The organism is Stenotrophomonas sp. GD03877, assembly GCF_029840555.1.
In the GTDB taxonomy this organism is placed as follows: Bacteria; Pseudomonadota; Gammaproteobacteria; order Xanthomonadales; family Xanthomonadaceae; genus Stenotrophomonas; species Stenotrophomonas geniculata.
Genome location: NZ_JAOCCT010000007.1, coordinates 54,010 through 167,184, shown reverse-complemented (window position 1 = coordinate 167,184; position 113,175 = coordinate 54,010). Strand labels below are relative to the sequence as shown.

Below are 113,175 nucleotides of genomic sequence, written 5' to 3'. Positions count from 1 at the left end.
CACGTACGGAGCAAGATCACCGATACCCTTGAATGCCTGGACGACGCCTGTGCGGCGGCGCCGAAGGGTTTCGAGCACTTTCTGTTTGGGTGCCGAAGGTGCCTGTCCGATCACAACTTCGCCATCGACTTCGAAATCAGCCCGCTGGAAATCCTCGGGTGTAAAAAGCGCCGGCCACAGCAGCGGTATGCAGTAGACATCGTTTGCCAGTGTCTGCACGTCGGAATCGTAGTCGACGGCGAAGCTGGGATAGATGCCCGGCAGGGGGCTGCAGCACAGATAGGAGCGATTGGACATTGATCGGCCCGCAAAGGCTCCAAGCGTGGACGTCGGGTGCCAGCAATGCCATCAGATTAGTTGCATATTGCAAAGTGAACGTGGCTGTCCGCTTCGACGTCGTTGGTTGCACAGCATCCCTAGCTGCCCGGCCCGGTGCGCCGAACAGGTATCATCCCTGTTCCGCGTACTTCACAGGATGTGAACGAAACGCGGAAACCTCCTCCCCCCAGGACCCCTTGCACGCATGCGCATCCTGCTTGCCCGCCACGGCGAAACGCCGTGGAACGCCGAAGGCCGCTACCAAGGCCAGATCGATATTCCGCTTTCGCCGATCGGTGAAGCCCAGGCTCAGGCGCTTGGCGCCCGCTTGGCCTCGGTGGACATCACCCGTGCCGTTGCCTCGCCGCTGTCGCGCGCGCAGCGCACCGCGCAGCTGGCGCTTGGCGCCGCCCGCGCCGACATGCTGCTGACCGAGCCGGAGCTGCAGGAAATCGCCCACGGCGAATGGGAAGGCCTGCTGGCCAGCGAAATCAACGAAAAGGATCCGTCGCGCCTGCAGGCCTGGCGCGAGGAACCGGATACCGTGCTGATGCCCGGCGGCGAATCGCTGCGCCTGGTGCTGGAACGCAGCTGGCGTGGCCTGGCCCGTGCCACCGAAGGCCTCGGCGAGCACGACACCCTGCTGGTGGTCGCGCATGACGCGGTCAACCGCGTGATCCTGTGCAAGGTCCTGGGCCTGCCGATTTCCCGCCTGTGGACCTTCCGCCAGGCACCGACCACGCTCAACCTGCTCGAAGGCGCCGACCTGGACAGCCTGGAAGTGGTGCGCCTGAACGACTGCGCCCACCACACGCCGTTCTTCGGCGAAGCCAAGCACCGCGCACTCTGACCCGCCACACCGAACCACCTGTACCTGCTGGAAGCATTGCCGTGACGAACACCCCGACCACCCTGGCCGATTGGCTGGATTACATTGAACGCCAGCACCCGGCGACCATCGACATGGGCCTGGAGCGCGTGCGCGCCGTGGCTACGGCGATGGGCCTGGGCGCGCCGGCCAAGCGCACCATCGTGGTCGGTGGTACCAACGGCAAGGGTTCCACCGTGGCCTTCATCGAGGCCATCGCGCGCGCCGCCGGCTGGAAGGTCGGCGCGTACACCTCGCCGCATCTGCTGCGCTACAACGAGCGCGTGCGCATCGACGGCCAGGACGTGGACGATGCCGCGCTGGTCGCTGCGTTCAACGCCATCGAGGCCGCGCGGGGCGAGACCACGCTGACCTATTTCGAGTACGGCACGCTGGCCGCGCTGCAGTTGTTCACCGACGCCGGGCTGGATCTGGCGGTACTGGAAGTGGGCCTGGGTGGCCGCCTTGATGCGGTCAACATCGTCGATGCCGACGTGGCGGTGATCACCACCGTGGACATCGACCATGCCGAGTGGCTGGGCGAGGACCGCGAAGCGATCGGCACCGAGAAGGCCGGCATCATCCGTGGCTGGAAGCCGGTGATTCTGGGCGAGACCGATCCGCCGTCCAGCGTGCTCGCACGTGCCTATCTGGTGGGTGCCAACGCGATCCGTGGCGGCAGCGATTATTTCTACGAGCCGATCGATGCCCAGCGCTGGCGCTGGCGCGACGTCGGCCTGCGCATGGAACTGCCGACCCCGGCGCTGGCCGGCCCGATCCAGCTGGCCAACGCCGGCGCCGCCATCGCCGCGCTGCGCGCGCTGGACAAGCCGGTGCCGCGCGCGGCGTGGGCTGCCGGTGTCGCGGCGGCGCGCATTTCCGGCCGGCTGCAGGCATTCGAGCGCGACGGCGTGCAGATCCGTGTGGACGTGGGCCACAACCCGCAGGCCGCGGGCCAGCTCGCGCGTGCGCTGAAAGCCGAGGTCTCGGCCGGGCGCACCCTGGCGGTGTACGCCGCGCTGCAGGACAAGGACGCAGCGGGTGTGGTGCAGGCGCTGGAGGACGTGGTGGGCGAGTGGACCCTGGCCGGGCTGGAAGGCCCGCGCGGGCAGAGCGCCGCCCAGCTGCAGGCACGCCTGGCCGGCACGGCCGCCGCCACGGCGGCGCTGGCTGACAGCGTCGAACAGGCGCTGGCGCAGACACTGGCCCAGGCCGAACGTGGGGACCGGGTACTGGTGTTCGGCTCCTTCCATACCGCCGCCGCCGCCCTGCAATGGCTGCAGGACGCCGCCTGATACGCGTTCAGCCAACACCGACGCCGTCCGGTCCGGCACCCGTATAATCGATGGCAATCTCCGGACAGTTGCCTGCCTCACGTGGATACGCCTCTGAAACAGCGTCTGATTGGTGCCATCGTGCTGGTGGCACTGGCCGTGATTTTCCTGCCGATGCTGGTCAAGGGACCGGCACCGGACAGCGGCGTCGCCAATGTGCCGATCGCCGCGCCGGATGCACCGGCCGATGGCCAGTTCGAAACCCGTGAACTGCCGCTGGTGGCCCCGGCGGGCGGTGCCACGGGGCTGCAGACCGGCCAGGCCAAACCGCTTGCGGAGGCCGCAGCGCCTGCCACGCCGCCGACCGTGGACACGTCGCCGGCGGTCGCCGCCGGCAACTATGCGGTTACCTTCGGTGCCTACGGCAGCAAGGCCGACGCCGATGCCGTGATCGCCTACCTGAAGCGCTCGCAGCTGCCGGGCTTCACTGAAACCGCCACCATCGGCGGCCGTCAGGCTTGGCGTGTGCGGGTCGGGCCGTATGCCGACCGCGCCCAGGCCGAGGCGGCCCGCCTGCAGGCGGTGAAGATCCGGGCGGATGTGAAGGCCGAAGTGATCACCCTGGACGCGGCGGCCGGCAGCAGTGCCCCGGTCGCGGCCACCCCGTCACCCGCTACGCCGAGCGCCAGCACCCCGTCCGCAGCCACTGCGCCGTCGGCCAGCAGCAACCCGGTCCGCAGCGAAAGCCTGCCGCCGAGTACGCCGACCGCAACGACCACCCCGGCCGCCAGGCCGGAACCGCCGAAGCCTGCGCCGAAGCCCGAGCCGAAGCCGGAGGCCACCGCCAGCAAGCCGGCGACGGTGCCAGCCACACCGGCGGCACCGGCTGCCAGCAGCGTCGGCTTTGCCGTGCAGCTGGGCGCGTTCGGTCAGGCCAACGATGCCAATGCCCTGCGCGACAAGGTCCGCGCCGCCGGTTTCAGCGCGTTCGTTGAACAGGTGCGCACGGACAAGGGCACCCTGCATCGCGTCCGCGTCGGGCCGGTGGCCAACCGCGCCGATGCCGAGCAGCTGAAGGCGCAGGTCGCCGCCAAGGTCGGCGTGGCCGGCATGGTGCGACCGCACCCATGACCCACGCGCAGCCCCGTTGCCAGCGCCGCCGAAGGAGCGGGGCGCCATGATCGACGTGGTGCTGCTGATCGTGATCGCCGCCTCCACCCTGCTGGGGATGCTGCGCGGCTTTGTGGGAATCGTCATCGGCACCCTGTCGTGGCTGCTGGCCGCGTGGGCGGCCTTCGCCTTCGGCAATGATGCCGCCCATTGGTGGGCCGCCCCGGCGGCCCCCGGTGGCGAACACTTCGTCGGTGGCTACCTGGGGGTCGGCATCGGCGTGATGATCGTGGTCGCGGTGATCGGCATGGTCATCAAGGCCCTGGTCCATCGCAGCATGCTGACCAGCCTGGACCGCCTGCTGGGCGGGGTGCTGGGCGCTGTGCGGGGCGGCCTGATCGCCGCGATCCTGCTGCTGCTGGGCAGTTTCACCCCGCTGACCGCCGAGCCCTCCTGGCAGCGTTCGGCGGTGCGCCCACTGCTGAACCCCACCGTTGCCTGGATGAACAGCAAGCTGCCGCACTGGGAGGTTCCCGGCGCCGATCTGCTGCCCAAGGGCTTGCCGACCGACGCCCTGTCCCCATCTGCATTGATGGAGTTGGGGAAGAACGCAGGCGCCGGGTTGGGAAAGCCGGGCGCGGCAGGCGATAATGGCATCCTCAACCAGGTAGTGGCAGGCAGCGGATGGCTGCGGCCTGCGAAAGCGGAACAGGGCGATTCCTACGATCCGGCCGAAGTGCGTCCGGACGCCCCAGCACTGCCGGACAGTATCGAGCCGGGCGATCCGGCCAATGTCGACCGCGCGCGCGGCGACCACCGCGGCCAGGTACGGCCACCTTCCTTGTAACTGGGCAAAGCCCAGCGGAGACTTCGCACCATGTGTGGCATCGTCGGAATCGTCGGCAACCAGAACGTCGCCGGGCAGTTGTATGACGGCTTGACCGTCCTCCAGCATCGCGGCCAGGACGCAGCAGGCATCGCCACCGTCAATGGCAGCCGCCTGCGGGTGCAGAAGGCCACCGGCCTGGTCCGCGATGTGTTCGATGCCCGCACCATGTCCACCCTGGAAGGCAGCGTCGGCATCGCCCATGTGCGCTACCCGACCGCCGGTTCGGAAGGCATGGACGAGGCACAGCCGTTCTACGTCAACTCGCCGTACGGCATCGCGCTGGCCCACAACGGCAACCTGATCAACACCGAGGCGCTGCGCCAGCAGGTGTTCGAACAGGACCGGCGCAACGTCAATACCGATTCGGACAGCGAAGTGCTGTTGAACGTGTTCGCCTACGAACTGGAGCAGCAGCGCCAGCTCAGCCCGGAAGCGGCCATCCGTGCCGTGGCTGGCGTGCACCGCCGCTGCAAGGGCGGCTATGCGGTGGTCAGCGTGGTGCTGGGCCTGGGCCTGGTGGCTTTCCGCGATCCGCATGGCATCCGTCCGCTGGTGCTGGGCAAGCGCAGCCACGCCGAAGGTGACGAATACATCGTCGCTTCCGAGTCGGCCGCGCTGGACGTGCTGGGCTTCCAGCGCGTGCGTGACGTGCAGCCGGGCGAAGCGCTGGTGATCACCGCGCGTGGCGAGCTGTTCTCTGAGATCTGCGCCGAGCCGGCCGAGCACACCCCGTGCATCTTCGAGTACGTGTACTTCGCACGCCCGGATTCGATGATCGACAACGTGTCGGTGCACAAGGCGCGCATGCGCATGGGCATCAAGCTGGGCGAGAAGATCCTGCGCCTGCGCCCGGACCACGACATCGACACCATCATCCCGATCCCGGATACCTCGCGCGACGCCGCGCTGGAGATCTCCAACGTGCTCGGGGTGAAGTACCGCGAAGGCTTCATCAAGAACCGCTACATCGGCCGCACCTTCATCATGCCGGGGCAGGGCGAGCGCGTGAAGTCGGTGCGCCGCAAGCTCAATCCGATCCACCTGGAGTTCCGCAACCGCGTGGTGCTGCTGGTGGACGACTCGATCGTGCGCGGCACCACCAGCCAGCAGATCGTGCAGATGGCCCGTGATGCAGGCGCACGCAAGGTCTACCTGGCCAGCGCGGCGCCGCCGGTGCGCTACCCGAACATCTACGGCATCGACATGCCGGCTGCAGAAGAGCTGGTCGCGCACAACCGCAGCGTGGAAGAGATCGAAGCCCACCTGGGCTGCGACTGGCTGATCTACCAGGATCTGGAAGACATGGAAGCGGCAGTGAGCGAGGGCAACCCGGCGCTGCGCAACTTCGATTCGTCCTGCTTCAACGGCCACTACCCGACCGGTATCGAGCCGGGCTACTTCGAGCGCATCCAGCAGCTGCGTTCGGACGATGCCAAGCACAAGCGCCGCGCCTGAGGTCCAGGCGTGGTTGACGTGCCCGACGTTGGTGGCGACCTGCTGCGCGCCGCGCAGCAGTGCCTGGCCGAAGCCAACCCGCTGCGCAAGGTTGCGCTGACCCAGGCCTACGCCGCTGCGTTCCGTGCCGGTCGCCTGAGAGTGGCCGCCGATGCGCTACCGCCGGAGCCGATCCGTATGCCGGGCCGGCCGGCGCAACTTGTGCTGGTGCACCCGCGCGAAGTGCCGCGGCGCGGACTGGGCGGTGTGGAAGGGCGGGCCGCCTTCATCCATGCCATCGCCCATATCGAACTCAATGCGATCGACCTGGCCTGGGATGCGGTGTACCGCTTCCGCGGCCTGCCGTCGGCATTCCATGCCGACTGGGTCAGCTGTGCCGACGACGAATCGCGGCACTTCATGCTGCTGCGCGAACGCCTGCAGGTGCATGGCCACGACTATGCCGATTTCCCAGCGCATAACGGCCTGTGGGAAATGTGCGAAAAGACCGCGCACGATGGCCTGGCACGCATGGCGCTGGTGCCGCGCGTGCTGGAGGCGCGCGGCCTGGACGTGACGCCGGGCATGATCGAGAAGCTGCGCAATGTCGGCGATGGCGAAACCGCCGATGTGCTGGAAGTGATCCTGCGCGAGGAAGTGGCGCACGTCGCTGCCGGTTCGCGCTGGTACCGCTGGTACTGCGATCGCGCCGGTGTCGAACCGCGCACACGTTTCAAGGAACTGCTGGTGGAGTACGCCGGCGGCTACCTGCACGGGCCGTTCAACATGGAAGCGCGCCTGCTGGCTGGTTTCGATGCGGATGAGCTCGCCAACCTGGTCGAGCAGGCGGGTTGAGAAAAAGGGGACGGAGGGGATTAAGTCGTTAATGCCACAAACGACTTAATCCCCTCCGTCCCCTTTTTCTTATGCATTCGGCAACACCACGCGCTTGCCGTCCACGGTCGGCCGGTTGATGTAGAACAGGCCGGGACCCGGCCGGTACGGTAGTTCGCTGACGCCGGCATCGGCGGCGTAGGTCAGTGCGGTGTCGCCCAGTGCATCGAAGTTCCAGTGCGCTGACTGCATCAGGTAGCGCCGCCGCAGCAGCGCCTCCTGTGTCTGCGTCAGCGGCTGTCCGGCCACCAGGCGGCGTGCGATCGGCTGCAGGGCCGACGGCAGCTCCCAGCCGGGAACTCCGGCCGCATTGGCGGTCCATTGCACGCCGGCATCGATGGCCTGCTGCTGCATCACCTGCAGTGCGATCAGTTGATAACGCCAGTCGATGCGCCGACGCAGCACCACCGCGGCAGTCACATACAGCACCGGTGACAACAGTACGCTGCGGCTGCCTGCACGGCGCTGCTGCTGCCACTGGTGCCAGACATCCACCCAGATCTCTTTTTCCCCAACGCCCAGTTGTTGCCGCCAGCGTTCGGCATCGGCCTGTGTTTCAGCGTAGGCCGTGGTGGCCTGCAGCAACGCCAATGGTGGGACCTGGTAGTCGGCAACCGCTGGGCGGCGCAACTGTTGCCGGCGCGGTCGGCTGAGCAGCTTGGGGCCTTCCTCCAGCTGGTTGTAGCCACCACCGATGTTGGCATGCACACCGGGCAGGGCGATCTCGGCGAATGGCGGCGCCACGCTGGTCAGCGGATAGTGCTGGCGGTGTTCATCGCGTGCAGTGAGCTGCACGACGCGACCGGCGATGCCGCTGTGCAGGGCCAGCTGCGGCTGCTCATCGGCGCGGCCGCCATTGACTGCGACCACGCTGTCGAACAGTCCGATGAAGCGCAGCACCGGTGTGGCGGGGGCGAAGTCCGCAGTGCAGGACAGGCCGGCGCCCTGCAGCAGCTGGCGCCAGCGCGCGCTGTCCCAGCCCTGCAGCTGGTTGGCGATATCACGTGCCGCGGCAGCGCCGCGCGAATAGCCGAACAGATCCAGCTGCACGCCACGCAACGGTCGCTGCCAGCGCGCGGACAGCTCGGCCAGTGCCGCCGGCAGCAGCACCTGCAGCGCGCGCTGCACTTTCGCACGAACGCCACTGGCACCGATACCGAAGGCCAGTCCGATCAGATCATCATCGGCATCATCGCGGGTGCCCACGCCCTCCACATAGATCGACAACGAAGGTGCGCCCATCGCATTGCGGCGGCTGTCCGGATACAGCTGCTGCAGGCGCGCGATGTTGGTCAGGCCGTTGTCGTAGCTGCTGGTCAGCCGGCTCTGGTAGGTCGAATCATCATCCGCGCGCAGCTGCGCCGGACGTGGCTGCGGAACCTGTGGGCGACCGCGTGCCAGGTTGTGTGCGTTGTTGCGGGTGCCATCGAAGAACAGGCCAATCCGCAGCATGCCGACATCTTCATCCGTGTCCTGCGATGGTGCCATGTGCATGTCCCGTCGTGACTGCGTCACGGTAGCGCGAAAGCGGTGTATTGACGAAGTGTAGTGACGCTTTTGACCTTACTTAACGCAGATGCGGTCGATCACAGTTCCTGATTTTCATTCCCATCTTCTATTGAATTCACACGACCCGCGCAGGCCATATGGCCAGACCCGGCAAACCCGGGCGTGCTGCATCAACGCTGTTCACATCATTCAAGGAGCGACGCAATGTTGTCCAGATCGATTGGCAAAGCGGCAGGTGGCCTGGTGTTGGGTTTGTCGGTGGCAGCGGCCGCGCATGCGGCACCGTTGTTCGAGCCGGTGACGGTCATCAGCCGGGCATCGGCAAACAGTGAGCCCGCGCTGGGCAAGCTGCTGGCCACCCCGTCCACCGCGACGGTACAGGAAGTGCGTGTCGACGCTGCTGCCACCGCGCAGCCGCAACTGGAGTTCGAACTGCTTGGCCAGCGCGTGCAGGCGGTGCGCAGCAAGGTGGAAGCCCTGCCCGATGGCGGCAGCATCTGGTACGGCCAGTTGCGCTCGCCGTCCGATCGGCTGACTGCCGCCACTTCGAACGGTCAGGATGATCCTGGCAATTCAGTGATCCTGGTGCGTTCGGGCAACACCCTCACCGGCTCGATCCGCAAGGACGGCAAGCTTTACCGGCTGCGTCCGCTGGGCAACCGCCATGTACTGGTGGAAGTGGATGAATCGCGGATGCCGGCCGATCATCCGGCCGACTACAACCAGCTGCCGAAAATCCCGATGGGCAACAATGACCGCATCGGCATCGCGCAGGCCTCGTCCGGCACCCCAGCCACCATCCGCGTGCTGGTGGTGGCGACCAATGCAGCGGTAACGGCCTATGGCGGCAACATGCAGTCGCTGGTGCAGCTGGCGGTGGCCGAATCCAACCAGGGTTACGTCAACAGCAACGTTGGCATCACCCTGCAGCTGGCCGGCTATGAAACCACCAACTACACCGAGTCCGGCAACTTCACCACCGACCTGACCCGCTTCCGCAACACCAGCGACGGCTACATGGACAGCATCCACACCAGCCGCAACAACACCGCGGCCGATGTCGGCGTCCTGCTGATCAACAACACGAGCTACTGCGGGTTGGCCTCGGGCATCGGCTCGACGGCATCGACGGCCTTCGCGGCGGTGTACTGGGATTGCGCGACCGGCTACTACTCCTTCGCGCATGAGATCGGCCATCTGCAGAGTGCGCGGCACGATATCGCCAGTGATCCCAGCACGTCGCCCTATGCCTATGGGCACGGCTATCGCTACGAGCCGTCCTCCGGTTCGCGCTGGCGCACGATCATGGCCTATGACTGCTCGGCCGGTTGCCCGCGCCTGAACTACTGGTCCAACCCGAACATCAGCTACAACGGCATCCCGATGGGCAATGCCAGTACCGCCGACAACCAGCGCGTGCTGGTCAATACCAAGGCCACCATCGCGGCCTTCCGCTGAAGCCAGTCGCCGACCGGGGTCGGCGTCTACCCGGGTGCGTGCACCTGCCCTGGTAGATGCCAACCTTGGTTGGCACCCTGCGATCCATCATTCGCGCGCGAGCGTATCCAGCGACCAGCCGCCGGCATCCACGCGCAGTACCGATCCCTGTTCGTACCAGTCGCCCAGCACGATGCGGTTGCAGGTGCGGCCACCGGCCTGCAGCGTGTGCACCGCCGGGCGATGGGTGTGGCCGTGGATCATGGTGTCCACGCCATGGCGCACGAAGGTGGCGTCGACTTCGGCCGGAGCCACATCGGTCACGGTCTCGAACTGCGCACGATCGCCCTGCTTCATTTCCGACTGGCGGGCCTGGCTGGCGTCGCGTGCCTTCTGCGCGAAGGCGATGCGTGCGGCCAGCGGCTGCGACAGGAACTGCGCCTGGAATGCCGGGTCGCGCGTCTGTGCACGGAACTGCTGGTAGGGGATGTCGTCCGTGCACAGCAGGTCACCGTGCTGCAGCAGCACCGGGCGACCGTACAGCTCGATCACGCACGGGTCGGGCAGGATGCGCAGGCCGGCACGGCGCGCATAGTCTTCGCCGAGCAGGAAGTCGCGGTTGCCGCGGATGAAATACACCGGCACGCCGCTGTCGGAGAGCACCTTCAGCGCGTCGGCCACTGCATCGGCGGCGGGCGAGGGCGTGTCGTCGCCGATCCAGGCTTCGAACAGGTCGCCTAGGATGTACAGCGCATCGGCGCCGGGCGCCTGTTCGCGCAGGAAGCGCAGGAACAGGTCGGTGATCTCCGGACGGCTGGGGTCCAGGTGCAGGTCGGAAATGAACAGCGTGGTCATGCCTGCATTCTAGGCCATCAACGATGACGGTAGCGCCGGGCCATGCGTGGCGGCCATCACACCGGCAGCGGCAACCAGGCCAGGCTGGCCGATGCCAGCAGGATGGCAATGCCGGTGGCGGCCAGTACATCGGACGGGTAGTGCAGGCCCAGCACCACCCGCGACAGCGCGACGCCGAAGGTGAACGGGACCAGCAGCGGTGCCAGCCACGGGTAGTAGGGCAACGCGACGATGGTGAACGACACCGCGTGCAGGGTGTGCCCGGAGGGGAAGCTGAACTCATCCAGCGGTGCCACCCAGGCACGGATGCGCAGATCGGCCGCATACGGGCGGGGACGCCGGGTCCAGCGCTTGAGGCCTTTGTAGAGCAGCAGCGCGGCCAGACCGGTGGCGGCCATGTGCACGGAGGCGCGCAGTCCGTCGAAGCCGTCGAGCAGCACCAGCGCGCCCATCAGCACGTACCAGAACACGCCATCGCCGAGACGGCTGATGACCGAGAACAGGCGACGCACGCGGCGACGACGGCAGTAGTGGTTGGCCCGGCGGCAGAGCCGCGCCTCGCGGCCGGCCAACAGCTCAAGCGGCGTGGTGCGCATGGCCTCTCCTCCGCGACTGGGCCAGCTCGGACAGCAGCGCATCGAACTCGGCAACCACCTGCTGTGGATGCAGGCGCTTCATCGCACGCGCGGCGCTGCTGCCGAATTCGCGGCGCCGTGCATCATCGGCGGCCAACTGCACGGCTGCCTCGATGAACTGCTCATCGTTTTCCACGGCCGCGCCGTTCTCGCCATCACGCAGGTATTCGCGGGCCGCACCGTAGTCGAAAGCGACGGTGGCCAGGCCGCTGGCCATGCTTTCCAGGGTCACGTTGCCGAAGGTCTCGCTGCGGCTGGGAAACAGGAACAGGTCACCGCTGGCGAAATGCCGCGCCAGGGCCTCGCCGCGCTGGATGCCGCAGAAGATGAAATCCGGGTTTTCATGTGCCAGTTTTTCGCGGGCCGGGCCATCACCTACCCAGACGAAGCGGGCTTTGGGCCGGATCTGCTGCAGGCGCCGGAAGGCTCTCACCGCCAGGCCAAGGTTCTTTTCCGCGGCGATGCGGCCGACATGGATCGCGACCAGGCCATTGCCGTCCACGCCCCATTCCTCGCGCAGCCCCGGGTCGCGCCGGCCCGGATCGAACTGCTGGCTGTCGACCGCACGTGCCAGCAGGCGTACACGTTCGAAACCCTGTTCGCCGAGGAACTGCTGCAGTTCGCGGGTGGGTACCAGCGTTGCGTCGGCCTGGTTGTGGAACCGGCGCATCCAGCGCATCGCAGCGGCCTGCAGCCAGGCGACGCCGTAGTCGGGCAGGTACTCGTCGAAGCGGGTGTGGAAACCACTGGCGACTGGAATGCCAAGGCGGCGCGCGGTGCGCAGCGCCGACCAGCCCAGCGGGCCTTCGGTGGCGATGTAGACCGCATCGGGACGCTGCTGCTGCCAGTGGCGGTTGAGCCGGATCGGTGCAGGCAGGCCGAAGCGCAGGCCGGGGTAGCGTGGCAATGCGGCACCCGGAACCAGCAGCGTGCCTGGCGCCGAGTCCAGCGCTTCGCTGGCCTGGCGTGGCCGGATCAGGTCGATGTCATGGCCGGAAGTGCGCAGTCCCTGCTCCAGGCCCTGCACGGTCAGGGCAACGCCGTTCACTTCCGGCGGGTAGGTCTCGGTGACGATGGCATAGCGCATGGCGGGCCTCCGGGTTTCCGGCATGCTCGGGCCTGGCGATGTAGCGGATATGACCGCTTTGCGACCACGGGATGACGGCGGTCCGGTTCCCGTGGAGCCACGGCCCCGAAGGGCCGTGGCGGTGGTGCAGGGAGCGCGGTGGATCAGAAGCGCTGCTGGTATTTCATGTAGATGAAACGACCGATGTCGAAGCCACCGTAGTAGGAGAAGTTGGCGCTCGGCTGGCTGTACATGACCGGCCCCTGGCGGCCGAATACATTGTTGGCACCGATCGAGACGGTCGCATCCCATGGCAGGTTGTAGCGTGCCTGCACGTCGTGGAAGGTGACCGATCCGCGACGGTTGTAGTCACGGCTGCCACTGAACCACGGTGCGCGCTGCCCCGGGTGCGAACACTCACCCGGGTACGTGGCCGCATCCAGGCAACGTTCCTTGACCGCGGAGAAATAGCGCAGGCCCCAACCCAGGCCGAGGTTGCCACGTTCCCAGCCCAATGACGCATTGGAGCGCACACGGAAGCCGATGCCGCCGTTGGTGGCGATGCCATTGCTGGGGATGGGGGGGGCATCCGCCTCGTTGGTGGTCCGTTCTTCCGCGGCCACCACATAGGTCGTCTTCCAGTCGGCGCTCAGCGTGCCCCAGGACGTTTCGAACTTGTGACCGATCTCCAGGTCATAGCCTTCGGCCTGGCGGAAACCGCTGTTGCGGCTGCCATAGCTGAGCGTGTTGACGATGCCCAGTTCCGGGTCGCGGGTGAAGCTGCCGCAGCGCTCGGCGATGCCCAGTTCGTAGCAGTCGCGGAGGATGTCATTGGGATGGTCGGCAACGATGGTGTTGTCGATGCGGACCTTCCACCAGTCCAGCGCGATGTTCAGTCCTTCAGCAAACGTCGGGCTCCAGACCAGGCCCAGCGTGCGGCTGGTCGAGGTTTCCGGCTTCAGGTCGGGATTGGAGCCGTTGGTGAAGGGCAGGGGCGTCTGCCCGCTGCTGCCGGTGATCGGCTCGTTGCCCTGGCCTAGCTGGCGGTAGCTGTCTGCGTTGGCGATGTCGGCGGCGCAGCGTGCACGTACCTCCGGGCTGCTGGCGGCCGCGCCATGGACGGTATCGCAGGGATCACGGAAGCCGGTGGTGAAGGTCTGCGAACCCCCACCGTACAGATTCGCGATGGTCGGTGCACGGAAGCCCTGGGCCCAGGTGCCACGGACCAGCAACTGGTCGATCGGCTTCCAGGAGACGCCGAACTTGCTGTTGAGGGTTCCGCCGAAGGTGGTGTAGTCGGAGTAGCGCGTCGCCGTGTCGAGGGTCAGCTGGCGTGCACCGGGCAGGTCGTGCAGCAACGGCACGCTCAGCTCCAGATAGGCCTCGTCGACACGGTAGCCACCGCCGGTGGGGCCCGCCGCCAGGTTGGTAGTGGCACCGGTCTGGGCCAGCGCGTCGGGAATGAAGCGACCCTCCTCGCGGCGGCTCTCCACGCCCAGGGCGAAGCCCAGTTCCCCGGCGGGCAGCGTGGCAAGGCCGCCACTGAGGCTGGCGAACAGGTTGCGGGTGGTGTTTCGGCCACGGGTGAGTTCCTCGGGGAACAGCCAGTCCTGCAGTTCGCCGTTGCCGGTCAGGCCGTACGGGTCATCCTGGCCATACGGCACCAGCGGATTCCAGGGCTTGCAGCCGGCAATCGGCGCGTCCGGTGTGCCGCATTCCACCTTGCCGGTGGCCGGGTTGTAGAACGAAGGACCGGTGGAATCGGCGACGCGCTGCTTGTGCAGGTTGCCGGTGGCTCGCTGCTCCAGCTCGCTGCGGTTGTACTGGTAGCCGGCTTCCCAATCGAACTCGCGACCGACGAACTGGAAGCTGCCTTCAAACGCTGCGACACCCTGCCAGGTGGTCAGTTCGCTGATGCTGACGCGCGGAATCTCCCAGCTGCGGCGGTTCCAGTGCACATCGCTTGGGCGTTCATAGCCGTGGTGGCTGCCGAACGGGTTGAACCAGCTGTCGGCGGACATCGGCGTGATGCCGGCTGCACCGGACTGGAACGGATAGCCGGCAACCTGGCGCGTGGTGGTGCGTCGGTTGTAGGCCAACTGGGTGTTGAAGCGGATCTGGTCGTTCAGGTCCATGCGTGCGTCGACGAAGAGCGAATCGCGCTTGATCGGCGTCTGCACGTGCATCTGTTCGTTGCTGTTGCTGACGTCACCGGTGAACGGTGTGTTGTCACTGAGGTGGAAACTGTCCGGCCCGCCCGGCTGGCTGCCGCGATCGAGTGAATAGCTGCAGCCACGGGCGCTGCTGCAGCCCGGGCCCTTGAAGCCGACGATGCGCCCCCACTGGCCGACCGTGGTCCAGCCATCGTCCGGATGACGATCGGTATAGGTGTAGGCGCTGAAGCCGCGGTCCTTCGCCCATACGCCCTTCTCTTCGACATGCTCGGCGGCGACGCTGATCGAGGCGCGGTCATTCGACCAGCCGGCAACCACATCGTACTGGGTGCGGGCACCGTCGCCTTCGCTGAACTGCCCATGGTAGACGTTGGCAGTCACACCCTGGACGTTGCGCCGGGTGATGATGTTGACCACGCCGGCCATCGCGTCGGAACCGTAGATGGCCGAAGCGCCGTCCTTCAGTACTTCCATGCGCTCCACGGCAGCGGCGGGAATGCTGGAAATGTCCTGGTAACCCGAAGTGGTCATGCCCAGGCGCTTGCCGTTGACCAGCACCAGCGTGCGCTGCGCCCCCAGCCCGCGCATGTCCACGTAGCTGCCGCCGGAGGCTTCGCCGCTGCTGAGTGGGCTGGCGCGGCTGAGCGCGGGGCTGCCGGTCGCGGTCAGGTTCTGCAGGATGTCCGCGACGGAATTGAAGCCCTGCCGCTCAATGTCGGCGCGGCTGATGGTCAGCACCGGCTGTGCGGTTTCCAGGTCGACCTGGCGGATGCGCGAACCGGTGATCTCGATACGGTCCAGCGTGGTGGCTTCCGGTGCGTGCTGGGCGAATGCGGGGGCGGCCAGTGTGGTGGTGGCCGCCAACGCCAGTGCACGACGGATCGCCAACCCGAGTTCGGGAATACGGATGGTCATGGGTCTCTCTCTCAGTCTTCGAAGTCTTCGGAACACAGCCAAGCGGGGCTGCGTCAATTCCACCGCGGCGGTGGATGTTCGAACCTAGTGAAGGCGGGCGCGGAGACGTATGGGCAAGCGACGAAAGCACCGCAGACGGCCGTGACGCTTCTGCACAAAGCAGAAGCAAATCAACCGATTGCTCCAACCTGTGGCATTGCGGCGGACGCAGCGCAGAGGACCGTGCCCCTGATTGAACGCATCAGGGTCAATGTGGAAAGCGACAGTCTGCGCGGGGCAGAAAAAAACCACGGCCCCGAAGGGCCGTGGTCGTCGAGCTTCAACAGCGTGGATGGATCAGAAGCGCTGCTGGTACTTCATGTACATGAAACGACCGATGTCGTAGCCACCGTAGTAGGAGAACGACGAGTTCGGCTTGCTGTACATCACCGGAGCTTCCTTGCCGAACACATTGTTCGCGCCCACCGAAACGGTGGCATCCCACGGCAGGTTGTAGCGGAACTGCACGTCGTGGAAGGTCACCGCGCCGCGCTCGTTGTAAGCGGTCGGCGACTTCAGCCACGGAGCCAGGAAGGTCGGATCGGAGCATTCGTCCGGATACCGCGAGGCGTTGAGGCAGCGCTCCTTCACACCGGAGTAGTAGCGTGCCGTCCAGCTGACGCCGAAGTCACCCACATCCCAGCCCAGCACCAGGTTCGAGCGCACGCGGAAGGCAAGGCTGGTGGCGGTGCCGATGGTGTTGGCCACGCCGTTGATCGGCGTGATCGCATCACGGACATCATTGGTGGAGCGGTAGACGTTCTTGCTCACATAGGTGCTGGTCCAGCCTGCGCTCAGCTTGCCGTAGCTGGTGTCGACGCGGTAGCTGACATCCAGGTCGTAACCTTCGGTCTCGGCGAAGCCGGCGTTGCGGTTGCCGAACTTCAGGCCGGTGACGATGCCGTTGGACGGGTCGCGGGTGAAGCGGCTGCAGCGCGATTCGATGCCCTGCTCATAGCAGTCCTTCAGGATCTGGTTCGGGCTGTCACCGACGATGGTGTTGTCGATGCGGATCTTCCACCAGTCCAGCGCCACGTTGAGGTTGCTGACGAAGGTCGGGCTCCACACCAGGCCCAGCGTCTTGCTGGTCGAGGTTTCCGGAACCAGCAGTGGGTTGGAACCGGAAACGAACGGCGTCGGGGTCGCATCCTGTGCCGTGGTTACCGGCGTGTTGCCCTGCTTCAGCTGGCGGAAGTTGGCGGCATCGGCGATGTCACGTGCGCAGCGCGAGCGGACTTCAGCACTGCCCTTGGCCGAGCCGAACACGGTGTCGCACGGGTCGCTGAACTGCGCGAAGGTTTCCGAACCGCCACCGTACAGATCGTTGATGGTCGGTGCGCGGAAGCCTTCGGCCCAGGTACCACGGACCAGCAGCTGGTCGATCGGCTTCCACTTGAAGCCGAACTTGCTGTTGAGCGTGTTGCCGAAGGTGTTGTACTTGGAGTAGCGGGTGGCGGCACTGAAGCTCAGCTCACGCGCACCGGGCAGGTCGGCCAGCACCGGCACGCTGAGCTCCAGGTAGGCTTCCTTCACGTTGTAGCTGCCACCGGTCGGGCCTGCGGCCAGGTTGGTGGTAGCGCCGGTCTGGGCCAGGGCATCGGGGGTGTAGCGGCCATCTTCCTTGCGGCTTTCCACGCCGAAAGCGAAGCCGAGGTCGCCGGCCGGCAGGGTCATGATGCTGCCGGACAGGTTGGCGAACGCGTTCTTGGTGGTGGTCCGGCCGGTGGTGTGCTCCGCCGGGAACAGCCAGGCCATCAGTTCTTCATTGCCGGTCAGTCCGTTCGGATCGTTCTTGCCGTAGGGCACCAGCGGGTTCCACGGCGTGCAGCCGCTGATCACCGCGCCCGGACGGCCACACATCACCTTGCCGGTGGCCGGATCCAGGAACGACGGACCCACGGCGTCACGCACGCGCTTCTTGTGCAGGTTGCCGGTGGCGGTAGCGGTCAGCTCGTTGCGGTTGTACTGGTAGCCCACGTCCCAGTCGAAGTAGCGCTGGCCGATCTCGAAGCTGCCATCCAGCGACACTACCGCACGGTAGGTCTTCAGTTCGCTGGTGCTCACACGCGGGATTTCCCAGGTGCGGCGGTTCCAGGCCACGTCGGTTGGCTTGGCATAGCCGTGCTGGTTGCCGAACGGATTGAAGTAGCTGTCCTTGGACATCAGGCCGGTAGCGGTCGGGTCGCCCGAGATGGACACCGAGCTGGACTGCAGGGGGTAGCCTGCAATCTGGCGCTCGGCCGAACGCTTGTTGTAGCCGAATTCGGTGCGCAGGTTGACCTGGTCGGTGATCTTGAAGCGACCGTCGAAGTACACCGAGTCACGCTTGAGCGGATACATGACGTGCATCTGCTCGTTGGCGTTGCTGACATCGCCGGTGAACGGGGTCGCGTCGGTCAGGTGGTAGTTGGCCGGGTTGGTCGGATCAGCGCCGCGGTTGAGCGAGTAGCCGCAACCCTGGCTGGTGTTGGTGCAGCCCGGGCCACCCTTCAGGCCGGTGACCTGGCCCCACTGGCTCAGCGTGGTCCAGTTGGAGGCATCGTTCGGGTGGCGGTCGCTCACGCCGTACTTGCTGAACCAGCGGTCCTTGGCCCAGACGCTCTTTTCTTCGGAGTGCTCCAGTGCCAGGGTCAGCGACACGCGGTCATTGCTCCAGCCGCCGACCACGTCGAAGCGGTCACGGGCGCCGTCGCCTTCGCTGTACTGGCCGTGGTAGACGTTGGCGGTCACGCCGTTGACGTTGGAACGGGTGATGATGTTGATCACGCCGGCCATCGCATCGGAACCGTAGATGGCCGAAGCGCCATCCTTCAGTACTTCAATGCGTTCCACCGCCGACACCGGCAGCGAGGACACGTCCTGCAGGCCCGAGGTGCTGATGCCCAGGCGCTTGCCGTTGACCAGCACCAGGGTGCGCTGCGCGCCCAGGTTGCGCATGTCGATGTAGGTGCCGCCGGTGTTTTCGCCCGAACTCAGTGCGTTGGCGCGGCTGATCGCCGGGCTGCCCATCGCGGTGACGTTCTGCAGGATGTCGGCCACCGAGCTGAAGCCCTGGCGCTCGATGTCCAGCCGGCTCAGTGCCAGGACCGGCTGTGCGGTCTCCACGTCCACCTGGCGGATGCGCGAGCCAGTGATCTCGATGCGATCCAGGGTGGTCGGCGCGGCAGTGCTGCCACTCTGGGCGAACGCAGGCAGCGCGGCCAGCGTCGCAGTGGTTGCCAGGGCGTAGCGGATGGCCTGCCCCAGGGGGGTGGTGCGTGAAGTCATGACGAGCTCTCTCTCTCTCAGGTCGTGCAGGGACGCCAAAAGGGGCGTCGAAGGAATCGGCCGCCGATAAGCGGACCGATGACCCGATAGTAGTCTCGTTGGTTAATGCCATGTAAAGAGGGCGTGTCGATTTGTACCAGGCTTCATCGTCAGATTTCACGAAAGCTCAACAAAAGCAGTCGCTTAGCTGTAGCCCTGAATGCGCTCCCCCGACATGATCTGCTGCATCGCAGCAGGTCAACGGGGGACGCATGCGCGAATCGTAACGGTGTGTGACCTTCTTCCCCTCGTGGGAAAGCGTGAGCCTCAGGCCACGAACGGCCGGAACTGGATGCCCAGCCCGGCGATGCCGTCGGTCTCGCCGATCAGATCGGCGCGCAGCAGCGGCCGGGCATCGATGAAGGCCTGCGGCACGATCAGCGACAGGCGGTTGTCGTCGGCGGTCAGTTCCAGCGCGGGCAGTGGATCGTCCTCATGGGCACGATTGAGCAGCACCGCCAGGCGCAGCAGGGCGGCCAGCCGGCGAGCGGTCAGCAACAGGCGCTCGGGCAGGGCGTCGAAGGCGGTCTTGGTTACGCTGCGGCGATGGCTGCGCACCAGCGCGGCCAGCATCTGCTGTTCCTGCCGCGAGAAGCCGGCGATATCCGAGTGTTCCAGTACGTAACTGCCATGCACGTGATAGCCGCTGTGCGCGATCATCAGGCCCAGCTCGTGCAGGCGTGCGGCCCAGCCGAGCATCCGCGCGTCGTCGGCATCGAGCCGCCAGCGTTCCTGCACCTGTTCCAGCAGTGACAGCGCGGTGTCCTGCACGCGATCGGCCTGCACGGTATCGATGCCGTAGCGCTGGCTGAGTGCGGACACCGATTCATCGCGCAGGTCGTTTTCGCCGGCGCGGCCGACGATGTCGTACAGGATGCCTTCGCGCATCGCCGCCTTGCTGACCAGCAGCTTCTGCAGGCCCAGTGCCTGGAAGGCGGCCTCCAGCACCAGGATGCCGCCGGCGATGATCGGGCGGCGGTCGCTGGACAGGCCCGGCAACTGGATGTCGTCGATCTTCTTGGCCTTCAGCAGTTCGTCGCGCAGCTGGGGCAGGGCCTCGGCGGTGATCGCGCCCTTGCTCAGCTTCATCGTGGCGCAGATCTCGCTGATCGCCTTGTGCGTGCCCGAAGAACCCAGTGCTTCCTGCCAGCCCAGCGCGCGGTACTTGCTGGCGAAGGGCTGGAACTCGCGGCCGATCTCGGCCAGCGCGTCCTTCCAGCGCTTCTTGCTCAGCTTGCCGCCGGGGAAGAAGCGCCGGGTGCTGGCGATGCAGCCGGCCTGCAGGCTTTCGCGCTCCAGGGTCTGCATGCCCATGCCGATGATGAACTCGGTGGAGCCGCCGCCGATGTCGATCACCAGCCGGCGCTGGCCGGGCTTGGGCGGTTGCGCGTGGGCCACGCCCAGGTAGATCAGGCGCGCTTCTTCGCGGCCGCTGACCACTTCGATGGCATGCCCAAGCGCGGTTTCGGCGGGAACCAGGAACGACTGCGGAGAGCGCAGCTGGCGCACGGTGTTGGTGGCCAGTGCGCGCACCCGGTGCGGCGGCACGTTGCGGATGCGCTGGCCGAAGCGGGCCAGGCATTCCAGCGCGCGCTGCCGCGCAGCGGAGGAGAGCCCACCTTTGCCATCCAGGCCATCGGCCATGCGCACGGTCTCGCGCAGGCGGTCGATCACCCGCAGCTGGCCGAGCGTGTAGCGCGCGATGACCATGTGGAAACTATTGGAGCCAAGGTCGATGGCGGCCAGCAGGTCGCCATCCTGCAATGCGGGCGGAGTCGTGGTGGTATGCGGCATGGACGAATGTTAGCCGAAGGGGCGGTGTGCTCGTCACCGCGCGGCCTTCACATTTTGGAAGAGGGGAGTGCGGCAGGGCTGCGCCCTGCACCCGCCGAATCAACGGCAACGGCTAAAGCAAAAGCAAAAGCGGGCTATCCGTAGGATGGCGGGGTGGGTCCGATGGCAGGGGACGCCGTTAACCCGTCCATGGGGGCTTGGTCGCCGCATCCATGCGGCTCACACCCCTGCCACCGGACCCACCCCGCCTTCGACAGAATTCCGCTGCTGTTGGTAGGTGTCGACCTTGGTCGACACTGATCCAATCCCGACCAGAATCGGTGCCTGCCGCTCCTGGTAGGTGTCGACCTTGGTCGACACACCGGCTCACAGCCCCTGCATCAATGCCATCTGCGCAGAATGCGGGGCTTCGTCGTGTGCCGGGGCACGCTTGTGGTAGATGCCGTCGGCATCCAGTTCCCAGGCGTTGAGGTTGTCGTCCAGGTAGTTCTGCAGGACTTCGCGGTACACGCGCTTGGCCAGCTCCGGGTCGAGGATCGGGAAGCACGTCTCGACACGGCGCAGCAGGTTGCGTTCCAGCCAGTCGGCGCTGGCGCAGTACATCTCCGGTGCGCCGTCGTTGCCGAACCAGTAGACGCGGCTGTGCTCCAGGAAGCGGCCGACGATCGAGCGCACGCGGATGTTGTCCGAGATGCCCGGTACGCCCGGGCGCAGGGTGCAGGCGCCGCGGATGATCAGGTCGATCTGCACGCCTGCCTGCGAGGCGGCGTACAGCGCGCGCACCACCTGCGGTTCGTTCAGTGCGTTCATCTTGGCGATGATCCGCGCAGGGCGGCCGGCGGCGGCAATGCGCGTTTCGCGCTCGATGCGGCCGAGGATGCCGGTGTGCAGGGTGAAGGGGGACTGCAGCAGGCGCTTGAGCTTCATCTTCGAGGCCAGCCCGGACAGCTGCTGGAACAGCAGGTGCACGTCGTTGCCGATGTCCGCATCGGCAGTGATCAGGCTGATGTCGGTGTACGCGCGGGCGGTGCCGCTGTGGTAGTTGCCGGTGCCCAGGTGCACGTAGCGGCGCAGTTTGCGGCCCTCGCGGCGCACGATCAGCAGCATCTTTGCGTGGGTCTTGTAGCCGACCACGCCGTACACCACCTGCACGCCGGCTTCCTGCAGGCGATCGGCCAGGCCCAGGTTGGCCTCTTCGTCGAAACGTGCGCGCAGTTCAACCACCACGGTCACGTCCTTGCCGTTGCGCGCGGCCTGGATCAGCGCGTCGACGATCAGCGAATCCTTGCCGGTGCGGTACAGGGTCTGCTTGATCGCCAGTACGTTGGGGTCGATCGCCGCCTGCCGGATCAGGTCCAGCACTGCGGTGAAGGCATCGAACGGGTGGTGCAGCAGCAGGTCCTGGCGCGCCGCCGTCTCGAAGATGCCGTCGCTGTCGCGCAGCGTGCGCGGGGTCATCGGCGGGTACTTCAGGTCCGGCTGCGCGATCAGGTCGTACAGCTGGATGATGCGGTTGAGGTTGACCGGGCCGTCGATGCGGTACACCGCGTTCTCGGTCAGGCCGAAATTCTGCAGCAGGGTGCGCACGATGTCGCGTGGCATGTCCTGCGCGATTTCCAGGCGCACCGCCGGCCGGTAGCCGCGGTCGACCAGTTCGTCGCGCAGTGCCAGCGCCAGGTTCTCCACTTCCTCCTCGTCCACCACCAGCTCGGAGTTGCGGGTAACGCGGAACTGGTAGGCCCCCTGCACTTCCATGCCGGGGAACAGCTCATCGACGAAGGTGGACAGCACCGACGACAGGAACACGAAGTTCTGCGATCCGCCGAGCTTCTCCGGCAGCTGGATGATGCGCGGCAGCGAGCGCGGCGCACGTACGATGGCCAGATGGCCGGCGCGGCCGAACGCGTCGGTGCCCTTCAGCACCACCACGATGTTCAGCGACTTGTTGAGGATCTTCGGGAACGGATGCACCGGGTCCAGGCCCAGCGGCGACAGCACCGGCATGATCTCGTTGCGGAAGTAGGCGCGCAGCCAGCGCTTCTGGCGGTCGGTCCAGGAATGGCGGCCGAGCACGCCGATGCCGGCCTCCATCAGCGCCGGGCGCAGCGTCTCGTTCCAGCAGCGGTACTGCTGGTCCACCAGTTCCGCGGCGCGGTCGTGGATGGCATTGAGGATGGCCTGCGGGCTCATCCCGTCCGGCGCCGGCGGCAGGCCGAATTCCTGCGCGTGGCGCACGGCGGCGGCGCGGATCTCGAAGAACTCGTCCAGGTTGGTGCAGGAGATGCACATGAAGCGCAGCCGCTCCAGCAGCGGCACCTGCGGGTCCATCGCCTGGGCCAGCACGCGGAAATTGAAATCCAGCTGCGACAGTTCGCGGTTGATGTAGAGCGCCGGGTCACGCAGCGGATCGTTGTCCGGGCTCACGGGGAGGGGGAGGGATCCGAGGCTGCTCATGGCGTCATTCTTCGATGGAAGTCAGGGGGGGCGGACTCGCGCGGGCGCACGTGGTCGGCATCGAAATGGCAGGAAAACACCGAGCCCTTGCCAACCTCGCTTTCAATCTCCAGCCGCGCATGGTGCAGGCCGAGGATGTGCTTGACGATGGACAGGCCCAGGCCGGTACCACCGCTTTCGCGGGAGCGGCTGCTGGAGACACGGTAGAAACGTTCGGTCAGGCGCGGCAGGTGGGTGGCCGGGATGCCGTAGCCGGAATCGCGCACTGCCAGCACGGCGCCGTCGCCTTCGCGGCGGAATTCCACGGCGATGCGGCCACCGGCCGGCGTATAGCGCACCGCGTTGGTGACCAGGTTGGAGAAGGCGCTGTGCAGTTCCTTGGTCGAGCCCTGCAGGTCAACGCCGGCAAGATCGTCGATGCTGATCTGGTGGCGGCCCTGGCTGTGCGCTTCGGCTTCGCGGCGCAGGGTGGCCAGCATCGGTTGCATGGCCACGGTCTCTTCCTCGCTGTGTTCCTGCGACTCGAGGCGCGACAGCGTCAGCAGGTCTTCCACCAGTTGGGCCATGCGCTGGCTCTGCTTGCGCATTTCTTCCAGCATCGGACCGGTTCCCGGGAAATCCTCCGGGTCCATCATGTCCAGGTAGCCGTGGACCACGGTGAGCGGCGTGCGCAGTTCGTGTGAAACGTTGGCCACAAAATCGCGGCGCACCTGTTCCAGGCGCAGCAGCTTGCTGACGTCGCGGGCGATCAGCAGCCAGTAATCCGACGAATAGGGAATCAGGCGCAGGTTCAGGCGGATCGCCGGATCGACCGGCGAGGGCACGTCCAGGATCGGCTCGGCATTGCGGCCACCAGCCAGCCAATGCGCCAGCGGCATCGGCTGCAGGCGTTCGACCAGGGCCTCGCCGAGGTCGCCCGGATGATGCAGGCCGAGCAGGGCGGTGGCCGCTTCGTTGAACCACTGCACACGCTGGCTGTTGCGATCCAGCACCACCACGGCATCGGGCAGCGCGGCGGCGGCGGCGCGGTAGCTGCGCAGCATGTCCAGCAGGCGGCGCTTGCGCACGCGCATTTCCACCTGGTTGCGGTACAGCAGGCGGTCCAGCTCGTTCCAGACGCCGGTGCCTTCTTCGGCGGTGTCCCAGCGCTGGCGCGCGGTCAGCCGGCGCAGCACGCTGCGCAGGCGCCAGTAATGCCATGCCAGCGTGGCCAGTGCGCCCAGTGCGATGCACAACCACAGATGGCCCGTGAACCACCCCACCAATCCGGCGAACAGCAGTACCGCGGCAACGGTGGCCAGGGTCTTCAACCAGGCAGAGCGGATGTGGCGGGGCATTGCGATCTCGTCGTTGAGGTGCGGCGGTTCACTGGGGTGAACCGAGGGTTATAGCAGAGTTGCCGGCGCCGGCACCCGCAGGTGCGTGGCGCCGGCACGACGAGACTCAGGTAGCAGTGGAGAAGCGGTAGCCGGCGCCGCGCACGGTCTGCACCATGTTTTCGGCGTTGAACGGTTCCAGCGTCTTGCGCAGGCGGCGGATGTGCACGTCGATGGTGCGCTCCTCCACGTACACGCTGCCGCCCCAGACATGGTCCAGCAGCTGGGCGCGGGTGTAGACGCGCTCGGGGTGGGTCATGAAGAAGTGCAGCAGGCGGTATTCGGTGGGGCCGATCGGCACCGGCTGGTCGTTGGCGAACACGCGATGGGCGGCGCCGTCGATGCGGATCGGGCCGACGGCCACGCTGCCGTCCTCGTCATCTTCGCGGGCGCGGCGCATCACCGCACGGATGCGGGCCAGCAGTTCGCGCGCCGAGAACGGCTTGACCACATAGTCGTCGACGCCAGCTTCAAGGCCACCGACGCGATCGTTCTCTTCGCCGCGGGCGGTCAGCATGATGATCGGCACTTCGCGGGTCAGGGTTTCCTTGCGCCAGCGACGGGCCAGGTCCAGGCCGCTGGTGCCGGGCAGCATCCAGTCCAGCAGGATCAGGTCGGGGACGCGATCGGCGATGGCGGTCTGGGCCTCACGGGCGTCGCCGGCGTGGACCGGTTCGTAATCGCCCTTGCGCAGGGCGAAGGCGACCATTTCACGGATCGCGGGCTCGTCATCGACGATCAGGATGCGTTTCTGCACGAGGACACCGTAGGGCTCGGTTACTGGAGTGGTGCCAGTAGACTACGGTTTGATGACATGTTTGTGACTGCCTGGCCGGAACCGGCCTGGATTGCCATCGGCCGGTCATGCAGCGCTCAGCGGCGGTCCAGATCCGGGTCCTGCACGCCCTGGCGGCGCAGCTCCAGCACGGTGGGGGTGATCGCCTCGATGCGCGCATCCACCCGTGCCCGGCCGACATAGTCCAGCGCCGGATTGCGCTTGAGCGCCTGTAGCTGCATCAGCGACTGTTCCGGCCGGCCGCTGAGGAAGGCCGCCTCGGCGTAGGCCTCGCTGGCACGCACGCTGTCGCCGGCCAGTTCGCTGGCGCGGGCGTACCGCTGCTGGAAGACCGGATCGTTACCGCTTTGCGACAGCAGGGGCCGCAGCATGGCCTGCGCGCGCTGGCCGGCCTCGCGGCTGCCCTGTTCGTTCAGGATCTCGGCATAGGTCAGCGCCACCGGACGGCTGTTGGGGTGCTGGCGCAGCAGCTGCTCGAAGCGGCTGTTGGCCTGGGCGGTCTGGCCCGCACGCGATTCGGCCTCGCCCAGCCCCAGTGCCAGCCACAGATTGTCCGGGCGGGTCTGCAGCAGGCCTGCCAGGGTCTGCCGGGCCTGGGCGGCGCCGGCGCGACCGCTGCGCATCACCGCCAGCGCCTGGCCATAGCGCTGGGCATCGTTGAGGCCGTCCTTCTGGCGCTTGGCCAGATCGGCGTACTCGCGTTCCAGCTCGGGGGTGGAGTCCGCGCTGAGCACGCGCAGGCGCTCGCGCGCCCAGTCGAAGTCGCCACTGGCGCCGCGGCTGAGCTGGCCCATCGGGATGCGCAGCACGCTGCTGGGCAGCAGCGGGTTGTTTCCGCGCAACAGGGGTTCGGCCAGGCTGGGATCGGTCGGGTCCACGCGCTCCCTGCGCTCGCCACTGGGGGTGGTGGTGGTCAGCAGCACCGTGTCCTTCTTCATCTGCTCGGCGCGGGCCTTGGCCTCGCTGATGCGGGTGATGTTGACCGGGTGGGTGCGCAGGAACTCGGGCACGCTGTAGCCGCCCTCGTTGCCGCGCATCGCCGATGCCATCCGCTCGAAGAAGCCGGCCATGGCATCCACGTCGTAGCCACTGCGCGACAGGGTGCGGATGCCGAGGCGGTCGGCCTCGGACTCGTTGGAGCGGGTGTAGTTGATCTGCCGCTGCTGCATCAGGCCCATGCCGGAACTGATCGCGGCCATCGTCGCGTTGCCGGAGGAGGTGCTGTTGCTGGCCTGCGCGGCCACCACCGCCGCCAGCATGCCGAGCAGGATCGGGATCTGGTCGCGCTGGGCGCGCTCGACTCCGCGCAGCACGTGCTGCTGGGTGACGTGGGCGATTTCGTGCGACAGCACCGCGGCCACCTCGTCCTCGCGCTCGGCGGTCAGCACCAGGCCGGCATTGACCCCGATGTAGCCGCCCAGCGTGGCGAAGGCGTTGATCTGGCGGTCCTTCATCACGAAGAACGTGTACGGCTGGCGCGGCTGGTCGCTGTTGGAGCCGAGGCGGGTGCCCATGGTCTGCAGCCAGTCGTTGACCAGCGGGTCGTCCAGCAGGTAGCCGTAGTTGCGCAGCTCGCGCAGCATCATCGCGCCGTACTCGGCCTGGCGGGCCGGGGTCAGCAGCTCGCCGGCCGACGAGCCGATGTCGGGCAGCTTCTCCTGGGCCTGGGCCAGCGGCGTGGCCAGGGCCAGGGTGACGGCGGTAGTCAGCAGCAGGGCTCGCAAGCAGGAGGTCCTCGGGCGGGGCGCGCCAAGCGTGGCAGGGCAGGGGGCAACCATTCGTTAATCCACAGTGTTGCGGCGGTGGCGTGGAAATTCCAGCGCACCGGTACCATATGTAGACCGTCGATCCATCGTGGAGTTTCCCGTGACAGCCCAGACCGCCGGCGGTGCCCCCGCCATCACCATCTATTCCACCGCCGTCTGCCCGTATTGCGTGGCCGCCAAGAACTTCCTGAAGAGCAAGGGCCAGCAGTGGACCGAGGTCCGCATCGACCTGGACCCGGTCGAGCGCGAGAAGATGATGGCCAAGACCCGCCGTACCAGCGTGCCGCAGATCTTCGTCGGCGACGTCCATGTGGGCGGCTACGACGACATGATGGCCCTGCACCGTGAAGGCAAGCTCGAGCCGCTGCTGGCCGGGCAGGGCCAGGCATGAGCGCGGCCGACGACGGCAGCAAGGACCGCATCGCCGAGTTCACCGAGTTCCGCAAGCGCATGAACGAGCGCATCCTGGGCGAGCCGAACCAGGTGGTGCGGCGCTTCTTCGCGCTGGACACGCAGACCTACCAGGCCGGTGCGCTGGACGTGAAGACCAAGGAACTGCTGGGCCTGGTGGCCTCGATGGTGCTGCGCTGCGACGACTGCATCAGCTACCACGTGGCCCAGTGCAAGGACGCCGGGGTGACCCGCGAGGAGTTCTTCGAGACCTTCTCGGTCGGCCTGGTGGTGGGTGGCTCGATTGTGATCCCGCACCTGCGTCGCGCGGTCGACTTCCTCGACCAGCTCGAAGGCGGCGCCGCCGCCCCGGCAGCGCACGAGCACTGAGGTAGCGCCGGGGCATTTCCCGCGATCCAACCGCCCAAGAGCCCCTTCTTGTTGAAGGGGCGCGCCAACAGGCGGGGGTAGAGGAGGAATGCGCGGGCAATTATGCCTTTGCCGGGGTCAGGACCATGGTCTACTTGGGTAGCCGGGCCCGGCTAAGGCATAATTGCCGGTGAAACTTCCTTTGCGCCGGCGTTTCCGGGCACGTCCGGACGGCGTTTTTCCCCCTGTTCGGAACATCGATCAATGACGCAGAAAATTACGGTCATCCGCGGCGACGGCATTGGCCCGGAAATCATGGACGCCACCCTGTTCGTGCTCGACCAGCTCAAGACTGGCCTGGAGTACGAAGACGCCGACGCCGGCCTGGTGGCCCTGGAAAAGCACGGCGACCTGATGCCGGCGGTGACCCTGGAATCGATCGCGCGCAACAAGGTCGCGCTGAAGAGCCCGCTGACCACCCCGGTCGGTGGTGGTTTCACCTCGATCAACGTCAGCCTGCGCCGTCACTTCGACCTGTACGCCAACGTGCGTCCGGCCCACACCTTCCCGAACACCAAGTCGCGTTTCGACAACGTCGACCTGATCACCGTTCGTGAGAACACCGAAGGTGCGTACCTGGCCGAAGGCCAGGAAGTGTCGGCCGACGGCGAGACCGCCTTCTCCGGCACCCGCATCACCCGCAAGGGCTCCGAGCGCATCGTGCGCTACGCCTTCGAGCTGGCCAAGAGCACCGGCCGCAAGAAGGTCACCGCCGTGCACAAGGCCAACATCATCAAGTCGACCTCGGGCCTGTTCCTGAATGTCGCCCGTGAAGTGGCCGCGCAGTACCCGGACATCGAATTCCAGGAAATGATCGTCGACAACTGCTGCATGCAGCTGGTCATGCGTCCGGAACAGTTCGACGTGATCGTCACCACCAACCTGTTCGGCGACATCATCTCCGACCTGTGCGCCGGCCTCGTCGGCGGCCTGGGCCTGGCCCCGGGTGCCAACATCGGCAAGGATGCGGCGATCTTCGAAGCCGTGCACGGCACCGCGCCGGACATCGCCGGCCAGGGCAAGGCCAATCCGTGTGCGCTGCTGCTGGCAGCCGCGCAGATGCTGGACCATATCGGCCAGCCGGAAAACGCCGAGCGCCTGCGCAAGGCCATCGTGGCGACCATGGAAGCCAAGGACTCGCTGACCGGCGACCTGGGCGGCACCGGCACCACCATGAGCTTCGCCAAGGCCATCGCCAGCCGCCTGTAAGCGGCCGGTCGGCCTCGGTTGGATCCCAGCGGGGCGCCTTCGGGCGCCCCGTTGCGTTTTCCGGTAGATCCACGCCATGCGTGGATGACGGAATGATCGGTTGTGCGGTTTTCGCACAGGTCATGTGCCCCCGCACGGCTGGTTCGTGCGCCAATCGCTCCGCATCCTGTGCCCCACACCCACCGCACAGGAACCCTCCCATGAACCTCACCGCCTTCGGCCTGGCCAGCCTGATCGGCATGGCCGCCACCGCCCCGGTCGCTGCCGCCGAACCGTCCCATCCCACCATCCGCCACATGGCCGGCGCGCCGGTCGCGGCCTCGCTGGATGCAGCGAAGACCGCCGTGCTGGTGATCGACTTCCAGAACGAATACTTCGATGCCAGCGCCGCGCCCGGCTTTGCTGGTGGCCGCATGGTCATTCCCGATGGCGTGGCCGCACTGCGCCAGGCCAGGCGGGTGGTCGAGTTCGCCGATACTCACGGCATCCGCGTGATCCACGTGCAGCATGTGTTGCCGGCCGGTGCACCGCTGTTCGCGCAGGGCAGCGTCAATGCCGCCTTCCATCGCGACCTGCAGCCGCGCAAGGGTGAGACCGTGGTGCAGAAGGACAATGTCAGCGTGTTCGCTGGCAACTCGGCCGCGATGCTCGACACGGTGCTGAAGGATGCCGGCATCGACACCCTGATCGTCACCGGCCTGCAGACCCATGCCTGTGTGGCCGGTGCTGCGCGCGACGCGGCGGCGGCACCGCGCGGCTACCGGGTGATCGTATCGTCCGATGCCAGCGCCAGCCGCGACCTGGACCTGGCCAGTGGCCAGCGCATCGATCATCGCGCGCTGCATGACGCCTCGCTGGCGCAGATCGAAGACGCCTTCGGTGATGTCATGAGCACCGACGCGATCCTGGCGCTGCCGGTGCGCAAGGCCGGCGACGGCGCTTGATAAGCTGGTGGGGCCCGCATGCCGTGGGCCCCGTCACCTGGAGTCGCTCGCCGATGGATCACTTCGCCGCCCTGCGTGCGCTGCGCGCCATCGTCGACGCAGGCAGCTTCACTGCTGCTGCCGAGCGCCTGGGGACCACCCACTCGGCGATGTCACGGCAACTGCGGCAGCTGGAAGAGCATCTGCAGGTGCGACTGCTCGATCGCAACAGCCGCCGGCTGTCACTGACCGAAGCCGGTCGCGACTACTACCGCGAGGCGGCAGCGCTGCTGGATCGCCTGCAGGAAGCGGATGATCGCGTGCGTGCCGGGCAAGCGCAGCCCGGTGGCATCGTACGCATCAGCGTGCCGCAGGTCGTGGCCAGCCAGGAGTTGCCGCATTGGCTGCCGTCGTTCCTGCAGCGCTACCCGCAGGTTGCGCTTGATCTGTCGGCCGATGATCAACTGGTCGATGTCGTCGGTGGTGGCTTTGACCTGGCGCTGCGTATCGCGGCCTCGCTGCCGGACAGCCAGCTGGTCGCGCGCGAACTGGCCAGCTGCCCGCGCATCCTGGTCGCTGCACCGGCCTATCTGGCGCATCATGGTCTGCCGCGTCAGGCATCGGATCTGGCGCAGCACACGCTGCTGGGCTTCAGTCCCACGCCGTCAATGCCGCCCTGGCAGTTGCAGGGGCCGCGCGGCGCCAGTGCGAGCATCGAGGCCGGGCAACGCCTGCGCGTGGATGCGACGCCGGCGCTGTATGCCGCCGCGCTGGCGGGAATGGGCATCAGCCTGTTCACCGCACTGACGGTGCAGGAAGACCTGCGCGCCGGTCGTTTGATCCGTGTGTTGCCGGCCTGGCATGCGGGACAGCGCCGCTACTTCGCGCTGTATCCGCATGCACGTGCGCTGGCGCCGAAAGTGCGTGCGCTGGTCGAGCACCTCGCGGCGCACTACGCTGCACAGGTGGGCGCGGCAGGATAGTCGCGCGGCTGCAACCGAGGTGGTGATGGAGTCGGTGTATCTGCTGGTCGCGCTGGGCGCGATCGTCGCCGGATTCGTGCAGGGCCTGTCCGGCTTCGCCTTTGGCATGGTGGCGATGTCGTTCTGGGCATGGGGACTGGAGCCGCGGCTGGCGGCGACGCTGTCGGTGTTTGGTGCGCTGGTCGGTCAGCTGGTGGCTGTGTTCACCGTGCGCCGTGGCTTCAACCTGCGCCTGTTGCTGCCCTTCGTCTTGGGCGGGCTGGCCGGCATTCCGCTGGGCGTGATGGTGCTGCCGCAGCTGGACATGGACTGGTTCAAGGCGCTGCTGGGCGGCTTCCTGGCGCTGTGGTGCCCGGTGATGCTGATGACGCGCTCGTTGCCTCCGGTCCGCGTCGGCGGCCGTATCGGTGATGCGATCGCTGGCATGGCCGGTGGCGTGCTCAGTGGCATTGGCGGCTTTGCCGGGCCGGTGCCGACGTTGTGGAGCACCCTGCGAGGCTTCGGCAAGGACGAACAGCGCGCGGTCATCCAGAACTTCAACCTGGCGATGCTGGCGGTGACCATGGCCACCTATGTCGGCAGCGGCCTGGTCAGCCGGCAGATGCTGCCGTATTTCGCCATCGTGGCACCGGCCATGCTCGTGCCGACCCTGCTGGGCGCGCGGGTCTACATCGGCATCAGCGAGGCGCGCTTCCGGCAGCTCGTGCTGGGCCTGCTGACCGCGTCAGGCATCGCGTTGCTGGCATCGTCGCTGCCGGTGCTGCTGGCGCGCTGAGGGAGGAACGACAAAGGGCGCCACGAAGGGCGCCCTTTGTCGTCTATTGCATGTTGCGGCTCAGCGCTGCTGGATTTTCGACAGCAGACGCAGGAATTCAACGTACAGCCAGACCAGGGTCACCATCAGGCCGAATGCGCCATACCACTCCATGTACTTCGGTGCACGCTGGGCGACACCGGTCTCGATGAAGTCGAAGTCCAGCACCAGATTCAGCGCGGCCACGACCACCACGAACAGGCTGAAGGCGATGCCCAGCCAGCTGGAGTCATGGATCACCGGCACGTCGATGTTGAAGAAGCCCAGCACGAACGACGCCAGGTAGAGCAGGGCGATGCCGCCAGTGGCCGCGACCACGCCCATCTTGAAGTTCTCGGTGGCCTTGATCAGGCCGCTGCGGTACGCGAACAGCAGCGCAAACAGAGTGCCGAAGGTCAGCAGCACGGCCTGGAACACGATGCCCGGGAACTTGGCGTTGAACACGGCCGAGATGGCGCCGAGGAACAGGCCTTCCACCAGCGCGTACATCGGCGCGGTGACCGGCGACCATTCCTTCTTGAAGACGGTGATCAGCGCCAGCACCAGGCCGCCGATGGCGCCGCCCATGGCATACAGCCTGGCACCGGGCAAAACCTGACCGTAGTCGTCGATGGTCTGGTTCCAGGCGAAAGCGGCCGTCAGCACGGTCAACAGCAGCAGGAAACCGGTCTTGTTGACGGTGCCGTTGAGGGTCATTGCCTGGTCGGGGCTGGTCACCACCGAGCCGCTGGCGAGGTCGAGGAAGGTGGACTCGGAAAGAGCCGGGTTGCCGCTGCGCATGCGCGTTCTCCGTGCGAATGAGGGTCTGGACGGCCATCCGGCCGATGGGCGTGAGCATAGCCGATGACTGCTTTCGGCGTTGTGGCAGGCGCCGGATCTGTACATCCTGCGTTGACAGTTCCCAATGCGCTTGGCGACAATGACCAACTCCCCGGGCATGGCCCGAGGGGATTGCAAGACCGGGGTATAGCGCAGTCTGGTAGCGCGCCTGCTTTGGGAGCAGGATGTCGGGGGTTCGAATCCCTCTACCCCGACCAATCCCACATCACGTCGGATTGGACACCGTTCCGGTTCGGGCGCCCGTAGCTCAACTGGATAGAGCACCGGCCTTCTAAGCCGGCGGTTACAGGTTCGATTCCTGTCGGGCGCGCCATTGGAATCAATGGTTTATGAACTCACGCCCGCGAACATCGGTTCCCATTGGATGGCTGGGCAATCTTGGGTGGCGAGCATTCCACCTTCCTCTTTTCCGATGAAAGATGCCCTTTGCCTGGGGGGCAGTCGCACGGCGTGATGCCAGGCGGGTTGCGGTGAACCTGCGTCTGGCGATGATCGGCTCACTCCGCAGGTGCTTGAGCAGCGCCGCCTGGGTTGGGGCAATGTGCCCGGCAACGAAAAAAAGGCCAGCGCTATGCGCTGGCCTTTTCCATGTCGCGATGGACGCACTCTGGTCGAGTGCGCCCTGGATGGATCACATCTGTTCCAGTTCGCCCACCCGGACCTTGCCGCCACCGCAGTTGCCGTGGCAGCCGCCGCTGATCGGGCCGCTGCCACCGCCGCCGCCACCACCACCGCCGCCACCACCACCACCGCCCCGGGAGTTGGGCGGGAGGACGGTCGAAATTACTTCGCCGGAGTCGAAACCTGCACCTCGCCACGTGTAGTTGACGCAGGAAATACCGTTGCAGACGGTCAGGACATCACCGGTCTGGACTCGCGTCTGGGCTGTCCAGACGGTGGTCCGGCCGTCATTGAGCTTCTGCACCTCTTGGGAAAGCTGCTGGTTGGTCACCGGATCGGGATACGGGGTTGTCAGCGTGCATCCGGCGGTGCAGTTGATGACGCCAGGAAGCTTTTTCGCTTGAAGGCTCCCGGCTGCCATGAACAGCAGCACGCCTGCAATGGCGGGAATGGAGTTTCTACCAAGCGAAGGGATAATCCCAATCAGTCTAGCTTTCACAATAGGTCCTTATCGTGGGATGCAACAGTTCTTGAAGATTTCGTTCGATGAAATGCGGGCTTTCTCTTTCTCTTGGCTGCTCAGGTTTTTCTCATGGTTGGCAATGTCAGTGGTGGTGGCAAAACGTGGGTCCAGCCGGTTGAGGACGCGGGTGTACGCCAGGGCGGCAACGGGATCCGCAGGAACAATGCCGCCATACGTGTAGGCCATCGCCATGTCGCTGATGACATTGACGTTCCCTTGTGATTCCAGTTCGCGCAGATATCCGGTGGCGGTGTCCTTCCACGCCTCGAGCGCCGCGGGATCACGGATTGCGTCATCAAGCGAACCGATGACTTTCTCCGGCGATCGCGAGTAAGCGCGCATCGCTTCCTGCGAGCCCATGGCGGCGGCCTTCGAAAGCCAATCGGCGTGATAGATGTCCTGATCCAGAGCCAGCGACTCGCACTCTTTGAGGATTCGTTCCGATCGCTCCAGGAACCAGTTGCCGGACCCGACCGTGGTGGCTGAATCCGCCAGCTTGTCAGCGCGATCCGAGATGAAGGTCTGGCACTGCTCGATGGTTCGATAGATTTCGTAGGTTGCCGTGGCATCTCCGGATTCGGAGCGCAGCATCAGTTGCTTGACGTGGGCGAGCGCGTCACCGGGAGGCCGGAACTCATTGCCTCTTACGATCTCGTAGGCTTTGGGGCCCACCGCCTTGTACGAGCCTGGCGGGATCTTGTTGTCCCGCTCCAGCCTCTGCGCGGCCGCCGCACCTGACGCCGGAAGCTGCCTTCCCTGGTCGGGCCTTTCATCAAGGCTGCCACTCTTCCCGGATTCCTCTGCCGTGGCATCGGCAGCCGGCTGCTGCCGGTAGCCGTTCATTGCAACGGCTGCCACTGCCAGCACCGCTGCCAGCGCGACGAATCCGATTAGCCGCTTGCTCATCTATTGATCTCACCTTCATTGCAGGAACCGGCATGGTTGCAAACGTGCGCCTCGCGTTCCATGTCCTGCAGCTAACGTTGTATGAACGGATCTCCCCCATTCCTGTTTGAGATTGATTCACGATTCGTTCACCAATCATTCACGCCACTCGGGAGTGGGTCCGACGGTGGCGAGCTGTTTGCCTGCGCCTGACGTTCGGTGCATGGGGCACGCGCCTTCTGGCGCTCGTCACGGATGCAGTTTCGAAAGGCGCGGGAGAGGTAGAGCAGGTACTGGCCGAAGTGCATCGACAGCGCGGGTACCAACGGCGGCTTACCCTGTACTGCGGCGGTGTCACCTCGCTGGCGTTGACTGGCCTGCTGATGGAGGCGACGGCTCAACGCAGTGCGTCGATCGACGTGATCGAAACGGTGTTGCCGATGGACGGCGGCGGCCGATGTTCTCAGCCGAAGATGAGCGCTTGCACGCGCAGGTGTGCAAGCGATTACTCGTTGTGTGCTTCCTGGCAGGAGGCAGTCGCGCAATGCGATGCTTCAGCTGCTCGACGGAGCGGGCCAGCCGCGCCTGCAGTTGCAGGTCACGCCGAAGGGGGAGGCCACGCTGTCATTCCTGGATGAGCATGGGGACGCCGTGCGTGTGATCTCGGCGGAGCAGCTCTGATCTCCCGTTCCGGCCCCTGCACATCAATGTGAAGAAGTGCTTGCAATTCCTTCGCGACTCCCGGAAAATGCCGGACTCGCTTCGGGGGACGGACTTCTGGTTCCGCCCGGTAGCAAAGCATCAAGTTTCAACGTCAGCCTCATCGGCGGTGGAGCGAAAGTTTCAGTGGTGGCTGTAGCTCAGTTGGTTAGAGTACCGGATTGTGATTCCGGTGGTCGGGGGTTCGAATCCCCTCAGCCACCCCACTGATTCAACCGCATCGGCGCAGCCGAAACGGTATTGCAATAAACAGAAAGCACGCTACAATGTGAGTCTGAGTTTCACGGGCCGTTAGCTCAGTTGGTAGAGCAGTTGACTCTTAATCAATAGGTCCAAGGTTCGAATCCTTGACGGCCCACCAAGACAGAAGCCACCTGGTACCCCAGGTGGCTTTTTTCTTATAAGTGTGACTCCTATCGTTTCGATGGATCACGCGTTGCAGAACCCGCTCGGCGTGGATCTGCAGCAGCAGCGGGACCGCAGTGCTGGTTTCAACCACGTTGAAAAAAGTGCTTGCACCCACCGAGCGGATCGGGTCATAATTCGCGCCCCGATTTCGGGCTGTTAGCTCAGTTGGTAGAGCAGTTGACTCTTAATCAATAGGTCCAAGGTTCGAATCCTTGACAGCCCACCAGACGAAAGCCACTTGGTTCGCCAAGTGGCTTTTTTCTTGCCTGTTCGCCGGGTGGCGTCTGCACATACCAGCGGTGCCGGCTGGAGTGGAGCCCCCTTGAGTCAAGAGGGCGCGGCGAAGCCGCGGGGATGTGGGGGCCGGTGAAGTGGGGCCCACGCTTTGCCATGCAAAGCGTGGGGCTGCGGCGCGAATGCGTAGCAGCTTCCCCTTGGTTCGCCAAGTGGCTTTTTTCTTGCCTGTTCGCCGGGTGGCATTTCATCCACGCATGGTGTGGATCTACTGAAGCGATGCTGAAATCAGGGGCATACGCGTCATCAGTGTTTTCAATGCTGTGCGCTGCTTCTCACCGCGCTGCGCCCTTCATCGCACCCAATGGATCTTCCGCGCCGAGGGCGCATGTATGTACGAAGGAAGATCCTGATGGCCGATATGAAGCGACTGCACCGGGGGCTGTGGGTTTCATTTGCGTTGCTGGCACTGGCGGCCTGCGCGCCGGAACGTGATCCGGCGCAGACCGTGGAGCGCGATGCAGGTACGGAGGCGGTTCCAGCGCGCCCGGTCGGTGACGCCATGCAGATGCAGCCGGCGCAGCCGGTGGAGGGTGAAGCGGCGCCGGAGGCGATGGAGCTGCGTCGCGCCGACGAGGGTGGCGTGGATATCCGCAAGGTGGATGTGGCGGCCGGGCAGGGCGCTGACGCACCTGCGTCCCCTGCCGAGGCGAAGCACTGAGTCGCTGCCGTCCCGAACGGTTGCACGCCTTCGGGACGGCCTTTGGCGCGGGCAATGAGCACAGGGCTGTCATGTTCAGTTTTGTGCAGGCCTTCCGATTCCCGCCGTCGCCTGCGACAATGAATGCCTGAGCCGGCCACGCGAAAGTGGCGGAATTGGTAGACGCCCTGGATTTAGGTTCCAGTGCCGCAAGGCGTGGGGGTTCGAGTCCCCCCTTTCGCACCAGTGCCGGCCTGTCCCCGCCCTGATCGGGCCATCGACGCCCACTTGACCGGCACGCGCTGGCAGTGCAGGCCGAATTGGGCGAAACTAAAGGGCTGCGGCAAGCAGGCGCGTCCCAGACGTCGTGTCCTTACAACCGTTTCATCCCAATCATCGAGCCGGGGGCGTGGGCCACCGGTGGCAGGAGTCAACATGCAAGCTTCGATCGAATCCACCGGCAACCTGGAACGCCGCCTGAGCTTCTCGCTGCCGGAAGAGCGTCTGCAGAGCCACATCGTCGGCCGCCTGGGCGAAATCGCCCGTACCACCCGCATCAAGGGTTTCCGTCCGGGCAAGGTGCCGGCCAAGGTGATCGAGCAGCGCTTCGGCGCGCAGGTCCGTGGTGAGGCGCTGGACGGCCTGCTGCGCGAAACCTTCGACGCGGCCGTGCGCGAGCACGACCTGCGCATCGTCGGCAGCCCGCGCATCGACAAGGGCGACGAGGGTGAGTTCTCCTTCGTGGCCACCGTGGAAGTGGTGCCGGACTTCGGCGACATCGACGTCAGCAAGCTGACCGTCGTGCGCCATACCGCCGAGATCACCGACGCCGACATCGACCAGATGATCGAGAACCTGCAGAACCAGCGTCGTACCTGGGCCCCGGTCAGCCGTGGCGCGCAGGACGGTGACCTGGTCGCGGTGGAAACCTGGTCGCAGGCCGGCGAAGAGCGCCTGCCGGCCGAAGGCACCGAGAAGGGTTCGATCGTGCTCGGCCAGGGCATGATGTTCGAGACCATCGAAAAGGGCTTGGTCGGCCTGGCCAAGGGTGAAGAGAAGACCCTGGACGTCGAGTTCCCGGCTGACTGGCGCGTGCCGGTGCTGGCCGGCAAGACCGTGCAGGTCACCGTCAAGGTTGCCGAAGTCTCCGAGCCGGTCGTGCCGGCGGTCGACGAAGCCTTCATCAAGAGCTTCGGCGTGAAGGGCGGCGACGTGGAGCAGTTCCGCAGCGACATCCGCGCCAACCTGGAGCGCGAGCTGAAGGGTGCCCTGATGAACCGCCTGCGCCGCGAGGTCGGCGAGCAGCTGATCGCCGCCTATTCCTCGGTGGAAATGCCGCCGCGCCTGGTCGAGAACGAAGCCCGCGCCATGCTGGCCCAGCAGGTCGAGCAGATCCGCCGCAACGGCCAGAACGTTGGCGAGATCCCGGCCGATGCCCACGAAGGCTTCAAGGAAGCGGCCGCCAAGCGCGTGCTGGTCGGCCTGCTGGTCGGTGAAGTGGCCCGCATCAACGACCTGCGCCTGGAAGCCAAGCGCCTGAACGAAACGATGCGTCTGATCGCTTCGACCTACGAAGAGCCGGAGCAGGTCATTGAGATGTACCGCAATGACCCCCAGCTGATGTCTGGCCTGCAGAACCGTGTGATGGAAGAGCAGGTGATCGACTGGATCGCCGAGCGTGCCCAGCACACCGAAGAGAAGCTGTCGTTCCAGGACGCGATCCGCCAGTAAGCCCGGGCGGATCACCGGATGCCCCGTGCCTTTGCCGGCGCGGGGTTGTTGCCCCCCAAGATAGGTACCTCACGTAATGGACAACCGAACCAAAGCCCTGAACCTGGTTCCGATGGTGGTCGAGCAGACCAGCCGCGGCGAGCGTGCCTACGACATCTATTCGCGCCTGTTGAAGGAGCGCCTGATCTTCCTCGTGGGCCCGATCGACGATCACATGGCCAACGTGGTGGTGGCGCAGTTGCTGTTCCTGGAATCGGAGAACCCGGAAAAGGACATCAACATCTACATCAACTCGCCGGGTGGCGTGGTCACCGCCGGCATGGCGATCTACGACACCATGCAGTACATCAAGCCGAATGTGAGCACCACCTGCATCGGCCAGGCTGCCTCGATGGGCGCCCTGCTGCTGGCCGCGGGCGAAGCCGGCAAGCGCTATGCGCTGCCGAACTCGCGCGTGATGATCCACCAGCCGCTGGGTGGCTACCAGGGCCAGGCCACCGACATCGACATCCACGCGCGTGAGATCCTGACCCTGCGTTCGCGCCTGAACGAGGTGCTGGCCAAGCACACCGGCCAGTCGCTGGAGACGATCGCCCGCGACACCGAGCGCGACAACTTCAAGAGCGCCTTCGAGGCGCAGGCCTACGGTCTGGTCGACCAGGTCCTGGAGCGTCGTCCGGATGAGTCGATCCAGGCCGGTTGACCGGCCTTCACGGGGCCATGGAGGCCTCGTTCCTGCAGGGTCGGGCGGGACTGGTGTCCCCTCGGCCCTGTGCTATTCTCGAATCGAACCCCCGTTCAGCGGGTGGGGTAACTGGGTAAGCGAAGCATGAGCGAAGACCGCCAAGGTCGTTCCACGGACACCGGCAAGATCCTCTACTGCTCTTTCTGCGGCAAGAGCCAGCATGAAGTGCGCAAGCTGATTGCGGGTCCGAGCGTGTTCATCTGTGATGAATGCGTGGAGCTGTGCAACGACATCATCCGCGAGGAGCTTGAGGAAAAGGCGCAGTCGGCGCGCAGTTCGCTGCCGAAGCCGCGCGAGATCCTCGAGGTGCTCGACCAGTACGTGATCGGCCAGAACCGCGCCAAGCGCACCCTGGCCGTGGCCGTGTACAACCACTACAAGCGCATCGAGAGCCGGCAGAAGAACGACGACGTCGAACTGGCGAAGTCGAACATCCTGCTGGTCGGCCCGACCGGTTCGGGCAAGACGCTGCTGGCCGAGACCCTGGCCCGCCTGCTCAACGTGCCGTTCACCATGGCCGACGCCACCACGCTGACCGAAGCCGGTTACGTGGGCGAGGACGTGGAGAACATCATCCAGAAGCTGCTGCAGAAGTGCGACTACGACGTCGAGAAGGCGCAGCAGGGCATCGTCTACATCGATGAAATCGACAAGATCTCGCGCAAGAGCGAGAACCCGTCGATCACCCGCGATGTGTCCGGCGAAGGCGTGCAGCAGGCCCTGCTGAAGCTGATCGAAGGTACCGTGGCCAGCGTTCCGCCGCAGGGCGGCCGCAAGCATCCGCAGCAGGAATTCCTGCAGGTGGACACCAAGAACATCCTGTTCATCTGCGGCGGCGCGTTCGCCGGGCTGGACAAGGTGATCCAGGCCCGTTCCACCGACGTCGGCAGCATCGGCTTCGGCGCCAAGGTGAAGAGCAGCGAGCGCAAGCAGGAAGTGGGCAAGGTGCTGGCCGAAGTCGAGCCGGAAGACCTGATCAAGTTCGGCCTGATCCCCGAGTTCGTCGGCCGCCTGCCGGTGGTGGCGACCCTGGAGGAGCTGGACGAGCCGGCCCTGATCAGGATCCTGACCGAGCCGAAGAACGCCATCACCAAGCAGTTCAAGAAGCTGTTCGAGATGGAGAGCGTCGAACTGGAGTTCCGTCCGGACGCGTTGTCGGCCATCGCCCGCAAGGCGCTCAAGCGCAAGACCGGCGCCCGTGGCCTGCGCACCATCGTCGAATCGGTCCTGCTGGACACCATGTACGACCTGCCGTCGCAGGAAAACGTCAGCAAGGTGGTGGTGGACGAATCGGTGATCGAGCACAAGTCCGAGCCGTACCTGATCTACCAGACCCCGGCGGCCCCTGAACAGAAGGCCGCAGGCGCTGAGTGATCCTTCCAGGTTGTTGATTGGAAAGGATTTTCAAGGAATGCCTTGCATCTGAAAGCCGATGGCCCCATAACGGGGCCATCGGCTTTTTTTGTCTCCGGAAGATGCCCTCCCGGAGGCGGTTTTCCCCTTCCCTGGAGCCCCCATGGCCCGTTCCCCAAGTGAAACCCTCGACCTGCCGGTCCTGCCGCTGCGCGACGTAGTGGTGTTCCCGCACATGGTCATCCCGCTGTTCGTCGGCCGTGACAAGTCCATGCACGCGCTCGAACAGGCAATGGAGGCGGACAAGCGCATCCTGCTGCTGGCGCAGAAGTCGGCCGAGACCGATGACCCGCATGCGGCCGACCTCTACCAGGTCGGTACGCTGGCGCAGGTGCTGCAACTGCTGAAGCTGCCCGACGGCACCATCAAGGTGCTGGTCGAAGGCCTGTCGCGCGTGCAGGTCACCCACGTCGACGAGCGCAACGGCTCGCTGCATGGGCAGGCGGTGGAAATCGACGCCACCGACGAGCGCGAAGCGCGCGAGGTCGAGGCGATCGCCCGCTCGCTGATGTCGCTGTTCGAGCAGTACGTCAAGACCAACCGCAAGCTGCCGCCGGAACTGCTGCAGACGCTGTCGGGCATCGATGAGCCGGCGCGCCTGGCCGACACCATTGCCGCGCACATCAGCGTGCGCCTGGCCGACAAGCAGCGCCTGCTGGAAACGCTGGCCGTCGGCGATCGCCTGGAGATGCTGGTCGGCCTGGTCGATGGCGAGATCGACGTGCAGCAGATGGAAAAGCGCATCCGCGGCCGCGTGAAGTCGCAGATGGAGAAGAGCCAGCGCGAGTACTACCTCAACGAACAGATGAAGGCCATCCAGAAGGAACTGGGTGACCTGGACGACGCGCCGGGCGAGCTGGAAGAGCTGGCCCGCAAGATCGCCGAAGCCGGCATGCCGAAGGCCGTTGAAGCCAAGGCACGCAACGAACTGAACAAGCTCAAGCAGATGTCGCCGATGTCGGCCGAAGCCGCGGTCGTGCGCAACTACCTGGAGTGGCTGCTGGGCGTGCCGTGGAAGAAGCGCAGCAAGGTGCGCAAGGACCTGAAGGTGGCGCAGGACACGCTCGATGCCGATCACTACGGCCTGGAGAAGGTCAAGGAGCGCATCCTTGAGTACCTGGCGGTGCAGTCGCGCGTGAAGCAGATGAAGGGCCCGATCCTGTGCCTGGTCGGGCCGCCGGGCGTGGGCAAGACCTCGCTGGGCCAGTCCATCGCCAAGGCCACCAACCGCAAGTTCGTGCGCATGTCGCTGGGCGGCGTGCGTGACGAGGCCGAGATCCGTGGCCACCGTCGTACCTACGTCGGTTCGATGCCGGGCCGCATCGTGCAGAACCTCAACAAGGTCGGCAGCAAGAACCCGTTGTTCGTGCTCGACGAGATCGACAAGATGTCGATGGACTTCCGTGGCGATCCGTCTTCGGCGCTGCTGGAAGTGCTCGACCCGGAGCAGAACAACGCGTTCAACGACCACTATCTGGAAGTGGACCTGGACCTGTCCGAAGTGATGTTCGTGGCCACCTCGAACTCGCTCAATATTCCGGGCCCGTTGCTGGACCGCATGGAAGTGATCCGCATCCCCGGCTACACCGAGGATGAGAAGCTCAACATCGCCACCCGCTACCTGGTGCCCAAGCAGATCAAGGCCAACGGCCTGCAGCCGGAAGAGCTGGAGATCTGCAGTGATGCCATCCAGGACATCGTGCGCTACTACACGCGCGAATCGGGCGTGCGCAACCTGGAACGCGAGATCGCCAAGATCTGCCGCAAGGTAGTGAAGGAGATAGCACTGGCCGGCCCGCAGCCGGCGGCGAAGGCGAAGAAGGGTGCGAAGAAGTCCAAGGCGCTGGTGAGCGTGTCCAGCAAGAACCTGTACAAGTACCTGGGCGTGCGTCGCTTCGACTTCGGCCGTGCCGAGGAAGAAAACGAGATCGGCCTGGTCACCGGCCTGGCGTGGACCGAAGTCGGTGGCGATCTGCTGCAGATCGAATCGACGCTGGTGCCGGGCAAGGGCCAGTTGATCCTGACCGGCCAGCTCGGCAACGTGATGAAGGAATCGGCGTCGGCGGCACTGTCGGTGGTGCGTTCGCGCGCCGTGGGCTTTGGCATCGACAGCGACTTCCTGCAGAAGCACGACGTGCATCTGCACGTGCCCGATGGCGCCACGCCGAAGGACGGCCCGAGTGCCGGTGCGGCAATGGTCACCTCGCTGGTGTCGATGCTGACCAAGGTGCCGGTGCGTGCCGACGTGGCGATGACCGGCGAGATCACCCTGCGTGGTCGTGTCACCGCCATCGGTGGCTTGAAGGAGAAGCTGCTGGCCGCACTGCGGGGCGGCATCCGCACGGTCATCATCCCGGAAGAGAACCGCAAGGACCTTGCAGACATTCCGGCCAACGTCACCCGCGATCTGGAGATCGTGCCGGTGAAGTACATCGAAGAAGTCCTGGACCTGGCGCTGGAGCGTCCGCTGGCACCGAAGAAGGCGCGCAAGAGTGCGCAGCGTGTCACGGTGCGCAGCAAGGCCAAACCGAGTGGAAGCGCGCGCGTCAAGCATTGACGCGCGCTGTCCGATGGCCCGAAACCCGCGTCGTTGCTGGCTTTCCAGCTTGCGTGGGGGTAGGGCCACTGGTATAAAAGCAGCACTCGCGAATGAGTGATCGCTGTCAGCGATGACTGAATCGGCGAACCGTTTCCACATGGCGGCCGCATGCAGAAGGCGTGCGGTTGCTTCCCTGTCGAATAAGCGGAACCCACCGCCAAAGGAGTTGTAGAGAATGAACAAGACCGAATTGATCGATGCCGTTGCTGAAGCTGCCGACCTGACCAAGGCCGAGTCCAGCCGCGCTGTCGATGCCGTCGTTGCTGCCGTCACCAAGGCGCTGAAGGACGGCGATGCGGTCACCCTGGTTGGCTTCGGTACCTTCCAGGTCCGCGACCGTGCTGCCCGCACCGGCCGCAACCCGAAGACCGGCGACACCATCAAGATCGCTGCTTCGAAGAATCCGTCGTTCAAGGCTGGTAAGGCCCTGAAGGATGCTGTAAACTAAGCGGCTCGCTGGGGTGCTTAGCTCAGCGGTAGAGCGTCTCCTTTACACGGAGAGGGTCGGGGGTTCGAAACCCTCAGCACCCACCACAGCACCGCGGTAAAAGTTTGAGTGTGGAGCGGTAGTTCAGCTGGTTAGAATGCTGGCCTGTCACGCCGGAGGTCGCGGGTTCGAGTCCCGTCCGCTCCGCCATTCAACGAGGCCTCCGGCCAAAAGCTGGAGGCTTTGTTTTCTCCCCGGTCCAGGCCAGTGGGAAAACAAAAAAGCAACAATGCGGAGCGGTAGTTCAGCTGGTTAGAATGCTGGCCTGTCACGCCGGAGGTCGCGGGTTCGAGTCCCGTCCGCTCCGCCACTACATCGAGGCCCCCGGCCTGAAGCCGGGGGCCTTGTCTTCTCACCGACAGGTTCGGGAAGAAGGCGAAAAGGTTTTTGCAAGAACGGAGCGGTAGTTCAGCTGGTTAGAATGCTGGCCTGTCACGCCGGAGGTCGCGGGTTCGAGTCCCGTCCGCTCCGCCATTGCAGAATTCTTAAGTCCCTGTGAAAAAACTTTGAAAAAAGTGTTCGTCGGGCTGGGTTTCCAGGGAGTCTTCGGATATACTGGGCGCCTGCAAAGTTTCAGCGCGGAGCGGTAGTTCAGCTGGTTAGAATGCTGGCCTGTCACGCCGGAGGTCGCGGGTTCGAGTCCCGTCCGCTCCGCCAACTTTAAAAGCCCTCGGCGCAAGCCGGGGGCTTTTTCTTTGGGCCGTGCCGCAGGCCTGCCGATGTGCTGATGGTGCAGGTCCACGAAGATCGGCGCAGGCCGCGCCGGCGCTGCTTTTGGTCCCTGCGGCGAAGCGGGTTACACTGCCGGGCTCGCCAATCAGGCCTTGTGATTCTCACCATGCTGCAGAAACTCCGCGACAAGACCTCAGGCTGGATCGTCACCGTGATCCTGGGGCTGCTGATGATTCCGTTCCTGTTCGTGATCGACAACAGCTACCTCGGTGGCGTTGGCGCACAGAACGTGGCCAAGGTTTCCGCGCCGCCGACCTGGTGGCGTTCGGCGCCGTCGTGGTGGCCGGTGCGCATGCTGTGGCAGCACCACGAGATCAGTGCGCAGGATTTCCGCACCCGCTTCGAGCAGGAGCGCATGCGCGAGCGCCAGCAGCAGGGTGAGAACTTCGACCCACGCGCGTTCGAAAGCACTGAAAACAAGATGGCCGTGCTCGATCAGCTGATCGACGAGCAGGTCGTGCGCCTGGTGGGCGAGCAGGCCGGTGTCGTGGTGGGCGACGGTGCGGTGCGCGAGTACATCGCCACCATCCCGGCCTTCCTCGATTCGAACGGCAAGTTCAACGAGAACAACTATCGCCTGGCCCTGGCCGGTGGCAATCCGCCGCGTACGCCCACGCAGTTCCAGGAGCTGGTGCGCGAGAGCCTGCAGCAGTCGGTGATTCCGTCGGGCCTGCAGAATTCGGGCTTCGTCACCCAGGCCGAGACCGAGCGTCTGCTGAAGCTGCTGGGTGAAACCCGCGACGTCGAGCTGGCCGCGCTGCCGGAAGTGCCGGCCGATACCGCGCCGGTCACCGACGAACAGATCAAGCAGTGGTATGACAGCCACGGCAAGGATTTCCGCCAGGCCGAAAGCGTGTCGCTGGAATACGTCGAGATCAACGGCGCGAACCTGCCGGCACCGACCGCGGCTGACGAAGCGACCCTTCGCAAGCGCTATGAAGACGAGAAGGCGAAGTTCACCTCGCCGGAACAGCGCCAAGCTGCCCATATCCTGATCACCGGTGACGGCGCCGAAGCCAAGGCGAACAAGATCGCTGCCGAAGCCAAGGCGGCCGGTGCCGACTTCGCTGCACTGGCCAAGGCCAATTCGGAAGACCCGGGTTCAAAGGACCAGGGCGGTGACCTGGGTTGGGTCGAGCGCGGTGCGATGGTCAAGCCGTTCGAAGATGCGCTGTTCGCCGCCAAGGCGGGTGACGTGATCGGTCCGGTCAAGACCGACTTCGGCTACCACATCATCAAGGTCGCCGCGGTGCGCGGTGGCGAAGGCAAGTCGTTCGAGGAAGTGCGTGACACGCTGGCTGCCGAGCAGTTGAAGGCCGACGGCGAGCGCGGCTTCAACGAACTGGCCGGCAAGCTGGTCGACGCCATCAACAAGAGCCCGAGTGATCTGGCCGCTGCGGCCAAGGAAGTGAACCTGCCGCTGCAGACCCTGGGCCCGATCACCCGCGCAACCGCCAGTGGCATCGCCACCGATCCTGCCGTGCTGCGTGCCGCCTTCTCGGAAGTGCTGGTGCAGGATGGTACTGCCAGCGACCCGATCGCCCTGGGCGGCGCGACCAACCACAGTGTGGTCATCCGCGTGGCCGCGCACACTCCGGAACAGGCCATGCCGCTGGACAAGGCGCGCGAACAGGTGATCGCCGCGATCCGCGCCGACCGCCAGCGCCAGGCCAGCGACAAGGCCGCCGACGCCGTGCTGGCCAAGCTGAAGGCCGGTGCCACCCTGCAGTCGCTGGCTGCCAGCGAGAAGCTGCAGCTGAGCCCGATGCCAGGCCTGCCGCGTAGCCAGCCGGTGCCGACTCCGGAAATCAACCGCGCGATCTTCAGCGCGCCGGTGCCGGCCGAGGGCAAGCCGAGCTACGGCAAGGTGGATGTCAACGGCCACGCGCTGCTGTTCGCGGTGAACAAGGTCAACCCGGGCGACATCAAGGAAGTGACTGCCGAGCAGCAGAAGCAGCTCAAGGACCAGCTCAGCCAGATCGATGGCATGGCCGCAGCCAAGGCCTACGTCGAGGCGATGCGCAAGAAGTTCGTGATCCAGATCACCGAAGAGAACCTGTAAGCCTCGCGGCGGGCAGGACGAGAAAGGCCCGGCAATGCCGGGCCTTTTTTATTGGGAGCGATGCTGGAAATTGAACTGTAGAGCCGAGCCCATGCTCGGCCTGTCATGAACCCCGGCAGGGCGCGAACATGAAAAAGCCGAGCATGGGCTCGGCTCTACAGGAAGCAGGGCAGGGCGCGGCCGGAACCGCGCCTGCTTCAATCCTCGACGCGCAGTACCGCGCCCGGCTTCAGCACGCTGCTGCCGCTCAGGCCGTTCAGTGACAGCAGCGCCTTCACCGGCATGCCGTAGCGACGGGCGATGGTCCATGCCGACTCGCCATCACGCACGGTGTGGCGGCGGCTGCGCGGGCGGTCGGCGATCGCGGCGACGGTCTTGGCCACCTGCGGCGTCGGCGTGGTCGTGGCAACCGGTGCGGTGCTGGCCACCAGTGTGGTCGCGGTTTCCGTCACAGTCGCATTGGCAGCCGAGACCGGGGCCAGCACCCGGGTGGTTCCAGAGGCGCGGTTGCCGGCGGCCAGGGCCGGGTTGAGGCGGGCGATCCTGGCAGGGTCCAGCGCGCGCTGTGCGGCCCACTGCTGGACGCTGGTGCCGGCCGGCAGGGTGTGGTCCTTCAGCACCGGCACGGTGCGGTCCAGCGAGGCCATCACGCCCGGCTGGTCTTCCACGTCTTCCAGCACGCAGGCCAGGGCATGCAGCTTCTCGACATAGGCATGGGTGACCGGCGACAGGCCCGGCAGGGCTGCCGGCTTGGCGTTCTGCGCGTTCATGCCAGCCTTGCGCATGGACTGCAGTACCCGGTACTCGCCGGCGTTGTAGGCCATGGTGGCCAGGCGCCAGTCGCCGCCGAACATGCCATGCAGGGTCTTCAGGTAGCGCACCGCGGCCTGGGTGGAATCAACCGCCGACAGGCGGCCGTCATAGCCGTTGGCCATCGGCACACGGTGGTTGCGCGCGGTGGTGGCGATGAACTGCCACAGGCCGGTCGGGCCGCTGCCGTTGCGGGCATTGGGCCGATAGCCGCTTTCCACGAACGGAATCAGCGCGAATTCGGTGGGCAGGTTGGCCTTGCGCAGCTCTTCGACCACATAGCCGAACAGCACCAGCGCATCGTCATCCTGGTTGGCCAGGCGCGAGGGGGCGTGGGCGAACTGCTTCTGCCAGCGCGGGCTGGTGGCCTCGGCATCGCAGCTGGGCTCGGCCAGGCCGTCGCGGAAGCTGGTGAAGATCTCCTGGCCGTTGCGCACCGAAGCGGCGGGCAGCGCTGAAGCGTCCAGCGGCAGGGCCGCAGCAGCGGCTAGGTTCTGGCTGATGCCGGCACCCAGCGACTGTGCGCCCGCGGTTCCGGCCAGCCCCAGGGCAAGGCCCAGGGCCAGCGGCAGACTTCGGCGCATCATGCGCGGAAGCCGTCTTTCCAGTGCCGGAGACCGGCCATCACGTCGACGTCGTCCACGACGTCACGGCCCAGGTGTGCCGACACCGACGCACGGATCGGTGCAGCGTGCACACGCAGGAAGGGATTGCAGTCGAATTCGTTGGCCAGGGTTACCGGCAGGGTGGAACGGTCATCGCGGCGCATGGCCAAAGCCTCCTCTTGGCGCTGCCACAAGGCAGCGTTGGCGGGGTCGACATGCCGCGCGAAGACGGCATTTGACACGGTGTACTCATGAGCGCAACAAAGCAGCAGTTGCGCGGGCAGGGCACCCAGCTTGCGCATCGACGCTAGCAGCTGGGACGGCGTACCTTCGAACAGGCGTCCACAGCCCAGGCTGAACAACGAATCTCCGCTGAAAAGATGTTCAGCAGTGTGAAACGCGATGTGGCTGCGGGTATGCCCGGGCACGGATAGTACGTGGAACGTCCGGCCCAATGCCTGAACGCGTTCACCTTCACCGACCCGCTCGGTCGCCGTGGGAATGCGCTCCTCGGCCGGCGCGACGACCCGCACGCCGGGGAATCGCGCCTGCAATGCCGGCACGCCACCGATGTGATCGTCGTGGTGATGGGTGAGCAGGATCGTGTCCACGCGCAGGCCCTGATCGGCCAGCGCGAGCACGGGCGCGGCATCACCGGGGTCGACGACCACGGCAGCACCCTCGTCGTCGATCAGCGTCCAGATGTAGTTATCCGCAAATGCGGGCAGGGCAGTCAGTCGCATAGAATTGGACCATGCCCGCGCTGCAGAGTACCCGTCAAGCGAGCCAGACCCCGTGGTTCGACAGTGAACCGGCGGAGGCCTTGCGCGTGCTGGAGCGACAGTTGCTGCTGCCGCAGCTGTCGGTGCTGCCGGCGCAGCCCTGGCTGTGGATCGCGCCGAGTGCGGCCTGGCTGGAGGATGCGCAGCTGGGTGGGCGCGGCCTGCGCCTGTATCGACAGGGGCCGGGCTATGCCGGCGACACCCGCTGCGCGCTGCCGTTGCCGCTGGCCAATGAAAGCGTCAATGCGATCGTGCTGCAGCATGTCACCGCGGCCGACGCTGATCGGCTGCTCGACGAGTGCGAGCGCGTGCTGATGCCGGGCGGCCACCTGTGGCTGAGCAGCCTCAATCCGTTCAGCCCGTACCGCACGCGCTGGCGCCAGCATGGGCTGGTGGTGCGCACGCCGCAGCGGATCCGCCTGCTGCTCGGCCGTCATGGGCTGGAGTGCGACGATATGCGTTACCTGGGTCCGCTCTGGCGCGGTGCGGGCAGCCGTCGTCCCGGAGGTTGGGCACCGCTGCGTGCGGCCTGCCTGTTCCATGCGGAAAAACGCACGCTGGCCCTGCCCGGGCCGAAACCGCTGCCGGTGCGCTGGCACGGCACCGTAGCTACCTGATTCTGGAGTTGTATTGAAAACCATCGAAATCCACACCGACGGTTCCTGCCTTGGCAATCCCGGCCCCGGCGGCTGGGCTGCGCTGCTGCGCTACAAGGGCCACGAGCGTGAGCTGAGCGGTGGCGAGGCGCACACCACCAACAACCGGATGGAGCTGATGGCGGCCATTTCCGGGCTGGAGTCGCTGACCGAGCCGTGCAGCATCGTGCTCTATACCGATTCGCAGTACGTGAGGCAGGGCCTGACCCAGTGGATGCCGGGCTGGATCCGCAAGAACTGGAAGACCGCCGGTGGCGATCCGGTGAAAAACCGCGAGCTGTGGGAGCGCCTGCAGGCGGCCACGCTGCGGCATCAGATCGACTGGCGGTGGGTGAAGGGGCACTCCGGCGACCCCGACAATGAGCGGGTGGATACCCTGGCCCGCAACGCGGCGATCCAGATCCGCGACGCCAGCCCGGTAAACTGAGCCCATGCGTCAGATCATCCTCGATACCGAAACTACCGGCCTGGAGTGGAAGAAGGGCAACCGCATTGTCGAAATCGGCTGCGTGGAGCTGTTCAAGCGCCGCCCGACCGGCAACAACTATCACCAGTACATCAAGCCGGACTGTGAGTTCGAACAGGGCGCGCAGGAAGTCACCGGCCTGACCCTGGAGTTCCTCGATGACAAGCCGGACTTCGCGCAGATCGCCGACGAGTTCCTGGCCTTCATCGATGGCGCCGAACTGATCATCCATAACGCGGCGTTCGACCTCGGCTTCCTCGACAACGAGCTGTCGCTGCTGGGGCCGCAGTACGGGAAGATCACCGACCGCTGCACCGTGATCGATACCCTGGTGATGGCGCGCGAGCGCTTCCCGGGCCAGCGCAATTCGCTGGATGCGCTGTGCAAGCGGCTGGGCGTGGACAACTCGCACCGTGCACTGCACGGCGGCCTGCTCGATGCGCAGATCCTGGGCGACGTCTACATCGCGCTGACCTCGGGCCAGGAGGAAATCGGCTTCGGCCTGGGCGATGACGATGGCGGTGGTGCCGGTGCGGCGCTGCAGGCCTTCGACACCAGCAAGCTGCTGCCGCGCCCGCGCGTGGTGGCCACGCCGTCGGAACTGGAAGCGCATGCCGCGCGACTGGAGCGGCTGCGCAAGAAGGCTGGCCACGCGCTGTGGGATGGCCCGAAGGTGGAAGAGCCCGCCAGCGCATAAACATCCACGCATGGCGTGGATCTACTGTAGAGCCGAGCCCATGCTCGGCTCATGCACCAGGTTCAGTGGCAGCGCACCAGGATGACGCTGATGTTGTCGCGGCCACCGCCGTCGAGCGCGGCCGCGACCAGCGTATCCACGCACTCCTGCGCGCTGGCATCGTCGAAGGCGAGGGTGCGGGCGATGCCGCGGTCGTCCACTTCCTCGGTCAGTCCGTCACTGCACAGCAGCAGCTGCATGCCCGGGCGCAGTTCACCGCTGGTGGTGGCCACGTTCAGATGCGCCGGATCGGTCACGCCCAGCGCCTGGGTGACCACGTTGCGATGCGGATGTGCGCGCGCCTGTTCGGCGGTCAGGTTGCCCTGCGCGACCAGTTCCTGCACCACGCTGTGGTCCTGGCTGAGCTGTGCAAGTTGGCCGTCGCGCCACAGGTAGGCGCGGCTGTCGCCGACCCACGCCACTTCATAGCGATTGCCCTGCACGCGCGCGGCAACCACGGTGGTGCCCATCGGCAGCGTGTCGTTGCGTCGGCGCGAGGCGCGGATGATCTCTTCGTCGGCGGTGCGGATGGCCTGCGCCAGCGGCGCGCCGCGGCGGATCTCGCGCACGATGGTCTCGCGTGCCAGCGCGCTTGCCACTTCGCCGCAGGCGGGTCCGCCCATGCCGTCGGCCACCAGCCACAAGGCCAGCTCGCTGTCACCGTAGTAGGTGTCCTCGTTGAGCTCGCGGCGCATGCCGGGGTGGGTGAGGTGTCCGAATTCGATCATGGGGGGCTGGGGCGGGGTGTTGCTGGGGAGACAGGCATCATCGGGTGACGGCACGCATCCGGCAAGGCATGCGCTCAGGAAATTTTCACTTCGTTGGCCGGAATGACTTGTCGTCGGCCTCACTTCCTCGTATGATGCGCGTCCCCGGTCCGCCGGGGACCACCCGGAGAGGTGGCAGAGTGGTTGAATGTACCTGACTCGAAATCAGGCAGGCGTTTATAGCGCCTCGGGGGTTCGAATCCCCCCCTCTCCGCCAGATAAAGAAAAAGGGCTGCCGAAAGGCAGCCCTTTTTCTTTATCTGGCGCGGGACGCGACGCGCGTTGCGCGTCGCCCCACGCGTTGCTGTGCAACGCGTGGGCCCCTCCCTTTGCCGGCCTCTCCCCGCCCTGTCGGGGCAGCCCCTCAACAGAGGGGCTTGTTCCTCCAGATGGATCTACCTGTCCCATCGCGAGCTGCGGGTTAAACTGCACGCATCACCTGCTGGAGCTTTTCCCCATGACCGCTGAAATCCTCGTCCCCGTTTCTTTCGGCGAGCTGCTGGACAAGATCTCGATCCTGCAGATCAAGTCCGAGCGCATCAGCGACGAGGGCAAGCTGGCCAATGTGCGCAAGGAGCTGTCGGCGCTGGAGCAGACCTGGATGGCACACCCGGCGGCGGTGAAGGACATCGCCAAGCTGCGTGCCGAGCTGAAGACGGTCAACGAGCAGCTGTGGGACATCGAGGACGACATCCGCCTGAAGGAGAAGGCGCAGGCGTTCGATCAGGGCTTCATCGACCTGGCGCGCAGTGTCTACCTGCGCAACGACGAACGCGCGCGCATCAAGAAGGCGATCAACCTGGCGCTGGGTTCGGCGTACGTGGAAGAGAAGTCCTACCAGGATTACGCGCAGCGCGCGTAATCCCCGGCAGCCTGCCGCTCACCCCAGGTGGTCGGCGACGTAGCGTTCGAACGCAGCGATACCGTCTTCGACAGTGATCAGTTCCATCACATCGTCGAACTCGATCTTGGTGCCCCACTTCAGATCCGCGGCCTGCTTGGCCAGGTACTTGCGCGCGGCATCATCGTAGCGGTCCACGCAGTAGCGGCGGTCGGAATAGGGACCGCTGCGGTTCGGATTGCTGGCCGCATGCAGGCCCAGTACCTTGGCGCCCATCGCGTTGGCGATGTGCATCGGGCCCGAGTCCGGGGTCATCACCAGATTGGCGCGGGCCAGCAGTGCCGGCAGCTGCTTCAAGGTGTCCTTGCCGACCAGGTCCAGTGCCGGCGTGTGCAGCTGGGCCTGGATGGCATCGGCCATGCTGCGCTCCAGCTCGCTGCGGCCACCACACAGCACCACCCGCCAACCGCGCTGTGCGGCATGGTTGGCCACGGCTGCATAGCGGTCTGCATACCAGTTACGGCGCACGTGGCTGGAACAGGGCGAGATCATCAGCACCGGTCGGCCATCGTCCTGCCATTGCGCGGCGGCCCACTCATACGCGGACTGCGGCACCGCCAGGTCCCAGCTGACCTCGGCCTGGCGCAGGCCAAGGGGTTCACAGAAGCTGCCGATGGCGTCCAGCACATGGATGCCGGGGCGGTCGGGGATGCGCTCGTTGATGAAGAGACCGTGCAGATCCTTCGATCGGCTGCGGTCGTAGCCGATGCGACGCTCTGCTGGAATGAAGGCCGACAGCAGGTTGGCGCGGAACGCCACCTGCATCTGCAGCAGCGCTTCAAAGCGCCCCGGTGGCAGCTGCCTGCGCAGTTCCTTGACCCCGGCCATGCCGCTCTTCTTGTCGTAGGCATGGAAGGTGACGCCAGGCAGGCCGTTGAGCAGCTTGTGGCCGGCCTTGTCGATGATCCAGTGGATCGGCGTGTCCGGACGCGCAGCCTGCAGGGTGCGCACCAGGGGCACCACGTGGGTGACATCGCCGAGTGCGGACAGGCGCAGGAGGCACAAGGAGGAGGACGCTGATGCCATGTGTTGTTAGACTCAATGAAATGGTCGCATTCGACGCCAATGAAGCGCTGACGCCATGCCGCGAGGGTCGCGGCATCGGGGCCATTCTGTTCGACCGCGAGCGGCTGCGGCAAGCCGAGATCGGCCTGTTCTCGCCCCAGCACTGGGGAAGCAGGGCCCGGCCGGTGGGTGAGGGCGGCCGTGGCAGCGCTTGGTTGGTCGATGCGCCGTTCGGCCCCAGCGTGCTGCGCCACTACCTGCGCGGTGGCCTGGCGGCGAAGATCAGCCATGACCAGTACTTCTGGCGCGGCGCGGACCGGACCCGCAGTTTCGCCGAATTCCGGCTGATGCGCGCGCTGCGCGAGAGGAAGCTGCCGGTGCCACGGCCGATCGCCGCGTTCTACATGCGCGAGGGCCTGCGCTACCGGGCCGCGATCCTGATGGAGCGGATCGAGGGTGTCCGTTCGCTGGCCGACCGTGCGCTGGTCGCTGGCCGGGGCGCACCGTGGGAGGAAACCGGGCGGCTGATCGCGCGCTTCCACCGTGCCGGCCTGGACCATGCCGACCTCAATGCGCACAACATCCTGTTCGACGGCAATGGCCATGGCTGGCTGATCGACTTCGACCGCGGGGTGATCCGCATCCCGGCGACCGCCTGGCGCGAACGCAATCTCAAGCGCCTGCTGCGCTCGCTGATCAAGCTGCGCGGCGAGCGCAGCATGGAAGACGTGCAGAAGGACTTCGCGCGGCTGCGCCGCGCCTATGACATGGCCTGGAACCGGGGCACCTGATGGACTGGTCGTTGCGTTTCCTCGGCGTCGGCAATGCGTCGGCGGTCGAGCTGGGGTCGCCGATGTCGGTGATCGAGCGGGACGGGCGTCCGTGGCTGACCATCGACTGCGGCGGTGAAGGCCTGACCGCGTTCAAGGCGCACTACGGCCACATGCCGCAGGCGTTGTTCGTCACCCATGTGCACCTGGACCACGTGGCGGGCTTCGAGCGCCTGTTCGTCGATACCTTCTTCAATGCGCACCGGCGCGGCAAGGTGCGCCTGTATGTGCCTGCCACGGTGGTGCCGCTGCTGCACAAGCGCATCGGGGATTACCCGAACGTGCTGGCCGAGGGCGGCGCCAACTTCTGGGATGCGTTCCAGCTGATCGTGGTGGGCGAGGCGTTCTGGCATGAGGGCGTGCGCCTGGAGGTGTTCCCGGTGCGCCACCATTGGCCGGAGACGGCCTATGGCCTGCGCCTGCAGGGCGCGCTGACCTGGAGCGGCGATACCCGGCCGATTCCGGAGATGCTGGCCCGTTTCGCCAACGAAAACGAACTGATCGCGCACGACTGCGGCCTGCACGGCAACCCGTCGCATACCGGTGTGGACGACCTGGAGCGCGAGTACAGCGCCGAGCTGCAGTCCCGGATGATGCTCTACCACTACGCCAGCGTGGCTGACGGTGTGGCGCTGGCCGCGCGCGGCCACCGCGTCGCCCAGCCGGGGCAGTGCGTGCGGTTGGCGAGCCCGACGGCGCCGCACGTGCTGGCGCAGGATCCGCCGTGAGCGGTGTTGGCCAGCCCGCCGACGCGGCGCTGGCGGCCGAACTGGAGGCGCTGGAACGCGCGCTGCATGCGCCGCAGGTGCGGGGGGATCGCGAGTCCCTTGCGGCCCTGCTGGACGAGGATTTCAGCGAGATCGGCAGCTCCGGGCAATGCTACGGCCTTGATGCGGCGTTGCAGGAGATCCCCTTGGAGCGCGCGCAGGTGCTGATCGAATCGGAACGGTACGCGGTGTGGTTGTTGGCCGACGGTCTGGCCCAGGTGCGCTACCGCAGCCGCCATCACGTCGATGGGCAGGCGCAGCGCTGGGTGCTGCGCAGCTCGCTGTGGCGCCGGCATGGGCAACGGTGGCGCGTGGTGTTCCATCAGGGCACGCCCGAGGCGCGGTAGCACCGGGCCATGCTCGGCGCACGGCGCCAACCAAGGTTGGCATCTACCAGAGGCGGGGCGTCGCCGGAAAAGGCGATGGCCCCGCCGGCTGACCTCGGCGCCCGCGTCGATCGATACCGTTGCTGCCTTCCGGCCCTGGCGGGATTTTCGACCTAGCGTCGCGAGGGGCCGACGGGGCCACCATAGAGACGTTGGCCGCCCAGTGGGCGGCCGGTTCACCGATCAGGGGAAGCAGCGCGCGATGCGCCGGAGACCACAGCCGGACTGCACATCGGCTGGCCGATGGCAGAACGCAACTATAGCGCAGGCAGGTACATCGACGCCAGCTTCGTGCACTGAATCGGCTGTAACCCGCGTCTGCTGGCAACGCCCCGGCGCGACCGGCGTTGCTAGAATGCCGGCCAGGAGGAACGACCTCCCCCACATCGGGAATCAATGACCAGGACGGCCTGGCCCTACCAAGAGGAGGGCTGTCATGGCCTGGATCTATCTGTTGTTCGCCGGCCTGCTGGAAATCGTCTGGGCCGTGTCCATGAAGCAGTCCGAAGGCTTCACCAAGCTCACCCCCACCGTGGTCACGATCATCGGCATGATCGCCAGCTTCTGGCTGCTGGCGGTGGCCATGCGCAGCCTGCCATTGGGTACCGCCTATACGATCTGGACCGGCATCGGTGCGGTAGGCGCGTTCGTGGTCGGCATCGTGTTCCTCGGTGAGCAGGTCAGCCCGATGCGGATCGGTGCAGCGGTCTTGATCGTGTCCGGGCTGGTGCTGATGAAACTCTCCAGCAGCTGAATGCATTTAGTTGAGCGGGGAATGGATTCCCCGCGTCCTGCAGGTATATGCATTTTCGGCAAAGCCATTTTGTCCGCTCGTTTTATTTGACGCACGTCATGAAAATAACGAGCGTGATTCACATGCCGCTGGCGCCATCGGACGCACAGTGCCGCCATTCGTCATGCGAAACCGGGGAGTTTTCGCCTTGACGGACACGCCGGCGCACCTTTTTCAGGGGGCGTCGCGTGAAGATGTGAAGATTTTCAGGAGTTAATGCCGCCAGGCCTTGTTCCCGTATCGGGAGCCGGGATGGGCCGCATCGTCTTCAAAAAACCTGCCCGCAGTGCCATCCGGTCTTTTCATGGAGATTTACCGATGAACCGCATTTACCGTCTGGTTTTCAATCGTGCCCTCGGCGTAATGCAGGTTGCCTCGGAGGTCGCCCAGAATCCCGGCGGAAGTGCGATTACCGCGAAGCGGCCACCGCGATTGCGGGCGCATCAGCTGGCGGTCGCACTGGCAGCCACCTTGGCCAGCGGTTCGGCGTTCGCAGCGTGCACCGGCACAACGACGATCATCTGCGACAACACCCCCAACCCCACCAATTACAACAACCCCGCATCTGGCATCACGCTGCAGGTCAACTCCGGTGCAACGATGCGCTCATCTGCGACCTTGGGCGGCAATGCGGTGACACTGGGGGGCAGCAATGTCACGGTCAACAACAGCGGGCTGATTGATCCCAGCACGCTGCTGCTCGCTTCGGATGGACTGGTGGTCGGCAACAGCTCGGCCAGCGCGATCACTGTCAACAACAACAGTGGCGGCACGATCAACGGTGTATTCAATATCGCTACCTTGCTGGGTTTCGGCGGCCAGGCCATCGTGGCGCAGAATGGGGGCGGTGGCTCTCCCGGCCAGGTCACCACCATTACCAACAATGGCACGATTGGCGTGTCACTGATCGGCCTTGGCAATGTCGTTGATGCGACTTCGGTGGTGACCTATGGCGGGGCAGCCGCCAATGTGACGAATACTGGCAGCATCACCGGGCGGGTGGGATTGGGCTCTTCGTCGGGCAATACCTTCCTCAATGCGGGAACGGTCAACGGCAGCGTGCACCTGGGCGATTCGACCGGTGGTAATACCTTTACCGCCGTGGCCGGATCCACGGTCTCCGCCGGTGGCAGTCTTATCGGGGCCGGCGTGCTCACGGGCGTAACCGGGGTCAAGGTTGCAGCGGCGGGCACTGTCAACGCAGGCGCCGGTACTGGTGCCGCCAGCAATATGCTTGTACTGCAGGACAACGCAAGCAACAACGGCCCGCTATCGAGCATCGGCTGGACCAACTACATCGGCTTCCAGAAGCTGACCGTCAACAGCGGCACCTGGAACCTGCAGGGACCGTGGTCGGGTACCGGTGCGGTGACCCTCAATGGCGGTCTGGCCAACTTCAATGATCCAGGCGCGTTCGGCTTGGGCACAATCACCAGTGCCGGCGGCAGCATCGCGGCGAGCACGGCGGGGCTGACCCTCGCCAACAATTTCTCCCTCGGCAGCGGCCTTGGGCTATCCCTCGGTGGCAGCAACCCCTTCAGTCTGGGGGGCGTGTTGTCCGGTGGGGGTAGCCTCACCGTCACTAATACCGGTGTGGTGACACTGGGCGGTGCAAACCTGTTCAGTGGCGGCGTCAACCTCAATGCCGGTGGCCTGGTGCTGGGCAATGCCGGTGCGCTCGGTAGCGGCAACCTGACCGTTGGTGGCAGCGCCTCGCTGGATACGACGGCGGGCTTCAACCTGGGCAACAACCTGGTGGTCAATGGCGGGGGCTCGCTGAACCTGCTGGGCAGCAATGCGCTGACATTGAGTGGCTCGATTTCCGGTGCCGGCAACGTGACCAAGAACGGTGCCGGCACGCTGACCTTGAATGGCGCCAATTCGCTGACCGGCAGCTTCAACCTGGCTGGCGGCGCATTGGCGCTGGGCGCGGGTGGCAGCCTGTCGCCCACCGGTGCGATCACGCTGGGCGTTGGTACCAGCCTGGATCTTTCAGCGGCGACCAACCAGACCATCGGCTCGCTGGCCGGCCTCGGCGGTTCGGTCAATCTCGGCAGCCACACGCTGACCCTCGGTGGAGTGGGCGATACCAGTTATGCCGGCACGTTCGCCGCAGGCACCGGTGGTCTGATCAAGCTGGGTTCCGGCGTACAGACCCTGTCCGGTGTCAATAACCTCAGCGGCGGCGTCGCGCTCAACGGCGGTGGCCTGCTGCTGGGCAACAACGCCGCGTTGGGCAGCGGCACGCTGTCTATCGGCGGCAATGCCACGCTGGATGGCACGACCGGGTTGGCGTTGACCAATGCCGTCGACCTCGGTGCCGGCGCCAGCCTGAATCTGCTTGGCGGGCAGGCGCTCACGTTCAACGGGGTGATCGGTGGCGCCGGCGGCTTGATCAAGGATGGTGCATCGTCACTGACCCTCAACGGCGCCAATACGTTCGGCGGTGGTCTGGCGCTCAATGCGGGCAGCCTGGTGCTGGGCAACGGCGGTGCACTGGGAGCAGGGGCACTGAACGTCGGCGGTGCGGTATCGCTCGACGCCAGCACCGGGCTTACCGTGGGCAATGGCATCACACTGGGCGCCAGTGGTTCGCTCAATGTGCTGGGCTCGAACGCGCTGACGCTGGGGGGTGTCATTGGCGGGGCCGGCAGCCTGGTCAAGAACGGCGCTGCCACGCTGACGCTGGGCGGCGCGAACACGTTCACCGGTGGGCTGGCGGTGAATGCCGGAACGGTGTCATTGACCAGTGGTGGCAGCCTGGCGGCGACCGGCGCGGTCAGCCTGGCCGGCGCGGGCAGCACACTGGATATCTCGCTGGGGGGCAACCAGACCATCGGCGCACTGTCCGGCATCGCTGGCAGCACGGTGACGTTGGGCAGCAGCACGCTGACCTTCGGTGATGCCACCAACCAGACCTTCGCCGGCGTGATCGGCGGCACCGGTGGCCTGATCAAGCAGGGCAGTGGCGTGCAGACGCTGACCGGCGCCAACACCTTCAGTGGTGGGCTGAATCTTGCGGCCGGCGGCCTGGTGCTGGGCAACGCCGGCGCGCTGGGAAGCGGTGCGCTGACGGTCAGTGGCAACGGTTCGCTGGACACCACTGCAGCACTCAACCTGGGCAATGCGATCAACCTTGGCGCGGCATTGACCCTGCCGGGCAGCCAGAACCTGACCCTGGCCGGCAACATCACCGGCACCGGCAGCCTGGTCAAGAACGGTGCGTCGCTGCTGACGTTGAACGGCAACAACACGTTCAGTGGTGGACTGAGCGCAAACGCCGGAAGTCTGCTGCTGGGCAACAACGGTGCGCTGGGTACCGGGGCGCTCAGCGTCGGCGGGAGTGTTTCGCTGGACGGCAGTGCCCCGCTGAGCCTGGTCAATGATGTCGCGCTCGGCGGTGGTGCGCTGCTGACGCTGCCGGGCACACAGGCCATTACTCTGGGCGGCGTGGTTTCCGGCGCAGGTGGCCTGGTGAAGAACGGTGCCAGCTTATTGACCCTCAACGGCGCAAATACCTTCAATGGTGGGCTGACGCTCAACGGTGGTGGCCTGCTGATGGGCAATGCCGGTGCACTCGGCACGGGCGCACTGAATGTCGGCGCAAGCGCGACGCTGGACAGCAGTGTGGCGCTCAGCCTGGGCAATGCGGTGAATCTGGGCGGAGGCACGGTACTGAACCTGCTTGGCACGGAGAATGTAACGCTGGGCGGTGTCATCGCCGGAACCGGCGAACTGGTCAAGAACGGCGCTTCGACGCTGACCTTGAATGGCCCCAACACCTTCTCCGGTGGTGTCGGCCTCAATGCCGGTGTGCTGCGGCTGGGCAATGCCGGCGCACTGGGCACCGGCGCACTGGATGTGGGTGGCAACGCGTCGCTGGATGCCAGCGCCGCACTGAACCTGGGCAACAGCATCGGCCTGGCCGCAGGTGCCAATCTGACCGTGCTGGGCAGCAACGACCTGACGCTGGGTGGGCCGGTGTTCGGCGCCGGTGGATTGATCAAGGACGGTGCGGCACGGTTGACCCTGAGCGGTGCCAACCTCTATGCCGGCGGCACCACCATCAACAACGGCACGCTGGCGCTGGGGGCCGGTGGCAGCCTGGCGGCGGGCGGCGATGTGACGCTCGGCAATGCCGGCGCGGGCTTTGACATTTCCGCGGCCGGCGGCAACCAGACCATCGCTGCGTTGAACGGCGTGGCCGGAACCGCGCTGACGCTGGGCGGCAATTCGCTGACCTTCGGCAGCAATGCCAACGCCACCTTTGATGGCGTGATCAGCGGCACTGGCGGGCTGGTCAAAACCGGTACTGGCATCCAGACGCTGTCCGGTGCCAACACCTTCAGCGGTGGCCTGGCGCTCAATGGCGGTGGGCTGGTGCTGGGCAACGCCGGTGCGCTGGGGACCGGCGCGCTCGGTGTGGGTGGCACCGTCAGCCTCGACAACACGGTGGCACTGAACCTTGCCAACGCGGTGAACTTCGGCGCCGGCACGCAGCTGACTCTGGGCGGCGGCAGTGACCTCACCCTGGGCGGCGTGCTTAGCGGCAATGGCAGCCTGATCAAGAACGGTGCAGGCCTGCTGACGCTCAACAACACCAATACCTTCGGTGGTGGCTTGACCTTGAACGGCGGTGGCCTGGTGGTCGGCGCGAACGGCGCACTCGGTTCCGGCACGCTGGCGGTGAATGCCAGTACCACGCTGGATGCAGGCGCTGCGGTGACACTGGGCAATGCAGTCACGTTGGGCTCGGGCGTTGCACTGACGTTGCCGGGCAGCAACGCGCTGACGCTGTCGGGTGTGATCGGCGGCAATGGCAGCCTGATCAAGAATGGTGCTACCACGCTGACGCTGTCCGGTGCCAATACCTACTCCGGCGGTACCACCATCAACGCCGGTACGCTGGCGCTGGGCATGGGCGGCAGTCTTGCCGCAGCGGGTGATATCACGCTGGGCGCAGGTGCTGGCTTCGATATCTCCGGTGCCGGCAGCAGCCAGACCATCGGCGCGCTCAACGGTGCGGGCGGAAGCACGCTGACACTGGGCGGCAATTCGTTGACCTTCGGCACGACCGGCAATGCCGCGTTCGACGGCGTGATCAGTGGCGGTGGCGGTCTGATCAAGGTGGGTGCGGGCGTACAGACGTTGTCCGGCGCCAACACCTTTAGCGGCGGCGTGACACTCAACGCAGGCGGGCTGGTCCTGGGCAATGACGCGGCGCTGGGTACCGGTGCATTGACCGTCGGCGGTGCCGCCACGCTGGATACCACCGGCCTGGCAGCGCTGACCAACAACATCGCGCTCAACGCCGGGCTGACCGTGCTCGGGACCAATGCACTGACGCTCAACGGCGTCCTGTCCGGGGCCGGCAGCCTCACCAAGAATGGCAGCGCGACGCTGACCTTGAATGGCATCAACACCTACACCGGTGGCACCAACATCAACGCCGGCACGCTGGCGCTGGGGGCCGGTGCCAGCCTGGCGGCGAGCGGTACCGTGAACCTCGCCACCGGCGCCACGCTGGATCTGTCTGCCGGCAGTGGCACGCAGCAGTTCGGCACGCTGGTCGGCAACGGTACGGTGAACCTCGGTGCCAACTCGATCGAGGTCGGTGGCGCCACCAATGGCACCTTCAGCGGCTCGATCGCAGGCACGGGTGGCCTGACCAAGGTCGGTGCCGGTATCGAGACGCTGACCGGTGCCAATACCTACACCGGCGGGACCTTCATCAATGCCGGCACGCTGGCGATTGGTCCGGGCGGCAGCCTGGCCGCCAGCGGCGCTGTGACGCTGAGCGCTGCAGGCACCGGCTTCGATATCTCCACCGCAGGGGCCAGCCAGACCATCGGGTCGTTGAATGGCGTGGCCGGCTCGACGGTGAGCCTGGGGGCACAGACGCTGACACTCGGTGGTGTTGGCAACAGCCTCTTCGATGGCGCGATTTCCGGCACCGGTGGCCTGGTCAAGAATGGCGCCGGCATCCTCACGCTGGGCGGCGCCAATCTGTTCAGTGGTGGCGTTGCACTCAACGGCGGTGGACTGGTGGTCGGCAACAACGCTGCGCTCGGCAGCGGTGCGTTGACGGTCGGAAGCAACGCGACACTGGATGCATCGACCGGCGTCAACCTGGCCAACAACATCAACCTCGCTTCGGGTGCCAATCTCGACCTGCTCGGCAGCCAGGAGCTGACACTGGGCGGTGTGATTTCCGGCACGGGCGGGCTGATCAAGGACGGTGCGGCCACCGTAACCCTGAGCGGTGCCAACACCTACACCGGGGGTACCACCATCAACAGTGGCACGCTGGCGATCGGTGCCGGTGGCAGCCTCGCCGCAACCGGCGCGGTGAACCTGGCCGGCACCGGCACGCTCGACATCTCGGCGGGCAACCAGGCCATCGGTTCGCTGGCCGGCGTGGCCGGCAGCACGGTGGCACTGGGCGGCAGCACGCTGACCCTGGGTGGTACCGTGGACAGCACTTTCAACGGTGCGATCAGCGGCAATGGCGGCCTGATCAAGAACGGCGCAGGCGTGCAGACGCTCAATGGCGCCAGCACCTTCAGCGGTGGCGTGGCGCTCAACGCCGGTGGCCTGGTGGTCGGCAACAACGCTGCGCTGGGCACCGGTGCGGTGACGGTTGGAGGCGCGGCTACGCTCGATTCGAACTCCGCGGTGACGCTGGCCAACAACTTCATCCTCAACAACGGATTGACCGTACTCGGCAGCAACAACCTCACCCTCAACGGCAACCTGAGTGGTACCGGCAGCCTGACCAAGGAGGGAGCAGCGACGCTGACCTTGAACGGCACCAATACCTATACCGGTGGCACCAACATCAACGCCGGTACGTTGGCACTGGGCGCTGGCGCGAGCCTGCACGCCAGTGGCATCGTCAACCTGGCCTCGGGTGCGACCTTCGATCTGTCGGCGGGTAGCGGTACGCAGCAGTTCGGTACCCTGATCGGCAGCGGTACGGTGAATCTGGGCGCGAACACGCTTACGATCGGAGGCGCTACCAATGGCACCTTCAGTGGTTCGGTGGCGGGCACCGGCGGCCTGGTCAAGGAAGGTTCGGGCACCCAGACGTTGACCGGCACCAATACCTTCACCGGTGGCACCACCATCAACGCTGGTACGCTGGCGATCGGCGCCGGTGGCAGCCTGGCTGCCACGGGTGCGGTGAATCTGGCCAACGCCGGTACCGCCTTTGACATCAGCGCGGGTGGCCCGCAGGCCATCGGCTCGCTGGCAGGCGTGGCCGGCAGCACCGTGGCGCTGGGTGGCAGCACGCTGACACTCAATGGCGTGGGCAACACTACGTTCGCTGGTGACATCACCGGCACCGGCGGCCTGGTGAAGAACGGCGCTGGGATCCAGGGCCTGACCGGCAGCAATACCTTCAGTGGCGGCGTGGCACTCAACGCCGGTGGCCTTGCCTTGGGCAACAACGGTGCACTGGGAACCGGCACGCTGACCGTGGGCGGCAATGCCAGCCTGGACGGCACCACCGCGCTGACCCTGGCCAACACCGTGCAGCTGGCCAGCGGCACGCTGACCCTGGCCGGCAGCAACGCGCTGACCTTGAACGGCCCGATCAGCGGTGCTGGCGGCCTGCTGAAGGATGGCGCAGCAACGGTCACCCTTGGCGGTGCCAGCACATATACCGGCACCACCACCATCAACAGCGGCACGCTGGCGGTGGCGGCCGGTGGCAGCCTGTCCGGTGCCAGCACGGTGAACCTGGCCGGCGCCGGCACGTTGGATATCAGTGCCGGTGGCAGTCAGAGCATCGGAGGCCTGGCCGGCGTAGCCGGATCCGGCGTGGTGCTGGGCGGTGCGACCCTGACCACCGGCGGTAACAACGGCAGCACCACCTTCGGCGGTGTGCTCAGTGGCACCGGCGGTCTGGTGCAGAGCGGTACCGGCATGCTGACCCTGAGCGGCGACAACGTCTATACCGGTGGCACCACCATCAACGGTGGTAGCACGCTGCAGATCGGCAACGGTGGCAGCACCGGTTCGGTGCTGGGCGACATCACCAACAATGGCAGCCTGGTCTACAACCTCGGTACCACGGCAACCGTGGGCGGCGTGGTCAGCGGCAGCGGCGGCCTCACCCAGGCTGGCAGCGGCACACTGGTGTTGACCGGCAACAACACCTACACCGGCGGTACCACCATCAATGCCGGTGGCACGCTGCAGGTCGGCAATGGCGGTGCGACCGGTGCGATCGTCGGTGACATCACCAACAACGGTGTGCTGGTGTCCAACGTGGCCGGCAACACCACGCTGGGCGGCACCATCAGCGGCGCCGGTGGCCTGACCCAGGCCGGTGCCGGCACGCTGACCCTGACCGGCAACAACACCTATACCGGCGGCACCACCATCAATACCGGTGGCACGCTGCAGGTCGGCAATGGCGGTGCGACCGGCGCGATCACCGGCAACGTCGCCAACAACGGCAGCCTGGTGTTCAATGTCGGTGGCAACACCACGGTCGGCGGTGCGATCAGTGGCACTGGCGCGCTGACCCAGGCCGGTGCTGGCGTGCTGACCCTGGTCGGCAACAACAGCTACACCGGCGGCACCACCATCAATGCGGGTGGCACGCTGCAGGTCGGCAACGGCGGCGCCACAGGTTCGATTGCCGGTGACATCACCAACAATGGTGCGTTGATTTCCAACGTGGCCGGCAATACCGCGCTGGGCGGCACCATCAGCGGTACGGGTGGCCTGACCCAAGCGGGCAGTGGGTCGCTGGTGCTGACCGGCACCAACACCTACACCGGCGGTACCACCATCAATGCCGGTGGCACGCTGCAGCTTGGCAACGGCGGTGCGACCGGCTCGATCGTGGGCGACGTCACCAACAACGGCACGCTGGTGTCCAACGTGGCGGGCAACACCACGCTGGGCGGCACCATCAGCGGCAGCGGCGGCCTGACCCAGGCCGGCAGCGGCACGCTGACCGTGACCGGCAACAACACCTATACCGGCCCGACCACCATCACTGCCGGTGGCACCCTGCAGGTGGGCAATGGCGGCGCGACCGGTGCGATTGGCGGCAGCGTCACCAACAACGGCAGCCTGGTGTTCAACGTGGGTGGCAACACCACCGTCGGCGGCGCCATCAGCGGCAGCGGTGGCCTGACCCAGGCCGGCAGCGGCACGTTGATCCTGGGCGGCAACAACACCTATACCGGTGGCACCACCATCAACACCGGTGGCACGCTGCAGGTTGGCAACGGCGGCGCGAGCGGTGCCATCGCCGGCAACGTCAGCAACAACGGCAGCCTGGTGTTCAACGTAGGTGGCAACACCACCGTTGGCGGCACCATCAGTGGCAGCGGTGGCCTGACCCAGGCCGGCAACGGCACCATCACGCTGACCGGCAACAACACTTACACCGGCGGCACCACCATCAATGCAGGTGGCACGGTGCAGGTCGGCAACGGCGGGGCCAGCGGTTCGGTCACCGGCAACATCACCAACAATGGTGGCCTGATCATCAACACCGGTGGCACCACCACGCTGGGCGGCACCATCAGTGGTGGTGGCAGCATCGTGCAGGCCGGCCCGGGGGGCCTGAACCTGGGCGGCAACAGCGGTGGCTTCAGCGGTACCGGCCAGGTCACCGGCGGTGGCCTGAATGTCACCGGCAACATCGGCGGCCAGTGGACCATCGGCAGCGGCACCACGCTGTCCGGCACCGGCACCATCGGTGGCGCCGGCGGTGGCGTGACTGTATCCAGCGGCGGCGTGCTGTCGCCGGGCAATGGTCCGGGCAACGGCAGCGGTGCGGGCAATGGCACCGGCACGATCACGGTGGGGGGCAACCTGACCCTGTCGCCGGGCAGCACGTTGGGCATCGATCTGGGTGCCACCGGCAGCGACACGGTGCAGGTGGGCGGCAGTGCCAACGTGGCTGGGAGCACCGTGCAGGTGAACACCATCTCGCCGAGCACCAGCTACCAGCAGGGCCAGCAGTACACCGTGGTCAACGCGGGCGGTGGGGTGAGCGGGCAGTTCGCCTCGGCCACCACGCCGTCGGCCTTCCTGACCATCACCCCGGTCTACACCGCGAACACGGCCAACCTGCAGATCGACGTGGCGCAGACCGCGGCATTCACCACGGCGGCGAAGACGCGCAACCAGTACAACACCGCCGCAGCGCTGGACAGCCTGCCGCAGAGTGGTTCGGCACTGGGCCTGTACAACACGCTGCTGATGTATGACGCGGGTACCGCGCGCGCTGCCTTCGACCAGCTGTCCGGTGAAGTGCATGCGGCCAGCCGCGCGGTGCTGCTGTACGACAATTACCTGGAAGAGGGTATCCGCCAGCGCCTGGGCAGTGAGCTGCCGACCGTGCGTGGTGAGCGTGCTTCGGCGTGGCTGGCCGGCAGTGGCAAGGTGTTCCGCCAGGACGGTGACGGCAACGGAGATGACATCCGCTCCAACCGCAATGCGCTGATGGCGGGCGTGGACTGGCAGCTGGGCGAGCACGTGGTGCTGGGTGCGGCCGCAGGCAACGAGCGGCTGGATACGCGCCTGTACGATCGCAGTTCGCGGGCCCGCCTGCGTGGCAACACATTCGGCCTGTATGCACAGGGCCAGTGGAACAACGGCTTCGCGGTGGGGGGCAGCGTATCGCGCGGCGACTACCGTACGCGCACCACGCGTGAGGTGCCGCTGCTGGGCCAGACCTTGTACAGCCGCCAGGACTCGGACGTGACCATCGCGCAGGTGGAGGGCAGCTGGACCTGGACACATGGCAGGACCCAGCTGCAGCCGTACGTGCAGTTCACCAAGCACTGGGTCGACAGCGATCGCGCAGTAGAGCAGGGTGGCACTGCTGCACTGGAGCTGGAAGGCGGCAAGGACACGCTCAATGTCAGCACCGTGGGCGTGCGTGGACGTTGGGATGTGGGCAGCGGCGAGCGCTTCCCGGCACAGCTGACGGTCGGCCTCGGCTGGCAGCACGCCTCGGGTGACACCGATGTGGCCAGCCGCAACCGCTTCGCCGTCGGTGGCAACGCGTTCGACGTCTACAGCGCGGTGATGGCACGCAATGCGCTGGTCAGTCAGGTGGGCGTGGCGGTTGGGCTCGGCCGCAACAGCCAGCTGTCGATGTTCGTGCAGGGCCAGCACGGCGATGGCCGCCGTGATGTTGGCGGGCAGATCAACCTGCGCGTAGGCTTCTGAGGGGAGCGGGCCAGCGGTAGATCCACGCACTGCGTGGATGGGGCCGGGGCGGGAGCGCTAGAGCTCCCGCTCCATTTCCACGGCGTCGATCCCGGCGCCGTGGCCATCGGGCACGATCCGCGTCACCTGGAAGCCCAGCCCGGCATAGAAGCCCTGGGTGTGCTGGCTGGTACTGAGGGCGATGCGCTTGATCGAGGGATCCGCTTCAGCCTGGCGCAGGCGTGCCAGTGCCAGTTCGCGGCCCAGTCCATGCCGGTGCAGCGCGCGCTGGACCATCCCCCAGCAGAAACCGGCACTGCCGTCGCCGCGTCGCGACAGGCCGCCACAGGCCACGATGCTGCCATCGCGCTCGATGACCTGGAATGCACAGTCCGTGGCCTGTTCGCGCAGGAAGCGTTCAAAGTCACTGCGCTCTTCGGGCGCGAAGTAGGTGGGTACGTTGCTGTCGAAAATCGACAGGCAGGCGCTGGCATCGGTGGGGCGGTAGAGCAACGGTCGCCATTACGAACCACCGATCACCCTCAGTGGCCTGTCGCGCACCACGCGCTCCAATCCGTTCCTGCACAGTGGCCTGATCTTCAAGCGCAACATGCTAGTGCGCACCTTCATGCCGCATCGCTTGCTGGACCGCACCGCGTTCTCGCAGCTGGCCTTGGATTACCTGGTGTTCGGCATGGCCTACCTGGGGCGGCAACTCTCGCACTCCGGGCGGCTGTTGCAGCTGCACCCGCTGATGGCGCAGTACATACGCCGTGGCGTGGATCCAAGTGTGTTCTTCCAGGTGCGAGCTGGGCGGGCCGAGCATGAACTTGCACCTGGCTCGGTGCACCAGCTGCGCGAGGCCGATACCGATCAGGAAATCTACGGGTTGCCGGAGTGGTTGGCAGTCGTGCAGTCGGCGCTGCTCAATGAATCGGCCACGTTGTTCCGCCGTAGGTACTACACCAACGGCTCGCACGCCGGGTTCATCCTCTACATGACCGACCCGCAGCCGGAGGGCATGGATGTGGACGCCCTGCGGCAGGCGCTGCGAGACTCGCGTGGGCCGGGCAATTTCCGCAACTTGTTCGTGCATTCGCCCAACGGCAAGAAGGACGGGTTGCAGCTGATCCCGATCAGCGAAGTGGCGGCCAAGGATGAGTTCACCGGCATCAAGCGTGTGACCCGTGATGACATCCTGGCCGCGCTGCGCATCCCACCGCAGCTGCTGGGTATCGTCCCGCAGAATGCGGGCGGATTCGGCTCGATTCGGGATGCGGCCACCGTGTGGGCGTCGATGGAACTGGCTCCCCTGCAATCGCGCATGGCCATGGTCAACGAATGGATCGGTGAGGAGGTCATCACTTTTGCCCCCTTCGAAATAGAACGTTCAACGAACTAAATGCCTACCCCTGCAGGGGCGAGGTCAAGCTACTGCTTCATTCGAAACAGGGGCGACAGGGAGAAGGTCAATACCTGTCGCCCTTGGGGGGTGATCCCAGTGCGAGTAGCGGCGGCTGCATCGAACTTAGTTCCAGATCACGATAGTTCCATCTGGACTATTCAACTGCATCGCCTCTGGGCCAGAGTAGCCATCTTCACTTAAGTCGACTGTGAGTGTGACCCCTCTAGAAAACTGCGCAACCATTGTCTCGTGATCGAACCGGCAATCCTCCAGCACCAAGCTCAGCGTTGAGCGCGGAGGATTCTCCGCAATGCCATCGCTAAGGAGGCTGAAAGAGTTGTAGATATGCAGCTCCCAGCCATCGTGCGTACCTATCGTGGCCATGCCATCTTCAATCCCCAGTGTCACATTTTTTCCGATCAATGGCCGGAGAGCTTCCGCCTGGTGCTCGATCATGTTCAGGCCTATCTGACTGGGAAGTGAGACTTCGAATTAGGTAGCGTTTTCCCGGAGAGCGGATCTACGCCTTGCTTTCCAGCATTCTCGTACTTGATATAGCCAGCTGGATATCCAGGACTGTTTCCCCTGGGAGGGGTTGGGTCCATCATCCGCATGGTGGCGACTTGCCCATTACTGCCTCCGGCACCCCCAGTAAATGCGACACCGGTCTGTTTTCCTGCGGGGTTGATGACCGGAGTTGGTCCGCTCGCCCCTGTGGGTACCGGAAATGCTGTTCCGTTCGACGAGACGACATAGCTCGGGCCAGAAGGTGTCGCCGGGGCAGCGGCAGGAGTTGGCGCAGTGGGCGCTGCAGGTGCTGGTGCTGGCAGGGCCAGTGGTTGCGCCGAATTAATGGAGCCAGACATTGCCGATGCAGCAGCAGGCCCAACAACTGGCGTCGCGCGCACAATCGCTGTTGTTACCGCAAGTGCTGCGGGGCCGAACGTATCATATGCAGAGGGTGAGCTCGCTACCGAGTCGGCATGTCTCTCCGCCGCCCGTTCCTGGCGGCCATCAGGATCGACGAATCTGTAGGGATTGCCCGCAGCGTATCGATAGCGGTTGAAGGCGGAGCCCGGTTTGTCGTTTGGTGAGACGGGATCTACAGAGAGAAAGAGCCCTAGTTGGGGATCGTAGTAGCGCTGCTGCATGTAGCTCAGCCCCGTGGCAGCATCGCTCACATGCCCCGTGTAGCCAGGCCCATCCGTAACCGGTCCGTCCACGACACCCCCGTAGGGCTCATAGTCGTACCGTTTGATCACGTTGCCGCTTTCATCGGTTTCGGCAACGACCGAGCCAAGGGCGTCGGTGTGGATGTAAGTGACCGTCTGAGCAGTTGCGATTAGCGGCAGTGCCAAGCCAACCAACATCAGCCAGCAGAGCCAGGCGCCGACGACGCTCAGCTTGCCGAAATACGTTCTCATGCCCTTTCGGCGGGCCGACGCGCGGCACGCAATTCTCTCAAGCCATTCCATCCTTCCAATCCCTGAAAGAGCCTTCCAGCAAGGCATTGCCTTCATATCACAGTCCCCGTCGGCGTGACGACCGAAGTCGGCGCCAGGGGCGGGCGGGCAAGTCTTCGAGCTGGCGTCGCGGTGGGTAGGCTGTAACACCGGTAACACCTGTGTTACACCGTGGCCGCGTTCGGTGAGAATAGCGTAACCATTTGATTATAGTTGCATATTTGACTGCCGTAACACCTGCCACACTTGTAACACCGAAAAACATCAATGTTGGAAACTGTTGCTGGATTGGGGGTGTCAATCAGAAGGCAGAGGTGGCTGGAAAGCGCTGTGCCACAAGGAACTCCAAGGAACCTGTTGGCAAAACTGGCAGTGCGATGCTCGCCACACGTTTTCTGTTTCAGACCCTCAATTCATAGCCTTCCTGAAACACTGTCAGTAGTGGGAGTTTTCTTCTTGGACACTGTTGGACGCCTTGTTTTCGCTTCTTCCTGGTGTCTGCGAATTTGGCTCCCACTTGGTGGCTGATGCCCCTGCCAGATACCCCCTTTAGTGCAGGGTTTCGCAGGTAGTTGGATGCCCCTCAACGTCATCCATAGCCTTGCTGGGCCTGCTCCTGGCCTTTGTGCAGGTGGTGCAGAAAAAGCACCCTATGAAGTGCGCAGGCGTGGCGGGGAGACGAGTGCGCACGCCGGGGTACGCACGGCGCTGGACCGCCTGCGCCCTCCCATCCGCTCAACTGCCTCTCAACCGCTTCTACGGGCCGCTGACGCGCAGCGCGCAGCAGCTCTTGGTGTTGGTCGCTTGCCTGGGCGCTCATGCTGCTACGCGCGCTCAGGACCTTGCGCATGCGGCACCTCATTTCGTTACGGCTGTCAGAGGCGGTGGCGAGGGAGCGGCGTGCTTCGCGATGCACGCAGGTCGGTCATCTGAAACTGCTTGCGTGCACTCTCGCTTCTCCAAGTGCAGCGCTCTTGCTGACTATCTGGATTGCCGTCCCAACGCGCAGGGCGCGCTGCTGATAGGCCAGGAATCAACGGATTGACGAAGTATGGGTCGGGGTATGGGGCCACATACGAACCCAAGAAAAAAGCCCCTGAAATCAGGGGCTTAGTTCGTAACTTGGCGGAGAGAGGGGGATTCGAACCCCCGAAGCGCGGTTTAGACGCTTACACACTTTCCAGGCGTGCTCCTTCAACCACTCGGACACCTCTCCGGATCCCTGCCATCGGCAAACGCCTCAGCAGGGGCGCAGATTCTAGCGGGCTGCGCGGCACTTCACAAGCACCCCAGCCAGGAACCTGCGAAGGACGTGCCGGAGGCGAGGGGGCTGGACAGGCATGGCACAATGGAACATCCGATGGAAAACGGTGGCCTGATGTCCTACCTCGTCCTTGCCCGCAAGTGGCGTCCGAAGCGTTTTGCCGAGCTGGTGGGCCAGGAACACGTGGTCCGTGCGCTCAGCAACGCGCTGGACAGCGGCCGGGTCCACCACGCTTTCCTGTTCACCGGTACCCGCGGCGTGGGCAAGACCACCATCGCGCGCATCTTCGCCAAGTCGCTGAACTGCGAGCAGGGCACCAGCGCCGACCCGTGCGGCCAGTGCGCGGCCTGCCTGGACATCGACGCCGGCCGTTACATCGACCTGCTGGAAATCGACGCCGCGTCCAACACCGGTGTGGATGACGTGCGTGAAGTGATCGAGAACGCGCAGTACATGCCCTCGCGTGGCAAGTACAAGGTCTACCTGATCGACGAAGTGCACATGCTGTCCAAGGCGGCGTTCAACGCGCTGCTGAAGACGCTGGAAGAACCGCCGGAGCACGTGAAGTTCCTGCTGGCCACCACCGACCCGCAGAAGCTGCCGGTCACCGTGCTGAGCCGCTGCCTGCAATTCAACCTCAAGCGCCTGGACGAGGATCAGATCCAGGGCCAGATGACGCGCATCCTGGCGGCAGAAGAGATCGAGGCCGACGGCAGTGCCATCGTACAGCTGGCCAAGGCCGCTGACGGTAGCCTGCGCGACGGCCTGTCGCTGCTGGACCAGGCGATCGCCTACGCCGGCGGCGCGCTGCGCGAGGACGTGGTGCGCACCATGCTGGGCACGGTCGACCGCACCCAGGTGGCAGCGATGCTCGATGCGCTGGCCGAGGGCGATGGTCCGCGCCTGCTGCAGGTGGTGGCCGCGCTGGCCGAATTCTCGCCCGACTGGAGTGGCGTGCTGGAAGCATTGGCCGAAGGCCTGCATCGCATCCAGGTGCAGCAGCTGGTACCGGGTGCCGCAGCGGCCGCTGAAGGCCTGGACGCGACGGTGTTCGCCGAACGCCTGCGCCCGGAAGTGGTGCAGCTCTGGTACCAGATGGCCTTGAATGGCCGCCGCGATCTGCCGTTGGCGCCGAGTCCGCGCGCGGGCTTTGAAATGGCCGTGCTGCGCATGCTGGCGTTCCGTCCGGCTGCGGCAGTACCGCCAGTGCCGAAGTCGGTGGACGGTGCAGGCAATGCGCCGGGCGGCAATGCTGCCGGGGGCGGCAGCGGTGCGGGTACCCATGAAGCGGCGCCGGCGACTGCCGCCGCTTCGGCAAGCCCGACCGTGGCAGCGCAGGTTGCCGCTCCGGTGCAGGCCGCGCCGCGCGAACCTGAACCCGAACCGGAGCCGGTCCCGCAACCCGACCCTGAGCCGACGCCGGAGCCCAAGCCCGTTCCGGTGGAGGAGCCGGTGTCACCGCCGCCGGTGAAGGCCGAAGCCGTGGCGCCTCCGTCTGTTGAAGCAGAAGCGGGCGACGACCTGCCGCCGTGGGCCACCGACGAAGCCGAGGCGCGTGACGAGGCGCTGGCGGCCGAGATGGCTGGGCCGGACGCCGCAATGGTGGCGCCCTGGCATGAACCGCCGGCTCCCGTCGCGGCTCCCGGCGAGCCTGCGCCGTCCGAGCGCCCGTTCCGCACTGAAGGCATTGCCATCGCGCCAACAGAGTCGGCCCCGGCACGTGATGCCGTGCCGCAGGAAGGCGTCAGCGAGCTGGCCACGGCCGAGGACTGGCTCGACCTGGTGGCCAACAGTGGCCTGAGCGGCCCGTCGCGGCAGCTGGCGGCCAACGCTGCCTTCATCAGTTGCCAGCACGGGACCTTGAAATTGGGCCTTTCGCCCGGATTTGAGTACCTGCGCTCGGAGCGTGCGCTGGCGGCCTTGGGCGAGATGCTGGAGAAAGCCCTTGGCCAGGCGCCGAAGATCGTGGTCGAGACCGTGGAAATCGAGCACGTTCCGGCCGAGACCCTGCATCAGCGTGCCGACCGCCAGCGTAGTGAGCGGCAGCAGGTGGCAGAGGCTGTTTTCATGGACGATCCGGAAGTGCAGGTGCTGATCCAACAGCACGGCGCCCGGGTTGTTTCCGATTCCATCCGTTCTTTTGACGAGTAGAGACTATGCGCGGCAACATCGCCCAACTGATGCAGCAGGCCCAGAAGATGCAGGAAAACCTGCAGAAGGCCCAGGAAGAAATCGCCAGGATCGAAGTGACCGGCAGCGCCGGTGGCGGCATGGTCAGCGTGACCCTGACCGGTGCCAAGGAATGCCGCAAGGTGCGCATCGATCCGTCGCTGGCCAGCGACCCGGAGATGCTGGAAGACCTGATCGCCGCCGCCTTCAACGATGCCTCGAACAAGATCGATGCCGAGTCGAAGTCGAAGATGGGGTCGGCCACCGCTGGCATGCAGCTGCCGCCGGGCATGAAGCTGCCGTTCTGATTTTCAGCGTGGCACCCGTGTAACCGGGTGCCACGGACCCTGTAGCCGTCGAGCCTGCTCGACGCAATGAAAGCCTGTCGCCGTGTCCGCACCCCTGCTTGAACAATTGATCGACGCGTTGCGGGTGCTGCCGGGCGTAGGCCAGAAGACTGCGCAGCGCATGGCCTACCACCTGCTCGAGCGTGAGCGCGAAGGTGGCCAGCGCCTGGCCGAAACCCTGGCGCTGGCGGTGGAACGCATCGGCCACTGCGCGCAGTGCCGCGATTTCAGCGAAACCGAGCTGTGCCCGACCTGTGCCAACAGCAGCCGCGAGCGCAGCCAGCTGTGTGTGGTCGAATCGCCGGCCGACCGCCTGGCCATCGAAAACGCCACCGGCTTCCGCGGTGTCTACTTCGTGCTGCAGGGCCGTCTATCACCGCTTGATGGCATCGGCCCGCGCGAGCTGGGCCTGGAGCAGCTGGAGCGACGGCTGGCCGAAGGCGAGGTGCAGGAGCTGATCATCGCCACCAGCGCCACTGTCGAGGGCGAGGCCACCGCGCATTACCTGGCGCAGCTGGCGCGTGCACGCAAGGTGCAGCCCAGCCGTCTGGCGCAGGGCCTGCCGCTGGGCGGCGAACTGGAATACGTCGATCGTGGCACGCTGTCGCACGCGTTCGGGACGCGCAGCGAATTCCGCGATTGAGCAACGGCCGGCATGGCCGGGCGTGAGCGGCCTACAATGCGGGAGACATCCCCGCCGAGGCCGACCATGAGCAACGAAACCCTCTTCAGCAAGATCATCCGTCGCGAGATCCCGGCCACCATCGTCTACGAGGATGACGAGGTGCTGGGCTTCAAGGACATCGCACCGCAGGCGCCGGTGCACGTGCTGTTCATTCCGAAGAACGAGATCATTCCGACCCTGGATGACCTGCAGCCGTCGCAGGCGCACCTGATCGGGAAGCTGGCGCTGGCTGCCGCCGAGTACGCGCGCCGCGAAGGCTTCGCACAGGACGGCTACCGCATCGTGATGAATTGCCGCGAGGATGCCGGCCAGACCGTATTCCATATCCACATGCACCTGCTGGCCGGTGCGTCGCTGGGGCACTTCGGTACCCCGGGACGTTGAGCGCCCGGTATCCGCGCCATGCGTGGATGAAAAAGGCCGCCCGAGGGCGGCCTTTTCCGTCATGCGTGTGTGGTGACGATCACCACCAGCCCCAGCGACCATAGCCGCCCCAGTACGGGCCATACGGGCCCGGGCCCCACGGGCCATAGGGGTAGGGCACCACATCGACCTGGCGCTGTTCCGGCCACAGGTAGATCACATCGGCCGACAGCTTCGGCAGGCGGTAGTCGTACTCGCCGATGCGGGTGTTCTGGTAGCCGTCGATCTTGCCGATGAAGGTCACGTCACGACCGGCTTCGAACACCGCCGGGTCGTAGAAGCCGGCACGGCAGGCAATGAAGCGGCCGTCGCTGGCGTCGGACGAGGTGGTGTTCGGGCGGCCACTGCCATTGAGCGGGCGCGAGATGATCTGGAAGCAGGTCTCGCCCTGGCCGGGCTTGGTTTCGATGATGCGACCGCCCCAACGGACCGGCGTGCCGACCTGCTGGGTAGCGACCGAGTCGCGAGGGGAGACCAGGCTGAACTGTCCCTGCAGCGGCTTGGGGGCCGTGGCGCAGGCCGACAGGGCCAGCGTGGCCACAGCGGTGAGAAGGAACTTGGTGTTCATGGGGAGGCTCCGGAAGTCGGGCGATGCCTGCGCAGGTCCCGCAATAATGAAGCGAGGTCGGTGCAAGTTCCAGCGTAGCGCGCGTCGGCGAAACGCTGGCTGAGTGCGAGCAGGGCCGGGTCGGGGCGCTGCCGGTGTACCCGCTGTGCCCAGTCCTGTGCGGTTTCGTGCGGTTCACGGGCCAGGCCGAGGCGGGCGTAGCGCCGTCCGAGCCGGTGCCAGGCGCGCAGCAGCGGCTCGCGTTCGCGCTCGCCACGGGCCAGCAGCCAGGCCATCCACGCCAGCGCCAGCAGTGCGGCTACCACGAAGCCAGCGACCAGCTGCCCGGGGCCCAGATCGTCCAGCCCGAACGGCTTGAGCAGCTGCTGCTGGCGGCGCGCATCGAAGGACAGCACCAGATCGTTCCAGCCGCGGCGCAGCCAGTCGCCCATCTGGCCCAGCTGCAGCCAACGCTGCTGCAGTGGTGTGTCCGTGCCGGCCTGCAGGCGGTCATCCAGGGTGTCCAGGATGCGTTCCGGTGCCACGGCTGCGGTCGGGTCAACCCTGACCCAGCCGCGCTGCGGCAGCCATACCTCGGCCCAGGCGTGGGCATCCATCCGCCGCACCACCCAGTAGTCGCCGATGCGGTTGCGGGTGCCACCAGCGAAACCGGTCACCACCCGCGCCGGGACGCCGGCGTTGCGCATCAGCACCACGAAGGCCGAGCTGAAGTGTTCACAGAAGCCGGCCTTGTAGCCGAACAGGAACTCGTCGATCGGGTCGCGCCCTGCCGCAGGGGTATCCAGCGTGTACGAGAAATCGGTGGTGATCCACTGCAGCGCGCGGCGCACGATGGCCTCGTCGTCGCTGCCAGCGTCCTGCCGCCATTGCTGCGCCAGCGTGGCGGTGCGCGGGTTGAAGCCGGCCGGCAGCTGCAACGTCGCGCGGCGCAGATAGGGCGACAGCGTGCTGTCGAAGCGCAGTGGCGGGGCCGAATGCAACCGCCAGCGGCTGAGCGAGGCCAGCGGGCGTTCGCTGCTCAGGCTCATGTCCGCATCCAGCACGCTGCCCGCAGGTGCGCGGCTGGGCAGGTCCAGCGCCACCAGCTGGCGGCGGTCGGTGGGCTCGTAATCGATCTGGTAGTCCCAGCCCTGTGTACCCGCTGCAACCACTGCAGCAGGTCGCCGCGCGCTGGCACGGTCGCGTGTCCAGCGCCGTCCATCGAAGGCGGTCAGTACAGGGCCGCGCCAGTAGCGCTGCGCCGGCTCGGGCGGAGCGCCGAAGAACTGCACGCGCAGCGCCGGGGTGTCGTCGGCCATCAGGTCCAGCCACTGGCCGGGTTCCATGCTGTCGGACAGCCCCGGTGTACCCACGGCGCGTTCGGGAATACCCCACAGTGGCGTGGCCAGTCGGGGGAAGAGCCAGAAGCAGGCCAGTGCCAGCGGCAGGCCGATCGCCAGCAGGCGGCCGACACCACGCAGCTGTCCACGCAGTGGCTGGCGGCCAGCATGGCCTTCATCCTGCGCCAGGCGTTGCAGTGCGATCAGTGCGCTGCCCCCGGCCAGCGTGGCCAGCGCTGTTGTCAGCGGCCCCTGGTCGAGCAGGAATGCTGCAAAGGGCGAGAACAGCGCGAAGCCGAGCAGGCTGCGGGCATCACGCAGGCTGCGCAGCTCGCTGGACTTGATCGCCAGCATCGCGGCCAGCAGCGCGCAACCGGTATCGCGTCCTGGGCGCACCACGCCCATCTGCCAGACGATGGCGCCGAGCATGCCCAGCACCAGCAGCAGGCGTACCGGCATCGGCAACACTGTCCGCCACGACAGGGCGGCAGTGATGATCGCCGCCAGCGCGATCACGCCCGCCAGCAGTGGTGGCAGCTGCAGCAGCAACGGCAACAGTGCCAGCGCCGCGCTGGCCAGGGTCCAGTTGCGGGCATTGCGGTCGAGCAGGGCCGGGGTCTCAGTCATGCGGCATCAGCGCCAGCGCGCGCAGGCACAAGTGATGATGGCTGGCGCCCTGGCCGGGCCCGAACGGTGGATGCGCAGGCAGCAGCAGGGTGTAGCGGCGGCCCTCGCGCTCGGCCACATCCACCCAGCGCGCCAATCGAGCGATGCGTGCTTCATGGCCCAGCGGCGCCAATGAGCGCCAGTCGAGGATCACTTCGATGCCGACCGGCTTTTCGTACTCGCGCACCAGCAGGCTGTCGCGGCGTGCCGAGTGCTTCCAGGAAATGCTGCGCGGCGCATCGCCCGCCCGGTAGGGGCGCAGCTGATGCAGCTCCTCGCCGCTGGCATGGGCACGGGTATGCAGCGGATCGCTGCCGCTCTCCGGCAGTGCAGGCGCCACGGCCTCGGCCAGCGGGTAGACCAGCAGCGGCTGTTCCGGCCACACCCACGACCATGCCCGCACCAGGCCCAGCGGCTGGGTGGTGGACAGGCGGATACGCGGCAGTTCCAGCCAGCCACGGCGTTCGCTGGGAACGTCCAGTTCCACTTCGCCACGGCCGTGCGCAGGCAGCGAGGTCCAGGCGTTGCTGTCACCCAGCTGCAGATGAAGGCCGTGCCGCGCACGCGGATCACGCAGTGAGAGGTCTACGCGCAGGCGCAACGGTTGCCCGGCCGGTACCGGCTCGGCCGAGATCGCATCGATCTGCACGCCGGACAACTGGAGATGCGCGGCAATGGCACTGGCGATGGCCGCTGCGGCAAGCAGCAGGGCCAGCAGCAGCGCCGGATTGTTGTTGTAGTTCAGCGCGCCCAGCAGCATGGCCACCAGCAGGGTGGCAACGAACAGGCCGAAGCGGGTGGGCAGCACATAGATGCGATGGCGGTCCAGCCGCTTCGGCAAGGCTTCGGGCCTGCGTGGCCGTGCCAGCAGCTGCATGCGTGCCCAGCGTGTGGCCACGCTCAATCCACCGCGACGGTCTGCAGGATCGCGCGCGCCAGTGCCGGTCCCGAACTGGATTCGGCTTCCGCCACCAGCCGGTGACCAGCCACTGCGACGAACAGCGTCTGCACGTCCTCGGGCACGACATGCCCGCGACCCAGCAGCAGGGCATGTGCCCTGGCCGCACGCAGCAATGCCAGGCCGGCGCGTGGTGACAGGCCGACGCGCACGCCGGCGTGCTGGCGGCTGCGGGTCAGCAGGGCCTGCACATAGTCGATCAGCGCGTCGCTGGCATGCACCTGGTTCACCGCGTCGCGCAGCGCGCGCACCTGGGTGTCATCCAGTTTCGGTACGGCGCGCGCGATCAGGTCGCGGCGGTCGCTGCCACGCAGCAGTTCGCGTTCGGCCTGGGCACTGGGGTAGCCCATCGCCAGCCGCAGCAGGAAACGATCCAGCTGCGAATCCGGCAGCGGGAAGGTGCCGGACAGGTCCACCGGGTTCTGCGTGGCGATCACGAAGAACGGGTCGGGCAGCGGATGCGTCTGTCCGTCCAGGGTGACCTGTTGTTCGGCCATCGCTTCCAGCAACGCGCTCTGCGTGCGTGGTGGTGCACGGTTGATCTCGTCGGCCAGCAGTACGTGGGTGAACACCGGGCCTGGGTGGAACTGGAACTGGCGGCTGCCGGCTTCATACACCGACACGCCCAGCACATCGGCCGGCAACAGGTCGGAGGTGAACTGCACGCGCTGGAAGCTGAGGCCGAGGCTGCTGGCCAGCGCATGCGCCAGCGTGGTCTTGCCCAGGCCGGGCAGATCTTCGATCAGCAGGTGGCCGCCGGACAGCAATGCAACGAACGCCAGCCTGACTTCCGGCACCTTGCCCAGTACCAGTGCGTTCACCTGATCCTGTGCCTCCCGCAGGGCCTGACGCAATTGATCGGTTAGCATGCTGGGATTGGGGGACGAAGCTGGCATGATCGTCTCAGATCTGGAATCCACTCGATTATCCATAGAGCAATGCAAGGCGAACAGCGCGCACGGACGATATTTCTCTGGTTATGGACGCTGGTCACAGCGGCCAAGCTGATCGTTGCCGCGCGCCTGCCGCTGTTCGTCGACGAAGCGTTCTATTGGCAGGAAGGCCAGCATCTGGCCGCGGCCTATTCGGATCTGCCCGGGCTGACCGCCTGGCTGGCCCGCCTGGGCGTGGAGATCGGCGGGCATCACGTGCTCGCGCTGCGCCTGCCGTTCCTGGCCATCGGTGCGCTGCTGCCGCTGCTGGTGGTGCGCACGGCCACGCGCTGGTTCGGCAATGTGGCCGGTTGGCAGGCGGGCAGCCTCACGCTGTTGATGCCGTTGTCGGCGACGCTGGGCCTGCTGGCGGTACCGGACGTGCCGATGGCGTTGGCGGCAGTGATCTGCCTGCACGCCGGTGCGCGCCTGCTGCACAACGTGGATGCCTCCTCGGCGATGAAGCTGGCGCTGGGCCTGCTGATCGGTGCACTCAGCCACTACCGTTTCATCGGTGTCATCGGCGTCGGTTTCATCGCGTTGCTGGCATTGCCGCAGGGACGTCGCATGCTGGCCGATCCGCGCGTGTGGGTGGCATTGGCGGTGGGCGTGCTGGCATGGCTGCCACTGCTGGCGTGGAATGCGGACAACCACGATGCCGGCCTGAAATTCCAGGTGATCGAGCGTCATCCCTGGGCGTTTGAATGGGGCGGGCTGTGGTTCCTGGTGATCCAGCCGATGCTGGTCACGCCGATCCTGTGCATGGCGATGTGGAAGGTGGCGCTGGCAGGAACCCGGAGCGGTGGCGGTGCGCGCGTGCAGTGGCGCTATTTCGGCCTGGTGGGCGGCGTATCCACGCTGGGCATTTTCGTGCTCGGCTTCTTCACTGACGTCGAGCGGATCAGCTTCCACTGGCCGCTGCCGGGCTACCTCGCATTGCTGGTGGCGGTGCCGGTGGTGCTCAACGGCTGGCCGCGCTGGCTGCGCCGCACCGGCTGGTGGCTGGCCGGCGCGGGCATGGTGCTGGCCTTCGGCTACTACCTGATGGCATCCACGCCGGCACTGCGCGAGCAGATGGCCGGCAGCAAGTACTATCCGCGCAATTTCGCCGGCTGGCAGCCACTGGCAGTTGCGGTCCATGAAGAGCTGCGGCAGATGCCGGAAGGAACGCGCGTGCTGGCCGGCAACTTCAAGGTTGGCGCCGAGCTGGGTTTCCAGCTGGGCAATGGCAACATCGAGGTACTGCCGCATCCGCTCAATGACAAGCATGGCCGCACCGCGCAGCTGGCGCAGTGGGGCCTGCTGCATGAGGGCGAGCGCACGGTGCCGATGCTGCTGGTGCTGTCACCCAGCGACCAGCGCTATCGCGAACTGCTGGAGCGCTATCACGCCATCTGCAATCAGGTGGGGCCGATGCCTGCGCCACGCGTGGTCAGCAGTGATCATGGTTTCCAGCGCTTCCTGCTGTTCCGGCTGCCGGTGCAGCGCGCAGAGGGGCCGTGCGTGACGCCGGCGATGGCGTGGCTGGATGCGCCGTCCAATGGCGAGAAGGTGTCCGGCACGCTCGCAATCAACGGCTGGGCGTTCAAGGATGGTGTCGGCTTGGCGCGCGTCGAAGTGCTGGTCGATGGTCGCTCGATCGGTGACGCCCGCTATGGGCGTGTGTTCGACGTGCGCCACACCTGGCCGGACAGTACCGATCCGCAGCATCCGGCGGTGGGCTTCGACGCATCGTTGGATACCACCACGCTGGCTCCGGGCAAGCACTGGCTCGGGCTGCGCCTGCATGGCCGCGATGGCAGTGTGGAGGCGTGGCAGGAGCAGCCGTTCGAGGTTCGTTGAGGTCCTCTGGTCCTGTAGAGCCGAGCCGATGCTCGGCTGCTTCTGCTTCTGCTTCTGCTTCAGATGCAGGCAGCCTCGAAAAAAGCAACCGAGCATGGGCTCGGCTCTACAGTTCAGGGCACCGCGAAACCGGCCCTGCGCAGTAATCCGCATACCGCGATCAGCGGCAGGCCGATCAGCGCGGTCGGGTCGCGGTTGTCGATGGCGTCGAACAGGCTGATGCCCAGGCCCTCGCATTTGAAGCTGCCAGCGCAGTCCAGCGGCTGTTCGGTGGCTACGTAGCGGGCGATTTCGTCCGGTTCCAGTGTGCGGAAGCAGACTTCGGTCAGATCGACGGCCGTGAATGATTCTCCGTCACGACTGAGACAGACGGCGGTGTGGAAGCGGACGATCTGCCCCGACATCGCTGCCAGCTGCGCACAGGCGGCCTCGACCGTACCCGGTTTGCCCAGTGGCTGGCCGTTCAGGTCTGCGACCTGGTCCGAGCCGATCACCCACGCGCCGGGATGGCGGGACGCCACCTCGGCCGCTTTGGCGGCGGCCAGGCGGGTGGCCAGGGCCAGCGGAGCCTCCCCGTTCAAGGGAGTCTCATCCACGTCCGGACGTGCGCAGTCGAAGGGCAGGCCCAGCCGTTCCAGCAGCTCGCGGCGGTAGCGGGAGGTAGAGGCCAGGACCAGTGACATGCGAGAATACCGGGGCAGGGCATGGCAGTCTGGCGTGTCCGCAGCGCCAGCAGCAAGTCCTGTATGGCGGGCATTTGACAGTCGCCGCCCCGATCCTTAGTATTCAGCGGCTTATGTCCGCGAACGTGCCCGAAACGCTGGATGCCTGGCGGATGGTTGTAGCGCGAAGGCGCTTCGACGGTCAGGTCTCCCTGGCTGAATTGACCCGCCTGCAGGGGTTGGTCGCAGATACCGACGGCGAGTGCGTCTACTCGCTTGAATTCGGTCGCGACGACGTCTTGCGGGTATCCTATGTGGAACTGACCATCGACACCGCGCTGCCGCTGACCTGTCAGCGCAGCATGCAGCGATTCCTGTTGCCGGTGAAGGTGACCCAGAGGCTTGGCCTGATCCGCGACGAGGACGAGGAATCGTCCCTGCCGGAGGAGTACGAGGCGTTGCTGGTGCCGGAAGATGGCCAGCTGAAGCCGCTGGATCTGGTCGAGGACGAGCTGGTGCTGGCGGTGCCGGTGGTACCGCTGTCGCCCGACGGTGAAGCAGTCGACAAGGACTGGGCGCCGAGCGAAGAAGAAACAAAGAAGGCCAACCCGTTTGCGGCGTTGGCGGCATTGAAGAAACAATAGCAGCCGGTTGTCGTCGGCGGCTGCGGCGAAAGCGAAAAGTGTGCTGGGCGCTGGCGTCCTGTGCGACGAAACGACGAAGCAAAACGAACCGAGTTTGGAGCAATCCCATGGCTGTCCAGAAATCCCGTGTTACCCCGTCCCGCCGCGGCCAGCGCCGTTCGCATGACGCCCTGAGCGCCAAGCAGCTGTCGACCGACCCGACCACCGGCGAAGTGCATCTGCGTCACCACATCACTGCCGATGGTTTCTACCGCGGCAAGAAGGTCATCCAGACCAAGACCTCGGCCGTCGAAGAAGATTGATGTGCCGGGAAGGCCGCTGCCTCCGGGCAGCGGCCTTTGCCTTCTTTCCCGGGCGTGCCGGTGATCGGCGGCCCGCGCAACAGGAAACATGATGAGCAAGCGGATCTACTCGAGGATCGCGGGCACCGGCAGCTATTTGCCGGAAAAAGTCCTGACCAACGCCGACCTGGAAAAAATGGTCGAAACCTCGGACGAGTGGATCCAGTCGCGCACCGGCATTCGTGAACGGCACATCGCGGCCGAAGGCGAAACCACCAGCGACCTTGGCTACAACGCCGCCCTGCGCGCGCTGGAAGCCGCAGGCATCGACGCTTCGCAGCTCGACATGATCGTGGTCGGTACGACCACGCCTGACCTTATTTTCCCGTCCACCGCGTGCCTGATCCAGGCCAAGCTCGGTGTGGCCGGGTGCCCCGCCTTCGACGTCAACGCAGCCTGCTCGGGCTTCGTGTTCGCGCTGGGCGTGGCCGATAAATTCATCCGTTCCGGTGACTGCAAGCACGTGCTGGTGATCGGCACCGAAACGCTGACCCGCATGGTCGACTGGAACGATCGCACCACCTGCGTACTGTTCGGCGATGGCGCTGGCGCCGTCGTGCTCAAGGCCGACGAAGAGACCGGCATCCTCAGCACCCACCTGCATGCCGACGGCAGCAAGAAGGAACTGCTGTGGAACCCGGTCGGCGTCTCGAGCGGTTTCAAGGACGGCGCCAACGGTGGCGGCACCATCAACATGAAGGGCAACGACGTGTTCAAGTACGCCGTCAAGGCGCTGGACTCGGTCGTGGACGAGACCCTGGCCGCCAACGGCCTGGACAAGTCCGACCTGGATTGGCTGATTCCGCACCAGGCCAACCTGCGCATCATCGAAGCCACCGCCAAGCGCCTGGACATGTCGATGGACCAGGTCGTGGTGACCGTCGACAAGCACGGCAATACCTCGTCCGGCTCGGTGCCGCTGGCGCTGGACGCCGCCGTGCGTTCGGGCAGGGTCGAACGTGGCCAGCTGCTGCTGCTGGAAGCCTTCGGCGGCGGCTTCACGTGGGGTTCGGCTCTGCTGCGCTATTGATAGTGCAAGTTACGACAACGTGAAGCTTTGTCGTTGCGGCCCCTCTGGGGCCGTAACGCGTTTAAGGAGGACCTGTCATGGTTGAGCCCATCGTCATCGAAGGGCAACGTGCCTGGCTGAAGCAGTACGGCAAGGGAAGCCGGGCGCTGGCCCTTGGCCTGCTCAATTTTGTTGCCCGTCGTTTTCATCTGGACGCCCTGCGCCCGCCGCCGCACCGTGGCGGCGACGCCGCACGCGAAACCGAAGCCCGTCGCCTTGCAGAACTGCAGGCGCAGGGCGTGAACGTGCCCGACGTGCTGGGCACCGGCCATGCCGCGCTGGTAATCGGCGACAACGGCAGCTCGTTCAATACCTGCCTGCGCCAGGCCGACGAGGCCGGTCGTGATCGGCTGGTCATGGCGGCGATGCTGGCCATTGCCGCAGCGCATGCGCGTGGCGCCTATTTCGGCCAGCCGTTGCCGCGCAATCTCACCTGGGATGGCGAGAACGTCGGTTTCATCGACTTCGAGGAAGATCCGCTGGAAGTGATGGATCTGTCCGAAGCGCAGGCCCGCGACTGGCTGATGTTCGGCTATGGCGTGGCCAAGTACTACGCCGACCGCCCCGAGCACCTGCAGGCGATGATGGCCGAGGCGATGGGCGGTGCCCAGGCACCGGTGCGCGAGCACGTGCATGCGGTCAGTGGCCGCCTGCGCAGCCTGGCCCGGGTCTGCATGAAGCTGGGCCGTTCAGCGCGCGCGCTGGCCCATTCCATTTTCATCACCCATGGCGCCAGTACTGCGGGCGTGCTGATGCTGGTGGGGCTGTGCGTGGATTTCCTCGCCGACGGCGATCTGGACGTCCTGCAGCTGTTCTGCTGATCGTCGGCCGGGGTCAGATCCCATTTCCGGTGGAAAAGGGATCTGACCCTGTCATTGCTCCATACGCCTGCATACGCGCACGTACAGACGACACAGCGGATTCCCCCTTATCATGGCCCGCTTCGATTGCAACAAGCGGATGACCGCGTGACCCTATCCACCCTCGCTTTTGTCTTCCCCGGCCAGGGCTCGCAGTCTGTGGGCATGGTGGCCGAGCTGGCCGAACTGCACCCGCAGGTGCGTGACGCCTTCACCGAGGCGTCCGATGGTGCCGGCGTCGACCTGTGGGCGCTGTCCCAGGGCGGCCCGGAGGAAATGCTCAACCGCACCGAATACACCCAGCCGGCCCTGCTGGCTGCAAGCATCGGCGTGTGGCGCGCCTGGAACGCCGTGGGCGGTCCGCGCCCGTCGGTGCTGGCCGGTCACAGCCTGGGCGAGTACACCGCCCTGGTTGCCGCTGGCGCGCTGAGCCTGCATGACGGTGCGCACCTGGTGCGCCTGCGCGGCCAGTTGATGCAGGAAGCCGCGCCGGCCGGTGTCGGCGCCATGGCCGCCGTGCTCGGCGCCGAAGACCAGCTGGTGCTGGACGTCTGCGCTGAAGCGGCAGGCAGCCAGGTGGTGGTGCCGGCCAACTTCAATTCGCCGGGCCAGATCGTGATTGGTGGCGACGCCGATGCGGTCGACCGCGCGCTGGCGCTGCTGGCCGAGAAGGGCGTGCGCAAGGCGGTCAAGCTGGCCGTGAGCGTGCCCTCGCACACCCCGCTGATGCGCGAAGCCGCCAACCGCCTGGCCGAAGTGATGGCCGGCCTGGCCTGGCAGGCGCCGCAGCTGCCGGTGGCGCAGAACGTCGACGCCAAGGTGCATGACGGCATCGACGCGATCCGTACCGCGCTGGTCCAGCAGCTGTACCAGCCGGTGCAGTGGACCGGCTGCGTGCAGGCGCTGGCTGGCCGTGGCGTCACCCAGATCGCCGAGTGCGGCCCGGGCAAGGTGCTGACCGGCCTGGTCAAGCGCATCGACAAGGCCATCGACGGCCGTTCGCTGGCCACGCCGGGCGACTTCGAAGCTGCCCGCGAGGCATGGTCGGCCTGATCCCCCTGTTCCTGCCGACCGTACCAGTGGCCGCTGCACGCGGCACGGGTGCGGCGGCCGCCCCAGCCTGAGGAAAACATCATGAGCAAGCCCCTGCAGGGTGAAATCGCACTGGTCACCGGCGCCAGCCGTGGCATTGGTGCCGCCATCGCCGATCTGCTGGCCGCCCAAGGCGCCACCGTCATCGGCACCGCCACCACCGAATCCGGCGCTGCCGCGATCGGTGAGCGCCTGGCCGCCCACGGTGGTCATGGCCGCGCGCTGAATGTCACCGACGCGGCTGCGCTGGACAGCGTGCTGGACGGCATCGCCAAGGAATTCGGTCCGATCTCGATCCTGGTCAACAACGCCGGCATCACCCGCGACAACCTGCTGATGCGCATGAAGGACGAGGACTGGGCGTCGATCATCGACACCAACCTGACCAGCGTGTTCCGCACCAGCAAGGCCGTCATGCGCGGCATGATGAAGGCGCGCAAGGGCCGCATCATCAACATCGCATCGGTGGTGGGCGTGACCGGCAACGCCGGCCAGGCCAACTACGCTGCCGCCAAGGCCGGCATCATCGGCTTCAGCAAGTCGCTGGCCAAGGAAATCGGCTCGCGGGGTGTCACCGTCAATGTTGTCGCTCCTGGCTTCATCGACACCGACATGACCAAGGCGTTGCCGGAAGAAGCGCGTACCGCGCTGATCAACGACATCGCCCTCGAACGCCTGGGTTCGCCGGAAGACATCGCCCATGCGGTGGCCTTCCTGGCCGGCCCGGCTGCCGGTTACATCACCGGCGAAACCCTCCATGTGAACGGTGGCATGTACATGCCGTAAGCAAGGGGCGCAGGGATTGCGCCGCAAGTGGTTGATCTGCTGAGGTTTTTGCTGCGATGCAAGGCCGCGCCGGTTTCCACTACACTATCCCACGGCCATCGCCTTTGATGGCGACCACTTTTGAACCACAACTCCATCTGGAGCGAGATCCCATGAGCACCATCGAAGAACGCGTCAAGAAAATCGTCGTCGAACAGCTTGGCGTCAAGGAAGAAGAAGTCACCAACAGCGCATCGTTCGTCGATGACCTGGGCGCTGACTCGCTGGACACCGTCGAGCTGGTGATGGCCCTGGAAGAAGAATTCGAGTGCGAGATCCCGGACGAAGAAGCCGAGAAGATCAGCACCGTGCAGGCCGCCATCGACTACATCAAGGCCCACGTCAAGGCCTGATGTCAGACGGCAGTGCGCGCGCGGGTTCACGCTCGCCGCGCACCGCACCCCATGGGGCCGCTGTTGCGGCCCCGTGTGTTTGAGCATCACACCGAAGCAAACCGAGTTGCCCGTTGAAACCATCCGGGCCAGGAGAATCAGCAATGAAGCGTCGCGTCGTCGTAACCGGCCTGGGTATCGTCTCGCCGTTGGGCAATGATCTGGCCAGCAGCTGGGAAGGCATCACCCATGGTCGTTCGGGCATCGGTCCGCTGACCAACGTTTCTGATGCCTATCTGGATCGGTTCACCACCAAGATTGCAGGTGAGGTCAAGGGATTCGACATCACCGCCGACAATGAACTGTTCGGCAAATTCCGGGTCAGCGGCAAGGATGCCAAGAAGATGGACCCGTTCATCCATTACGGCCTCGGTGCCTCGTTCATGGCCCTGCACGACTCGGGCCTGGAGATCACCGACGCCAATGCCGAACGCATCGGCGCCATCGTCGGCGCCGGCATCGGCGGCCTGCTCGGCATCGAAGAGCAGACCATCGAGTTCCACGAGGGCAAGAAGATCTCGCCCTTCTACGTGCCCAAGACCATCATCAACATGCTGCCGGGCCAGCTGAGCATCATCACCGGCCTGAAGGGCCCGTCGTTCTCGGCGGTGTCGGCGTGCGCGACCTCGAACCACTCGATCGGCACCGCGATGCGCATGATCCAGTACGGCGATGCCGACGTGATGGTGGTCGGTGGTGCCGAGCGTGGCTCGTCGCCGACCGCGCTGGGCGGCTTCTGCGCGATGAAGGCCATGAGCACCCGCAACGATGCCCCGGAACAGGCCTCGCGCCCATGGGACAAGGACCGTGACGGCTTCGTGCTGGGCGACGGCGCCGGCATCCTGATCCTGGAAGAGTACGAGCACGCCAGGGCGCGTGGCGCGAAGATCTACTGCGAGCTGGCCGGTTTCGGCGCCAGCTCCGATGCGTACCACATGACCGCACCGAGCGAGAACGGCGAAGGTGCCGCCCGCTGCATGGCCATGGCCATGAAGGACGCCGGCGTGACCCCGGAGCAGGTCGGCTACCTCAACGCGCACGGCACCTCCACGCCACTGGGCGACCTGGGCGAGACCATGGCGATGAAGACCGCCTTCGGCGACCACGCCTACAAGATGATGGTCAGCTCCACCAAGTCGATGACCGGCCATCTGCTGGGCGCTGCCGGCGGCGTGGAAGCGATCTTCTCGGTGATGGCGCTGCAGGACAACGTCATTCCGCCGACCATCAACCTGCAGCAGCCGGGCGAAGGCTGCGACCTGGACTACGTGCCCAACGAAGCACGCCAGGCCAAGGTGGACGTGGTGATGTCGAATGGTTTTGGCTTCGGCGGCACCAACGGCACGCTGGTCTTCAAGCGCGTCTGACCGAGTTGTAGCGTCGAGCCATGCTCGACTCCGCGTTCCATGGAGCCGCCGCAAGGCGGCTTCCGTGCATCTGATACCCCGAACTGGTTGCCATGACCCACGCACCGATGATTCACCCGTTGCCGCATCCGATCGATCTGCTGGCGCTGCAGCAGCACGACCCGGCGCGCTTCCCGCTGCTGATGGAATCCACCGCCTCGGGCACCGCCCAGGGCCGCTGGAGCCTGCTGCTGGCCGCGCAGGGCGAGGGCCTGCGGCTGGACGCCGATGGCCAGGTGCGTGATCTGCACGACGTGGTGCAGCCCGGCACGTTCCTGCAGGCACTGGACCGTGCCTGGCAGCATGAGCGCCTGTCGCACGACGGCAGCCACAGCCTGCCGTTCCGTGGCGGCTGGGCGCTGATGCTGGATTACGAAGTGGCCAGCCAGATCGAACCGGTTCTGCCGGCGCGTGCGCGCGAGGACGGCCGCCCGACCGCGCTGGCACTGCGCTGCCCGGCCGCGGTGCTGCACGACCATCACAACGATGCCAGCTTCGTCATCGCCGAAGCCGGCGAGCAGGCGCTGCTGGACGCGCTGGTGGCACTGGCTTCGGCCGCGATGCCCGAAGCCGGGCAAGGCTGGCAGCCGCCGCAGTCGGTGGCCGAGGATGCGCCGCAGCGCTTCACCGACGGCGTGCGCCGGGTGATCGACTACCTGCGCGCCGGCGATGTGTTCCAGGTGAACCTGTCGCGGCGCTGGAGCGCCCGGTTCGCCGCGCCGGTCAGCCCGCAGGCGCTGTACGCGCAGTTGCGCCGTGCCAACCCGGCACCGTTTGCCGGCCTGTTCAGCGCGCATGGCCGCCACGTGGTCAGTTCCTCGCCGGAGCGGCTGGTGTCGGTGCATGCCGGTCACGCGCAGACCCGGCCGATTGCCGGCACGCGTCCGCGTTTCGAGGGGGACGATGATGCCGCGCGCATCCAGGAACTCGTCGGCCACCCCAAGGAGCGCGCCGAGCACGTGATGCTGATCGACCTGGAACGCAACGACCTGGGCCGCATCTGCCTGCCCGGCACCGTGGTGGTCGACGAGCTGATGACCGTGGAGAGCTACGCCCATGTGCACCACATCGTCAGCAACGTCAGTGGCCATCTGCGCCCGGAGGTCACGCCCGGCGAGGTGATCGCCGCCACGTTCCCGGGCGGCACCATCACCGGCTGCCCCAAGGTGCGCTGCATGCAGATCATCAGCGAACTGGAGCAGGTGCCGCGCGGTGCCTATACCGGCGCCTTCGGCTGGCTGAACCGGGATGGCGACCTGGACCTGAACATCCTGATCCGCACCGCCGAAGTGGATGGCCACGAGGTGAGCTTCCGCACCGGCGCCGGCATCGTGGTGGATTCGGACCCGGACAAGGAACTGGACGAGACCCGCGCCAAGGCCCGCGGCCTGCTGCGGGCGCTCGGTCAGCAAGGCTGATTGACCGCCCCCGCCGGGCATGGCCCGGCGCTACCGACGCATCACCCTCCCGGTAGCGCCGGGCCATGCCCGGCGAGCGAAGCGGGGTTGGGTGCCACCCCGGTCATGACCCCACACCAGCGGCACGGTATCCTGCACGACGGAATCGAGTTCAGAGGTAGTCCATGGCGGGAGCCAAGCGCGGGTGTCTGTTCGTGGTAACGCTGGTGGTGGTGCTGGCCGCTGTCGTGGCCGGCGCGGGCGCGTGGTTCTTCTACCAGCAGACCCGCTTCGCCGATGCCCCGATCACCCCCACCGCCGAAAGCGTGGTCATCGCCAGCGGCGATGGCATGAACAGCGTGCTGCGCAAGCTGCGCGATGCCGGCGTGGACGAGGGCCAGGACACCCAGTGGCAGTTGCTGGCGCGCCAGCTCGATGCCGCCGGCAAGCTGAAGGTGGGCGAGTACGCGCTCAGCGGCGACCTGACCCCGCGCGAGCTGCTGTTGCGCATGCGTGCCGGCAGGGTGCTGCAGCACCGTGTCACCATCATCGAAGGCTGGAACATCCGCCAGCTGCGTGCCGCGCTCAAGCGCGCCGAGCCGCTGCTGCACACCACCGACAATCTTGATGACGCCGCGCTGATGCAGCGCCTCGGCTTCGGTGGACAGCATCCGGAAGGCCGCTTCCTGCCGGAGACCTACGTCTACCAGCGCGGCGACAGTGATCTGGACGTGCTCAAGCGCGCCCACGCCGCGATGGAAAAGGCGCTGGATGAAGCCTGGGAAAGCCGCGCGCCGGACCTGCCGATCAACACGCCCTACGAACTGCTGACGATGGCCTCGATCATCGAGAAGGAAACCGCATTGGCCAGCGAGCGCCCGCAGATTGCCGGCGTGTTCATGCGTCGCCTGAAGATCGGCATGCGCCTGCAGACCGACCCGACCGTGATCTACGGCATCGGTGCCGCGTATGACGGCAACATCCGCCGCCGCGACCTGACCACCGATACGCCCTACAACACCTATACGCGTGCGGGCCTGACCCCGACCCCGATCGCCATGCCCAGCCGCGATGCACTGATGGCCGCCGCGCAACCCGCAGCGGGCGACGCGCTGTATTTCGTCGCCGTGGGCGATGGCAGTGGCGCGCACGTGTTCTCGCCCAGCCTGGACCAGCACAACGCCGCAGTCGCCCGCTACCTGCAGCAGCTGCGCCAGCAACGTACCAAGGAGACCTCGGCGCAATGAGTCCCGCGCTGCTTCGCCACCCGCGTTTCGTCAGCCTGGAAGGCGGCGAGGGCGCAGGCAAGACCACCGCCATCAACGCCATCCGTGACTGCCTGCGCAGCCACGGCCACGAGGTGGTGCTGACCCGCGAGCCGGGCGGCACGCCGCTGGCCGAGCGCATCCGCGGCCTGGTGCTGAAGCCCGATGCCGAGATCGCCGCCGAACCGCTCAGCGCCGAAGCCGAGCTGCTGCTGGTGTTCGCCGCACGCGCGCAGCACGTGCGCCAGGTGATCCAGCCGGCGCTGCAGCGCGGCGCCTATGTGCTGAGCGATCGCTTCACCGATTCCAGCTATGCCTACCAGGGCGGTGGCCGCGGCCTCGATCCGCAGTGGATTGCCGATCTGGAACGACGCGCGGTGGGCCTGCTGCCGGGCCTGACCCTGCTGCTGGACGTGGACGTGGCGGTGGGCCGCGCACGCGCCAATGGCCGCGACCTGTGGCCGGACCGCATCGAGAGCGAGCAGGACGATTTCTTCCAGCGCGTGCGCGAAGTGTTCCGCAGCCGCGCACAGCAGGATCCGCAGCGCTTCGCGCTGGTCGACGCTGGCCAGGTGCAGGAACGCGTGGCGGCCGACGTGGTCGCGCGTGTCGAGCGCTGGCTGCGGGACGGGGAGGGCGTATGAGCACGTTTTCGCCGTGGCAGCAGCGCGCGTTCGATCAGACGGTTGCTGCGCTCGATGCAGACCGGCTCGGTCATGGCCTGCTGATCTGCGGCCCGGCCGGGTTGGGTAAGCGCGAGGTGGCACTGGCGCTGGCCGACCACGTGCTGGCGCGCGGTGATGCCGCGCATGCCACGCGCACGCGCCAGCTGATCGCCGCGGGTACCCACCCGGACCTGCAGCTGGTCAGCTTCATCCCGAACAAGAGCGGCGACAAGCTGCGCACCGAGATCGTCATCGAGCAGGTGCGTGAGATCACCGACACGCTGGCGCTGACCCCGCAGTACGGCGTGGCACAGGTGGTGATCGTCGACCCGGCCGATGCGATCAACCGCTCGGCCGCCAATGCACTGCTGAAGACCCTGGAAGAGCCGCAGCCCGGCCGTTACCTGTGGCTGATCAGCAGCGACCCGGCGCGGCTGCCGCAGACCATCCGCAGCCGTTGCCAGCGCCTGGAATTCAAGCTGCCGCCGCAGCATGAAGCACTGGCCTGGCTGCAGCAGCAGGGACACAGCGAGGCGTCGGCGCGCGAAGCGCTGGAGGCTGCACGCGGCCATCCCGGCCAGGCCGACAACTGGCTGCGCGAAGATGGCCTGCGCCTGCGCCGCGAGGTTGGCCGCGAGCTGGAACAGCTGGCCGCCGGCAAGACCGGTGCGGTGGAGCTGGCGCAGAAGTGGTGCGGCGACGACAACGCAGCGCTGCGCCTGCGCTTTGCCGCCGACCTGGCGCTGGCCCAGGCCAGCACCGATGCCTTGACCACGCCGGAGCGATTGCACAAGCTTGCAGCCTGGTTCGATGCGGCCAACCGCACCCGCGACCTGCTGCGCACCACGGTGCGCGCAGACCTTGCGGTGGTCGAGTTGCTGCTGGCCTGGAACAAGGTGAACGAGCGGCCTGCCGCAAGGGGAAATCGATGAGTGCCAGCAACGCCCGCCAGGGCATCCTGTCCCTGGCCGTGAAGGACAAAGCCGCGCTGTACAGCGCGTACATGCCGTTCGTGAAGAACGGCGGCATCTTCGTGCCCACGCCCAAGCGCTACTTCCTGGGCGACGAGGTGTTCCTGTTGCTGACCCTGCCCGATTCCAGCGAGCGCCTGCCGGTGGCCGGCAAGGTGATCTGGGTGACCCCGGCCGGCGCGCAGGGCAACCGCACCGCCGGTATCGGCGTGCAGCTGGCCGACGGTGCCGAAGGCGAGGGCGTGCGCCACAAGATCGAGACCCTGCTGGCTGGACTTACCGGCTCGGACAAGCCGACCCACACGATGTGAGGTAGCACCGGGGCCTTTCTGTAGAGCCGAGCCATGCTTGGCTGCGGACCCCGGAAACACCCGTGAACACGAATGTGAAAAACTGTTGACGGCCTCTGAAAAGCCCCTATAATGAGCGGCTCAGCAACACACCGGGCGGTTAGCTCAGCGGTAGAGCATTGCCTTCACACGGCAAGGGTCACAGGTTCGATCCCTGTACCGCCCACCATGTTGCAGAACGAAAGAAGCCTCCAGCAATGGGGGCTTTTTTGTTGCCTGCGATTCTGCTGGGCCGACGGGCAGCGGACCCTGTCTCAGCCGTGTTCGTCCAACAGCGCGCGCGCGATCATCGCCGTTGCATCCAGCAGGTCGTTGCCGCTGCCGGCCTGCACCACCACCGCCAGCAGGCTACGGCCCACCTCGGCATTGCCGCTGGTCAGTTCCATCTCGCCTTCAAAGCACAGATCGGCCAACCATTCGTGGCCCTATTGCAACCCACGCTTGCGGGCGCGGCGGAACTCCACGAGCAGCTTCGCCTGGCCGGCCTCACGCTCGCCATCGGCAAGCAGGCCGATGGCTCCGCCGTGCGCTGCGCGCCAGAGGGCTGGCAGCGGGCGACCGTTCGCGTCCACCACGTCTGCCGCGAACTCCGCGCAGTACATTTCGTAGCGCTTACCCGCTGTGCTGCGAGGCACGATGCCGGTTTGGGCGAGCAAGCGTTCGGCTTCATCCAGTTTGCTGAACTTCAAGCGCAGCAGTGCAGGGCGGCTCAGTTGTTGTGCCAGCGCCTGCTGGTTGGCGGCGAACCATACGTTCCAGCCTACGCTTGCGCGGCCCTCCAGAGCGGCCTTGAAATACTCCAGGTGTTCGGCGTCCATTGCAGTCCCCAGCGTTTCCTGCGCGATTGTAGCGGGAGCGCATCCGGGCCGGTCAGGCGTCGCCGCCGGAGAGGCAGTGATGCGCCTCGCGCACCAGTTGCCGTGCCGCCACGATCAGTCCGTCGGTATGGAAGGCGCCCAGCTGTTCCTCCGGGCCGGCCTCGGCACGCGCCCGGTCGGCGGCCTGCAGCAGATCGAGCACTGCGCTGAGCCCGGACATCGAGCGGCGCAGCGAAGCGTGATTGCTGGCGCCGAGGGTGAGGCCGCCACACGGTTGCCCGTCATCGGCGTCGGCGTTGCTGATCGCATTGAGGCAGGCGAAGAACGTGGGCGACTGCACGGGCAGGTTCTGTTCCTGCAAGGCGCACTCGATCTCGTGCGCGAGCTCTTCAGGCACGTCGGCGGCGATGTTGCCGATCAGGGCGTGCAGGCGGGGACGGTCGGCGGTGCGATTGGTCATGGCGAAACCCTCACTGGCGTGGGGCCACCTTCCGGAGTGAAGGTGGCGGACGGTGCGGGTTGGCGTACCAAGGCAAACGAACTCCCATCGAGAAGAAGGCCTGGCGGATCTGTCGATCCCCACGCACCGGCCGCCATTGAAGGCAATCGGTGCATTCTCTCTGCTGCGGCGTAAATCGCAGCGATGGGTGTTCATTCGTTTATTCGAGACGCCAATCCCGGCCCAGGCAATCTGCCTCGGCGCGGTGATCATGGGATCGCGCAATCACGGTGGTCTGTAAGGAAAGTTCTCAACTCCACGCAGGCACACCAAGCGTTTCCGGTTCTGTGCCCTCCAGCATCCGCCGACTGTGTCGCCCATCACTGATGGCGCATATCGCCGCCCACGCCGACCGTGCACATGACGACTCCAGAGCGGCGCCGCCATGGCAATTCCGTCACCCGGCGCGCGCAGGCGGGAATGTGTCACGCATGGAGCCAGAGGGTTCCATCCCTGCGCTGTCCCACCGCCCCGGGCAGGCGTAGTCTCAGCCTGTCGCCGTACCCATCCACGCTGGAGTGCCACCATGCCGCTCGCCCGCATCGATCTTCGCAAAGGTAAATCCGCCGACTACCTGCAACGAGTCGGCGAAACCATCTACCAGGCCATGCGCGCGGTGGGCGTGCCGGAAAACGACCGCTTCCAGATCTTCCAGCAGCACGCGCCCGGCACGCTGATCTACGACCCCGGCTATCTGGGTGTGGACCGCACCGACGATTTCATCTGCATCCAGATCACCTGGAACGAAGGGCGCACGCTGGAGCAGACGAAGGCGCTGTACGCCGGCATCGCCGATGGCCTGCACGCGGCGGTGGGCATCCGCCGCGAGGATGTATTTATCAACCTGGTGGAAGTGAAGAAGGAAAACTGGTCGTTTGGTAATGGTGTGGCCCAGTACGTGAGTTGATGGGCGGGGAGCGAAAAGCATCCACTGCGAACCTTCGCTGGACCCTGCGTCACCGTGTCGCAGGGGGCAAACCCTGAACGCAGTCCAAGGTTGGCCATCGCCCCGTAGAATGGCGGCGTGCGTCGTTCTGTCCTCCACCGCCGGTTCCAGGCCCTGGCATGGCTTGCCATGCTGCTGGTGTTGCTCGCCCCGTTGGTGAGCCGCTGGCTGGTACATGGCCATGTTGCGGCCACCGCACCGGTGGCTGCCATGAATCATGCGATGCACGCAGAGCATGCGCAGCACGCGATGGAAGGGCACCACGAGCATCACGGGATGTCGCACGGCGAGGCCGAAAAGAAGCCGCCTGCCGATCCACACGCTGAGCATGAGATGGGCGTGGACTGCGACTACTGCCTGATCGCCGCGCGGCTGATCACCCTGCTGGTGGCGGCAGTGTTGCTGTTGGCGCCGATGGCGCCGGTATGCCGCGCGTTGCGCGGTGCGGTGCAGGCGTTGCCGCAGCGCATCAGCGGCACATTGGGAGCGCGTGGGCCGCCGGCCTTGATGGCCGCCTGAGCCCTGCGCGCGCGCCTTTGGATTGATTTTGCCGAGCCGCCAGGCATGGCCTGGCACTGCTGCGTGCGCGTTCTCCGAATTCCCTGAGCTGCCCTGCCACTGCGGGGCGGCCTTGCATGCCGTGAACAAATGAAAAACAACCCCAACTCCGCGCGCCTGCGCAGGGCGACACTGCCTGCGCTGTGCATGTCCCTGTTGTACGCCGTGCCCGCCCTTGCCGCCGATGCGCCACCTCCGACCACGCTGGATACCGTGCGCGTGGTCGACACCCGCAGCGGTGAACTGTCTTCCACCGCCAGCGCCGGGTCTGCGCTGGGCCTGAGCGTGCTGCAGACACCGGCCAGCCTGACCGTGATCTCGCGCGAACAACTGGAACAGCGGGGCGACACCAACCTCAATGATGCGATCAGCCGGGCAGGCGCGATCAGTGCGATGCCGCACCCAGGCAACGGCCTGAGTGCGTTGTCCAGCCGTGGCTTCACCGATGGCGCCTCGGTGATGCGCCTGTACGACGGGCTTCGCCAGTACGGCGGCGTGGGCATCACCTTCCCGTTCGATACCTGGTCGATCGAACGCATCGAAGTACTGCGCGGCCCGGCTTCGGTCATCCATGGTGATGGCGCCATTGGCGGGGTCATCAACATCGTGCCCAAGAAGCCCTCGCGTAGCGCCATCGAGAACGAGATCAGCGTGACCGTCGGCAGCGAGGATACTGCGCGCCTGGGCTTCGGCAGCGGCGGTGCGTTGACCCCGGACCTGGCCTATCGGCTGGACGTGAGTGGCAACTACAGCGGTGGATGGGTCGATCGCGGGCGCAACAGGGACGCGACCTTCTCCGGTGCCTTGCTGTGGCAGCCGCGCACGGATCTGCAGCTGACGCTCACCCATGCGCAGGGCTACCAGAAACCGATGCGCTACTTCGGCACGCCGCTGGTGGATGGCCACCAGCTGGAAGCACTTCGCCATCGCAACTACAACGTGGAAGACAGCGACATCCGTTATCGCGACCGCTGGACCCAACTTGATGCGCTGTGGACGCCGACCTCGAACGTGGAATGGCGCACCCGCGTCTACCAGATCGACAGCCAGCGCGACTGGCGCAATGCCGAGGCCTATGTCTACAACCGCGCCACCGGTTTGATCGATCGCTCCGGCAACACCGAGATCACCCACAACCAGGACCAGACCGGGTTGACCTCGACACTGCGGGTACAAGGAAACATCGCGGGCCTGACCAACCGCTTTGCCGTGGGCCTCGATGCCAATCGTGCGCACTTCAAGCACACCAACAACACCTATGCCGGCAGCTCGGGCCCGGTCGATCCGTTCGATCCGGTGCCAGGCCGGTTCGCCAGCGACGCGCCCAACCTGCCGCGCTATCGCAACCGCGCCGAGCAGTACGCGCTGTTCGTGGAGGACCGGCTGGCGTTGAGCGAACGCTGGTCGGTACTGGGTGGGCTGCGCCACGACCGCGCGCGCATCGATCGCACCGATCTGATCAGTGGCCAGAACGCGTTCTCGAAGACCTACAGCAGCACCGGCTGGCGTGCAGGTGCCGTATTCGCGCTGCAGCCGACGCTGAGCCTCTACGCGCAGTACTCACAGGCGGCGGACCCGGTCAGTGGACTGCTGATGATCAGCCCAGCCAACGGTGCCTTCGATCTGGCCAAGGGCCGGCAGATCGAGGTGGGCCTGAAGCAGGCCTTCGATGGCGGCGAGTGGACGCTGGCGGCGTATCGCATCCGCAAGACCGGTCTGCTCAGCCGTGATCCGCTGGTGCCGGATCGCCGGGTGCAGGTGGGTGCGCAGACCTCGCGCGGTATTGAAGCGTCCTTGAACTGGAACTTCGCGCCGCACTGGTCGCTCGATGCCAACGCGACGGTGCTGAAGGCCGAGTTTGAGGACTTCCTGGAAACCACGGGTTCGCCGGCGGTGCTGGTGTCGCGCGATGGCAACGTACCGCCGAACGTGGCCGAGCGCTTGGCCAACGCATGGTTGAGCTGGCAGTTCCTGCCGGACTGGAGCGCAGCGGCGGGTGTTCGCTATGTCGGCAAGCGCTACGCCGACAATGCCAACGCGTTGGAACTTCCCGGCTACAGCACCACCGACCTGGCGCTGACCTGGCAGGCGGCACCGCGCACGCGGCTGTCCGCGCGGTTGTTCAACGTGTTCGACAAGGCGTACTACGCCACCGCGTACTACACCAGCACGCAATGGCTGCTGGGTGCGGACCGGCGCGTCGAATTCACCGTCGACCATCGCTTCTGAGGAGGCCGGCCATGACGCTGCGATCCACCGCCAGGCGCTGGAACTACCTGGTGCATCGCTGGCTGGGCATTGGTGGGTGCCTGTTGATGCTGCTGTGGTTCGTGAGTGGCATGGTGATGCTGTTCATCGGCTACCCGAAGCTGACGCCGGGTGAGCGGCTGGCGGCGTTGCCGCTGCTGGGGGATGCCCGCGGCTGGCAGGGGCTGTCGGTACTGCCAGCTGCCGTGCAGGCCGAGCCGGAGGCCGTGGCACTGACGACGCTGCGCGGCGAGCCAGCGTATGTGGTGCGAAGCGGCGGCAACGTGGGCGCCTGGTCTGCGCGCACCGGCCAGGTTCTGCTTCCGGTGTCGGCACAGCGCGCCGAAGCGTCCGCTGCACAGTTTGCTGGCGGCCAGGCGTTCGTGGGCGCGATGCGCGTGGACGAGGATCGCTGGACGCACTCGCGCGCGCTGGACGCGCACCGGCCCCTGTACCGGGTGGAGGTAGGGGGCGCGCAGCCGGGTGACCTGTATGTGTCCTCGCACACCGGCGAAGTGGTGCTGGACGCACCGCATGTGCAGCAGCGTTGGAACTATGTGGGTGCCTGGCTGCACTGGCTGTACTTCCTGCGCATGCAGTCGGTGGACCCGGTGTGGACGTGGGTGGTGATCGTGTTGTCCGCGCTGTGCACGGTGGCCGCAGTCAGCGGCATCGTGGTCGGTGTGTGGCGCTGGCGTTTCCGTGGACACTACCGTTCGGGTGCGAAGACGCCATACGTCGAACCATGGATGCGCTGGCACCATCTGATCGGGCTGGTGGCTGCAGCGTTCGTGTTCACCTGGATCTTCAGCGGGCTGATGTCGATGAACCCGTTGGGCGTCTTCAGCAGTACGCGCGAGGCGATCGACAGCGGACGTTATCGCGGTGGTCCGGTGGTGGTGGATGGCGCACTGGGCGAACCGGCGGCGCTGCTGACGGCCGTCGAGGCCGAGCGGTTCAAGCCCGTGGAGATCCAGTGGCGACGCATCGGTGGCGAGCTGTTCGCGGTGCTGCTGGACGGACAGGGCGAGACCCGTATCGTGTCCGGCAGCAATGGGCATCTGCAGGTTGCGCGGTTGCTGCCGGCCGGGTGGCTGCAGCAGAAGGTGCGGGCGCTGTCGGATGCGCCCATGCAGGGGTACTGGGTCCAGCATGCAGCGGATGCGTACTTCTACCCACGTGCACCGGAAGCCATGAACGGCGCAGCGGTTCGCCGCTTCCCGGTGGCGGTGGTGGACTTCGGCGATGCCGAGGCGACGCGCGTCTACCTCGACCTGGCCACCGGCGATCCATTGCTGACGATGGGGTATCGCGAGCGGGTGGGGCGCTGGCTGTTCTACTTCCTGCACAGCTGGGACCTGCCTGCGATGCTGCGCTTCGACACCGCCCGGTTGGCTGTTCTGCTGCTGTTGAGCATTGCGGGCACTGCGTTGTGTGCAACGGCCACGGTGATCGGCTACCGCCGGTTGCGGATGAAGCTGCGGCGCAGGCGGCGCTGATGCACTGGGCTACACCCGCAGCCAGCGCGTGGACACTGCAACCAGCAACAAGGCCGTGGCCACGCCGATGAACGCGGTGATCAGGCCGAAATGGTTGGCGGCGAAGCCGATCAGCGCCGGTCCGGCAAGGATGCCGGCGAAGCCCAGCGTGGAAACGGCGGTGATCGCCAGCGCACCCGGCATGCGGGTCTGGTGGCCGGCCAGCGAGAACAGCGCCGGTGCGATGTTGGCGCAGCCAAGGCCGACCAGCACATAGCCCGCCAGCGACGCCTGCCATGGCGTGACCAGAGTCAGCACCAGCACACCAGCGGCAGCAAGCAGAGCGCCGAAAACGATCGCGCGCTGGCGGCCCACGCGCGCCACCAGTGCATCGCCGAACAGGCGGGCGATGGTCATGGTCAGGGTGAAGGTCACATAGCCGATACCGGCGAGGCTGGCATCGACGCGACGCACATCGCTGAGGAACACCGCGCTCCAATCCAGCATCGCACCTTCGCCGAGGAACGCAACGAACGCCAGTACGCCGATGAACAGCACGATGCCGTGTGGCAGGGCCAGCATCGGTGTGTCGTGCGGCATCCGTTCGCTGTGCCAGTACGCCGCTGACAGCAGCAACGCCAGCAGCATGGCGCCGACGCCGATCAGCACCGACGCTATCGGCGGCAATTGCGCGGACAGCAGCACGGTCATGGTGGCCGCGCCGAGGAAGCCGCCGATGCTGAAGAAGGCATGGAAGCCGGACATCATCACGCGCCGTGCTTCGCGCTCGACGATGACGGCCTGTACGTTCATCGTGCAGTCCATCGCGCCCACGGCGGCACCGAACACGAACAGCACCAGTCCCAGCGTCCAGGCCGAACCGGCCAGTGCCAGGCCAGGCACCGTCAGGCAGATCAGCAGGCTGCTGGCCACCATCACCCGGCGGCAGCCGAGGCGCGCGGCCAGCACGCCGGACAAGGGCATCGCCAGCAGCGAACCGGCACCGAGGCAGAGCAGTACCAGGCCCAGCGTCGCGTCATTGATCCCGGTACGTGCCTTGGCGAAGGGCACCAGCGTGGCCCACAGCGCGGTGGCGAAGCCGGGAATGAAGAATGCAGCGCGGGTCGCGTGCTGTTCGGCACGCGCGCGGTTGGCGAGGGACATGAGCGGTACGGTCAGGGAGGAGTGGGGTGCACCGCAATACCGGCGGCGCGGAAGCGAGCTGCCAGTGCGGGCGGTGCGGTGGTGGTCAGCACCAGATCGTCGATCTCGTCGAGGCTGGCGATCTGCCAGTGGCCGCGGGCGCCGAGCTTTTCCGTGGTGGCGGCGACGATGATGCGACTGCTGCAGGCCACCATCGCGCGCTTGAGCGTGGCTTCCTCGGCATCCATCGCCCACACGCCGGTGTCGCCGTCCACCGCGCAGGGGCCGGGCAGGTACACGTCGGCACGCAGGCGTTGCACCTGGGCCAACGCTTCGGCACCGACCGCACCGCCGCCGCTGGCCAGGCGGCCGCCGATCAGCTGCACCAGGGTGCCTTCAAGCATGCTGGCGGCGGTGGCGATCTGCGGGGCATTGGTGATCACCGTCAGCCCGAGAGCGGCCGGCAGTTGCTGGGCGATCGCCAGGTTGGTCGAACCGGCATCAAGCAGTACGACCTGGCCGGGTTGCAGCAGCGCGCAGACGCGGGCGGCCAGCTCGGCCTTGTCGCTGCGGTCGCGGGTGAGCCGCTCGCGCAGCGGGCGTTCCTTCGGCGGTGGCAGCACGGCGCCGCCGTAGACACGCTGGCACAGGCCCTGTGCGGCCAGCTCGCGCAGGTCTCGGCGGATCGAGTCTTCGGAGACGGCATAGCGGCGCGCCAGTTCGGCGGCGACCACGCGGCCCTGCTGGCGCAGTTCCTCAAGGATCTGCCGGGTGCGCTGGGCGGGGAGGGGGCTGGGATCTGAGCTCATGCTGCAAGTCTGCACATTCGTGCATTAACGTGCAACAACGTGCAATGGGTGGAAGTGGACACAGGGTGGCTGGACTGCCGGTGAACCCGCCGGCGCCTGGGGTCTATGGATCGCCCTCGCGGCCCGGCATCATGGCGGGGCACCTGGCATGGAATCCCTGATGTCCCCCACCGTTCACCGCGAGCTGCGCATCGGCGCAGACCAGTACACCGGCCAGAAGGTGGTCGACCAGCAGTTCCACAAGTGCGATTTCTCCGGCGCGGACCTGACCGGCACCGAGTTCATCAACTGCAGTTTCTACGATGCCGACAGCCGTGCCGGCTGTCGCTTCAACGGCGCCACGCTGAAGGAAGCCAGCTTCCGGAGCTGCGACATCAGCATGTGCCACTTCAACTTCATCAAGGCACTGGGCCTGGAGATCAGCGAGTGCCGCGCGCAGGGCGCGGATTTCAGCAACGCCAGCTTCATGAACCAGATCACCACGCGGAGCTGGTTCTGCAGTGCCTTCATCAAGAAGTCGAACCTGCGCTACGCGAACTTCTCGCGGGTGACGCTGGAGAAGTGCGAGCTTTGGGAAAACCGTTGGGACGGTGCGAACGTGAGTGGCGCCAGCTTCGCCGGCTCGGACCTGTCCGGCGGCCAGTTCGAGGGCATCGACTGGAACAGCGCCAACTTCACCGACTGCGATCTGACCAACTCCGAGCTGGGCGAGCTGGACCTGCGCAGGACCAACCTGCGTGGCGCCACGCTGGATGTCCAGCAGGTGGCGCTGTTGATGCAGCGCATCGGCATCACGGTGGTGCCGTAGGCATCAGCCGGCGTACGCCACCCAGCCCTTGAAGCTGAAGCCCGCATAGAACAGCTCCACGCCGTCGAAGCCGGCCTCCTGCAGCAGGGCGACCTCCTGTTCGGGGGCCAGCAGCGGCAGCCGCTCGGCAATGGCGTCGATCGCGCGCTGTGCATCGGCGTGGGCAACGCCGGAGGCTTCGGCGAACGCGGCGTAGCGCTGCAACCAGCGCAGCTTGCCGGCCGGATCCTGCGGCACGCTGTGGTGCGCCACCACCAGCGGTGCGCCGGGCTGCAGGCGCCTGTGCAGCTCGCGCAGCGTGTGCAGGCGCTGCGCGGCGTCGAGGAAGTGCAGGGTCAACAGGCAGGTGGCACCGTCGAAGCGCAGATCGGGCGCATCGTCGATGTAGCCTTCCAGCAGCTGCACGCGCGACTTCAGCGGACCCAGTGTCTGTTCGGCCAGGGCCAGCATCGGTGCGGCCGGATCCACGCCGAGCAACTGCCAGCCCGGCTGTGCCTCGGCGAAGGCCTTCAGCTCAAGCCCGCCACCGGCACCGAGTACCAGCACGCGGCCCTGTGCGGGAACGCGTTCGGCCAGCAGCAGGCGGCTCATCTGCTGCAACGCGAGGAAACCGGGCACCTGGCGCAGCGGTGCTTCGGCATAGCGGGCCACCGCCTGCGGGTCGGAGAACGTGGACATGTGCGGATTCCTTCGACGGGGACAGACCACTGTAGCGCGGCGCGCAAGAGGCATTGCGCGCCGCTGCCGCAGAGACAGCACAGGGCTCAGGCCGCTGCGGCCTCAAGCACGTCTTCCAGCCTCACCTCGCCGAGGAAGCCACCACTGCTGGTTGCCGGCTGCTGCGCTTCGATGGCGTGGGCGAACTGCACGCCCGCGTCGTCCTGCAGGCGTTCGAACAGCTGCTGCACCCTGGGGAACTCGCGGCGGTCGACCACCTGGTGATAGTCGTTCCAGCGCGCGATGCCGGCGAAGTAGGCATCGGCGAAGCTGCGCTGTTCGCCCAGCAGCCACGGGCCCGTACCGATCATCTGCTCCAGCGCCTGGTGGGCGTGGCGCACCTTGGTCGTGCCATAGGCACCCAGCACCTCGGCTTCATCACCTTCCGCATGCTCCAGTGCGTGCCAGAGCGGCGCGTAGGCACCGAAGAAGCTGGTGTTGAGATAGGCCAGCCGGTGGTTGAGGCGATCGAAGCCAGCCGTGCCCTGTGCGAAGCCCAGCCCCTGCGCGATGCCCTTCGCAGCCAGGTGGTTGAGGATGGCCAGGCTCTCGCTGAGCAGCTCGCCCTGCGGGGTTCGCAGGGTCGGGGTTTCGCCCAGTGGATTGAGGCGGCGGTAGTCTTCGCCCTGCACCTGGCCGGGCATGTCGATGCGGCACAGCTGGTAAGGCTGGCGCAGCCACTCCAGTGCAACGATGGAGCCGAACGAGCAGCCCGAGGGCACGCCGTAGAAGAGGATCGGGGTCATGGCAGATTTCCGGTTCGAGCCGCGATGCGGCGGGTGAGGAAAGCGTGCCAGCATGGACATTGCCGCTGAAGCCGTCCGAATGGCATCCTGAAGTCCACACGTGTGGACGTTGCGCATGCTCAACCTCAATGATCTGGCCCTGTTCGTGACCGCAGTGGAGCAGGGTGGTTTCGCCGCAGGTGGGCGACATCTGGGCCTGCCGCGCTCGACCCTTAGCAAGCGCGTGGCGCTGCTGGAAGAACACCTCGAAGTGCGGCTGCTGCAACGCAGTTCGCGCCGCTTCGCGCTGACCGAGGTCGGCCAAGAGTTCTTCGAACGCGCACGCGCGGCGTTGTCGGAGGTAGAGGCTGCGGAGGCCATTGTCCGCGACCGCCAGGCCGAACCCAGCGGCACCGTGCGCATCAGCGCTTCGATTCCGGTGGTGCAGGGCGAGCTCGCCGCGTGCCTGCCCGCGTTGGCCCGCCGCTATCCGCGGCTGCGCATCGAAGTTGAAGTGAGTGATCGTTTCATCGATCTGGCGCAGGAGGGCATCGACATCGCCCTGCGCAGCCACTTCGGTCCGCTGCCGGATTCCGGGTTGGTGCAGCGAATGCTCGGTAGCGAACGCATCGTGCTGGTGGCGTCCCCTGGTTATCTGGCAGCCGCGCCGGCAGTGGACACGCCCGAGCAGCTACGCGCGCATGCCGGCCTGCTGACCGCGCGCCATGCAACGCGCTGGACGCTGCACAGCGCCGACGCCGGCACCGTGCAGGTGGAGCCGCAGGTGGCGCTGGTCGGCAATGAATCGCAGCTGCTGATCGCGGCGGCAGAAGCGGGTCTTGGCATCACCGTGCTGCCCTGCAGCCTGTGTGCGGCGGCCATCGCTGCTGGCCGCCTGCAGCAGGTCCTGCCGGCGTGGCATGCCGGCGAAGTCACCACCAGCGTGCTGCTGCCGCATCGTCGCGGCCAGCTGCCGGGCGTGCGCGTGGTGGTGGATGCGCTGGTCGCGCATTACCAGCTCAACGCAGCGCGCGTGCCAGTACCTGCCAGATCCTCGGGTCCTGGCACTGCGAGACGTTGAAACGCACATAGTCGGCCGCGCGCTGCGATTGGCTGAACGCGTTGCCCGGGGCCAGCACGATGCCTTCGCGCAGGCACTGCCGTGCCAGCGCAGCAGCATCGCGGCCATCGGGAAGCTGGCACCAGAGGAACAGGCCGGCTTCCGGTTGCAGCCACGGCGTGATGCCCAGCGTGTGCAGTTTCCGCAGTGTGTGCCGGCGCGCATCGGCCAGGCGCGAGCGCACCGATTGCATGTGGCGGCGATAGCCACTGTCGGTCAGCGCGATGTGCATCAACTGCATCGCCAGATGGCCGCCGCCGAAGCTGGTGGCCAGCTTCAGGTCGGTCAGCGCTTCGATCCAGTCGTGGCGTGCAGCGATGTAGCCACAGCGCGAAGCGGCCGACAGGGTCTTGGAGAAGCTGCCGACGTGGATCACACGCGACAGCCCATCCAGCGCAGCAAGGCGCGGTGCCGGCTGCAGTTCGAAGTCGGCGAAGATGTCGTCCTCGACGATGATCAGTTCGCTGCGTTCGGCCAGCCCCAGCAGCCGATGCGCGGTGCTGGCCGAGAGCACCGCGCCGGTCGGGTTGTGCAGGCCCGAGTTGGTGATGTACAGCCGTGGCGAATGCGCCTGAAGTGCCTGCGCGAACGCCTCCAGGTCCGGGCCGCTGTGCGTGTACGGCACGCCGATGGCCTGCACCTGGTGCGCCTTCAGCAGCGCGTGGTAGTTGAAGTAGCTCGGATCATCCACCAGCACGCAGTCGCCGGGCTTGAGCAGGAAACGGCAGAGCAGATCGACCGCGTGCGTACCGGATTCGGTCAGCAGGATCTGCTCAATCGGTGCATCAATGCCCAGCGCCGCGCTGCGCCGTTGCAGCAGCTGGCGCAATGCGGGCAGCCCGAGCGGGCCGGCGTAGTCGACCAGCTGCATGGCATCGGCACGCGCCAGCCGACGCAGGCCGCGGCGCACGCCGTCGTGATACAGCCAATCACTGGGCATCCAGCCGCAGCCCGGCTTGAGGTGGCCCGCCGGCGTTTCCAGCGATTGCCGCGACACCCACAGCGGGTCCACCGCGCGGTCCAGGCGTGGTTCCATTTCGGCCAGGGCGAGCGGTGCGGCCGGTCCACTGACATAGAAGCCGGAACCGGCACGCGCGCTGATCAGCCCTTCGGCGGCGAGGCGCTCGTAGGCCTCGACCACGGTGGAGACCGACACGCCCATCGCCGCCGCCTGCGCGCGTACCGAGGGCAGCCGCGAACCGGCGCCATCCACCCGCGTGCCGATGCGGGTGCGGACGGCCTGGATGACCGATTCGATGCGGGTAAGCGGGCGCGTCATGGCGAAAGCGTGCTGTAAGTGTGGGCAGTACAGTTATTTGAAACTGTACTGGATTGTAGCTGGGGGGCGCGGGCCGCAGGTGCTTCCATGGAGATCCCGCCGGGCACCGCCCGGCACCCCCGGGAGTACAGACGTGGAACGGTCGGCGAGTGGTTGGATCAATGGCTTCATCGGTGTGGTGATCTTTGCCGGCTCGTTGCCAGCCACCCGCCTGGCCGTGCTGCAGCTGGACGCCGGGTTCGTTACCGCCGCGCGCGCCACCATCGCCGCCATACTCGGCCTGGGCCTGTTGCTGCTGTTGCGCCAACCCTTTCCGCGACGCAGCGACCTGCCCGGGCTGGCGGTGGTCAGCCTTGGCGTGGTGGTCGGCTTCCCGCTGCTGACCGCGCTTGCCCTGCGCCACGCCTCATCAGCGCACACCATCGTGTTCCTCGGCCTGTTGCCGCTGAGCACTGCGGTGTTCGGCGTACTGCGCGGTGGCGATCGGCCGCGCCCGGCGTTCTGGCTGTTCTCGCTGCTGGGCAGCGCCTGCGTGGTCGGCTATGCCGCGCGCAACGGCATTGAGGCCTCGTTGCAGGCCGACCTGCTGATGCTAGCGGCGATCGTGGTGTGCGGCCTGGGGTATGCCGAAGGCGGCCGACTGGCTCGGCATCTGGGTGGCTGGCAGGTGATCAGCTGGGCACTGCTGCTGGCGTTGCCGGTGATGCTGCCGCTGACGGTGCTGATGCGCCCGCCCTCGTTCGTCGAAGTGGGGGCATCCGCGTGGTGGGCGCTGGGCTACGTGGCGGTGTTCAGCATGCTGCTGGGGTTCCTGTTCTGGTATCGCGGGCTGGCCCAGGGTGGAATCGCCGCGGTCGGCCAGCTACAGCTGCTGCAACCGTTCTTCGGCCTGGCGCTGGCTGCGCTGTTGCTGCATGAAGCGGTCAGCCTCAGCATGGTGCTGGTGACCGTGGTCGCGGTGATCTGCGTCGCCGGCGCTCGCCGTTTCAGCCGCTGAACACAAACGGGGACGGAGCGTCGCGGAAAAGGTGTGCGACAGCATAATCGATGAACACCCGCAGCCGTGCGCTGGGGTGGCGCCCACCGGGCCATAGCAGCGAGAACTGCCCCTTGTGCGTGGGCAGCGCTGGCAGCACCTGTTGCAGGCGGCCGTCGGCCAGTGCGTCGGCCGCCAGGAAGTCGGGCATCCAGGCCAGGCCCATGCAGCCGATGGCGGCGGCCAGCACGGCTTCCATGTTGTTGCAGGTCATCGCCGTCGGAAGGCGCGCGCCTGCATCGCCTTCCACCCCCGGCAACTGCCAGGGGTGCAGCTTCCCGGTAGTCGGGTAGCGGAAGCGCAGAGCCGCATGCATGCGCAGATCGCCCACATCGCTGGGAATGCCGTGCGCCTGCAGATAGCCAGGCGCCGCGCAGAGCATGAAACGAAAGCCACCCAGGCGCCGTGCGGTCAGGCTGGAATCGGCCAGTTCGCCGCTGCGTATCACCGCGTCGAGGCCTTCGCTGACCACATCGACGATGCGGTCGTTGAAGTCCAGTTCCAGCTGCACCTGTGGGTAGCGCTGCTGGAAGCCGGGCAGCACCGGCAGCAGGAAGCGGTAGCCGATGGTGGGCAGACCGATGCGCAGCAGCCCGCTGGGGGCGTGCTGTCGCTGCGCGAGGTCTGCCTGCGCTTCGGAAAGTTCATCCAACGCACGCCGGCAGCGTTGCAGCAGCAGTTCGCCTTCGTCGGTGAGGTGCACGCGGCGGGTGGTGCGATGGAACAGGCGGGTGCCGAGTTCCTGCTCAAGGCGGGCGATACGCTTGCCGACCGCCGAGGCGGACAGGCCGAGCACGCGGGCAGCGCCGACGATGCTGCCTGCTTCGGTGGTACGGACGAAGGCAAGCAGGGCGGAGATGGAGTCCATGCGGGCATGATTGCGGAACATCTGACCGTAATCAACGTCCATCCAGCCTGTTTTTCAGCAATACCGGCCTGCCCATCATCAACGCCCCTGATGGATGGAGGCCCACATGGCCCCGGTTTCGATACGCCCTATACCCGTCCGCACGCAGCAGCACTGGACGCTGCTTGCGGTCTGCCTGGCCGCGCTGGCGCTGCCGTTGTCCTTTTCGGCCGGTGCCGTCGCGGTGCCGGTGCTGGCTCGTTCTGCGGGGGCCTCGCCCACCGCGTTGGCCTGGGTGACCAATGCCTTCATGCTGACCTTCGGCAGCCTGCTGCTTGCTGCCGGTGGCCTGGCCGACCGCTACGGCCGTCGGCGGATGTTCCTGACGGGCACGGTCGGATTCACCGCTGCTACGACCGCTGCATGCGTGGCCCCGACGCTGCTGTGGCTGGATCTGGCGCGCGGCCTGCAGGGCGTTGCCGCCGCCGCCGCGCTGGCCTCGGGCACTGCGGCGCTGGCGCAGGGCTGGCAGGGGCCGGCGCGTGGCCGCGTCTTCGCCCTGCTGGGCACGACGTTCGGTGCGGGGCTGGCGCTTGGGCCGTTGCTGGCGGGCCTGCTGCTGCAGGCACTGGGATGGCGCAGTGTGTTCGCAGCCGGTGGTGTACCGGCGTTGGCGGCCTTCGCACTGGGCGCGCGCGTGTTGCCTGAGAGCCATGGAGAGCGCGGCCGGCTGGATGTCGGCGGCATGCTGGGTTTCAGCATGATGCTGGCGGCGCTGACGCTGGCCCTGCTGTGGCTGGGCGAATTCGGCGTGCACGCCATGCGCGTGCAACTGGCATTGCTCGCCACGCTGTTGCTCGGCGCAGCGTTCGTCTGCATCGAACGGATGCATCCATTCCCATTGCTGGACCTCTCGCTGTTCTCGCAACCGGCGTTCCTGGGCGTCCAGCTGCTACCGGTGGCGACCTGCCTCGGCTACGTGGTGCTGCTGGTGGTGTTGCCGCTTCAACTCCTGGGTGTGCATGGGCAGAGCACCACGTGGGTTGGCCTGCAGATGCTGGCCCTGTCTGCGCCGATGCTGGTGCTGCCACTGTTGGCCGCGCGCTGGGCGGGACGGATCGGCAGCGCACGGCTGTGCACTCTTGGCCTGCTGGTGTGTGCGTGCGGCCTGTATCTGCTGTCGCGGTATGCGGCCAATCCGTCGCCGCGGCAGTGGATGCCATGGCTGGCACTGATCGGCGCAGGGACGGCGTTGCCGTGGGGGCTGATGGATGGGTTGTCGGTGAGCATGGTGCCGGTGCAGCGGGCCGGCATGGCTGCAGGCATCTTCGGGACCGTGCGGGTGGCCGGCGAAGGTATTGCGCTGGCGGCGGTGACAGCAGTGCTGTCGCTGATTGCCAGCGAGCATCTACAGGGAGCATCGCCTGCATCGTTGGCGCGCGCTGGTGCCTATCTGGCCACGGGTACGCAGGCACAGGCGCAGGCACTGCTGCCGTCGATGAGCGGCGAGCAGCTGCAGCACGCCAGTGCCGAGGCGCTGGCGGTGCTGCTGCGTCTGCTGGCACTGCTGACCGCCGCATGCGCGGTGGTGTTTCACCTGCTGCTGCGGCGGCCGACATTGGCCGTGCTCAGAACCGATAGCTGATGGTGCCGGTGACCACGCGCGGGTAGCCGGCGAAGCAGTCGCCAAACGTGCGGCACGGGGCGTAGTAGCGCTTGTCGGTGAGGTTGGTGATGTTCAATGCCATCGTCCAGTCGGTCACCTGCACTTCCACCAATGCATCGGCCAGCGTGTAGCTGGGCGTGATGATGCGCCCGCCATTGCCCAGCGATACGGTGTTGCCGACGTGGCGCACGCCCAGGCCCAGGCGCAGGCGTGCGGCGTCGTCAAGCTGGAAGCCCTTGGACACCCAGGCCGAGGCCAGGTCCTGCGGGGTGTCGTTGAGGCGCTGGCCCACTTCCAGCGCGAAGTTGCTGCGGCTGACTTCGGCCTCGTTGCGGGCCACCGCGGCGGTGATGGTGAGGTCGTTGGCGAACTGGAACTGCCCTTCCAGCTCGATACCCTTGGAGCGGATCTGCCCGGTCTGCACCACGTTCAGCACGTTGTCCGGGTCGTTGGTCTGCCGGTTGGTTTCGGTGATGCGGTACGCCGCCATCGTCAGCAGCAGGTTGCGTGCCGGCTGGCACTTGATGCCGGCCTCGCTCTGGCGGCCACGCATCGGCTTGAAGGCCTGGCCGAACAGGTCCTGGCCAGTCACCGGCAGGAACGATTCGCTGTAGCTCAGGTAGGGCGATACTCCGGCGCCGAGGTCGCCGATCAGGCCGGCGCGGTAGGTGGTGGCGTTGTCGGTCTGGCTGGGTTGGCCTTCGGTCTTCGAGCGCGCATGGTCGCGGCGCGCGCCCAGCACCAGCGAGACGCGGTCGGCCCAGCGGATCTGGTCCTGCACATAGACACCCAGCTGGGTGGAGGTCTGGTCCGGCTGACGATCCCAGCCACGCACGATCGGTGCGACCGATACCGGGGTGTAGATGTCGATCGGCGTGCCGGTGGCATCCAGCCGCTGCAGCTGCTCCCTGTACTGGCTGTAGTCCACCCCGGCCAGCAGCAGGTGCTGGAAGGCACCGGTGGCGAAGTCGAACTGCAGCGCATTGTCGGCGCTGAAGATCTGCACGTCGGGGCGGGTGCCGTAGGCGGTGCGGTTGACCACGCGGCGGTCGGCATCGATGAAGGGATCTGCCGGATTGCTGTAGCTGTCCACGTACATCTGCTGCAGGGTGGTCCTGCCATCGATGTAGCGCACCGCCGAGCGCAGGCTGAGCACGTCATTGAAGCTGTGGTCGAACAGCGCGGTCAGGCTGTAGACGCGCGAATCGATGCGATCAAAGCCGGGGTGGCCGATGAAGCTGGAGGTGTCCAGGCGACGGTCTGGCGGCGCCAGCAGGGTCGCGGCCAGCGGCAGGAACTGCTGGCTGGAGCCGGTCCTGTCGTGCTGATAGCTGGCCAGCAGGGTCAGCGTGCTGCGTTCGCCGCGCCAGCTGATCGAGGGCGCCAGGTAGATGCGGTCATCGTTGAGTACATCGGTCTGCATGTTGGATTCACGCATCAGCCCGACGAAGCGGCCGGCAAGCGTACCGGCATCGTTCAAGGCGCCGCCAATGTCACCCTGAAGCTGCCTGCGGTCGAAGCTGCCGAACTGCACGCCGACCTCGCCCGTAAGGGCGCCGAAGGTCGGGCGCTTGCTCATCGCATTGATGATGCCACCGGTGGCGCCGGCACCGTACAGTACCGAGGATGGGCCGCGCAGCACTTCCACCCGCTCCAGGCCATAGATTTCCGGGCGGGCGAGGGGGCTGAAACCGTAGCTGCGGCGCAGGCCATCCTGGTACTGCACGGGGTCCAGCCCGCGCACCGAGGTCGCGTCGTTGCGGGTATCCAGGCCCCAGGCATCGGCGGTGACGCCGGCGCTGTAGCGCAGCACTTCCTGCAGGTTGTGCGCGCCGCGATCGGTGAACAGCTGCTGGGTGACCACGCTGATCGCCTGCGGCGTCTCGGTCAGGGCGGTGTCGGTCTTGGTCGCGGTGCTGGCCCGCTCGGCCACCACGGTCACCTTGTCCAGGGTGCGTGCCGCCGGGCCGTCCTGGGCCTGGGCGATGGCCGAGGCCAGCAGGGTGGGCAGGGCAAGCGTGTACAGCAGCGGGCGGCGCGGCGACAGGGCGGGCATCGTCAGGAATCCGGGAAGGCGGTGACGGCGCATTATCCGGATGCTCGACTGCAAATACAAATGATTCCCAAATGCGATTGGATCACTCGGGACAGGCGTCAGGGCAGGCCGTCCGAGGCGCCGCGGATGCTCAGCCAGGCGCCACCGCCCGGGGCACTGCCTGCGCGCAGCCGGAAGCCGTGCAGGCCGGCAATGGCGGCCACGATCGACAGGCCCAAGCCGAATCCAGGTCCCTGGCCGGCACTGCTGCTGCCGCGGAAGAAGCGCTGGTAGATCAGTGTGCGATCCTGCGGCGGGATGCCGGGTCCATTGTCGATCACATCGATCCTCGGCGCGCCGTGATCATCGACCGCACGTAGCAGGATGCGGCCGTGCGCAGGGGTGAACTGCAGGGCGTTGGACAGCAGGTTCGCCACCGCTTCGAACAACAGCTCACGGTCGCCGCGCAGCAGGCCGGCCTGTGGATCCACCTGCAGCTCCAGCAACTGCTGCTTCTCTTCGGCCAGTGGCAGGTAGAACTGGTGCAGTTCCTGCAGCAGCTCGGCAACGTCGACCTCGTCGAAGGCCGAACGCCGCTGGTGGCTTTCCAGTTCGGATACCCGCAGCAGCGCGGTGAAGCGCGCCATCAGCATGTCCGTTTCCGCCAGTGCCTTGTCCAGCGGGTCGGCATGGGGATCCTGTTCGTCCAGACCGACGCGCATGCGGTACAGATGCGCCCGCAGGCGGGTGAGCGGGGTGCGCAGATCATGGGCGATGCTGTCGCACACGCCTTTGACCTCGGTCATCAGCTGCTCGATGCGTTCGAGCATGGCATTGACGATGCTCGACAGCCGATCGATCTCGTCGCGACGGTTGGATACCGGCAGGCGCTGGCCGAGGTCGCCGGCGACGATGCGGCTGGTGGCCGCTTCGATCTGCTGGATCCGCTTCAACGGGCGCCGGCGCAGCAGATGCCAGCCGACCAGGCCAGGGATGACGGTCAGCGACACGCCCCACAGCAGTGCATCGAGGATGATGCTGTTGACCGCCATGAGCTTGCCGTTCTGGCGCACGAACACCAGCGTCCGCCCATCCCGGGTCGCTACGCCAAGCGCGCTGCCGCCGCTCTCGTGCTTTCCATCGACCAATGTCCAGCCTTCCACCGGATGCGAGTTGCCATCCAGCGGCAGTCCCGCTGGGATGGCGGTCAGCGGTCCAGCCAATGGCGCGCCGTCGCCGCTGAACAATCCGTAGGTGTAGACCTGGTGCAGGTCGAAGCGCTGGCTGTCGCGCAACGCATCGTCCAGTGCCTGGCCGTCGAATGCCATGAACAGATGGGCACGCTGCTGCAGCCCGGATTCGGTCAGGTCATTGAGATAGTCCGAGATGCGCCAGTACATCACCCCCAGCAGCAGGCTC

At 66.2% G+C, this 113,175-nt stretch carries 94 protein-coding genes, 14 tRNA genes, 1 other RNA gene and 1 pseudogene (2 of these 110 cut by a window edge); 70 read left to right on the top strand and 40 right to left on the bottom strand.

All coding sequences use genetic code 11. The features are described from left to right. Positions 1-297, bottom strand: partial view of a hypothetical protein gene (locus N5D20_RS07815; protein WP_049434025.1) — the start only. Its footprint begins 327 nt before the window's first position; 297 of the gene's 624 nt are visible here — the first part of the coding sequence; it begins with the start codon at positions 295-297; its stop codon lies off the left edge, out of view. Positions 298-523: 226 nt separating this feature from the next. Here N5D20_RS07815 and N5D20_RS07810 point away from each other — a divergent pair, with 226 nt between their 5' ends. The 6 genes from N5D20_RS07810 (at position 524) to N5D20_RS07785 (ending at position 6,748) form a co-directional block, all read left to right on the top strand. Further along, a complete protein-coding gene (locus N5D20_RS07810; RefSeq protein WP_010483945.1) occupies positions 524-1,168 on the top strand; it encodes a histidine phosphatase family protein in 645 nt (214 codons plus the stop codon). 41 nt (positions 1,169-1,209) lie between these two features. Continuing rightward, positions 1,210-2,481: a bifunctional tetrahydrofolate synthase/dihydrofolate synthase gene (gene folC / locus N5D20_RS07805; RefSeq protein WP_180836348.1), complete on the top strand. Its 1,272-nt coding sequence runs from the start codon at positions 1,210-1,212 to the stop codon at positions 2,479-2,481. An 81-nt stretch (positions 2,482-2,562) separates the two neighbouring features. After that, a complete protein-coding gene (locus tag N5D20_RS07800) occupies positions 2,563-3,591 on the top strand; it encodes an SPOR domain-containing protein (protein WP_279914741.1) in 1,029 nt (342 codons plus the stop codon). Positions 3,592-3,637: 46 nt separating this feature from the next. Further along, positions 3,638-4,417: a CvpA family protein gene (locus tag N5D20_RS07795; protein WP_019336370.1), complete on the top strand. Its 780-nt coding sequence runs from the start codon at positions 3,638-3,640 to the stop codon at positions 4,415-4,417. A gap of 30 nt (positions 4,418-4,447) precedes the next feature. Beyond that, positions 4,448-5,914, top strand: coding sequence for an amidophosphoribosyltransferase (purF, locus tag N5D20_RS07790; RefSeq protein ID WP_010483938.1), 1,467 nt, complete (start codon positions 4,448-4,450; stop codon positions 5,912-5,914). Positions 5,915-5,923: 9 nt separating this feature from the next. Further along, positions 5,924-6,748, top strand: a complete 825-nt coding sequence (locus N5D20_RS07785; RefSeq protein WP_279914739.1) for a ferritin-like domain-containing protein — start codon at positions 5,924-5,926, stop codon at positions 6,746-6,748. Positions 6,749-6,817: 69 nt separating this feature from the next. Here the strand turns inward: N5D20_RS07785 and N5D20_RS07780 are convergent, their stop codons facing one another. Further along, the gene (locus tag N5D20_RS07780; RefSeq protein ID WP_279914738.1) at positions 6,818-8,275 is read right to left on the bottom strand and encodes a DUF2235 domain-containing protein; all 1,458 of its coding nucleotides are present in this window, start codon (positions 8,273-8,275) and stop codon (positions 6,818-6,820) included. Positions 8,276-8,500: 225 nt separating this feature from the next. On the opposite strand from N5D20_RS07780, the gene N5D20_RS07775 reads away from it, so the two are divergent. Further along, a complete protein-coding gene (locus tag N5D20_RS07775; RefSeq protein ID WP_010483932.1) occupies positions 8,501-9,754 on the top strand; it encodes a zinc-dependent metalloprotease in 1,254 nt (417 codons plus the stop codon). Positions 9,755-9,841: 87 nt separating this feature from the next. On the opposite strand, the gene lpxH is transcribed toward N5D20_RS07775, so the two are convergent. From lpxH to N5D20_RS07725, 10 genes are all read right to left on the bottom strand, one after another. Continuing rightward, positions 9,842-10,588, bottom strand: coding sequence for a UDP-2,3-diacylglucosamine diphosphatase (gene lpxH / locus N5D20_RS07770; protein WP_010483930.1), 747 nt, complete (start codon positions 10,586-10,588; stop codon positions 9,842-9,844). 56 nt (positions 10,589-10,644) lie between these two features. After that, positions 10,645-11,184, bottom strand: coding sequence for a phosphatase PAP2 family protein (locus N5D20_RS07765; RefSeq protein ID WP_100447800.1), 540 nt, complete (start codon positions 11,182-11,184; stop codon positions 10,645-10,647). After that, positions 11,165-12,310, bottom strand: coding sequence for a glycosyltransferase family 1 protein (locus tag N5D20_RS07760; protein WP_279914737.1), 1,146 nt, complete (start codon positions 12,308-12,310; stop codon positions 11,165-11,167). The genes N5D20_RS07765 and N5D20_RS07760 overlap by 20 nt, the downstream gene beginning before the upstream one ends. A gap of 143 nt (positions 12,311-12,453) precedes the next feature. Next, entirely contained in the window at positions 12,454-15,378 is a 2,925-nt protein-coding gene (locus N5D20_RS07755) for a TonB-dependent receptor (protein WP_191863746.1), read from the bottom strand. Positions 15,379-15,714: 336 nt separating this feature from the next. Beyond that, positions 15,715-18,684 (bottom strand): TonB-dependent receptor, encoded by a 2,970-nt coding sequence (locus tag N5D20_RS07750; RefSeq protein ID WP_053442569.1) that lies wholly within the window; start codon positions 18,682-18,684, stop codon positions 15,715-15,717. Positions 18,685-18,990: 306 nt separating this feature from the next. Continuing rightward, positions 18,991-20,517: an exopolyphosphatase gene (ppx, locus tag N5D20_RS07745; protein ID WP_010483920.1), complete on the bottom strand. Its 1,527-nt coding sequence runs from the start codon at positions 20,515-20,517 to the stop codon at positions 18,991-18,993. Between the two features lie 366 nt (positions 20,518-20,883). After that, on the bottom strand, positions 20,884-22,971 hold the full coding sequence (ppk1, locus tag N5D20_RS07740) for a polyphosphate kinase 1 (protein WP_019337026.1): 2,088 nt from the start codon (positions 22,969-22,971) through the stop codon (positions 20,884-20,886). Next, entirely contained in the window at positions 22,968-24,308 is a 1,341-nt protein-coding gene (gene phoR, locus N5D20_RS07735; protein ID WP_279914736.1) for a phosphate regulon sensor histidine kinase PhoR, read from the bottom strand. The genes ppk1 and phoR overlap by 4 nt, the downstream gene beginning before the upstream one ends. Positions 24,309-24,414: 106 nt before the next feature. Next, positions 24,415-25,104, bottom strand: coding sequence for a phosphate regulon transcriptional regulator PhoB (gene phoB, locus N5D20_RS07730; protein ID WP_005408258.1), 690 nt, complete (start codon positions 25,102-25,104; stop codon positions 24,415-24,417). 116 nt (positions 25,105-25,220) lie between these two features. Continuing rightward, on the bottom strand, positions 25,221-26,921 hold the full coding sequence (locus N5D20_RS07725) for a M48 family metalloprotease (RefSeq protein WP_173581532.1): 1,701 nt from the start codon (positions 26,919-26,921) through the stop codon (positions 25,221-25,223). Between the two features lie 88 nt (positions 26,922-27,009). Here N5D20_RS07725 and grxC point away from each other — a divergent pair, with 88 nt between their 5' ends. The 6 genes from grxC to N5D20_RS07695 all read left to right on the top strand — a co-directional run bounded on the left by grxC (position 27,010) and on the right by N5D20_RS07695 (position 31,618). Next, a complete protein-coding gene (grxC, locus tag N5D20_RS07720; protein WP_010483913.1) occupies positions 27,010-27,300 on the top strand; it encodes a glutaredoxin 3 in 291 nt (96 codons plus the stop codon). Continuing rightward, complete coding sequence (locus N5D20_RS07715) at positions 27,297-27,689, top strand: carboxymuconolactone decarboxylase family protein (RefSeq protein ID WP_004154542.1); 393 nt, start codon at positions 27,297-27,299, stop codon at positions 27,687-27,689. Before grxC ends, N5D20_RS07715 begins: the two co-directional genes overlap by 4 nt. Before the next feature lie 243 nt (positions 27,690-27,932). After that, entirely contained in the window at positions 27,933-28,937 is a 1,005-nt protein-coding gene (locus tag N5D20_RS07710; RefSeq protein WP_012479261.1) for an isocitrate dehydrogenase, read from the top strand. A gap of 200 nt (positions 28,938-29,137) precedes the next feature. Then, complete coding sequence (locus tag N5D20_RS07705; protein ID WP_043401342.1) at positions 29,138-29,881, top strand: cysteine hydrolase; 744 nt, start codon at positions 29,138-29,140, stop codon at positions 29,879-29,881. Between the two features lie 53 nt (positions 29,882-29,934). Continuing rightward, positions 29,935-30,843: a LysR family transcriptional regulator gene (locus tag N5D20_RS07700; protein ID WP_171953894.1), complete on the top strand. Its 909-nt coding sequence runs from the start codon at positions 29,935-29,937 to the stop codon at positions 30,841-30,843. Positions 30,844-30,868: 25 nt separating this feature from the next. Beyond that, on the top strand, positions 30,869-31,618 hold the full coding sequence (locus N5D20_RS07695) for a sulfite exporter TauE/SafE family protein (protein ID WP_010483903.1): 750 nt from the start codon (positions 30,869-30,871) through the stop codon (positions 31,616-31,618). A 60-nt stretch (positions 31,619-31,678) separates the two neighbouring features. Here N5D20_RS07695 and N5D20_RS07690 read toward each other — a convergent pair whose 3' ends face one another. Continuing rightward, positions 31,679-32,437 (bottom strand): Bax inhibitor-1/YccA family protein, encoded by a 759-nt coding sequence (locus N5D20_RS07690; RefSeq protein ID WP_126929896.1) that lies wholly within the window; start codon positions 32,435-32,437, stop codon positions 31,679-31,681. 180 nt (positions 32,438-32,617) lie between these two features. Here N5D20_RS07690 and N5D20_RS07685 point away from each other — a divergent pair. Both N5D20_RS07685 and N5D20_RS07680 read left to right on the top strand, forming a co-directional pair. Continuing rightward, positions 32,618-32,694, top strand: a tRNA-Pro gene (locus N5D20_RS07685). Positions 32,695-32,733: 39 nt separating this feature from the next. Next, positions 32,734-32,810: transfer RNA gene (locus N5D20_RS07680), tRNA-Arg, on the top strand. Between the two features lie 318 nt (positions 32,811-33,128). Here N5D20_RS07680 and N5D20_RS07675 read toward each other — a convergent pair. Together N5D20_RS07675 and N5D20_RS07670 are read right to left on the bottom strand one after the other, a co-directional pair. After that, positions 33,129-33,551, bottom strand: coding sequence for a hypothetical protein (locus N5D20_RS07675; protein ID WP_065427980.1), 423 nt, complete (start codon positions 33,549-33,551; stop codon positions 33,129-33,131). Positions 33,552-33,626: 75 nt separating this feature from the next. Then, complete coding sequence (locus tag N5D20_RS07670) at positions 33,627-34,547, bottom strand: hypothetical protein (protein WP_010483898.1); 921 nt, start codon at positions 34,545-34,547, stop codon at positions 33,627-33,629. A gap of 528 nt (positions 34,548-35,075) precedes the next feature. On the opposite strand from N5D20_RS07670, the gene N5D20_RS07665 reads away from it, so the two are divergent. The 17 genes from N5D20_RS07665 to N5D20_RS07585 all read left to right on the top strand — a co-directional run bounded on the left by N5D20_RS07665 (position 35,076) and on the right by N5D20_RS07585 (position 46,357). Next, positions 35,076-35,207, top strand: coding sequence for a hypothetical protein (locus N5D20_RS07665; RefSeq protein WP_258009652.1), 132 nt, complete (start codon positions 35,076-35,078; stop codon positions 35,205-35,207). 168 nt (positions 35,208-35,375) lie between these two features. Further along, positions 35,376-35,452 (top strand) — tRNA-His (locus tag N5D20_RS07660). Between the two features lie 79 nt (positions 35,453-35,531). Next, positions 35,532-35,607, top strand: a tRNA-Lys gene (locus tag N5D20_RS07655). 197 nt (positions 35,608-35,804) lie between these two features. After that, a tRNA-Lys gene (locus N5D20_RS07650) sits at positions 35,805-35,880 on the top strand. Positions 35,881-36,300: 420 nt separating this feature from the next. Continuing rightward, positions 36,301-36,609, top strand: coding sequence for a hypothetical protein (locus tag N5D20_RS07645; protein WP_049434082.1), 309 nt, complete (start codon positions 36,301-36,303; stop codon positions 36,607-36,609). A 140-nt stretch (positions 36,610-36,749) separates the two neighbouring features. Next, positions 36,750-36,834: transfer RNA gene (locus tag N5D20_RS07640), tRNA-Leu, on the top strand. Positions 36,835-37,023: 189 nt separating this feature from the next. Then, positions 37,024-38,319, top strand: coding sequence for a trigger factor (gene tig, locus N5D20_RS07635; protein WP_010483893.1), 1,296 nt, complete (start codon positions 37,024-37,026; stop codon positions 38,317-38,319). Positions 38,320-38,395: 76 nt separating this feature from the next. Continuing rightward, a complete protein-coding gene (clpP, locus tag N5D20_RS07630; RefSeq protein WP_004146318.1) occupies positions 38,396-39,022 on the top strand; it encodes an ATP-dependent Clp endopeptidase proteolytic subunit ClpP in 627 nt (208 codons plus the stop codon). 126 nt (positions 39,023-39,148) lie between these two features. Continuing rightward, a complete protein-coding gene (clpX, locus tag N5D20_RS07625) occupies positions 39,149-40,438 on the top strand; it encodes an ATP-dependent Clp protease ATP-binding subunit ClpX (RefSeq protein WP_019336555.1) in 1,290 nt (429 codons plus the stop codon). Positions 40,439-40,580: 142 nt separating this feature from the next. Next, on the top strand, positions 40,581-43,034 hold the full coding sequence (gene lon / locus N5D20_RS07620) for an endopeptidase La (protein ID WP_279914735.1): 2,454 nt from the start codon (positions 40,581-40,583) through the stop codon (positions 43,032-43,034). Positions 43,035-43,251: 217 nt separating this feature from the next. Then, positions 43,252-43,524 carry an HU family DNA-binding protein gene (locus N5D20_RS07615; RefSeq protein WP_004146343.1) on the top strand — a complete coding sequence of 91 codons (273 nt, stop codon included), beginning with the start codon at positions 43,252-43,254 and terminating at the stop codon, positions 43,522-43,524. An 11-nt stretch (positions 43,525-43,535) separates the two neighbouring features. Continuing rightward, positions 43,536-43,610: transfer RNA gene (locus N5D20_RS07610), tRNA-Val, on the top strand. Positions 43,611-43,636: 26 nt separating this feature from the next. Then, a tRNA-Asp gene (locus N5D20_RS07605) sits at positions 43,637-43,713 on the top strand. A gap of 83 nt (positions 43,714-43,796) precedes the next feature. Further along, a tRNA-Asp gene (locus tag N5D20_RS07600) sits at positions 43,797-43,873 on the top strand. 87 nt (positions 43,874-43,960) lie between these two features. Next, positions 43,961-44,037, top strand: a tRNA-Asp gene (locus N5D20_RS07595). Positions 44,038-44,143: 106 nt separating this feature from the next. After that, positions 44,144-44,220 (top strand) — tRNA-Asp (locus N5D20_RS07590). A 181-nt stretch (positions 44,221-44,401) separates the two neighbouring features. Next, entirely contained in the window at positions 44,402-46,357 is a 1,956-nt protein-coding gene (locus tag N5D20_RS07585; RefSeq protein WP_279914734.1) for a peptidyl-prolyl cis-trans isomerase, read from the top strand. Positions 46,358-46,554: 197 nt separating this feature from the next. On the opposite strand, the gene N5D20_RS07580 is transcribed toward N5D20_RS07585, so the two are convergent. Together N5D20_RS07580 and gloB are read right to left on the bottom strand one after the other, a co-directional pair. Continuing rightward, positions 46,555-47,754 (bottom strand): lytic transglycosylase domain-containing protein, encoded by a 1,200-nt coding sequence (locus tag N5D20_RS07580; RefSeq protein WP_279914733.1) that lies wholly within the window; start codon positions 47,752-47,754, stop codon positions 46,555-46,557. Continuing rightward, positions 47,751-48,515, bottom strand: coding sequence for a hydroxyacylglutathione hydrolase (gloB, locus tag N5D20_RS07575; protein ID WP_197618131.1), 765 nt, complete (start codon positions 48,513-48,515; stop codon positions 47,751-47,753). Before gloB ends, N5D20_RS07580 begins: the two co-directional genes overlap by 4 nt. An 11-nt stretch (positions 48,516-48,526) precedes the next feature. On the opposite strand from gloB, the gene N5D20_RS07570 reads away from it, so the two are divergent. Genes N5D20_RS07570 through dnaQ form a run of 3 tightly spaced genes read left to right on the top strand, consistent with a single transcriptional unit; the run spans position 48,527 to position 50,373 of the window. After that, positions 48,527-49,171, top strand: a complete 645-nt coding sequence (locus N5D20_RS07570) for a methyltransferase domain-containing protein (RefSeq protein ID WP_010483877.1) — start codon at positions 48,527-48,529, stop codon at positions 49,169-49,171. Between the two features lie 13 nt (positions 49,172-49,184). Continuing rightward, complete coding sequence (rnhA, locus tag N5D20_RS07565) at positions 49,185-49,637, top strand: ribonuclease HI (protein ID WP_010483875.1); 453 nt, start codon at positions 49,185-49,187, stop codon at positions 49,635-49,637. A 4-nt stretch (positions 49,638-49,641) separates the two neighbouring features. Then, entirely contained in the window at positions 49,642-50,373 is a 732-nt protein-coding gene (gene dnaQ, locus N5D20_RS07560) for a DNA polymerase III subunit epsilon (protein WP_010483873.1), read from the top strand. A 62-nt stretch (positions 50,374-50,435) separates the two neighbouring features. Here dnaQ and N5D20_RS07555 read toward each other — a convergent pair whose 3' ends face one another. Next, entirely contained in the window at positions 50,436-51,140 is a 705-nt protein-coding gene (locus N5D20_RS07555; RefSeq protein WP_010483871.1) for a protein phosphatase 2C domain-containing protein, read from the bottom strand. A 165-nt stretch (positions 51,141-51,305) separates the two neighbouring features. Here N5D20_RS07555 and N5D20_RS07550 point away from each other — a divergent pair. Both N5D20_RS07550 and N5D20_RS07545 read left to right on the top strand, forming a co-directional pair. Then, a tRNA-Ser gene (locus N5D20_RS07550) sits at positions 51,306-51,396 on the top strand. 240 nt (positions 51,397-51,636) lie between these two features. Beyond that, positions 51,637-52,041 (top strand): DUF6165 family protein, encoded by a 405-nt coding sequence (locus N5D20_RS07545; RefSeq protein WP_010483869.1) that lies wholly within the window; start codon positions 51,637-51,639, stop codon positions 52,039-52,041. Between the two features lie 18 nt (positions 52,042-52,059). Here the strand turns inward: N5D20_RS07545 and N5D20_RS07540 are convergent, their stop codons facing one another. Beyond that, on the bottom strand, positions 52,060-53,106 hold the full coding sequence (locus N5D20_RS07540; protein WP_279914730.1) for a glycosyltransferase family 9 protein: 1,047 nt from the start codon (positions 53,104-53,106) through the stop codon (positions 52,060-52,062). A 20-nt stretch (positions 53,107-53,126) separates the two neighbouring features. Here N5D20_RS07540 and N5D20_RS07535 point away from each other — a divergent pair, with 20 nt between their 5' ends. Genes N5D20_RS07535 through N5D20_RS07525 form a run of 3 tightly spaced genes read left to right on the top strand, consistent with a single transcriptional unit; the run spans position 53,127 to position 55,029 of the window. Beyond that, on the top strand, positions 53,127-53,876 hold the full coding sequence (locus N5D20_RS07535; protein WP_279914729.1) for a 3-deoxy-D-manno-octulosonic acid kinase: 750 nt from the start codon (positions 53,127-53,129) through the stop codon (positions 53,874-53,876). Then, entirely contained in the window at positions 53,876-54,643 is a 768-nt protein-coding gene (locus N5D20_RS07530; protein WP_279914728.1) for an MBL fold metallo-hydrolase, read from the top strand. The genes N5D20_RS07535 and N5D20_RS07530 overlap by 1 nt, the downstream gene beginning before the upstream one ends. Then, positions 54,640-55,029: a nuclear transport factor 2 family protein gene (locus N5D20_RS07525; protein ID WP_019336675.1), complete on the top strand. Its 390-nt coding sequence runs from the start codon at positions 54,640-54,642 to the stop codon at positions 55,027-55,029. Before N5D20_RS07530 ends, N5D20_RS07525 begins: the two co-directional genes overlap by 4 nt. 78 nt (positions 55,030-55,107) lie before the next feature. On the opposite strand, the gene ffs is transcribed toward N5D20_RS07525, so the two are convergent. After that, positions 55,108-55,204: signal recognition particle sRNA small type (gene ffs, locus N5D20_RS07520), an RNA gene on the bottom strand. Between the two features lie 300 nt (positions 55,205-55,504). On the opposite strand from ffs, the gene sugE reads away from it, so the two are divergent. Both sugE and N5D20_RS07510 read left to right on the top strand, forming a co-directional pair. Continuing rightward, the gene (gene sugE / locus N5D20_RS07515) at positions 55,505-55,822 is read left to right on the top strand and encodes a quaternary ammonium compound efflux SMR transporter SugE (protein ID WP_010483859.1); all 318 of its coding nucleotides are present in this window, start codon (positions 55,505-55,507) and stop codon (positions 55,820-55,822) included. 357 nt (positions 55,823-56,179) lie between these two features. Next, on the top strand, positions 56,180-67,066 hold the full coding sequence (locus tag N5D20_RS07510) for an autotransporter-associated beta strand repeat-containing protein (protein WP_279914727.1): 10,887 nt from the start codon (positions 56,180-56,182) through the stop codon (positions 67,064-67,066). A 57-nt stretch (positions 67,067-67,123) separates the two neighbouring features. Here the strand turns inward: N5D20_RS07510 and N5D20_RS07505 are convergent, their stop codons facing one another. Continuing rightward, positions 67,124-67,558, bottom strand: coding sequence for a GNAT family N-acetyltransferase (locus tag N5D20_RS07505; protein WP_010483855.1), 435 nt, complete (start codon positions 67,556-67,558; stop codon positions 67,124-67,126). On the opposite strand from N5D20_RS07505, the pseudogene N5D20_RS07500 reads away from it, so the two are divergent. Next, a pseudogene (locus N5D20_RS07500) lies at positions 67,557-68,447 on the top strand (phage portal protein); the annotation flags it as partial. The gene N5D20_RS07505 and the pseudogene N5D20_RS07500 overlap by 2 nt on opposite strands. Before the next feature lie 126 nt (positions 68,448-68,573). On the opposite strand, the gene N5D20_RS07495 reads toward N5D20_RS07500, so the two are convergent. The 3 genes from N5D20_RS07495 to N5D20_RS07485 all read right to left on the bottom strand — a co-directional run bounded on the left by N5D20_RS07495 (position 68,574) and on the right by N5D20_RS07485 (position 71,129). After that, complete coding sequence (locus N5D20_RS07495; RefSeq protein WP_019659511.1) at positions 68,574-68,906, bottom strand: hypothetical protein; 333 nt, start codon at positions 68,904-68,906, stop codon at positions 68,574-68,576. Positions 68,907-68,914: 8 nt separating this feature from the next. After that, positions 68,915-69,820: an RHS repeat-associated core domain-containing protein gene (locus N5D20_RS07490; protein ID WP_233654162.1), complete on the bottom strand. Its 906-nt coding sequence runs from the start codon at positions 69,818-69,820 to the stop codon at positions 68,915-68,917. A 1,216-nt stretch (positions 69,821-71,036) separates the two neighbouring features. Next, positions 71,037-71,129: transfer RNA gene (locus N5D20_RS07485), tRNA-Ser, on the bottom strand. A 162-nt stretch (positions 71,130-71,291) separates the two neighbouring features. Here N5D20_RS07485 and dnaX point away from each other — a divergent pair. The 4 genes from dnaX to N5D20_RS07465 all read left to right on the top strand — a co-directional run bounded on the left by dnaX (position 71,292) and on the right by N5D20_RS07465 (position 74,762). After that, complete coding sequence (gene dnaX / locus N5D20_RS07480) at positions 71,292-73,328, top strand: DNA polymerase III subunit gamma/tau (protein ID WP_279914726.1); 2,037 nt, start codon at positions 71,292-71,294, stop codon at positions 73,326-73,328. Between the two features lie 5 nt (positions 73,329-73,333). Continuing rightward, positions 73,334-73,654, top strand: a complete 321-nt coding sequence (locus N5D20_RS07475) for a YbaB/EbfC family nucleoid-associated protein (RefSeq protein ID WP_010483846.1) — start codon at positions 73,334-73,336, stop codon at positions 73,652-73,654. A gap of 82 nt (positions 73,655-73,736) precedes the next feature. Beyond that, positions 73,737-74,336, top strand: a complete 600-nt coding sequence (recR, locus tag N5D20_RS07470; protein ID WP_032127775.1) for a recombination mediator RecR — start codon at positions 73,737-73,739, stop codon at positions 74,334-74,336. Between the two features lie 66 nt (positions 74,337-74,402). Next, a complete protein-coding gene (locus tag N5D20_RS07465; protein ID WP_010483842.1) occupies positions 74,403-74,762 on the top strand; it encodes a histidine triad nucleotide-binding protein in 360 nt (119 codons plus the stop codon). A 79-nt stretch (positions 74,763-74,841) separates the two neighbouring features. Here N5D20_RS07465 and N5D20_RS07460 read toward each other — a convergent pair whose 3' ends face one another. Genes N5D20_RS07460 through N5D20_RS07445 form a run of 4 tightly spaced genes read right to left on the bottom strand, consistent with a single transcriptional unit; the run spans position 74,842 to position 79,208 of the window. After that, entirely contained in the window at positions 74,842-75,369 is a 528-nt protein-coding gene (locus N5D20_RS07460; RefSeq protein WP_005408301.1) for a Slp family lipoprotein, read from the bottom strand. Next, positions 75,366-77,315: a DUF3488 and transglutaminase-like domain-containing protein gene (locus tag N5D20_RS07455; protein WP_143994353.1), complete on the bottom strand. Its 1,950-nt coding sequence runs from the start codon at positions 77,313-77,315 to the stop codon at positions 75,366-75,368. Before N5D20_RS07455 ends, N5D20_RS07460 begins: the two co-directional genes overlap by 4 nt. Then, positions 77,308-78,231, bottom strand: coding sequence for a DUF58 domain-containing protein (locus tag N5D20_RS07450; RefSeq protein ID WP_032952475.1), 924 nt, complete (start codon positions 78,229-78,231; stop codon positions 77,308-77,310). Before N5D20_RS07450 ends, N5D20_RS07455 begins: the two co-directional genes overlap by 8 nt. Before the next feature lie 23 nt (positions 78,232-78,254). After that, complete coding sequence (locus N5D20_RS07445; protein ID WP_043398214.1) at positions 78,255-79,208, bottom strand: AAA family ATPase; 954 nt, start codon at positions 79,206-79,208, stop codon at positions 78,255-78,257. Between the two features lie 42 nt (positions 79,209-79,250). Here N5D20_RS07445 and N5D20_RS07440 point away from each other — a divergent pair, with 42 nt between their 5' ends. Continuing rightward, entirely contained in the window at positions 79,251-81,086 is a 1,836-nt protein-coding gene (locus tag N5D20_RS07440) for a glycosyltransferase family 39 protein (protein ID WP_279914725.1), read from the top strand. 113 nt (positions 81,087-81,199) lie between these two features. Here the strand turns inward: N5D20_RS07440 and N5D20_RS07435 are convergent, their stop codons facing one another. Next, positions 81,200-81,769 (bottom strand): Maf family nucleotide pyrophosphatase, encoded by a 570-nt coding sequence (locus N5D20_RS07435; protein WP_043398220.1) that lies wholly within the window; start codon positions 81,767-81,769, stop codon positions 81,200-81,202. Positions 81,770-81,882: 113 nt separating this feature from the next. Between N5D20_RS07435 and N5D20_RS07430 the strand changes: the two genes are divergently transcribed. From N5D20_RS07430 to N5D20_RS07365, 14 genes are all read left to right on the top strand, one after another. Next, positions 81,883-82,392 carry a YceD family protein gene (locus N5D20_RS07430; protein WP_019659501.1) on the top strand — a complete coding sequence of 170 codons (510 nt, stop codon included), beginning with the start codon at positions 81,883-81,885 and terminating at the stop codon, positions 82,390-82,392. 107 nt (positions 82,393-82,499) lie between these two features. Next, positions 82,500-82,694 carry a 50S ribosomal protein L32 gene (gene rpmF, locus N5D20_RS07425; protein ID WP_005408308.1) on the top strand — a complete coding sequence of 65 codons (195 nt, stop codon included), beginning with the start codon at positions 82,500-82,502 and terminating at the stop codon, positions 82,692-82,694. 91 nt (positions 82,695-82,785) lie between these two features. Further along, complete coding sequence (locus tag N5D20_RS07420) at positions 82,786-83,763, top strand: beta-ketoacyl-ACP synthase III (protein ID WP_014036188.1); 978 nt, start codon at positions 82,786-82,788, stop codon at positions 83,761-83,763. A gap of 77 nt (positions 83,764-83,840) precedes the next feature. Further along, on the top strand, positions 83,841-84,623 hold the full coding sequence (locus tag N5D20_RS07415) for a hypothetical protein (protein WP_043398227.1): 783 nt from the start codon (positions 83,841-83,843) through the stop codon (positions 84,621-84,623). Positions 84,624-84,770: 147 nt separating this feature from the next. Beyond that, positions 84,771-85,715 carry an ACP S-malonyltransferase gene (gene fabD, locus N5D20_RS07410; protein WP_043398230.1) on the top strand — a complete coding sequence of 315 codons (945 nt, stop codon included), beginning with the start codon at positions 84,771-84,773 and terminating at the stop codon, positions 85,713-85,715. An 81-nt stretch (positions 85,716-85,796) separates the two neighbouring features. Next, entirely contained in the window at positions 85,797-86,540 is a 744-nt protein-coding gene (gene fabG, locus N5D20_RS07405; protein ID WP_004146899.1) for a 3-oxoacyl-ACP reductase FabG, read from the top strand. 152 nt (positions 86,541-86,692) lie between these two features. Then, the gene (gene acpP / locus N5D20_RS07400; RefSeq protein WP_005415509.1) at positions 86,693-86,932 is read left to right on the top strand and encodes an acyl carrier protein; all 240 of its coding nucleotides are present in this window, start codon (positions 86,693-86,695) and stop codon (positions 86,930-86,932) included. A 143-nt stretch (positions 86,933-87,075) separates the two neighbouring features. After that, positions 87,076-88,338, top strand: coding sequence for a beta-ketoacyl-ACP synthase II (gene fabF / locus N5D20_RS07395; RefSeq protein WP_019338749.1), 1,263 nt, complete (start codon positions 87,076-87,078; stop codon positions 88,336-88,338). A 92-nt stretch (positions 88,339-88,430) separates the two neighbouring features. Beyond that, complete coding sequence (locus tag N5D20_RS07390; RefSeq protein WP_100064752.1) at positions 88,431-89,795, top strand: aminodeoxychorismate synthase component I; 1,365 nt, start codon at positions 88,431-88,433, stop codon at positions 89,793-89,795. 164 nt (positions 89,796-89,959) lie between these two features. Then, positions 89,960-91,021 (top strand): endolytic transglycosylase MltG, encoded by a 1,062-nt coding sequence (gene mltG, locus N5D20_RS07385; protein WP_043398233.1) that lies wholly within the window; start codon positions 89,960-89,962, stop codon positions 91,019-91,021. Then, positions 91,018-91,683 (top strand): dTMP kinase, encoded by a 666-nt coding sequence (tmk, locus tag N5D20_RS07380; protein ID WP_019336901.1) that lies wholly within the window; start codon positions 91,018-91,020, stop codon positions 91,681-91,683. The genes mltG and tmk overlap by 4 nt, the downstream gene beginning before the upstream one ends. Further along, complete coding sequence (locus N5D20_RS07375) at positions 91,680-92,636, top strand: DNA polymerase III subunit delta' (RefSeq protein WP_062606588.1); 957 nt, start codon at positions 91,680-91,682, stop codon at positions 92,634-92,636. The genes tmk and N5D20_RS07375 overlap by 4 nt, the downstream gene beginning before the upstream one ends. Then, positions 92,633-92,986 carry a PilZ domain-containing protein gene (locus tag N5D20_RS07370; RefSeq protein WP_005412452.1) on the top strand — a complete coding sequence of 118 codons (354 nt, stop codon included), beginning with the start codon at positions 92,633-92,635 and terminating at the stop codon, positions 92,984-92,986. Before N5D20_RS07375 ends, N5D20_RS07370 begins: the two co-directional genes overlap by 4 nt. A gap of 133 nt (positions 92,987-93,119) precedes the next feature. After that, positions 93,120-93,194 (top strand) — tRNA-Val (locus tag N5D20_RS07365). An 85-nt stretch (positions 93,195-93,279) separates the two neighbouring features. Here the strand turns inward: N5D20_RS07365 and N5D20_RS07360 are convergent. From N5D20_RS07360 to N5D20_RS07350, 3 genes are read right to left on the bottom strand one after another with little or no spacing between them, the layout of a single operon-like run. Then, the gene (locus N5D20_RS07360) at positions 93,280-93,411 is read right to left on the bottom strand and encodes a hypothetical protein (protein WP_279914724.1); all 132 of its coding nucleotides are present in this window, start codon (positions 93,409-93,411) and stop codon (positions 93,280-93,282) included. Positions 93,412-93,450: 39 nt separating this feature from the next. Beyond that, the gene (locus N5D20_RS07355) at positions 93,451-93,843 is read right to left on the bottom strand and encodes a hypothetical protein (protein WP_279914723.1); all 393 of its coding nucleotides are present in this window, start codon (positions 93,841-93,843) and stop codon (positions 93,451-93,453) included. Positions 93,844-93,895: 52 nt separating this feature from the next. Next, positions 93,896-94,303 carry a hypothetical protein gene (locus N5D20_RS07350; RefSeq protein ID WP_043398242.1) on the bottom strand — a complete coding sequence of 136 codons (408 nt, stop codon included), beginning with the start codon at positions 94,301-94,303 and terminating at the stop codon, positions 93,896-93,898. A gap of 565 nt (positions 94,304-94,868) precedes the next feature. Here N5D20_RS07350 and N5D20_RS07345 point away from each other — a divergent pair. The 4 genes from N5D20_RS07345 to N5D20_RS07330 all read left to right on the top strand — a co-directional run bounded on the left by N5D20_RS07345 (position 94,869) and on the right by N5D20_RS07330 (position 99,592). Continuing rightward, positions 94,869-95,249 carry a tautomerase family protein gene (locus tag N5D20_RS07345; RefSeq protein WP_171953948.1) on the top strand — a complete coding sequence of 127 codons (381 nt, stop codon included), beginning with the start codon at positions 94,869-94,871 and terminating at the stop codon, positions 95,247-95,249. Between the two features lie 168 nt (positions 95,250-95,417). Further along, on the top strand, positions 95,418-95,807 hold the full coding sequence (locus N5D20_RS07340) for a DUF2946 family protein (protein WP_049434369.1): 390 nt from the start codon (positions 95,418-95,420) through the stop codon (positions 95,805-95,807). 129 nt (positions 95,808-95,936) lie between these two features. Continuing rightward, positions 95,937-98,075, top strand: a complete 2,139-nt coding sequence (locus N5D20_RS07335; protein WP_279914721.1) for a TonB-dependent receptor — start codon at positions 95,937-95,939, stop codon at positions 98,073-98,075. Between the two features lie 11 nt (positions 98,076-98,086). Further along, positions 98,087-99,592, top strand: coding sequence for a PepSY domain-containing protein (locus N5D20_RS07330; RefSeq protein ID WP_279914720.1), 1,506 nt, complete (start codon positions 98,087-98,089; stop codon positions 99,590-99,592). 9 nt (positions 99,593-99,601) lie between these two features. On the opposite strand, the gene N5D20_RS07325 is transcribed toward N5D20_RS07330, so the two are convergent. Together N5D20_RS07325 and N5D20_RS07320 are read right to left on the bottom strand one after the other, a co-directional pair. Continuing rightward, on the bottom strand, positions 99,602-100,735 hold the full coding sequence (locus tag N5D20_RS07325) for an MFS transporter (protein WP_279914719.1): 1,134 nt from the start codon (positions 100,733-100,735) through the stop codon (positions 99,602-99,604). A gap of 11 nt (positions 100,736-100,746) precedes the next feature. Further along, the gene (locus N5D20_RS07320; RefSeq protein WP_126559837.1) at positions 100,747-101,523 is read right to left on the bottom strand and encodes a DeoR/GlpR family DNA-binding transcription regulator; all 777 of its coding nucleotides are present in this window, start codon (positions 101,521-101,523) and stop codon (positions 100,747-100,749) included. A 160-nt stretch (positions 101,524-101,683) separates the two neighbouring features. Here N5D20_RS07320 and smqnr point away from each other — a divergent pair, with 160 nt between their 5' ends. Further along, a complete protein-coding gene (gene smqnr, locus N5D20_RS07315; RefSeq protein ID WP_010483741.1) occupies positions 101,684-102,331 on the top strand; it encodes a SmQnr family pentapeptide repeat protein in 648 nt (215 codons plus the stop codon). Positions 102,332-102,334: 3 nt separating this feature from the next. On the opposite strand, the gene N5D20_RS07310 is transcribed toward smqnr, so the two are convergent. Next, the gene (locus N5D20_RS07310) at positions 102,335-103,009 is read right to left on the bottom strand and encodes a methyltransferase (RefSeq protein ID WP_279914718.1); all 675 of its coding nucleotides are present in this window, start codon (positions 103,007-103,009) and stop codon (positions 102,335-102,337) included. An 86-nt stretch (positions 103,010-103,095) separates the two neighbouring features. Continuing rightward, positions 103,096-103,794 carry a glutathione S-transferase family protein gene (locus tag N5D20_RS07305; protein WP_010483737.1) on the bottom strand — a complete coding sequence of 233 codons (699 nt, stop codon included), beginning with the start codon at positions 103,792-103,794 and terminating at the stop codon, positions 103,096-103,098. 115 nt (positions 103,795-103,909) lie between these two features. Between N5D20_RS07305 and N5D20_RS07300 the strand changes: the two genes are divergently transcribed. Next, on the top strand, positions 103,910-104,854 hold the full coding sequence (locus N5D20_RS07300; RefSeq protein WP_043398268.1) for a LysR substrate-binding domain-containing protein: 945 nt from the start codon (positions 103,910-103,912) through the stop codon (positions 104,852-104,854). On the opposite strand, the gene N5D20_RS07295 is transcribed toward N5D20_RS07300, so the two are convergent. Continuing rightward, positions 104,793-106,172: a PLP-dependent aminotransferase family protein gene (locus N5D20_RS07295; protein ID WP_099560370.1), complete on the bottom strand. Its 1,380-nt coding sequence runs from the start codon at positions 106,170-106,172 to the stop codon at positions 104,793-104,795. The two genes, N5D20_RS07300 and N5D20_RS07295, sit on opposite strands and share 62 nt — an antisense overlap. A gap of 133 nt (positions 106,173-106,305) precedes the next feature. Here N5D20_RS07295 and N5D20_RS07290 point away from each other — a divergent pair, with 133 nt between their 5' ends. Beyond that, on the top strand, positions 106,306-107,169 hold the full coding sequence (locus N5D20_RS07290) for a DMT family transporter (RefSeq protein ID WP_100447882.1): 864 nt from the start codon (positions 106,306-106,308) through the stop codon (positions 107,167-107,169). On the opposite strand, the gene N5D20_RS07285 is transcribed toward N5D20_RS07290, so the two are convergent. After that, complete coding sequence (locus N5D20_RS07285) at positions 107,159-108,076, bottom strand: LysR substrate-binding domain-containing protein (RefSeq protein ID WP_248854404.1); 918 nt, start codon at positions 108,074-108,076, stop codon at positions 107,159-107,161. The two genes, N5D20_RS07290 and N5D20_RS07285, sit on opposite strands and share 11 nt — an antisense overlap. 106 nt (positions 108,077-108,182) lie before the next feature. Between N5D20_RS07285 and N5D20_RS07280 the strand changes: the two genes are divergently transcribed. Next, positions 108,183-109,700: an MFS transporter gene (locus N5D20_RS07280; RefSeq protein ID WP_049481375.1), complete on the top strand. Its 1,518-nt coding sequence runs from the start codon at positions 108,183-108,185 to the stop codon at positions 109,698-109,700. Here N5D20_RS07280 and N5D20_RS07275 read toward each other — a convergent pair. Then, the gene (locus N5D20_RS07275; RefSeq protein WP_279914717.1) at positions 109,684-111,777 is read right to left on the bottom strand and encodes a TonB-dependent siderophore receptor; all 2,094 of its coding nucleotides are present in this window, start codon (positions 111,775-111,777) and stop codon (positions 109,684-109,686) included. The two genes, N5D20_RS07280 and N5D20_RS07275, sit on opposite strands and share 17 nt — an antisense overlap. A 98-nt stretch (positions 111,778-111,875) precedes the next feature. Beyond that, positions 111,876-113,175, bottom strand: the 3' portion of a protein-coding gene (locus tag N5D20_RS07270) for an ATP-binding protein (RefSeq protein WP_279914732.1). The gene runs 77 nt beyond the window's last position; the window shows 1,300 of its 1,377 coding nt (coding positions 78-1,377); its start codon lies beyond the right edge, outside the window — the gene reads right to left on this strand; it ends in the stop codon at positions 111,876-111,878.

What these genes read in the sequence shown, in the direction of transcription:
- N5D20_RS07545 (WP_010483869.1), top strand. Translation starts at nt 51,637, where the DNA reads ATGACCGCTGAAATCCTCGTCCCCGTTTCTTTCGGCGAGCTGCTGGAC.
- fabG (WP_004146899.1), top strand. Translation starts at nt 85,797, where the DNA reads ATGAGCAAGCCCCTGCAGGGTGAAATCGCACTGGTCACCGGCGCCAGC.
- N5D20_RS07475 (WP_010483846.1), top strand. Translation starts at nt 73,334, where the DNA reads ATGCGCGGCAACATCGCCCAACTGATGCAGCAGGCCCAGAAGATGCAG.
- N5D20_RS07690 (WP_126929896.1), bottom strand. Translation starts at nt 32,437, where the DNA reads ATGCGCAGCGGCAACCCGGCTCTTTCCGAGTCCACCTTCCTCGACCTC.
- ppk1 (WP_019337026.1), bottom strand. Translation starts at nt 22,971, where the DNA reads ATGAGCAGCCTCGGATCCCTCCCCCTCCCCGTGAGCCCGGACAACGAT.
- N5D20_RS07530 (WP_279914728.1), top strand. Translation starts at nt 53,876, where the DNA reads ATGGACTGGTCGTTGCGTTTCCTCGGCGTCGGCAATGCGTCGGCGGTC.
- N5D20_RS07325 (WP_279914719.1), bottom strand. Translation starts at nt 100,735, where the DNA reads ATGTCCCTCGCCAACCGCGCGCGTGCCGAACAGCACGCGACCCGCGCT.
- N5D20_RS07450 (WP_032952475.1), bottom strand. Translation starts at nt 78,231, where the DNA reads ATGCAGCTGCTGGCACGGCCACGCAGGCCCGAAGCCTTGCCGAAGCGG.
- lpxH (WP_010483930.1), bottom strand. Translation starts at nt 10,588, where the DNA reads ATGACCACGCTGTTCATTTCCGACCTGCACCTGGACCCCAGCCGTCCG.
- N5D20_RS07700 (WP_171953894.1), top strand. Translation starts at nt 29,935, where the DNA reads ATGGATCACTTCGCCGCCCTGCGTGCGCTGCGCGCCATCGTCGACGCA.
- fabF (WP_019338749.1), top strand. Translation starts at nt 87,076, where the DNA reads ATGAAGCGTCGCGTCGTCGTAACCGGCCTGGGTATCGTCTCGCCGTTG.
- N5D20_RS07810 (WP_010483945.1), top strand. Translation starts at nt 524, where the DNA reads ATGCGCATCCTGCTTGCCCGCCACGGCGAAACGCCGTGGAACGCCGAA.
- N5D20_RS07300 (WP_043398268.1), top strand. Translation starts at nt 103,910, where the DNA reads ATGCTCAACCTCAATGATCTGGCCCTGTTCGTGACCGCAGTGGAGCAG.
- N5D20_RS07305 (WP_010483737.1), bottom strand. Translation starts at nt 103,794, where the DNA reads ATGACCCCGATCCTCTTCTACGGCGTGCCCTCGGGCTGCTCGTTCGGC.
- N5D20_RS07275 (WP_279914717.1), bottom strand. Translation starts at nt 111,777, where the DNA reads ATGCCCGCCCTGTCGCCGCGCCGCCCGCTGCTGTACACGCTTGCCCTG.
- N5D20_RS07435 (WP_043398220.1), bottom strand. Translation starts at nt 81,769, where the DNA reads ATGTCACTGGTCCTGGCCTCTACCTCCCGCTACCGCCGCGAGCTGCTG.
- phoR (WP_279914736.1), bottom strand. Translation starts at nt 24,308, where the DNA reads ATGCCCCGCCACATCCGCTCTGCCTGGTTGAAGACCCTGGCCACCGTT.
- N5D20_RS07310 (WP_279914718.1), bottom strand. Translation starts at nt 103,009, where the DNA reads ATGTCCACGTTCTCCGACCCGCAGGCGGTGGCCCGCTATGCCGAAGCA.
- N5D20_RS07555 (WP_010483871.1), bottom strand. Translation starts at nt 51,140, where the DNA reads ATGATCGAATTCGGACACCTCACCCACCCCGGCATGCGCCGCGAGCTC.
- N5D20_RS07375 (WP_062606588.1), top strand. Translation starts at nt 91,680, where the DNA reads ATGAGCACGTTTTCGCCGTGGCAGCAGCGCGCGTTCGATCAGACGGTT.
- mltG (WP_043398233.1), top strand. Translation starts at nt 89,960, where the DNA reads ATGGCGGGAGCCAAGCGCGGGTGTCTGTTCGTGGTAACGCTGGTGGTG.
- N5D20_RS07460 (WP_005408301.1), bottom strand. Translation starts at nt 75,369, where the DNA reads ATGAACACCAAGTTCCTTCTCACCGCTGTGGCCACGCTGGCCCTGTCG.
- N5D20_RS07775 (WP_010483932.1), top strand. Translation starts at nt 8,501, where the DNA reads ATGTTGTCCAGATCGATTGGCAAAGCGGCAGGTGGCCTGGTGTTGGGT.
- N5D20_RS07445 (WP_043398214.1), bottom strand. Translation starts at nt 79,208, where the DNA reads ATGCCAGCTTCGTCCCCCAATCCCAGCATGCTAACCGATCAATTGCGT.
- N5D20_RS07420 (WP_014036188.1), top strand. Translation starts at nt 82,786, where the DNA reads ATGAGCAAGCGGATCTACTCGAGGATCGCGGGCACCGGCAGCTATTTG.
- N5D20_RS07510 (WP_279914727.1), top strand. Translation starts at nt 56,180, where the DNA reads ATGAACCGCATTTACCGTCTGGTTTTCAATCGTGCCCTCGGCGTAATG.
- N5D20_RS07465 (WP_010483842.1), top strand. Translation starts at nt 74,403, where the DNA reads ATGAGCAACGAAACCCTCTTCAGCAAGATCATCCGTCGCGAGATCCCG.
- N5D20_RS07320 (WP_126559837.1), bottom strand. Translation starts at nt 101,523, where the DNA reads ATGAGCTCAGATCCCAGCCCCCTCCCCGCCCAGCGCACCCGGCAGATC.
- N5D20_RS07360 (WP_279914724.1), bottom strand. Translation starts at nt 93,411, where the DNA reads ATGGAACTGACCAGCGGCAATGCCGAGGTGGGCCGTAGCCTGCTGGCG.
- N5D20_RS07350 (WP_043398242.1), bottom strand. Translation starts at nt 94,303, where the DNA reads ATGACCAATCGCACCGCCGACCGTCCCCGCCTGCACGCCCTGATCGGC.
- N5D20_RS07705 (WP_043401342.1), top strand. Translation starts at nt 29,138, where the DNA reads ATGAACCTCACCGCCTTCGGCCTGGCCAGCCTGATCGGCATGGCCGCC.
- N5D20_RS07760 (WP_279914737.1), bottom strand. Translation starts at nt 12,310, where the DNA reads ATGCGCTATGCCATCGTCACCGAGACCTACCCGCCGGAAGTGAACGGC.
- clpP (WP_004146318.1), top strand. Translation starts at nt 38,396, where the DNA reads ATGGACAACCGAACCAAAGCCCTGAACCTGGTTCCGATGGTGGTCGAG.
- dnaX (WP_279914726.1), top strand. Translation starts at nt 71,292, where the DNA reads ATGTCCTACCTCGTCCTTGCCCGCAAGTGGCGTCCGAAGCGTTTTGCC.
- ppx (WP_010483920.1), bottom strand. Translation starts at nt 20,517, where the DNA reads ATGCCGCATACCACCACGACTCCGCCCGCATTGCAGGATGGCGACCTG.
- N5D20_RS07330 (WP_279914720.1), top strand. Translation starts at nt 98,087, where the DNA reads ATGACGCTGCGATCCACCGCCAGGCGCTGGAACTACCTGGTGCATCGC.
- gloB (WP_197618131.1), bottom strand. Translation starts at nt 48,515, where the DNA reads ATGCGACTGACTGCCCTGCCCGCATTTGCGGATAACTACATCTGGACG.
- N5D20_RS07750 (WP_053442569.1), bottom strand. Translation starts at nt 18,684, where the DNA reads ATGACTTCACGCACCACCCCCCTGGGGCAGGCCATCCGCTACGCCCTG.
- N5D20_RS07755 (WP_191863746.1), bottom strand. Translation starts at nt 15,378, where the DNA reads ATGACCATCCGTATTCCCGAACTCGGGTTGGCGATCCGTCGTGCACTG.
- N5D20_RS07710 (WP_012479261.1), top strand. Translation starts at nt 27,933, where the DNA reads ATGACGCAGAAAATTACGGTCATCCGCGGCGACGGCATTGGCCCGGAA.
- tmk (WP_019336901.1), top strand. Translation starts at nt 91,018, where the DNA reads ATGAGTCCCGCGCTGCTTCGCCACCCGCGTTTCGTCAGCCTGGAAGGC.
- N5D20_RS07370 (WP_005412452.1), top strand. Translation starts at nt 92,633, where the DNA reads ATGAGTGCCAGCAACGCCCGCCAGGGCATCCTGTCCCTGGCCGTGAAG.
- N5D20_RS07415 (WP_043398227.1), top strand. Translation starts at nt 83,841, where the DNA reads ATGGTTGAGCCCATCGTCATCGAAGGGCAACGTGCCTGGCTGAAGCAG.
- N5D20_RS07285 (WP_248854404.1), bottom strand. Translation starts at nt 108,076, where the DNA reads ATGGACTCCATCTCCGCCCTGCTTGCCTTCGTCCGTACCACCGAAGCA.
- purF (WP_010483938.1), top strand. Translation starts at nt 4,448, where the DNA reads ATGTGTGGCATCGTCGGAATCGTCGGCAACCAGAACGTCGCCGGGCAG.
- N5D20_RS07355 (WP_279914723.1), bottom strand. Translation starts at nt 93,843, where the DNA reads ATGGACGCCGAACACCTGGAGTATTTCAAGGCCGCTCTGGAGGGCCGC.
- N5D20_RS07340 (WP_049434369.1), top strand. Translation starts at nt 95,418, where the DNA reads ATGCTGCTGGTGTTGCTCGCCCCGTTGGTGAGCCGCTGGCTGGTACAT.
- acpP (WP_005415509.1), top strand. Translation starts at nt 86,693, where the DNA reads ATGAGCACCATCGAAGAACGCGTCAAGAAAATCGTCGTCGAACAGCTT.
- clpX (WP_019336555.1), top strand. Translation starts at nt 39,149, where the DNA reads ATGAGCGAAGACCGCCAAGGTCGTTCCACGGACACCGGCAAGATCCTC.
- N5D20_RS07280 (WP_049481375.1), top strand. Translation starts at nt 108,183, where the DNA reads ATGGCCCCGGTTTCGATACGCCCTATACCCGTCCGCACGCAGCAGCAC.
- N5D20_RS07715 (WP_004154542.1), top strand. Translation starts at nt 27,297, where the DNA reads ATGAGCGCGGCCGACGACGGCAGCAAGGACCGCATCGCCGAGTTCACC.
- N5D20_RS07335 (WP_279914721.1), top strand. Translation starts at nt 95,937, where the DNA reads ATGAAAAACAACCCCAACTCCGCGCGCCTGCGCAGGGCGACACTGCCT.
- N5D20_RS07780 (WP_279914738.1), bottom strand. Translation starts at nt 8,275, where the DNA reads ATGGCACCATCGCAGGACACGGATGAAGATGTCGGCATGCTGCGGATT.
- rpmF (WP_005408308.1), top strand. Translation starts at nt 82,500, where the DNA reads ATGGCTGTCCAGAAATCCCGTGTTACCCCGTCCCGCCGCGGCCAGCGC.
- N5D20_RS07535 (WP_279914729.1), top strand. Translation starts at nt 53,127, where the DNA reads ATGGTCGCATTCGACGCCAATGAAGCGCTGACGCCATGCCGCGAGGGT.
- N5D20_RS07295 (WP_099560370.1), bottom strand. Translation starts at nt 106,172, where the DNA reads ATGACGCGCCCGCTTACCCGCATCGAATCGGTCATCCAGGCCGTCCGC.
- N5D20_RS07695 (WP_010483903.1), top strand. Translation starts at nt 30,869, where the DNA reads ATGGAGTCGGTGTATCTGCTGGTCGCGCTGGGCGCGATCGTCGCCGGA.
- lon (WP_279914735.1), top strand. Translation starts at nt 40,581, where the DNA reads ATGGCCCGTTCCCCAAGTGAAACCCTCGACCTGCCGGTCCTGCCGCTG.
- N5D20_RS07615 (WP_004146343.1), top strand. Translation starts at nt 43,252, where the DNA reads ATGAACAAGACCGAATTGATCGATGCCGTTGCTGAAGCTGCCGACCTG.
- smqnr (WP_010483741.1), top strand. Translation starts at nt 101,684, where the DNA reads ATGTCCCCCACCGTTCACCGCGAGCTGCGCATCGGCGCAGACCAGTAC.
- N5D20_RS07490 (WP_233654162.1), bottom strand. Translation starts at nt 69,820, where the DNA reads ATGTTGGTTGGCTTGGCACTGCCGCTAATCGCAACTGCTCAGACGGTC.
- N5D20_RS07390 (WP_100064752.1), top strand. Translation starts at nt 88,431, where the DNA reads ATGACCCACGCACCGATGATTCACCCGTTGCCGCATCCGATCGATCTG.
- N5D20_RS07440 (WP_279914725.1), top strand. Translation starts at nt 79,251, where the DNA reads ATGCAAGGCGAACAGCGCGCACGGACGATATTTCTCTGGTTATGGACG.
- N5D20_RS07645 (WP_049434082.1), top strand. Translation starts at nt 36,301, where the DNA reads ATGGCCGATATGAAGCGACTGCACCGGGGGCTGTGGGTTTCATTTGCG.
- N5D20_RS07570 (WP_010483877.1), top strand. Translation starts at nt 48,527, where the DNA reads ATGCCCGCGCTGCAGAGTACCCGTCAAGCGAGCCAGACCCCGTGGTTC.
- N5D20_RS07430 (WP_019659501.1), top strand. Translation starts at nt 81,883, where the DNA reads ATGTCCGCGAACGTGCCCGAAACGCTGGATGCCTGGCGGATGGTTGTA.
- N5D20_RS07765 (WP_100447800.1), bottom strand. Translation starts at nt 11,184, where the DNA reads ATGCGCACCACGCCGCTTGAGCTGTTGGCCGGCCGCGAGGCGCGGCTC.
- sugE (WP_010483859.1), top strand. Translation starts at nt 55,505, where the DNA reads ATGGCCTGGATCTATCTGTTGTTCGCCGGCCTGCTGGAAATCGTCTGG.
- N5D20_RS07585 (WP_279914734.1), top strand. Translation starts at nt 44,402, where the DNA reads ATGCTGCAGAAACTCCGCGACAAGACCTCAGGCTGGATCGTCACCGTG.
- N5D20_RS07345 (WP_171953948.1), top strand. Translation starts at nt 94,869, where the DNA reads ATGCCGCTCGCCCGCATCGATCTTCGCAAAGGTAAATCCGCCGACTAC.
- N5D20_RS07795 (WP_019336370.1), top strand. Translation starts at nt 3,638, where the DNA reads ATGATCGACGTGGTGCTGCTGATCGTGATCGCCGCCTCCACCCTGCTG.
- N5D20_RS07670 (WP_010483898.1), bottom strand. Translation starts at nt 34,547, where the DNA reads ATGAGCAAGCGGCTAATCGGATTCGTCGCGCTGGCAGCGGTGCTGGCA.
- N5D20_RS07495 (WP_019659511.1), bottom strand. Translation starts at nt 68,906, where the DNA reads ATGATCGAGCACCAGGCGGAAGCTCTCCGGCCATTGATCGGAAAAAAT.
- dnaQ (WP_010483873.1), top strand. Translation starts at nt 49,642, where the DNA reads ATGCGTCAGATCATCCTCGATACCGAAACTACCGGCCTGGAGTGGAAG.
- N5D20_RS07665 (WP_258009652.1), top strand. Translation starts at nt 35,076, where the DNA reads ATGCTTCAGCTGCTCGACGGAGCGGGCCAGCCGCGCCTGCAGTTGCAG.
- N5D20_RS07455 (WP_143994353.1), bottom strand. Translation starts at nt 77,315, where the DNA reads ATGACTGAGACCCCGGCCCTGCTCGACCGCAATGCCCGCAACTGGACC.
- tig (WP_010483893.1), top strand. Translation starts at nt 37,024, where the DNA reads ATGCAAGCTTCGATCGAATCCACCGGCAACCTGGAACGCCGCCTGAGC.
- N5D20_RS07580 (WP_279914733.1), bottom strand. Translation starts at nt 47,754, where the DNA reads ATGATGCGCCGAAGTCTGCCGCTGGCCCTGGGCCTTGCCCTGGGGCTG.
- N5D20_RS07540 (WP_279914730.1), bottom strand. Translation starts at nt 53,106, where the DNA reads ATGGCATCAGCGTCCTCCTCCTTGTGCCTCCTGCGCCTGTCCGCACTC.
- N5D20_RS07725 (WP_173581532.1), bottom strand. Translation starts at nt 26,921, where the DNA reads ATGGTTGCCCCCTGCCCTGCCACGCTTGGCGCGCCCCGCCCGAGGACC.